Here is a 104,636-nt window from a genome sequence, read left to right as displayed (position 1 = left end):
ATACCTCGCTGACAGCCGCGAGCAGGTCATTGAGGTAAAGAAGCGATATAAAAAAACCGGCCTGAGCCGGTTTCGTTTTCGCTGAAGCGAGGAGGGTTACTTCATGGTGGCGAGAATCTGCCGGATCGATGCGTCTATCTGCTCAGCGATCTCTTTCGGCAGACGACTGAATTCATACTGTACGGTGCGTTTCTCGTCATTGGTTTTACGGCGCGCATAGGTGTTTGCCGTGGTAAAGGTGGCCAGTTTTTCCGTCACCGTTTTGCTGACCGGCGCGGGCTTTTTTAACTGGCGACGGGCGCTTTTAAAGGCATTGAGAATGGCACTTTTTTTCTCATCTGCATTTGCGCTCAGCAGTGAACCCTCAGCCTCCAGCTGCTGCTCAATCCCGCAAACCAGTTCCGTGACGTCTGCGGCCTCCGCCTTTGCTTCCTCCCAGACGTCGAGCAGTAACTGGTAGTCCTGCAATGTCAGTTCCGACACCACCGGGAAGAGGCCGATAAATTCGGCGGGTACGGCAGCCGCCTGGAACGCGCGGGAGACTTTGGCGTTAGAGATGCCTTCGGCTTTAGCAATCTCTGATTTGCTCATGCCGTTCTCGTTCATCAGCATAAAGCGCAGTCCCAGCTCGCGCAGGTTATGCTCTTTTGCTGTCTGAATATCCGCGGCCAGCTGACGCGCATCCGCGAGGCTCAGCGCATCGGCGGTTACCAGGACTTCCAGACTGGCACCCGACAGAATGCAGGCGGCGCGGCGGCGGGAACCGTCCATGATCTCAATTTTGTCACCGTTCACGCGACCAATGGCCGGGAAAAACTGCTGCAGGGTAATGGTCCGGGTGATCTCCTGCAGCGACTCCGGTGTCAGGCTGCTCTGGTCCCTTCCGTTAATGGCCGGGTCGACGCTGGTCCGGGTTTCGATATCGTCATGCGGGATCAGCTGACGCACAAAGGTCGCCTTCGCGCCTGATTTCAGCGTAAAAGTCCGCGACTGGCTGCTGCTGTCGATCATGCTTGCTATCGCGGAGTCGCCAAATTTGCGGCCAATGCGCTGTATAGGTTTGCTCACAGGGTGCTCCTGATATATTCGATGCGATCAAATACCGCCCTTGAGAACTGCTCAGCTTCATATTTCGCTTTACGCAGGGCATCGGCACTGCCCGGATACGAGGAGGGGTTGGCGCTGATCACTGTGTCAAAAGATTCACCGCAGCGTTCAAATCCATCCAGGCGCGGTAAGCTGCAGTCCAGCATCGATTTCGTAAAGACTTCCCGCGCATAGCTTTGTGAAGTCAGGTGATCGTGTTTAGAGGTCATTTTTGACATGAAGCCGATATTTGCCTTCAGTCGCGGTTCAACGCCTTCAGATTCTATACGCTCCAGCATTTCCGGCAGGCGGGTCAGATACTTCATCGTGGAGTGGAAGTCGACCTGGGCCGGTGGCGTAGGCGTCAGCAGCACATCACTGGCTGCGATCGCGTTTAGCATAAAGGAATCCAGATGCGGGCCGGTGTCGAGAAAGATAAAATCGTAATCACCTGCCAGACGATCGATGACGTTACGGCGTAAAACTTCGGATGGCGCGACCCCCGGCAGGTGTTCGGCAACCAGCTCTTCCCAGTCGCTGGCCACAAAGCCATCGTCAATTGACGCCGGGATAACATCCACGCCAGGCATGACGGTAGGTTTGATGAACTGTTCGCGAAGCTGGTCTGCATCGAGATCGTTGAGCATCGCCTGAGCGGCCGTTTCCAGAACGGAACCCACGCTGTTGGTATGACTCAGGAACATGGTGCTTGATGCCTGCGGGTCCAGGTCGATAACCAGGATGCGCAGATCGTTATGCAGCATGGAGGGGTGCGCGCGCATACCGTGGGCGAGCGTAACGGTGCTGACCGTTTTAGAGACCCCGCCCTTAAGGCTGACAACAAAGACGACAAAGGGGCCGTCGTGGCGGTCGCGATATTTCGGCACTTTACGGTGCTGATAAATGTCGACGACGTTCTGAATGGTCAGTGCATACTGCGAGGTACTGCCCGTCTGTTTTTTGCCAAACTGGTAGCCTGCAGCTTCCATATCCCCGATAGCCGCGACGACCGCGTGCTTGCTCAGCAAAGGCATATTGGCAACGGCATTACGTGAGAAGGTCTGGTAAAAACCGGTCTGGTTAAACTCCTGACGCTGCTGCTCAATATGGTTACTCAGTCCATGTAACATGGAATTGGCGCGCGTGGCCATTTCCAGCACGCCACCATAATCACGCTTCATAAGCCCCTCTGATTTAATGTTTTTTGGCATACTACACAAAAAGCGCATATCTGCCAATTTTTTAGAAAAATGCCAAAAACCTGGATTTTTCAGTGCAGACGATAAGAAATCGTCGGGAAATCAGGCAGGGTATAGAAGGGAGCGGAGTGATGGCGCGGGCATTTTCTGTAGGATACAGCCAGCTCTGAGCGTCTTTATGATGTGGCGTTCCGATGCAGGCAACGCCGTGAGAAGGGTGTTTTCATCATGAAAATCGTAAAATAGTTATTATTTATCAATAAGTAAACTGTGAAATCGCCTGGTGAAAATTGCAGTTGTGCATGGTCAGACAGGGTGCTTTTCCATTTTGCTGTTCAGACCGGCAATGAATTCTGAACCACGCTTACTGAAAGGCGAACCTCACAATTTTATTCAGCGGCGTAATCGTTTACAAAAATCCTTTTCTTAGTTAAACCTGCCTGACAGCGCAGCAAGAAGGCGGGGGAGTAAAACGTTGTTTTGTAGGCCGTTGTGTCCGGCGTCAACCAGATCACTACCAGAGGCGAAGAAGCTGTAAGCACAGTGCGTGCGATGTGATAAGGCGTCTGGTTTCGGGGATGATCATCAGCTTTAACCTTTCTCTTTCTTATGGCATAAACCAGCCCGTCTTATATCTGCTACAGATGAATTCAACGAAGCATTTTACCTTCGGGCTTTGCAACCGGCGTGGACGTCTTCAAAGGCGATCTGCTCGATATCGATTCCCTGCGGAAAGTCTTCTCTGGCGTCGACATGCTTTTTCTTCTGAATGCTGTCACCGGGGATGAATTCACTCAGGCCCTGATCACGCTATATTTAGCCCAGGAAGCCGGCATTGACCGGGTCGTTTACCTGTCGGTGTTTGATGCTGATAAGGCCGTAAACGTACCCCACTTTGCTGTAAAGTTCGGCGCAGAGCGCATGCCTGAAACGCTGGGCTTCAGCGCCACCATCCTGCGGCCTGCCTGCTTCATCGATAATAAGGTAATGATTGCAGACGTGGTCAGAAAGCATAACGTTTATCCGATGCCCATCGGTTCCAAAGGGGTGGCTATGGTTGAAGCCCGTGATATTGCTGAAATAGCTGCCATTGAACTGATTCGTCGCGATCGGGGAAGCTGTCTGTTGAGACAATCAATATAGTCGGGCCCGACATCCTCACCGGTGCTGATGTGGCTGCAATCTGGACTGAGGTGCTGGGTCGCCCCATTGCTTATGGAGGCGATGATCCGGGCGGCTTTGAGGCCAGTATGGCGAATTTCATACCTGAGTGGATGGCATATGAAATGCGCATTATGGCCGAACTGTTACGTCAGCGACGGCATGATCCCTCCGGAGGGCGACCGCGAGCGTCTGGTTAAGATGCCAGGCCGTAATTTGCATTCTTACCGCGAAACGGCTCTGGCTCTGGCCGGATGAAAAAGGGGAGAGTTTAACCGGAAGGCGGGATAAGGATCAGGGCGGTTAAAACCGTCCTCTATGAGATCCCACACTTCATTTTCTTAGCTGAATGTATTCAATAGCAGATGATATGCAGATAAATTCCCGCCTTTTTATACAGACCCGAATTGACTACTGCGCTCTGAATCGGATTCTTTTCTGGTAAGCCTGAACTTCTCTTCTTCTTGCTATCATTCTGCTCTCGCATTCTGGCTCTTACTTTACTGGTGTGTAATTTCCCTTTACCGGCAAAAGTTTTTCACTGGATGTCAGTTGAATATCGCAATAATGCACGGTGTTTTCATCATGAAAAAATCCAGATAAAAATATATAAATCAATTGCTTAGGTAAGATTTCTTCAGGGTGAGTTTACGTTTTTTCTCTTCAGAAAAAGTTGATGGCTGATCGACAACTTAAGCGCACTACTCACCTGGAAACCCCGCTGACGATAATTTTTGTTTTTCGGTGAGTCTGTTTAAACCCTCCTGTATCAGGCTTTGGATCTGGTCATGTTTGCTGAAACGGCTTAACGCCGAATCACGGCAGAAAAGCAGTTTCATTTGAGACGGGAATAGCGTCTGGTTTGGGTCTTTTTATCCCCGTTATCCACAGGCCAGATCCAATTGGTCGATCCTCAATAGATCAAATTGAGATCCTAAACAGATCCCCGCAGCGGCCAGACCCTTGTGACACAAGGCCTGAGAGGGGATCAATAACCACTATAGCGAGAAAAACAACCACTGCGGAGAGTATAACAACCACTATGGCGAGAGAAGTAACCGCGCTGGTGAGTAGTGAACAACCACTGTAGCGAGTAGACGGCCCTGATAACGGTGGATAAACGGCAGTGCTATCAGCTACAGCCTGCTTTCAGGCTGGCTCTGAAGATATGGGTCTGGTCGGCTGGTCTGATTTTCTGAAAATGAACGTTTAACCACCCGTTTTTACACCTTTATCCACCGATTCGATCCAGTAACCGATCCTCATAAGATCATTAATAGTTCCTGAAAGATCCCTGCAGCACGCCAGGCCCCGACAGCGCTGGCTTAAGGCCCTGTCAGCAACCACTGTAGCGAGTAAGATAACCACTGTGGTGAGAGAAATAACCACTGCGGTAAGTAGATTAACCGCTATAGTGAGTGATAGTATCCACTGTATCGAGTAACAGCGGCTGTTGCCTGTTCATAACACGGATCTGCCTGATGCCAAGAAAAGAACCCGATATCCTGAACATAGCGGATGCATTTAGCGAAACAGACAAACGCACTGGCGAGGTTGTTACTCTCACGCCTAACAGCAATAACACCGTTCAGCCGGTCGCGCTGATGCGACTTGGCTTGTTTGTTCCGACGCTGAAATCCACGGCGCGCAGTCAGAAAAACCAGATGAATGCCATGGATGTGACACAGGATCTTAAACAGTTATCCCTGGTCCGCTCGGAAGGGTATGACAACATCAAGATTCTGGGTGCCCGCCTGGATATGGATAACGATTTCAAAACCTGGGTGGGGATCATCCGTGCCTTCGCCACACATGAGTGTCTGGGAGACACGGTAACGCTCTCTTTCGTTGAATTCGCCAAATTGTGTGGCATACCCTCTGTGCGTCTCTCCTCGAAGCTCAGAAGCCGTCTGGATGCTTCCCTGACCCGTATTGCCTCCAATACGCTGACATTTACCAGCAAGGGTGGCGAGAACTACACCACGCATCTGGTGCAGTCTGCTAAATACAGCATCAAAAAGGATACGGTCACCTTACAGGCCGATCCCAAAATCTTTGAGCTCTACCAGTTCGACAGGAAAGTCCTGCTGCAGCTGAAAGCCATCAATGAGCTGGCACGTAAAGAGTCGGCCCAGGCGCTCTACACCTTCATTGAGAGTCTTCCGCCTAAACCGGCGCCGATATCCATGGCCCGGCTGCGTGCCAGACTTAACCTTACTTCGCGTGTTATCACCCAGAACGCCACCGTCAGAAAGGCCATGGAGCAGCTGAAAGAGATTGGATACCTTGACTACACGGAAACCCGGCGCGGCTCATCGGTTTACTTCTGGGTCCATTACCGTCACCCCAAGCTGCGCCCGGCCGAGCTGCCGCTCAGCAAGTCTGGTCTGATCGATGACGAAATGGATGAATTCGACGATCTCTACAACGATCCGACTGTCATTGATGTCGGCCAGCCTGAAGCCGTGATGGAAGAGGAGAGCAGCGAGCTGGTGATGGTGTCACGTGAGGAGAAAGAGCTGCTGAACAAAATCAGGAAGCAAAAAAAGCAATAATTTTCAGACGTTAGCACGCCTCGTTCCCTGTGATAGCCCTTTCCGCTCGCGGCCTGAGAGTAGGGATGTCAGGAAGGCCTGACCCAACCACTGTAGCGAGTTACGTTACTCTCTACAGTGGTTATCCACCCGCTGCCCGCTCAGAGATACCGCTCAATCGCTGTGGCCTCCACCTAATCTGCCTTGTGTCGTTTTTAACCGACGCAGCCAGTGTTAACTCGCTACAGTGGTTGCTCTTCTGTTAAAGGTGATGATGAGTACGGCTGACACAGAGATTTCTCTGCTTTACTCGCTACAGTGGTTATCCGGCTGAACGTCTTCATGCCTCAGAAGAAGCGGGGCAGGGCAGGTATTTATCGCGCAGCGCGCGCTTCACTTACTCGCTATAGTGGTTACCCTTTCTGTTTTCGAAGCTAATCGTGCCATTCCCATGCTCTTCCTCTCCTGTGAGCTACTCGTTACAGTGGTTATCAGGTTGTTTTATCGCTAAAGCGGTGAGTTAATGATCAGATAATAGCGTTTTAAGGGGTAAACACACTCGCTACAGTGGTTGCCAAACGGGAACAGGCAGGGGAGGTTTACTCGCTATAGTGGTTGTTACTGTTTCTGCCCGGCCACGCCTTTGGTGGGCTTACCTGATGTGTGAGTGCTCACTATTTTCATGTACCCTGTCAGATAAGGCATCAAGAAAAATACCGGAAGATGCTCTGCCTCAGTCATCACTCGCTATAGTGGTTCCCTTAAGACTGACCGCCACAGAACTGACCTGCATGACAGGCCCGATGCACCCAAAATGGCTCTCAGAGCGAGTGATTTCGCGAAAAGAGTGTCGCCCGCATTCCTGCAACAGCAAACACGCCTCCTGCCTGAGGAGTCTTCTCGCTATAGTGGTTGATCGCCTGTTTCCCGTCGCTGAACCGCCTGAGCAGGAACTCTCACTGGCACCATTACTCGCTACAGTGGTTACTGACGCTGAGCTGAGCAGCGATTCACTCGCTATAGTGGATATCTGGCACATTACGCCTTTGCCGGTGTGTAAATATGCAACAAATTACCTTTATGCAGGCAGCAGGGAAGCAACATTACTCGCTATAGTGGTTATCCCTCATTCCTGTGCCTGTCTGGTCAGAAATACGCTGTCAAAACGTTAAGCTGTAAAAAGCTCATACAGCAGGTCAGGGGCAGGAGACGGGGCAGGGAAGTGAATCAGTGAACTGCGTGAGGATTGTCAGGAGTGAATCAACAAAACGGCCGGCGCGCCAGCCGCTCTGTTGCTGTTCAGGCAGGTTGCGTTACATCGCCTCCCGGTATTCCGGCCAGGCGACCGATTCAGCCTGGTAGCGGCCAGCGGCAGCAAACAGGGTGCCCTGGAAGTTGATCACACCAGCCGCCTCCAGCCACATCCACTCCTCGGCCTGGACGATACCGGCTGCGATTACGGTGATTTCCAGCGCAGAACAGCATTTGATAATTGCCTGAACCACCGCCTGTTTGGGGCCGCTGCGGTGAACGTCGCGGGTGATCCCGGCGTCGATACGAATACGGTCCGGCTGAATGTGGGTCAGCAGCGAAAGCCCGGCGGAGCCGTCTCCAAAATTGTCGATAGAGAGGCTGATCCCGGCGGCTTTCAACGCACGAACCGCTTCAGAGAAGGCGGCCAGCTGAGAGATAACTGCCGTTTCGCTCACGCCGATGACCACCTGCTCCGGCACCAGTCCCGCCTGCTGAATGGCGGCCACAATCTGCGTGACGGCATCGGGTATCACCACCAGCGTCATCGGCAGCAGGCTGACGTAGAGCGTCATGCCATCAGGGCAGACCTGACCTGCATGGGCGAATGTCTTTTTCAGGGTCTCCAGATCGTCAGCGTGAAGCTGGGCGTCTGAGGCTGCATCGGAGGGCGCCGCTCTGACAATAGTGGCTTCAATCGCGGTAACCTTGCGAGCCAGCGGATCGACGACCGGGCGGAAACTGACGCCTTCTGTTTCAGGGCGGGAATCCGGCACCTCGTTATGCTCTGAAATGAATTCCCAGTAACCGGGCGGAAGAACCTCGTAATAGTTCTCCTTCTCGCGTGACTCAACAAAGGTCCGCAGGAATTGCAGTGCCCGATCATCATAGGTCAGTTGATATTTCGAGGTCCCTTTATCCAGCACCGCCTGGAGCAGCGACGAGCGGTCATGTTCACGCAGGTCAAACAGCGACATACCCGCATTACCAAACCGGCGGGAAGGTGCGTAGTCGCGCATCAGCTCCACGACATTATGATGCCGGCGATCGGCACAGATGCGCTGATAGACTGCCTGAACGCCCGCTTCCGGCCCCTCAAGCAACTGGAAAAAGTGTGTGCCGTTGAATAACAGGATGCCTGTTACGTCGTGCGCAGTGTTGATTTCGCTGGCGTGATCGACCATCTCAGGCAGGGTTCTGACCGGAAAATCATCGGAAATATGGCTGCGGTATATAATGGTAGTCAGCATGTGCAGCTCCGCTTTAGGTGAATATAGCGCACACGCTAACACTGTTTAAAAAATGTTTCATCTTTCCTTACTGACTGTAGCACGGCATGCACACGGGCAGGCAGCACTAAGCGCAGCGGCTGTCGGGTGACGTTCCGGATAACAGCTCCGGTACGTGCAGACGGTCACTCAGCAGGGCTCCCCGCGCAGCTTCCAGTTGAGCCAGTGATCCAGTGCTTCTTCGTTCAGCGGTCTGGAATAGAAGTAGCCCTGTGCCTGGTCACAACCATACTCTGTCAGCGAGGTTACCGCATCGGGACACTCGACCCCCTCAGCCAGCACGGTGTAGTCCAGCTCTTTCAGCATGGCGATGATGCTGCGGGCAATGATGCGTGAGGCAGTATCGGAAGAGAGCTCGCTGATCAGGGAGCGATCCAGCTTGATAACATCCAGCGGCATCCGGCGCAGATAACTGATATTGCTGTAGCCGGAGCCAAAATCATCCAGCGAAATCGTAAATCCACACTCTCTGAGTCTCTCCAGCCCGCGCAGGGCATCAGGGCTTTCAAGGATACGTTCAGTTTCCAGACACTCAATGCCCAGCAGTGAGGTGGGGAGCTTAGCCCTGACCAGCTTGCTTTCCAGTGCTGAAGCAAAGCCTTCCTGCGAGAAGTCGTTCACGCTGACGTTAATCGTTAACGGCAGCTGGATGCAGCTATTCCTGAGCCGCCTCAGGCGGGCTACCGCCTGATCGATAATCCAGGCGGTCAGCACAGAGAGCAGTTCGGTCTGTTCAGCCTGCGGGATAAAGGCACCTGGCGAGAGTTCACCCCGGGTAGGATGCTGCCAGCGGATCAGCGCTTCCAGCCCCACCGGTCTGCCACTCTGCAGGCAGATTTTCGGCTGGTAAACCATATAAAGCCCGACGTTGTCGCGCAGCGCAGCTTTAAGATCGTTCATCAGCAGTAAATCGTCAGCATGCTGCGTCTGCGCCTCGGCGTCATAGCGCTGCGAGGGCAGCCCCAGTCCGACCGCATCGTTCAGGGCACTGACGGCGCGACGTAATACCTCAGGTGCCGACAGTTGACTGGCCACAAAGCCCGCTTCGCCGGTGTGCGGTGTCAGCGCGACCGACAGTCCATCATCCACATCTGCACTGATACCCTCCAGACGACCGGCCACCCAGGCGGCACTCAGGCGGCTGTCTGCCCGGGTCAGGATGGCAAACCGCCCGGTGGCCACGGTATAGAGCATTTCGCCCACCGCCGGACGCAGCCGCAGTGGCAGCAGGGTGGCCATATCTTTCAGCAGGCTTTCAACCGGCCCCATTCCCATCGTGCGGGCCAGTTCATAGGCTCGCGACATATCAATGCAATCAATCAGGACCAGGCGGCGGGGTGTGATGTCGCCCGCCACGGCCAGATACTGTAAATCCCGGATCAGACGCTGGCGGTTAGGCAGTCCGGTTACCGGATCGACAAACCCGGCCGCATGCCAGGCTTCCAGAAAAGACATGACCAGCGTGGAGAGCAGGGTCAGCGTGATGACCTGGTCAGAGGTGAACACATGCGGCTCGGTATCGGTCACACACAGCGTACCCAGAATAATGTTATCGCGCGTTTTCAGCGGCACGCCGGCATAGAAGCGAATAAAGGGTGCACCGGTGATCAGGGGATGCCTGACAAAACGCGGGTCGTGCCAGGTGTCGGGCACGACCATAGGCGTGTTACTGTCGACCACGTGGCGACAGAGAGAATCTTCACGCGTGGAGCGCTGAAGATTGAATGTGTGCGAGGCCTGTACGGTCTGATACTCATCATCCAGAACAGAGATAAAGCTGCCCGGAATGCCCAGTGCCTGACTCGCCAGACGGACAAATTTCCGCAGGACGTCATCGCGACTTTCATCAGGACTGCGCAACGCCTGTATAGCACGGCTTCTGCGTTCATCATCGCCGTTTAAATTCTTAAGCATGTGTGTATACCCCGCACCGGTTGATTACGGAGCGAAAAAGAAAACTGTCCGGTTTGAAATGTCGATCAGGCGGCAGTAAATATAGCGTATTTTTTATTTTCCGCTGAATGATAGGTGACTCTGCGGCAGCTGTCTCTTAATATTTTCTTTAACGCATTAAAAGCATGTTTACGATTCGAAAATTTAATCGAAGAGAGGTGTTAATATTTACATATTGTTGTCATTTTCAGAAAACGCGTGATTCCAGACTTTTTAATATTTATTTCAGGCAGCAGAACAATATGCATTCAGGAGCGTGAATGGTTTTGCTAAGTCAGTCTGAACCCTGCAGCCGCGACAGGCTCCGGAGCCGCGTCGCTGAGCAGAGACGGGTGAGAAAGATAACCTGTTAATATGACTGGTAAAAGCAGGAAACCGGGTCATTCCGGCAGAGATAACCTGTCGCCATTGTGATGGCTGAATCAGGCCAATCCGCCGCCGGGCTGCCACTGACGCAGCACGTCAGGCAGTAATCAGGTTAACGTTTGATGCCGTGGCCGGACTGTGACGGACGCCGGGGTGGCGGGTTTTGCTCCAGCCACGCACGCACCTGTTCGGTTAGCGATCCCTGTTCGCGAATCGCACGCGTCAGCCTCTCCTGAGTCGTCTTTAGCTCCTGGGTCCAGTAGGTGATTTGCCACTGTTCACGGATCTCTACACGTGACAGATCGTCGGGTGAGCGACGCTGGATAGGATTTTTCATTTATTATCCTCCTCGTATTTTTGATGGTGCCCGCTGAGCAGCATCCTCAGGCTAAACAGCTATCGTGATGAAGAGTGAGGCATTGAGGTAGCGGATTAATCCCTGAATCGCGCTTAAGTCAAATATCAGGACTATTCCTGGCTGGCGCAATAAGGCACTCTAAAAAAATAGAAAAGTCGCCGGCGGGGCAGAATTACGCGTTTCGTTTACAAAGAAATTCTGCCGGAATGCAGAATCCGGAATTTGACATTTATTTAAAATGGTCAATTATTCTCAGGTCAATTCGCAGGGCCACTTCCGGGTCGCTTCGCTTTATACAGGCGAAGCGCTGCGCCTTTGCGGTTTCATCATGTTGAAGGAGTCCTTTTTGGTTAATCGTCCCCCTCAGCCGCCTGTGGCTGTTCAGAGTAATGTGCGTGAACTTCGTTTGGCCGCCGGGCTGTCACAGCAGAGCGCCGCAGAGCGTTTCGACCTCAGTCTGCGCGTCTGGCAGACGAAAGAAGCTGCAGCCAATCCTGCGTTACTGAGTCAGGGTGAATATGAGTTGCTGCTGCTGCTGGCCGGCCGTCATCCTCATTTCGTTCTTGCACCGCAGAATAAAAAATAGCGGCAGCCCGCTATCCTGATTTGACTCCCGGTGATAACAGGATCCGGAGAAGCGGAAAAAAATCTATTTCCCGGCTTGAAAATGTAGCGCTAATCCCTATTTTGAAGGTGATCGGGAATCTGAAACCGGTCAGATGAACTTTTGGATGAACCTGTTCAGGAGATTATCACGATGTCACTACAACCCTTTTCAGTTTTGCCTTCGCTGGCTGATTCCGTTTTTTCAGACCGCTTCAGCCGCATCGATAAATTGTTCAGTCAGCTGACGGGTGACAGCCCGGTCACCTCCGTTCCCGCTTATGATCTGCAGCGCGTGGAGGATAACCACTATGCGCTGACCGTCAGCACGCCTGGCTGGAAAGAGCATGAGCTGGAGATCGAGTTACGTGGCGGGCGTCTTTCCATCGCCGGTCACAGGGAAAAAGCGTCGCAGGAATCGACAGGCGAGGCCCGGGAAGAGAGCGGCGGCTGGATCCATCGCGGGATAGCGCGCCACGACTTCCAGCTGAACTTTTCCATTCCGGAGCATATGAAGGTCACCGGAGCCAGTCTGGCTGAGGGATTACTCCGTATCGATCTGATTCAGGAGATACCGGAGAGCGAGAAACCGCGTCGCATTCCGATTGCCATCGGCGGTCCGCGTACGCTTGAGCATCACTGATAGCTGCAGGGCGGAAATGGCAAAGGCTGTTTCCGCCTTTTTGATGGCGGGCAGGCAAAAGAAGTCATGGAATCAGGCGCTGGCGGAGAGGGTGTTTTCAGGCAGTTTCACGCGGGTGTCTGTTCCGGTCAGCATGACGGGATCGCCTGCCTCAAGACTGGACTGAAAAATTGCCTTCATGGATGGCGTAATTCCGTCGCCACACCACATCAGATGGTGCTCAAAGCGGTGATTCGCCACGGCAGGCACGCCTGACGCCTCGGCGGCCACTTCAACCCGGAATCCCTGTCCGTTGAGCCGTATCGCTTCCATCCAGATCTCTGTCTCATCCGTCACGCTGACCGCTTCAAGGAACAGCGGGATGGTGCTGCGTCGTCTGGCGGCCTGCGCCAGGCGTTCCCACTGACCCACCACGGCGGTGTGAAAACGCTCAAGACGCTGCGCTGCCCCTTCGCTGACGTCAGTACGCAGCCAGAGATTAAGCGGGCGCAGGTAGCAGTTCACATAATCATCGCCACAGTAGTCAATGTTCATCATCCGCAACTCGCGATGAATATCCTCGTCTGAGCTCTGAGAGAGCAGCTGCAGCATATCCTCTTCCCGGCAGGCCCAGCCGCCGGGCAGCGTAACACTGGGCCAGTTAAGCGCTGCATGGATATCGAAAAGCGTATGGCCGCCTGACGTCATATCCCGCACATAGAGGGCACGCGTAAGCTGATTATCTGAATAACCGCCAGCATCCGGTGGCGTAATCAACCCGGCGCGGCGCCAGCGTCTCAGCGTTTCAGGAAGAACACCGACAAGCGCACATATCGTGTCGGTAGAGTGTTGAGGCATGATTGGTATCCGTAAGGTTTTGGGCTCCCGTCACCAGGGAAGTCAGCGTAGTATGCGCGCCAGCGATGAATAAAGAAACAATCATTTCCATAATGTATCGGGTGTTGCACGGCGGGGCGAGTCGTTAACATCTGTGAGAGAAAAGGGCAGGCACCGGGCGCGTAAACGCCCGGCGGGAAAAGGGGATTACCAGTGATACTTGTTGGAATCTTCCCACTCTTTCACTTCCTGCTCGGCACGATCTTTCTCGTAGCCGTAACGTTCCTGAATTTTACCGACCAGCTGATCGCGCTTCCCTTCCACAACGGTCATATCGTCATCCGTGAGATCGCCCCATTTTTCCTTAACCTTACCTTTGAACTGCTTCCAGTTACCGCCAATGCGATCTTCGTTCATGGTGATTCTCCCAACTCGGTGATTATCCAGGGATCTGATGAATATCTGTTGGCCAGATGGCTGTCAGATGGATCAAGCATGGCACAGCTTTTGCTCTTTGCAGCGAAGCGGTGTGAGCCGCATCAAATTATGAGCAAAACGGCAGCGTGCAAGCGGAAGTCAGGCGGGATTACGCCAGTCGTCGTGAGGGCCAGCTGACGGCAGGCAGGGCGTTGAGAGCAGGGCGCGCAAACAGAAAACCCTGGTAATAGCGAACCCCGGCACCTTCGAGCCAGAGCCACTCTTCAATTTTTTCAACGCCTTCTGCGATGACCGTAATTTCCAGCGCCTGACAGCATTTCAGGATGGCCAGCACAATCGCCTGACGCGGGCCGCTGCGGTGAATATCGGTGATCAGCTTGCGATCGATTTTAACTTTGTCGGGCTGAAAGTCGGCTAACAGAGACAGGCCAGCAAAACCGGCGCCAAAATCGTCGAGCGCCAGGCTGATGCCGGCCGCTTTCAGCTGGCGCACTGCGGACTGAAAGGCGTCGAAGCGTGAGATGATCTCATCTTCAGTGACCTCAACCACGACCTGCTCCGGTCGCAATCCCTGCAGCCGGATTTGCTGAAGAAGATGATCGACCGCCCCCTCGATCATCACCAGTGACATCGGCAACAGGTTAACGGAGAGGGTCTGATCGCCCAGGCCAAGCTGTCCGGCCAGCCGGAAAGCATAGGTCTTGGAGTGAAGATCGGCCTGATAGCGCTGGCTTTCCGGTAGCTGAGAAAAATAGTCGGCGGGTGAAGCGCCATGCTGACCGCGGATCAGGGCTTCACAGGAAACAATCTGGCGATTTGTGGCATCCACAATCGGCTGCAGCGCAAACTCACAGCGCTGATCGGCGGCCGGCGGGCAGGAAAGCGCTACATCGGAGGAGGAGGGGGTGATCAGTGTCCACTCACTGGCTGGTTCAATCTCAATAAAGGTCTCTTTATCCCGTCCTTCAACAAACGAACGCAGGAATTTGACGACCCGATCATGCCGGATACGCTCCTCATTAAGCGTGACCCGGTCAAGCAGAGCCTCTACCACGGTATGCTCCTGATAGTCACGCAAATCAAACAGGGCCATGCCGGCGTGACCAAATCGCCGTGCCGGGGCGTAGTCACGCATCAGCTCGATCAGATTAAAATGCCGATCGTCCTGACTGATTCGCTGAAAAACCGTGTGGACATTCTCAACGCTCCCCTCCAGCACCTGAAAAAAGTGCTGCCCGTCATAAAGCAGGATCCCGGTGACCTCGGCCTCGGCGTTTTTAACACTGGCACGCTCCACCAGCGCCTGCAGTTTCTCCGGCGAGACAGAACCCGCAAGCTGGCTGCGGTAAATAAGGGTGGAGAGCATAAGCGGACTCGCATGGCAGTTGAGACTTATTAACCATATCACAGATATTTCGGGGGTTAAGGGCACAACTGAAATGATTATGCTGTTCTGCTTTCGGTATTAATATCGCTATGAATCCCGCCCGGGTTAAGAGGCATTAATCGCCATTTTCCCGGGAGAGCGATCAGGCAATTGTAATAAAGCAGAAAAGCCCCCCCGTTAAAGCGGGGGCGAACAGAAGATATAGCGCATTATTATAACGACACAGCATCCCTGGTGAGGCGCTGGTTAATCGGATGTTCACAGGTTGCTTTCATCAGCCCTTTCATGCTGGCCGGTGAAACGTGATCTCTGCTGCTGCACTCTCTGAAAAAGTGCCCCCTGTTAAAGGGGGCAAGGGTAGGAGTCAGATCACTCTGTAAAGGAAGTGGATTTCGTTACAGAGCCATTTAAAGATAGGGCAAAAGCGATCTGAATGCCGCTGCGGTTAACCGTTTTTTTAGTTTGATATCAGATGATTAGAATTGTCACTTTAATGCATTTTCAGGTTAATCAATGTGTTAAACGCCAATGAAAACGTTTTCTAAGATTTGGATTAAAGTCCCGTTTCGCTGGCGGACACGGATAAAAATGGCAGGGCAGGGCGTCCTCCGCAGCCGAAAACCAGACAGGCTTGACCGACTCCGGGAATAACTATACTGTTTATATATACAGTTAATAGTGGTGAGACGTTGCGGAGGCAATGCAATGCAACAGGATGATGCCGTCTGGATCGCATTCAGAGAGGCGATGAGGCGGGATAGCGAGGGGCTGTGTACGATCAGCACCCGGGACTTTGTCACGCAGCTGGACCTGCACAACACACCTCACACCATGCGAGCGGCGAATGTCTGGATAGAGATCCATATCACGACATTCCGTGATATCTCCACCGAACCGGGTGAGTGCCGGCTGTTTCAGGTTCCTGCGGCGCGCAATTAGCGCGCACCGCAGCACCATCGCATTCAGCCTGCCTGCAGAGACAGGCTGAGGCCGCAATCAGGCCCTGACGCTGCTTTGACGCAACCCGGCGCGGTCCTGGTAGTTCGGCCTGGCAGAATAGCTCTTCTCGCAGCCCGTGCGGGCCATATTCAGAGCCACTTTGCGTTTTTTCAGCTTAATTTTCGGTAACCACTCTTTAAACTGTGCCGTCAGCGAGGCCGCCTGCTGTTCGTTTGCAACGCGGCAGATAAACAGCTTGCTCTTGGTCTGACGGGTGACATCAATGGCGTAGATCTCAACGCCACTGCTGCATGCTTCATATTCAACATCCGTAAACTGCATGTGTGGCCAAAGACCGGTTCTGGTTTCAAATGTGGCTAAATCCATGATGAATAGCTTTTTTTATTGTAAGCGTTAGTGCTGTCCGGCAGGTTAAAACCTGGTCGGGCCAGTGAGCATAGACCAGAATCAGCATTCCGCCAGTCAATTCACTAATTTAATCTGGCCCTGCCACAAATGGCTAAAATCCGAGTTGCAGGTGCTCCCGCCACAACGCGATTTGCCCTGCCCTGAGGCTGCTGAGCGCGCTGACAGGGCAGGATTTCGCTGTCGCGTTCTGCCGCTGACAGCCGCCGCGTACCCTCTCCAGGAGATGAGCAGGCTTAGCGTTGCCGATTACCTGAGCACTGCTGTTAAATCAGCCACCTTATTATCAGATCGCCACAACTGACATTCAGTGCTTATATCCGGCATTGTTGCTGCATATAACGATAAAGAGTTAAGGGAGGAAAGTGAGCATGGATGGCGGGATGTAAATAATATGTTAACGCTAAAAGAGAATAAGAATCAGCCTCTTCGCGTTGTTAGTTCACTCTGCGTCAGGCGCAAGAAAAAATAAAAAAATATATCTCCTGCGATCAATTAAAGCGCCGCTGAAAAAAGCCGATAAGAACGATCCAGCATTAACATTTGTTCAAATTATTCTTTCTCCCCAGGGGTTCTTTATGACTATTACACAGCGTCTGGTAATGATTTTCTCACTGCTTGCAATGTCACTGATTGCACTGGTGATTATCTCGTTATCTGTGATTTCGGGTTTTCAGTCCCGTTTTGAATATGTGCAGGTGAACGCGATACCCAGTATTCGCGATCTGAATAAATCGATCAGCGTAACCAATCAGTTAGGCATTGCTCTTTACCGCTATCACAGCACCAGCGATGAGACAAAGTTCCCCGCTGCAGAAGAGCGCATTAATAATCTGCTGCAGCAGATTAAATCGCTGAACGATTATTACATGGCCAATGACATCTCCAGCGATGAAGACAAGGCGATGACAGAACAGGCCAACAGGAATCTGGATGCAGTGCGCAGTGCGCTGCCGGCTTTCCTTGCCGCATCGCGCGCTCATGATGACGCGGTCACCCTGCCACTGTTGCAGAGTGAAAATGGTGTGGGCGCTGCAACCCGTAAAATGGAAGCGGACTTCACCCGTCAGATTCAGCTGAACATCGACATCGGCGAACAGCTGCGTGCTGAAAACAAACGCGTCTACACTCAGACCCTGTGGGCGATGTCGGGGGGATCATTACTGGTGATTCTGATTCTGGCTGCCTTCTCCGTTAAGGTGATCATGGGCATCAAAAGAAGCCTCTCTGGCATCGTCAATACCATGACCCAGGTCAGCCACACGCTTGATCTGACGCATACTGCGGATGTCAGCCGCAAGGATGAGATCGGCCAGACGGCCATAGCGTTTAATCAGCTGCTGGCGCGCGTCTCTGGCACGCTGCTCTCGGTGAATCATGCTGCGCAATCGGTCAGTACGGGTTCAACGCAGATCGCAGCAGGTAACGAAGATCTCTCTGCCCGCACCGAAGAGCAGGCTGCTTCACTGGAGCAGACCTCAGCGAGCATGGCGACGCTGAGTGAAACGGTGCGGCAGAACTCCGAAGGCGCGCATCAGGCCAGCAGCCTGGCGAATAACGCCAACCATATGTCGATCCAGAACGGAACGGCTGTGAAGCAGATGCTCACCACGATGGATGATATTCGCGCCAGCTCGGCCAAAATCTCGGAAATTACCGGGCTGATTGAAGGCATCGCCTTCCAGACGAATATCCTGGCGCTGAATGCGGCGGTGGAAGCAGCACGTGCCGGCGAACATGGTCGCGGTTTTGCCGTGGTTGCGTCGGAAGTGCGTAACCTGGCACAACGCTCCTCGTCGGCTGCCCGCGAAATCAAAGACCTTATTTCTACGTCCGTTTCGCAGGTTGAGCACGGGTTAGAGCAGGCCAACAGCGTCGGTTCAAACAGCGAAAACGTGCGTCACGCGATCCAGCAGGTCGCCGATCTGGTCAATGAGATTGCTGCGGCCACCTCTGAGCAGAGCAAAGGTATTGAGCAGGTTCATCAGGCGATTGGCCAGATGGACGAAGTGACGCAGCAGAACGCCGCGCTGGTGGAAGAAGCCTCATCTGCCTCGAAATCACTTCAGGAACAGGCCGAAACGCTGTCGGCGCTGGTCTCGACCTTTACCGTTGAAAGCTCAGGCCGTGTTGCACCGCAGCCGCAGCCTCAGACCGCTTCTGCTTTCCGTGCGGCCAAAAAGAGCCGTCAGCCTGAACCGCAGAGCGTTGACCTGAGCAAAGCAAACTGGGAAAGCTTTTAAGCTTTAAGCCGTTCCCGAAAAGCCTCCACATTGTGGGGGCTTTTTTTTGCCTTTATTTCATTTTTATTTCAACGCATCACGCTTCTTTAAATTAAATGAAAACGATTTCATTTATTATATTTTCAGGGGCTGCCCGGTAATAACGGTTTGAATATTAATTGCCCGGGAAGGATAAATTAATTTCTTATCCTTAATGATAATTATTCCTGAAAAAAGATGGCAGCTAGTATCGGCTGATTCCGGGCTAACTTTAATTTCTTTATTTTCCAGATGTTGATGCTGAAGTCTGGCTTAAGGCTTTACAGGTGATATTTATCAGGCAGTTTTCATGACATTGAAATCTATCGTTATTTTTCGGTTTAGCTTAAGTGAAAGTGGCTGTAACTATCGTCTGTTTATTCACTGTAAAATAACCTGGTGCAATCTATACTCTCTCTTGCTGTTATCCAGCCCTTTATTTAACTAAGTAAATTTCATTGCCTCCAGGCGGCTTTGTGCTACGCGCAAACCGCTATGGGCTGCATATGAAGAATTCGTAAAAATAAAATTACATTACCCATTTTGGGTATGACATCACCTGCATGCTTAACACATCAGAGCGGAAAAGAATGAAAAAAGTACTCGACCGGATTAATTTGCCAGCAAAATTCCTTTTACTGGGAGCCTTTGCACTGGTGCTGTTTGTTTTACCCACTTTTCTCTTTATTCAGACGGGCAACCAGCTCATTGACACCAAGAAAGTTGAACTCACCGGTATTCCGGTTGAGAAAAAAGTACTGCAGCTGCTGAGCCTGCTGCAGCGTCATCGGGCAGAAAGCGCCATCGCCATTGGCCAGAACAGAATGGATAACCCACCGCGTCTGGCGTTAGTGACCCAGATTAACAGCGTATCTGAAAGCATTGCTGCCGATCTGCGTCAAAGCAGTGAGCAGGCGCAGCCATTAACGCGTCTGGACCAGGTTAATCAGGAGTGGCGTCAGCTGCAGGAAGATCTGGTTGGCGGACGACTGACGCTGGCGACCAGCCTGGCACGGCACACGCATCTGATCCAGGTTCTGCTGGAAACGAATCAGGATGTACTGGATTACTACCAGCTCTCACTGGATGCTGATTTGAATACCTACCAGCTGATCGTCAGTGTTTATAGCCGACTGCCGCTGCTGACCGAGACCCTGGGTCAGATCCGTGGCGGGGGGGCCTCACTGATCGCCAGCGGTAACATCTCTGATGCCGATCGCAGTCGCCTGGCCTTCCAGATCGATAATGGCAAAACGGCGCTGTCACAGTTCAGCAGTAACATGGATAAGGTGTTCACCATTGAACCGGATCTCAAAGCGATGTTCGGCGAGCTGGCGCAGAATGCCAGACAGCAGGCTCTGAATGCCCTGCAGCAGGCTGAAGGGGCGATTGTGACCGGAAATGTCACGATTACGCCGGTTGAATATGTCCGTATCTTAACCGAAGCGATTAATCGCTATGGCATGCTGGGCAGCCAGAGCAGCAACCAGCTGCAGATACTCCTGCAGTCACAAATCGATGAGCGCCGTCATTCTCAGTATCTGTTGCTTTCCGGCCTTCTGGCGATTGCCCTGCTGGCGATCCTGCTGGCCGTGATGATCACCCGTTCGGTCACCCGGCCGGTCAGAGAGGCCGTGGAAGTCGCCAGTCGCGTCGCCGCCGGTGATCTGACGGCAGAGCTGACCGTGTCCGGCAGCAACGAAATGGCTGAGCTGCTGAATGCCCTGATGCAGATGCAGCAGCGTCTTGCCCAGCTGGTCTCCGATATCAAAGGCAACGCCGCGACCATCGCCAACTCGTCGGAAGAGATTGCCCGCGGCAATGGCGACCTTTCGTCACGCACCGAAGAGCAGGCGGCGTCCCTGGCGGAAACGGCTGCCAGCATGGAGCAACTGGCGTCCATCATGCAGCAGAATGCCGAGAACACCCGCTTTGCCTCTGAACGCGCGGATTCTGCGACGCAGGCGGCCCTCTCCAGTGGCTCGGCCATGGATTCGGTGATGGAAACCATGCATAAAATTCGCGGCAGCTCGGGACAAATTGAAGAGATCACGTCGGTAATCGACAGCATTGCTTTCCAGACCAACATTCTGGCACTGAATGCGGCGGTTGAAGCGGCGCGTGCCGGAGAGCAGGGTAAAGGCTTTGCGGTCGTTGCCTCAGAGGTGCGGGCGCTGGCACAGCGTTCAGCGACAGCAGCCAAAGAGATCAAGAGTCTGATTGAGCAGTCGGTGCTTCACGCGCAGGAAGGGATCACGATGGCCCGGAACGCAGGCGACAGAGTGAAGCAGAGCGTCAGCGCAATTGAACAGACCTCTCAGCTGATGCGCGATATCTCCTCCTCTACGGAAGAGCAGACCAGCGGCATTTCGCAGGTCAATATTGCGGTCAATCAGATGGATCAGGTCACCCAGCAGAACGCCGTGCTGGTTGAAGAGTCCGCTTCTTCTGCGGATGAGCTTGCCGGGCGGGCCGTGCAGTTGCGTACCCTGGTCGCGCTGTTCAAAACGGCCTGATAAGACCGGAACAGCCGTCGCCTGAAGGGGCGGCTGTTCGGTTACTGTGTCACACCTGATGATCCTGCAGACAGGCGAGATACTTCTCTCCCGAACGCATCACCTTCTCTTTCGCCTGCTGAAGGATATCCTGACCTTCAAAGGCGCCATAAAGCTGTCCGAATGTCACACCCGAGAGCCGCTGCAGAATGTCGCCAACCGTCGCCGCAGAGAGCGGCAGCATGTTCGGATAGCTCCACATGAACGACACGCCATGCGCACCCGGCGTCACCTGCAGAATATCACCCGCCAGAATGATCCCGTCGCCTTCGTCCCGGTGCAGCACGCAGCCACCCGGGAAATGCCCCCCCAGCCGTAACAGCGTCACACCCGGCATCAGCGTCAGCGAGTCGCCCTGCCAGAGCCGGATATGCGGGCTCTCCCGGACGATCCACTGCCGATCACGGGCATGCAGATGAATGGGCGCGTTAAACGCCTCCGCCCACTCCTGCATCGTGGTGTAGTAGTGCGGATGTGAAATCGCGATGGCATCAATGCCACCCAGCGCCGCGATCAGCGTAAAGGTGGCATCATCAAGGTTGGCAAGGCAGTCCCACAGCACGTTGCCCTGCGGCGTCCGCAGCAGAAAAGCGCGCTGGCCGATGGCAAAAGCCGGCACGGTTTTAAAACTTAACAGCGCCTCACTGTGTGCCGTCCATTTATTGGCGTGGCTGGCGCGCAGCTGGTCGAACGGGATCCAGCCCTGACCTGAAGCCGGGACATACTGACGCTCATCCTCACAGATTTTACAGTGCTGATGCGTAGCCGAAGCAGGATAGGCGGTGCCGCAGGCGGTACATAACAGGGTCATGATGTTCTCCTTTGTCTCGATCGGGATGATGCGCACCCGGCGGCGCCTTTATCGCCTCAGGGCTGACGGCGCAGGGTAATCCGGGTCAGCTCCGAGGGGCGGCCCAGCCTGATCGCCATGCCAGGCCAGAGCGCCGTGCCGTTGTTGACATAAAGCTGCATTCTGCCGACCTGATAAAGCCCGGAAACAAAACCGGCGTTAGGTTTTGCAAACAGGCGATCCAGCCCGATGATCAGACCTCCGTGCGTATGGCCGGAGAGCTGCACATCGACACCCTGTGCGGCGTTCTCGCGGGCATGACGTGGCTGGTGGTCCAGCAGAATAATGGGGGCGTTTTCGGGAACCTGCTCCAGCGCACGGGCCAGATCGGGGCCGGTCGCCTGTCGGCGCGGCGCGGAGGCGTCGGGCAGACCCGCAATGACCAGGCTGGCTTCACCGCGCTGAATCACCGTATGGCTGTTAAGCAGCGGCTGCAGCCCCAGCGAAGCCAGATGCGCCGTCCAGATCGCCTGATGAAAGAAATATTCGTGATTGCCGGTGATGGCCCAGACGCCGTCGGGCGCAGCCAGACCGCGCAGTGGCGCAACATCATGCCGCCGGTGTTCCAGGCTGCCATCGATCACATCCCCCGTCACCACAATAAGGTCGGGCCGGAGGGACATCGCCCGCTCCACCATGGCGCGGGTCCAGACAGCATTAAACAGTCGCGTGATATGCAGGTCGGTCAGTTGCAGAAGCTGATAGCCATCAAACTCAGCAGGCAGATTCGGCAGGAACAGCGTCACCTCTTTGACGGGAGGCACCCGTATTGCCTGCTGAACCCCGAAAGCCGCCACCCCCATCGCCAGCAGGACGGTCAGATAGCGCGCATCGGGCGACAGCGGCAGCGGATGTCGCAGCAGCAGGGCAAGCAGCATGACAGCATCCAGCACGATCTGAAACACGGCCAGCAGCAGCACGGTGCCGTAAGCCCAGTTAAACAGAATGATGATAGTGCGGGGCATCTCGGCCGAGAAGATCCCGCCGGATGTGAAGCGACTCACCAGCAGATATTGAGAGGCCAGCAGCGCCAGTGCAGAGAGCAGGATTTTTACGGACAGGGGCAGGGACAAAGGAATAATGACGCGGGCAATGACATACCAGCTGGGTAAGCTGAAAATCAGGTGAAACATGGCAATCTTCCGGTGAGGCGCTGACGGTCAGCGCAGGCAGTTAAGAGAGGATAGCGAATGAAACCGTTTTAGCACGGTAAGGTATAGGATGAGTTTGCCAGGTCTGCTTCACGGCAGGTGCTCTGGCCGTGTTCAATCCGGCGCTGCGGGGCGCCTGGCCGGGACGAAAAAACCCGCGTGACCGGCACGCCGGCCACGCGGGTAACATCAGGTCTCACCCTTTGCGACACGCAGGATCAGCGCAGAACACCCGACGTTGTCTGTGTCTCCTCCGTCACGCGCGTCATGGCGATCGGAATGCTTTTGTAAGCCGGAATGCCGCTCTGCGTGTCGTGGCTGTCGAGCGGCACCATCACATTGGCTTCCGGATAGTAGGCCCCGACCGATCCGGGTGCCATATCGATAATCACAATCGTCAGGTTTTTCATCTGGCGGGAGGTAGGATTGCCTTCAGGGTCCAGCGCCATCAGATCGACACGGTCGCCCACCCGCAACTGGCGTTTCTCCGCCTCTTCGGCGTTAATAAACAGCACATCACGACGGCCCGTGACGCCACGATAACGGTCGTTCAGCCCATAAAGGGTCGTGTTGTACTGGTCGTGACTGCGCAGGGTGGTCAGCACCAGGTCATGGCATTTCAGCGATCGGGGATCTTCATTGATGCCCTGCATCACTTTGAACTGCGCCTTACCGGAAGGCGTATGCCAGACGCGTTCTGATGCGGCGTTATAGAGCCGGAATCCACCCGGGTGCTTAATCCGCTCGTTGAAGTTTTCGAACGCCGGAAAGACCGCTTCGATGGCGTCACGGATGCGGCTGTAATCGGCTGCCATCGCGGACCAGTCCACCACGCTGTCTGGCAGGGTCGCTTTAGCCAGTGCGGCCACCAGTGCCGGTTCCGATTTAAGATGCGGCGATGCCGGATCGAGCGAGCCACGCGAGGCATGCACCATGGACATCGAATCTTCCACCGTCACACTCTGTGCGCCCGTTGCCTGCACATCCGTCTCCGTGCGGCCCAGCACCGGCAGCAGATAGTTATGCCTGCCGAGCAGCAGGTGTGAGCGGTTCAGCTTGGTCGCCATATGCACAACCAGATCGAGATTGCGCATCGCCGGGAAGGTGACCTGGGGATCGGAGATCGCTTCTGCCAGGTTACCACCCAGACAGAGCAGCGCTTTGGCTTTGCCATCGCGCATCGCCTTAATCGCCTCAACGGCACCATGACCATGCTTCTGCGGCGGCCGGAAGCCAAACACTTTCTCAATACTGTCCAGCAGCGATTGCGGTGGGATCTCCGTGATGCCCACCGTGCGGTCGCCCTGAACGTTGGAGTGACCGCGTAACGGACAGATACCTGCACCGGGTTTACCGATGTTGCCGCGCATCAGCAGCAGGTTGGCAATCTGCTGCACATTCTGGGTGCCGTACTGGTGCTGGGTGATCCCCATGCCGTAGCAGATAATCGTGCGTTCAGCGCTGGCATAGAGCCGGGCAACGTGCTGGATCTCTTCACGCGTCATCCCTGAGACCTTCAGGATATGATCCCAGTCGGTGCTCTCCAGGTCGGCTTTCAGCGCGTCGAAGCCTTCGGTGTGCTGAGTGATAAACGCCTCATCAATGACGCCCGGTTTGCCTTGACTCAGCGCTTCTTCATGCAGGGTCAGCAGGATTTTCATCACCCCTTTCAGCATCGCTGCATCGCCGCCCACCCGTACTTTGTAATAGGTTGAGGCCAGTTCAGTCGAGCTGAGCGACAGCATCTCTATCGGGCTTTGCGGTGAGGTAAAGCGCTCCAGACCGCGCTCCCGCAGGGGGTTGATCGCCACAATCGTGCCACCGCGCTTAGCGACTTCGCGCAGCGTCCCCAGCATGCGTGGGTGATTCGTACCGGGATTGTGACCAATGCATAACACCAGGTCGCAGTGGTCGAAATCCTCCAGCTCCACCGTGCCTTTGCCGACGCCGATGGACTCCGGCAGTCCGACGCTGGTGGGTTCATGACACATGTTTGAGCAGTCGGGGAAATTATTGGTGCCATATTCGCGGGCGAAGAGCTGCCACAGAAACGCGGCTTCATTTGAGGCCCGGCCGGAGGTGTAAAACTCCACGCTGTCCGGGTCTTCGTAACTGCGCAGGTGTTCACCAATCTCACGAAACGCGGTTTCCCATTCGATGGGCTGATAGGTGTCAGATGCGGCATCGTACTTCATCGGATGCGTCAGGCGGCCTTCGCCCTCCAGGTGCAGTGCGCTGCGCTCCCATAGTTCTGTCACCGTATGGGCGGCAAAGAATGCGGGTGTGGTGCGTTTGCTGGTCGCTTCCCATGACACCGCTTTTGCCCCGTTTTCGCAGAATTCAAAGGACGAGGCATGTTGCGGATCCGGCCAGGCACATCCCGGGCAGTCAAAGCCCTGCGGCTGGTTAACTTTGAACAGGGCGATAACATCCTGTTTTACCGACATCTGGCCGCGGATAGCATCGGCAACCGCCTTTAATGCACCCCAGCCACCGGCCGCGCCACCATAAGGGGCAATGCCATTTGTGCGATTTTGCTCTTTCATAATGCTCCACATTGTCTCTATTGTTATCGGCTAAGTCTGGTACAGAAAATCGTTAACCGCGTGGATTCTGGCTAATATGTCGCGAAATTCTTTCTCAAAATGTTTCTGTGCCCGGCGCACCATCCTTTTCAGCGCGAAAATAAGCAGAGCGCCGCGCTGTTTTTGTCGGGAAATAAGCGAGGCGGACTGTCCTGATTTAACAGGAATATCGTGCGTAATTTAAGTTTGATAAGCATTGGTATCGCTCTTAACTTTTTAACTGCCTGTTTTTATATATTTTAATAAAAGTGAATGGCGCGGAAAGTACCTGGAAATTAATTAGTTTCTGATGGGGAAAGTTGTGTCAATGAATTTTCTGACCTGTATTAAAGCGGTAATAATATTCACAGCCGCAGAAGGGCAATATCAACAGAAGGTACAGCGTGCCTGTTCAGCGTAAATATGACGGCAGCGTATTCTTGTGTTTCGCGCCTGCCGTAATGACAGAGGTGGTTGCTCAGGCTATATCTTCACGATCCCCGCGCGTCGTGGGATGCGAAATAACCAGAAATTCGACCGCGCCATCACTGTTATTCTGTGCCTGATGTGCAGATTGCGGGGGGATTTCGATACCCTGTTGCGCGCTGATATCCTGCACGGTGCCGTCAAGCTCCATCGTCAGCACTCCGCTAAGGACAAAGAAAAACTGTCTGGACGCCGCATGATAGTGCCGTTTCTCACGTGTGCCGGGCGGCATTTTTTCGTGAATGATTAACATATCCTGGCGGTTGACCAGGTACCAGCCGTCGCATCCGTCACCCCACTGATAATGTTCCGCATTCTCTTTTGAAATCATTGTTCTGCTCCGGCGTCGTCGCTCATCTTCTCTGGCTGACTATAGCTGGCCAGGAAATTGATTTTCAAACATTTATTTCAGCCATCGTTTTCTTCCTGCGCAGCCTGATATTCTCACTGACGAGCGCCCGTTGGCAATCTGGCGCATGATCGCTGGCGATGAGTGGCAGCATGCCACGGAGGATAAGAGATGCAGTGGTGTAATCAGGCGCAGTCTGACATCCGTCTTGAGTGGGGGCCCGCGGCCGTCGGTTACGTTGCTCAGGATGTGGACTGTATTGTGATCGTTGACGTCATGTCATTTTCCACTTGTGTCAGTCTGGCGGTCGACAAGGGCGCACAGGTTTATCCGTACCCCTGGAAAGACGCCTCTGCGTTGACGTATGCAGACAGCATCGGAGCAAGGGCAGCCAGCCCTGACAGGCTGAGTGGTACAGGCGGTTTCAGTCTCTCTCCGGCGTCGATGCGAAAACTGGCCGCGGGCGAAAAACTGGTGCTTCCCTCTCCCAATGGTTCAGCGATTTCGTTCCTGGCGCGGGAGAGTGGCGTGACGGTATTCAGCGGCTGTTTCCGGAATCTCTCACTCACTGCCAGAGCCTGTCGTGACTTCCGGCGCATCCTGGTCATCCCCTGCGGCGAGCGTTGGCCTGACGGCACGCTTCGCCCTGCGATCGAAGACTATCTGGCCGCAGGCGGCATTATTGCCGCTATCGGACGTGACCACTGTTCCCCGGAAGCGCAGGGGGCGGTCGCCGCCTGGCAGCAGATGAATCCGTTATTCCTTCGCGAGTGCTCTTCAGCCAGGGAACTTCAGCAGCGCGGATTTGGTGAGGATGTCGATCTCTGTCTGGACGTTGACAGCGGGCAACAGGCGTGTCAGTTGCAGGGTGATTTTTATACCGCCCGCCAGTGAAGGACCTGAGCCTGTCAGTGCGCGTTCAGCGGGCCGACAGGCGGGATGGGCAGAGGTTACTTCTTTTTATTCATCATCGATTTCAGGTCAGCAAAAGGATTGTAGGTGGCTTCACCGACATCCTTTTGTGCATCCTCGCCTGCTACGACGCGGGTGCCGTACTGGTCCGCCTCGGTATACTTTGAGTGCTCATGGTCATGACAATAGAGACACAACAGTTCCCAGTTACTGCCATCTTCCGGGTTGTTGGTGTGGTCATGGTCAATATGGTGAACCGTCAGTTCACGCAGGTTTGAATAAACAAACTCGCGCGAGCAGCGACCACACACCCAGGGATAGAGTTTGAGTGCTTTTTCACGGTAGCCGCTTTCAAGCCGCGCATAGTTTTTAGGGATTAAAGCCATTGCCGAAAGTACCTGTTATGCAGAGAGGTTCACGAGAGTGCTGCCAATATATCCCACAATCGGACAGAAGAAGAGATCATCCTCTGCTGTTGTGAAGGAGTGGGTGAAAACAGCCATTTATTTCAATCGCATAGCCGGAATAAATGGCTGTTTTGCGCTTTGCTTACGGCGTTCCACTAAATGTAATGCAGAACACCATAAACGGCCCAGAAAATGGCGTTAGCACCAAGATAAGTCCAGCATCCCCAGTAGGCTATGGGTTCGCGGCGTGTGCGGAGTTTAGGCAGAAAGGCCAGTAAATAGAGTGCAGAGGCAATAAGCGAAACGAAATAGAAGAATTTCATCGTTCTCTCCTGATTAATATCCTTTATTTCAGGATAGTCAGGACTGACTATTTTGCGCGGTGCTTCATCACAGGAGTGCTCACCCCTCCATCTGCCAGCCTGTATCAGTGAAGTTCAGAAGGAAATAGAGCGAAACGTCGGAGTGAGAGCTCTGGACATCGTCGGCAGAGATGCCACTCCATGGCGTACAAACTCCTAAAGCGCTTTATTCAGAACTACTTAGAAGGACGGCGACTAATCTTGCCTCCTTTCCGACCCGCTTCCCTGGCTTTTTCATGATCATTCTTGAAATTGCCCCCACTGACCTTGCCTCCTGCACTGCCAGCTTCACTCGCGCGTTCTGGATCGTTGGCAAAATTACCGGCACCACCTCTGTATTTCTGTTGTGTCATAGAAAGACCTCCTATCAGTGTTCCGTGAGATAAAAAGGACTAGCTAGTCACAGCAGGAAGGATAGTCGTCCGCTTCGTTTAAGCAAAGGCTGACCATGAATTCCTTGATAAGCGGAGGGGTAATGAATGAATTTTTAGCGCCGGCAGGGTCATGGCAGTTGAACTACGCTTAAAAGCCTGACGAAAAAGGAGAACGCAATGCGTAATGACACCTTAATCGACACGCTGGAGCTGGGTTCCGGTGGACAGAAACAGAAATATGAAATTTATGGTGATGATGACCAGATGCCCACTTATGCCGTGATCTACCGGCAGCAGGGTGATAGCTGGCAGGCCCTGGAGGAGAAGCTTACTTTCGCTGCGCAGGATGAACAGCAGGAGGCAACAGGAGCAATGGGCTACGGCTCCGGTGATACATTGCCAGATTTGCGCGATCTGCCCGCTGAAGCGCGGGCGCGGTGCGAAGAACACTGGCAGGAGCAGAACGAAAGGTAGAAGGAAAGTGTGCCGCTCAGTTCATGAAACCGTGCGGCCACGTAATTTATCCGGATGCGGCGGAAGAGAGGCCCGCGCAGCTTTATATCTTCCTGGCCTGCCGCTGCCCGGGGTTACATTATGCTAATAAAATGTAACAAATTCATTGATTAAACCACCTGCAGCAATCGTTAAAGGTTTTCCCACTACGGGCGATAACCCATAGGCGTTGAGCCCGCCGATCATTGACGAAACCGGTACTCAGCGCCGAGTTCTGAACGCGAACGGACCTGCATTTAGCCCTCCTTTTACACACCAGTAAACGCAAAATTTATGCGTAAGTTAATCTTATAAAAGCGAAAATAATAATATGTCGATCATCAAGACGATCAAAAGTCGCCTGCCTGCTGCGCGTCTCCGGCGTAGCAGCCAGCCTGCAAATGGCACTTACGATTGCCGTGCAATGCCTGCTTCACTCTCTTCCATCGGCCTGAGCGCACGCGCGGGCGGGATCCTGATGACCTTTGTTCCGCCTGAGGCGGATTTCCGGCGCGTCAGTCAGGCCTGGCAACGCTTTACGTCTGCCGATCTGACGGTGCTGACACTCTCCTCGAATGGCGCGCTGAGCAGCAGCCGTCCACAGAGCACTTACTGTGAGGGGAATGGTCCGGAAGGGAGCTATCTCTGGCTGCCGGACACGCTGATCGCCCGTCATGAGACGCACATTGTCGATCTTCACGTCGCCGATACGCAGACCGCCAGCCAGCGCATCAGCGCCATCCAGCAGGAGCTGGCGCGGTTGCCGGTGCGGATGCCGCTCTCTGCCGACCGTACTTTCGCCATGATTTACTGTGACGGGCTTTCCGCATCAGAAGGTTTTCTGATGCAGGCCTGGTACAACAGCGGCCGCTTCCCCTGCCTGGCCATTGGCGGTTCAGCGGGCGGCCGGATCTCCTTTGATGGCACCTGGATCGGTGTCGGTGGCAAGGTGCTGCAGGGCAAAGCGGTGATCGTTTTCTGCCAGATGGCGCCAGGAAAATCCTTTGCGCCGTTTAAAAGCCAGAACTTTACGCCACGCGATCAGAGCTGGCTGATTGCTGAAGCTGACCCGGTCGCGCGTACCGTCACCTCGGTATTTAACCGTCACGGTCAGCAGCAGCCCTTTGTTCCGGCGCTGTGCGAACACCTCAACTGCAGTGAAGCGCAACTGGCCGAGCGGCTGAAAGGGCTGACCTTTGGCGTTAAAGTCGGGGATGAGTTTTTTATCCGCTCCATTGCCAAAATCGAATCCAGCGGCGTGCAGTTTTTCTGCGACCTGGAGTTTGGCGACCGGCTGTTCCTGATGCAGGAAAAAGATTTCCAGCAGACGACGCAGCAGGAGTGGCAGGCGTTTACCGCTCAGCACGGTAAACCGGCGGCGATTCTGATGAATGACTGTATCCTGCGCCGCGTCGGCAATGCCGATAAGCTGCACAACGCCCATTTCTTTAAAGGGATTGCCGCCGCCGGTTTTTCCAGCTTCGGCGAAATTCTGGGCGTGCCGATCAACCAGACGCTTTCGGCGCTGGTGTTCTTCAATCACGATGTGAAAGCCATGAGCCAGTTCCCGGTGGAGTATGCCGGTTATGCCGCGCATTACGCGCAACGCGGTCTGCGTCGCTGGGAAGCGCTGAACAGCATCCAGACGCGGGTGCTCGATCGGGTCATCACCTATCAGCAGGCACTGACTCCGCTGATGGAAGCGCTGCCGGTTCTGGAACTGGCGACCCAGAGCCAGGGCGAAACCCTGAGCCTGGCGGAGAGCAGCATCCGTAACATCAGTAACATCGCGACGGAAAGTCAGCAGGCACAGGGCCGGCTGGATGAGGGGCTGGACGATCTGGAGAAAATCTCTAACGGCATCAACGACATTACGCACGGCATCAGCAACATTGCTTTCCAGACCAATATTCTGGCCCTGAATGCGGCAGTCGAAGCGGCGCGCGCAGGCGAGGCGGGACGCGGCTTTGCCGTGGTGGCGGGCGAGGTTCGCCGGCTGGCACACTCGTCGAAAGAGCAGGCTGAAGCGACCGCGAGTAACATCAGTGAGGCCGTAAGCACCATCTCACGTATCCGGCTGGTGGCCAGTGATTCAGCGCAGACCGCCGCGCAGATGGCAGAGCGCAGCATCAGCGCAGCCGACACGCTGGCTGTCATGAATCAGCAGACGCGACATGAGCGCGCCGATATTGCGAAGCACCTCGGCAGCCTGCGTGAACTCACGCAGGGCATGGACGCGATGCAGGAGGCAGTAGCCCAGCTCAAGGTGCTGCAGACGCTCTCCGGCGCACAGGTTAAAGGCTGATTTATCTCGATAAAATGTAAGAAATTGCGATATAAGCGCATCGGCCAGGCAAGCCGCGCCCGCAGTTGTTACACTTGTCGGTGATTAACCACGCAGAGGTATAAATGAAAATCAAAAGTTATGCAGCCATGCAGGCTGGCCAGGCCCTGGAACTCTATGAGTACGATGCCGCCGAGCTGGCAGCCGAAGAAGTTGAAGTCGAGGTCGAGTATTGTGGCGTCTGCCACTCAGACCTGTCGATGATCGACAACGAATGGGGCATCTCTCAGTTTCCGGTGATCGCCGGACACGAAGTCATCGGCCGGGTCTCTGCCCTGGGTGATGCAGCTAAAAACAAAGGACTCTCTGTTGGCCAGCGAGTGGGCATTGGCTGGACGGCAAAAAGCTGTCAGCACTGTGATGCCTGTATCAACGGCGAACAGGTTAACTGCCAGCAGGGCAGTATCCCGACCATCATGAACAAAGGTGGTTTTGCCGAGAAGCTGCGCGCTGACTGGCAGTGGGTGATCCCGCTGCCGGAGAAGCTGGATGCAGCGACCGCGGGTCCCCTGCTGTGTGGCGGGATTACCGTCTTTAAACCGCTGCTGATGAGCAACATTACTGCCACCAGCCGCGTCGGCGTGATTGGTATCGGCGGTCTGGGCCACATTGCGATTAAGATCCTGCACGCGATGGGTGCCGAAGTTGTGGCCTTCAGTTCAACGCCGGATAAGAAGCAGTCAATCCTGGATATGGGTGCTGACGAAGTGGTTAACAGCCGCGACGCTGAAGCCCTGAAGAAACAGGCGGGTCGTTTTGACCTGATCCTGAGCACCGTCGCTGTCGACCTCGACTGGAAGCCCTATTTCGCTGCGCTGGCTCCTCAGGGCAAATTCCACACCGTGGGTGCCGTGCTGAAGCCGATTGAAGTGAGTGCTTTCGAACTGATCATGGGCGATAAGGCGGTGACGGGGTCGTCCACCGGTTCGCCAGGGCAGCTGCGTTCTCTGCTGCGCCTCGCTTCCCGGGCTGACATTGCCCCTCAGGTTGAGTATTTCCCGATGTCTGACATCAATAAGGCGCTGGACCACGTTCGTGCCGGTAAAGCCAATTACCGTGTGGTACTGAAAGCCGATTTCTGATGGAAGCCTGAATAGTCATGCCGCAGCAGCCTGCTGCGGCATTTTTTTTATCTTCACCCTTCTTTCAGTGCAGCAGTGATGACGTCATCTGCTATCCGTAAAAACTCGCAGTCTGGCCCGATTCCATCGAATCCTGTCTTCTGAGCCTGTCACGCGCTGACAGGGTCCTGCCGTAAAGTTTCCTGGTTACCGCGTGAGACGATTAACGGAGCCATAAATGAAGCTGACACAGATTCGAAATGCCACACTACTACTGGATTATGCAGGCAAAAAGTTCCTGATCGATCCGATGCTGGCTGAAAAAGAGGCCAGGCCCGGTTTTGCCGGTTATGCGCGTCCCCATCTAAGAAACCCGATGGTCGATCTCCCGTTCACGCTTTCTGAGCTGCTGGCAGTCGATGCAGTGATTGTCACACACACGCACAGCGATCACTGGGATGAAGAAGCACAGCAGCTGATTCCAAAAAGCATGACTCTCTATAGCCAGAACAGCAGTGATGCAGCGCTGATACGCTCACAAGGGTTTGATAACGTCAGGGTGTTGCAGGACGCGAATCCCTTTACCGAGGGGCTGACGATCTATAAAACTGAGGGTCAGCACGGCAGTAATGCGCTCTATGCCGACAACGTTATGGGCGATATTTTGGGCGATGCCTGTGGCCTGGTATTTACTCATCCGTCAGAGAAAACGCTCTATATTGCAGGTGATACGGTCTGGGTAAAACCCTATGTCAGAACGCTGCAACGATTTGCACCTCAGGTCGTGGTGATGAATACCGGCAACGCGATGAACGATCGTTACGGACCGATCATTATGGGAAAAGAAGACACGCTACGCACCCTGCGTTTTTTGCCGGACGCTACTCTGGTCGCCTCGCACATGGAAGCCATTAACCACTGTTTACTGACTCGCGCTGAACTGCGTGCTTACACTTCGGAACAGGGTATTGCTGATCGGGTATTGATCCCTGAAGATGGTGAATCAATGACCTTCTGAATATCGGATCAGCAACTGACACCATTGCTTGCTGGCGATTCACATCTGAGTTCTTAGGGAAAGGGGAGAAGATGGCTGCGCTGACAGTCGCCGTGCTGGCAACGGCTGGATTTAGTCCGTTTCACTTTTCAGTGCCCTGCATGATGTTTGGGTCAGCTCTGCCGCAACAGGATCTCTTTCATCTGGAAATCTGTGCGGAGAGAGCAGGGCTGGTTATCTCAGAAAGGGGATTATCAGTGACGGTCGAGCAGGGGGTTGAGCTGTTTGACCGGGCAGATATCATTATCGTTCCCTACTGGCACAATCCGGCTGAAAAACCGGCTCAGGTGCTGCTTGATAAGCTGGTGGCCGCCTGGCAACGCGGTGCAGAAGTTGTTGGGCTATGTCTGGGTACCTATGTGCTGGCTTATGCCGGACTGCTCGATACGCATCAGGCTGTCACCCACTGGGAATTTGAACGTGATTTCAGCGAACGTTTCCCCCGGGTCCATCTCGACTGCAATGTTCTCTATACCCGGGATGAGAGGCTGATTACGTCGGCGGGTACCGCAGCAGGTATCGACTGCTGTCTCGATATTATCCGCCAGCATTATGGCAGTGCCATCGCTAACCGGGTCGCCAGGCGCATGGTGGTGCCGCCTTATCGGGAAGGGGGGCAGGCACAGTTTATTGAACGGCCAGTGCCCGATAACACGCGTGACTGCAGGATTAATGCACTGCTGGCCTCTCTGCGGCAGAATCTGCATCAGCCGCATGATCTTGATTCGCTTTCAGAGACGCTCAGTATGAGTCGTCGTTCGCTGACACGTCACTTTCACAAGGCGACGGGAATGTCACCGGGTGAGTGGCTGATGGCGGAGCGTCTGCAATGCAGCCAGCTGTTACTGGAAACCACCAGTAACAGCATTGAATCGGTGGCAGCGAAGGTGGGTTTTGAATCACCCGTCTCTTTTCGCCAGCGTTTCAAATCCCGGTTTGGTGTTTCGCCCAGCGAGTGGCGCCGGACATTCCGCGGCCCAAAGTCAGTGATAAAAGAGGAAAAAGCGCGGCGGGATGGGGCATGACCAGACCCTGGTCATGCCTGAATACCGCGATCGGCTGCACCATGCAACCAGCGTACGGCAGTACGTTCACCCTGATCAGATCAGGAAATCATCCAGCGACTGACCCTTATCAATGGCTGTTTTGATCACGCTGGGCGTCCGGCCCTGACCTGTCCAGAAGTGAACCTGGCCCTGATCATCGCTGTAACGGTATTTCGCCGGACGCTTCGCCCGTTTCTTTTTACCGGGAGCCGGGGTCGGGGTGCTGTTGACCAGCTCCGCCGGATCAATGCCTTCTTCCTGCAACAGCTCCTGGTAGAAGGCCAGTTTCTCCGCCTTCTCACGCGCCTCTGCTGCCCGCGCATTTTCCTCCTCACGACGCTCGTTCACCACGGCCTCTAATTTCTGATGTAACTCTTCCAGCGTGGCCACAGTCAGATGGCGTGCCTCGGCGCGAAGCGTGCGGATATTATTCAGGCTGTTCAGGTTCTTATTCATACAAAATTCTCAAATACTCAAGTTAATCAATAAAGTGCAAATTTTTCAGCGGGCAAGGGTAACACTGACCCACATGCCATTTGAAGTCTCTCTGTAGATTTATGCACTGCTTTTCCGGTTTTGGGTGTGTTGCCTGAGTTGACCCGACGTAATATAAAAGCGAAATCTGCTGATAAAATAGCGATTATCGCTATCGAAAGGGGATTGCGGGATTTACATTTTTGCCGGGGGATAACTGTGCTTAAATCAGTCAACAGGTTTTATTAAGGACAGGCATGAAGTTTCGCCGTAAAAATGATGAGACAGCGTCAGGGATTTCTCCCCTTCTCAGAAGCATTACGCTGTCAGGCGTATTGCTTGCTGTCCTGGTGATTGGATCCGATCTCTGGACGTTGCGTGAAGACTGGAACAACACCGTCAGGAAAGTTGAAGATACGGCGGTCAACCTGTCGCTGTCGCAGGCGCGCCAGGCGGACGATACATTTTTACAGACCGAACTCTCTTTGCGTGAATTACAGCGCGAGCTCGAAAAGCAGATTGCGACAAGCGGGGTGGATGGCCAGGGGCTGAGTGAGACGATGCGCCTGCTGCAGAGCCGTCTGCCTCAGCTTCACGGCCTGTTTTACTATGATGCGCACGGTAAGTGGATAGCAACTTCCATGAACCGTATCCCGCCTGATATTAATAATGCCGATCGCGAATATTTTGCTTATCACCGCTCCAGTCTGCGAAACACTCTGCATGTTGGCCCGGTGCTGCGCAGTCGCACCACGCATGAACTGGTGATTCCGGTGACGCTGCGTGTTAATGATGCCTATAATGGGTTTCGCGGCGTTTTACTGGCCACCATCAAAGTGGACTACTTCCGCCGTTTTTACAGCTACTACGAGCTCAGTGAAGGGGATGTACTGGTGCTGATGCTGGCAGACAGTACGGTGCTCTACGCCCGGCCAATGCCGGATAGCTACATCGGTAAAAACCTCTCGGTGAGTCCGCTTTTCCTGAAGATGCTGGCGAATGCCGACAAAGGCAGCGGTCAGTGGACCGCCGCGCTGGATGGTAAACAGCGCATCTTTGGTTTTGTCCGATCGCAGCGCTATCCGCTGGTGGTTGCCGCCGGGTATGACAAACGCGCCCTGTTTCAGCACTGGCTCAGAGGCTGGGTACAGGATCTGATACTGAGCCTGATCCTGCTGGCCGTTATCATCTTACTGGGTAACTTTGTACTGCGTCAGGCACGGCATACGCTGCGGTATCAGCGTGAGCTGACCCGACTGCGCGATGAGCTGACCGCAGCTAACCGCTCCCTGGAAAATCTGGCTCACAGCGATGGCCTGACTGGCGTGGCCAACCGGCGCTATTTTGATAAAATGCTGATGCAGAGCCTGCAGAAGGCGGCGCTCAGCGGCGAGCCTGTATCACTGATTCTGTTTGATATCGACTATTTCAAACGTTACAACGATACCTATGGCCATGTCGCCGGTGATGATTGTCTGAAAAAAGTCGCTGCCGTGCTGGCAGAGAAGACGCGGCGTAAAAATGAACTCACGGCACGCTACGGCGGAGAAGAGTTTGCGATTATTCTGCCGGATCAGCCGCTGTCAGCCGCGCTCCATCTTGCTGAAACCCTCATCGAAGCCGTTAATCAGCTTGATATTCCGCACCTCACTTCTGAACTGCCGCAAAAACATGTCACGCTGAGTGCTGGCTGTGCTGTAAGCCTGGCGGCTGACTCTCCGTCAGCGCCTCAGGCGTTGATAGCGCGCGCGGACGAGGCTCTGTATCGTGCAAAACGGGCAGGGCGAAACCAGGTTATGGGTGAAGAGCAGTAACGCGGAGGATCAGCCATTGAGGGAGCTAATGTGATGTCAGGAGGGTATGACAGACATGCACGACGGGGTTAGTTTCATCGCGTTTCGCTAAACAACAGAATGCAGAAAACCCGCCGGGCAACGCCGGGCGGGTTTTGATAAACGCCTGCCGGATTAAATCAGGAAATCGTCCAGCGATTTACCTTCATCAATGGCAGCTTTAATCGCAGAAGGGGTACGGCCCTGACCGGTCCACTGCTTAACTTCGCCATTTTCATCGGTGTACTGATATTTGGCAGGGCGGGGCGCACGCTTTTTCTTCTCTGTCGGCGCAGTCTGCATACCATTTAACAGCTCGTTAGGATCGATACCTTCCTGCAGCAGTAATTCGCGGTATTTTGCCAGTTTTTCTGCTTTTTCACGATTAGCCGCTTCTGAAGCCTGCGCTTCTTCACGACGCTCGCTAACGACAACGGAGAGTTTTTCCAGCATTTCTTCTAAAGCAGCAAGATCAAGTTCGCGAGCGTTAGCGCGAAGGGTACGGATATTATTCAAGCTATTGAGAGTGTCACTCATCAAAGTCACCATAGTCATGTTCAGATAATAAAATACAGAGCGGGTTCACGCTGATGCTTTTCGTCAGACCTGCTTTTTTAGGATGCTTGCCTTCGAAGAATCAAATACAGAACCTGGAGTTCAACACAGCCATATTAATCGCTTTCTGAGAGAGTTGAAACTCTATTTAGCGCATCAGCGTTAAACAAAAGTAAATTTATGCATTTTTACCCTTTTCTCACGTACGCTGTCAAAAAAAACCTGTCAGCCCTCATCGGATAATTCAGTCTGTTACCAGACTTGTTCGCCATTTTTCAAGCGAAGCCGTGTGCTCTCAGATTAGGTTCATGAGCAGAAAAAGATAAAATTATTTACACCGGGCGTCAGATAAACGGCGAATGCTTATCCTGTCAGGAAGGGATAAGCTGTGAAAACCCTTATTAAATAACGCCAGAGCGGTTAATTCCAGGCCGACTGGTTAGCCCGGAATTATTTGTAACGCACTGTATTTTATTGATTTTTTATTTGGATTGTCCTGGCGCTGTTAACATAATCAGGATGCGGATAGTTTACTAAACGTCGTGCCGTTTGGCTTTAATACGTTACGCGAATACGTGCTTAAACCGATGGACATAACTTAAGCGGAATCATGCGACGCTAATCCGTTCTTCAGAGAGTATTTACGGTTCTAATTACTCTGCGTACAGGCACAGACTGGACAACTAAGTGCATCAGGGGGCGCTAATGTCATCGTACGTAATATTATCTGACGGTATTATTGCACAGGATGCATTAAACGTGGCACATCATTGCTGTCTGAGGTGGGTGAGGAACTTATGATCAGCATCGTAAAAACATTGCAAAGCGCACAGGTATCGACAGCCTGTTGCATGACACCCTGCAAAATAGCGCCTCTGACTATCCGCTAACCTTAGCGGGCATTAACAGAGTCCGATGGTTGCCTGATGTAATTAATTTGCCTTTAAGAAGCGTACAGTTTAACGCTGTATATAACTGCCAGCGTACAGATGTCGATACCGGGTCAGGCTTTGATATGCCCGTCTCGCCAGATAATATGGTCAGATTTTACACGGTGATAAACAGCTGAGACCGTTCTGAGTCTGACGATGACATCATGGATCAGGTTATCCGGAAAACGTTGCGCTGTCGGGTTGAGCTACACTCAGAGAACAGAGGGGTTAACAGCAGCGTCAGGATTGATTAGGCGGGGGAGTAACGTGTTTAAGGGGAATAAAAAGTCATTACCGGTTCGTTACTGTCAAATGTGCAAAAAACCGATGAGCTGGCGGAAAAAATGGGAAAGATGCTGGGAGGAAGTGAAATATTGTTCTGAACGCTGCCGACGCGCGGCGCATGCACAGCGCAGGGATCAAACAGAGAACGATCCTCTGTAAAACGTTATAACGGTGAAACAGAACGGGCCAGAAGGCGTTCTCCCGGCCACGCCTGTCATCAGATCATCACTGCTGAACCTCAATCTGTTGCCAGCCCTGTCTGAACATACAATCTTTCACCAGGATTTCGCGCTGACTTTCGTTGGCGTCACTGGTGGAGTAGTCGGTATCCGTTGTTTTATGCTTGTCGTCGTGAGATGTGTATTTGCCACTGACAATGTTATCAGGCGGCAACTCACGCAGCGCCTGAGCCTGACACGCGGTTTCTGCCATCATCTCCTGCTGCTCAGAGGCATCAGGTTTAACCCATTTGTACTGAACGCATCCGGTCAGACAGAGAGTGAAGAAAAGTAACAGGAAAGGTTTCATCATCTGTTTCTCAGCGATTATTAAAAAGTCATACCGCTAACGACATACGTGGTTTTAACGCCGGCGGCTATAATTACTGGCCCAGTCTCCAGGCTATATCCCGTTCCTGCCTGAGCAACCTCAACATCATCTATCGTCTTTTTATCCACTGACTGTCCGGATAGATACTGCTGGAGGAGTGACCCTCTGCCTCAAGGGTGGTGAAGTGTTTACCCTGTTCTGCGTTGAGGCCTGTCGCCATTGCAGAGGAAGAGGTACACAGTGCTAAGCCAGGACCGCTCAAACGACATTCCATCGAACCTGTTTTCCGTGAAGTCAGAGGATGAGGTAACTCTGCTCAGTGCAGAAAAGGCCTATTTTTGTACAATTTCCTTAACATCATGCTGCTGGAGCTGATGCATATTTCCATCTGTATCTTTATAGGCAATCATGCCGGTCTCTTTGTCTTTAGCCGGCTTGCCTTTGGTGGTAATCATGTGACCATCCGTGGTTGAGATGATGTAACTCCCGGAGCAGGCAGCCAGTGACATGGCTGAGAGCATCATGGCAAGGATAATGGCACTTCTGTGGATAAAGGCTGAGGATTTCATAACCGTTCCCGTATATTGCTGTTTAAGACGATGCCGTATTATGTTTTCGCATTCTTAAACGACGTGATAACGGTAGGGCGTTCAAAAAATTTACGTGAATTAAATTGATCTGGATCATTTATAACAAGCTGAGCCCCCTCTCTTAACGGCAGCCTTATCCAGCCACTAAAAGCCGCTTTAGCTTCTGGCAGAACAATGACGCCAAAGAGCACACACGCTCATGTTTGGCGATATGCAAAGATGTCGCATCGGGATAAAGCCTCAATGTAATTACAGGTTACTATTGGATTTCAAATTAACCCTATATTTGCCACTCATCTGAGTGGCTCTTCTTTACATAAATCGCTGAGTCATTCAGGCGTTATAGCCGACGCCAGGGGAGGGTGTTTGCCGGATCAGGACGAATTGAATGATGTTACTTGCTTGACAGCCCGCGAGGAATTACGTTTTCAAAGACAATTCAGAGAGCAGGATATAGCATCCATAACAGCATCCTGGCACTTATACCGGATAATGAAAGCCACGACAGTCTGCGCCATAATGTGCAGGCGGAAAAGAAAGAGCAGATTATTTGTCATCAATCTTTATATTAGTTACAACAACCAATAAGAGCTGGCAGTATTATCCGAGCGAGCCTGCGCCCCGCTGCCCCTCTCTGGCAATTATCATCGAGCTGTTCTGAAACTCCGAGTGCCCTTTGACAAGCCGCCCCGCACGGCCCGGAGGGCCGTAACAGTTGTTTCTGTAGTATATGTATGATGTAACTAAATCCGCAGATGGATGTCAGATCAGATATAGCGGCAGATCAGTAAAGCCACTGCTTAACTTAAATAAAAGGTTCCTGAGGCGTCAGAAACCTTTTCCGGTATCACGCGGTCAGTTGATTCGCCCACTGCGCAGGCCGAATCAACTGACCTGAAAAGCAATAAAAAGACCGTTATTGAACCAGGTCACTTTCTCGCCCGCCTCGTTGAGCATCCATCCGGCTTCCCCCATAGACGAATTGTTCCAGCTTTTGTATTCAGTCGCGCTGGCCAGACCGATAGCATTAATACTTTTAGCGGTACGATTATAATTGAAGCAGCAATCTGAATTCAGGCCAGCGTCATTCCACATCCCAAGTAACTCTGCGTAGCCGATATCAGCACCGCTGACGCTTTTCGCTTCTGATATATTTAATAAGCGCATATTAACCCCCTTTACATTTAAGATACATTAAATAGGTATTGCGGCGTCATTTTATCAAAAAAGTCTTTTTTCACGCTGCTGGTCCAGCAGATTATCAGGCCAGAATAACGATTAAATTTTTTCAAAGAAAATAGCTAATCGAACTGCTTCGATTGACATTTTTGCAGGCACACGATATCCCCTTAAAAAAGTGAACTTGGTTTTATTGCAAGTTAAAAAGGTAAACAGAATGTGAGTAAGAAGAGCATGACGTTTTGAGCCGTGTGCCTTGGGTTTAAATAACGCCTGTTGTAACTCTTCATCGTTGCTCTTGCGCCTCTGGTAGTGAACATGTCCCTTTTTCGGAGTCAGGGCAGATGAAGACAAACTATACCCCTACACCTCATGACGCTATGTTCCGTCAATTTCTGACCCAGCCAGATGTTGCCCGTGATTTTATGGAAATTCATCTTCCGGCAGAGCTTCGTGAAATATGCGATCTCAGCACACTCACGCTGGAATCTGGTTCGTTTGTCGAGGATGACCTTCGCCAATATTTCAGCGACGTGCTTTACAGCCTTAAAACACGCGCTGGCGACGGTTACATTCATGTTCTGATTGAGCATCAGTCTACGCCCGACAAACATATGGCCTTCCGTCTGATGCGCTATGCGGTGGCGGCCATGCAGCGTCATCTGGAGGCGAAACATCCGACGCCCAATCCTTTGTTCGCGAACTGGCACAGCGTGTGCCGCAACACGGAGACGCACTCATGACCATCGCACAACAACTTGAGCAAAAAGGCATTGAGGAAGGGATTCAGATCGGCAGAGAGAAGGGCCATTCTGAAGGTGAACGCGACGCAACCCTGAAAATCGCGCGGACGATGCTGCAGAATGGCCTCGACCGCGATACCGTTATGAAGATGACCGGTCTGACCGATGAGGAACTGTCACAAATCCGCCACTGAGTTCGCCTCACCGTCCTGTTAATCCCGCTGAATTATCCCTTTTACAGCCTGTTGAACTGCCGTTGACCCTGACGGCCATTTTCCCCTGCCTGTCCGATGCCAGATCAAAAATCGAAACGCTTATCATTTGTAGAATAAATGCTTCTTACTCAGAGGCAGAACAGGGTATGGCAATTAACGCAGGCTGCTCCTACCGGATAGTGGGCTATCAGCCCTCGGTCAATTCTACCTGGCGTCAGAAATTACTGACGATGGGCATGCTGCCGGGCGCAGTGATTGAAATTATTCGTGTCGCCCCCCTGGGTGACCCGGTACAGATCTCAACCCGTCGTGTCACTCTGGCGGTGCGGCAGGGTGACCTGGACGCAATTATTCTGGAGGAGATCGTCTGATGAAAAAGATAACCATCGGGCTGATTGGTAATCCTAACACCGGTAAAACAACGCTGTTTAATCAGCTCACCGGCGCCCGCCAGCGGGTGGGGAACTGGGCGGGCGTCACAGTCGAGCGTAAAGAGGGACAGTTTTTCACCGCTCAGTCAGATATCCGGCTCGTCGATTTACCGGGAACCCGCTCGCTGACAACGCTGTCCGCTGAAAGCTCCATCGATGAGAGCATCGCCTGCCAGTACCTTTATCAGGAACATGCCGATGTCGTAATCAACGTCGTGGATGCCTCCCGTCTTGAAAGCAATCTGTTCCTGACGCTTCAGCTGCTGGAACTCGGGCTACCCTGCATTATTGCCCTCAATATGCAGGATATCGCTGCCAGCCAGAATATCACTATCGATACCGGGGCGCTGTCGGCCCGCCTGGGCTGTCCGGTCGTTTCACTGACCTCAACCCGGGGTGACGGCATTGCACAGCTTAAAGCGTTAATCGATGAACCGCAGGTTTATCGCGCACCGGAGCAGGTGTGCTACCCGGCAGCAATTGAATCGGCCATCGGGCAGCTATGTCAGCAGATGTCCGCCACAACAGCGCCACAGAAACGCCGCTGGCTGGCCTTACAGTTGCTGGAGGGTGATATCAACAGCCTGAAGCTTTGTCCGGAACTGGAAGCCCACTTACCAGAAATCACGCAGCAGGTGGGTGAAGAGGCGGGCGTACAGATTGCCGACTATCGTTATCGCGCCATTAATGCAATCTGTGCGGCCGTCAGTCATAGCGATCAGGCTGCGCCCGCGAATCTGACCAGCCGGATTGATCAGGTTGTGCTGAACCGCTGGCTGGGCATTCCGATATTTCTGGCGGTGATGTATGTGATGTTCGTACTCTCCATCAATATCGGCGCCGCCCTGCAGCCGCTTTTCGACAGCAGTTCGGTGGCAATATTCATTCATGGTGCACAATGGCTGGGTGCGGTCTGTCACTTCCCGGCCTGGCTGACGGTGTTTCTGGCGCAGGGGATCGGGGCTGGCATCAACACCGTGCTGCCGATTATTCCGCAGATTGGCCTGATGTTCCTGTTTCTCGCTTTTCTGGAAGACTCGGGCTACATGGCTCGCGCCGCCTTTGTGATGGATCGGTTGATGCAGTCACTGGGCCTGCCGGGCAAATCATTTGTGCCGCTGATTGTTGGCTTTGGCTGTAACGTGCCGTCAGTGATGGGGACACGCACGCTGGACACGCCGCGTGAGCGTCTGCTGACCGTGCTGATTGCACCCTTTATGTCATGCGGTGCGCGGCTGGCAATCTTTGCGGTTTTCGCTGCGGCATTTTTTCATGCGCACAGCTCCAGCCTGGTTTTCTCCCTCTATCTGCTGGGTATTGTCGTCGCGGTCGTGACCGGGCTGGTACTCAAGCATACCCTGCTGGGAGGTGAAGCCTCACCGTTTATCATGGAGCTGCCGGTCTATCACCGGCCCCATCTCAAAAGTCTGCTGCTGCAGACGTGGCAACGGCTGAAAATGTTTGTGGTGCGGGCCGGGCAGGTCATCATCCTGGTGAGCATGCTGATTGGTGTACTGAGCAGTTTTGCATTCAATGGCCAGCTGGTGAATGACATTAACCACTCCGCACTGGCTGCGACCAGTAAAGCGATTACGCCGGCGCTGCTGCCGATGGGTGTCACACAGGATAACTGGCAGGCCACCGTCGGATTGGTGAGCGGTATTATGGCGAAAGAGGTGGTAGTGGGAACACTCAACAGTCTTTACACCACCGAGGCGATTCAGAGCAGCCCGTTCGATCCGCAGGCTTTTGACCTGGGAGGAGAGTTAAGAGAGGCGCTGACTGACACCTGGGCTGGTTTAGCGGCTGCGTTCAGGATTGATGCACTGGCGCATCCCATTGAAGCCAGTAAAGGTGATGGCGAGATGGCCTCCGGCCCGATGAATGTGATGTCGGATAAATTTGGCAGCGGCTTTGCCGCCTATAGCTATTTGATCTTTGTACTGCTTTACGTCCCCTGCGTTTCCGTCATGGGGGCGATTGCACGCGAAGCAGGCAAAAAATGGATGATGTTCTCCTTTTTCTGGGGACTGAACATCGCCTACACCACGGCAACGCTCTTTTATCAGGCGGTCACGTTTGCCCGTCATCCCGCATTCAGCGCGATCTGCATCTTATGTGTCGTGGTGCTGAATGTCATCATTCTGCTGGCACTGCGCAAAGCAGGGAACCGTGTGCAGAACATCCCCATCATGTTCAGGGAGGAGAAAAGACGCTGTCAGGGCTGCCACGGCAATTGTGATAAGCAGGGCGGATATGCCTGACCCGATCAACCGGAGATAGCGTCAGTTAATGACCAGGGGCAAGGCCGGAGATCTGAATATAATGGCGGCGACGCGTCAGGAAACGGCGAAACCGCCTGTTAATCAGTGAGATGGTTCAGGAATAAAGCCCGAAAAGTGCTGTCCCGTACCGGTTTACTCACAGGCTGTCCACTTTTTCTGTGGATAACTTCATCCGCCGAAGACGCTGAGCGCGTTTTTATGTCAGCGTTAATCAGGCAACGCGCCGTCAGCATGCTGTTCCATAAACTCCACCATGGCCCCTTTATGGGCTTCGACATGACGGATATAGCGCATCAGCGTCTCCGGCTTTTTCCAGGTGCCTTCCTGCATGATTCTGGCTATGGGGTAGCCTTTGTCTGCCATATCCTGTGCGGCGCCGACCCTTGCACTGTGGCCACTCCAGCCGGTATAGCGATTTTTATTGGCTTTCACGCCTCCGGTTTTTCCGACGCAGCGCCAGGCGCGTTCGAAAATCTGCTCCAGAGCCCGGGTGCTCATAGGTTTTTCGGCTGGGAGGGAACGTCCCGAGCGGTGAACGGCGGTAAACAGATAGGCATCGGGCTGGCCGGAAAGCCCGGACGCATTCAGCCACTCTTCCAGCCGCTGGGTGGAATGCGTACTGAGGGCTTTAATTAATCCACCGGTCTGTACAACGGTTTTGGTCCAGGCCACGTCCAGAATGATACGTCCATCACCGGCACGCATCACATCGCGCACCCGTAACCGCGACAGTTCACTGATACGCAGCAGCGTTGCGTATGCAACGTGCAGAAAGGCCAGATCGCGTCGCGCCTGGAGGCTGTCAGCACCTGACCACTGCCTGTCCAGCGCCAGCAGATCGCTCAGCCTGAAGGGCACAGCCTGTCCCGCCCGCTCGCCACTCATCACCGCCACCCTGTTTATTTTCTTCATCGCACGAAAAACCTGCGGCGAGGTGTTGGGCACGGGCAGACCTGCGTTACGGTGTAACATCGAAATCAGAGCCGCATGTGACGTGACGGTGGAGGAAGCCCGCCCGCTTTCAGCCAGGAAAGTAAGATAGTCGCGCAAATCGTCAGCGCTCATCGGCAGGAAGCTGCGCTGATTTTCTTCCGACCACTGATTGCAGATCCGCATCACGCTCAGAAGCTGTCGCCACGTGTTAGGCGAAAAGGCCTCTTTGTCCTGCACAAATTGTCTGAGGCGTTCAGCGATATCCCCGCTCCGGTTCATCTGCAGTTCAGTTAACGGCACTAACTCTGTCATTTTTGCTCACTGATTGACCGAAAACGGCGTTGATCGCGCTACGTGAATTCTGAGAAAAAAGCAGGGGGTGAACCGGCCAGAATTTGCGTAGCGCTGCCATTTTATAAAGTGGTTTTGACTGTCTGTCATCATAACCCGGCGCATCCATACTGTCATGACTTCGTATAAGAATAATTATACGAAGCCAGACAGATGACCCACTTTTTCATCATGAGGCAACGACGGCCGCAAGGCATCCGCTAACGTTCGCGAAGATACCGACACCGGATGGAAAGTGACAGGAAAGAGGATCAGGAATGAAATTCAGAAATCGCGCCAGAGGTTTATCCGAATTTAAGCGGGAAGGCAGCGAAGCTGATGGTTTATGTTTAACTCAGAACCATCAATGTCCGGTCGTGAAGTAATTAGCCATCTGGCGCTGATTAAAAAACTGCAACGCTATATTTCCCTCCGCTTTAAATATCACCCGAAACGCTGCGGACACGTTATCTGCGCCCCCTGCTTTACTCCTGAAAAATGCGCTTTAACGCCGTTAACAATCCGATGAGGAGAATATGAAATCAGTATATAAATCTAAATAATCGCATATCAGAGATTTAAGTTCCATGCAGAGCAGGGCGTAAGGTATCGTTACGTCATAATAGCAGAGCACTGACAGACAGGCTTAACAAAAGAATAACTAAATCCGGCTGCTTTTTATTCATTACGGCATCAGAAACTAATTACATCCTTTACATTTCAGATTCACGATTCCTTATTTTAACCCGTATTTACCGGTGTTTTCTCAGAGATCAGAGAGGGGGCCACCCTAAGCCAGGATGAGTTAATGGAGACTATTTCATGAAAAAAACATTATTATCATTATGCCTGACAGGTCTGCTTTGTGCGCCCGCCATTACGCTGGCACAGCAGCCGGAAACCTGCATTAAAGCCTCTGAACAGGATGTCGCCAGCCTGTTCGACAAGTGGAATGACACGCTGGCAACCGGCGATGCGACTAAAGTTTCGCAACTCTATGTCAGTGATGCAGTATTACTGCCCACCATCTCCAATCAGGTCAGACTCACCGATCAGGAACGGATTGATTATTTCAAAGACTTTCTGAAAAAAGGGCCGCGCGGTAAAATTGACTCCCGCACCATCAGAACCGGCTGTAATAAAGCGATTGATGCCGGCGTCTATACCTTTACATTTAAAGATAACACGCAGGTAACCGCGCGCTATACCTTTACCTACGTCTGGGATGGAAAAGGCTGGAAAATTTCGACCCATCACTCCTCGGCCATGCCGGAGTCGGCAAGCAAATAATCCCTGCGCATCGTCACCCTGAAATTAAAACCAGCCTCTGAAGCTGGTTTTAATTTTATATAAACCGACAGTTTCACTTCTGCAGAACCAGCCATATATGCATTTAAAATGCAAAGCTGTAATATGAATTAGCTTTGCGTATATTGTAATAACCGTGCTATTTACTTCGTTCTGACCAGCTGCCTATTATCGCTTTCAACGTTTATTAATGTGATGCACTCAATATCAGCCTGCCTGATTTGAAGTCTCGCTCTTTTACCGGAAGCGCCATGAATCTTATTTCCGATCCACCCGAAACCTTTCAGGCGGCTGTCATAACCTGTCGAAAACAGGCCATTCAGGCCGCACATGCGCTGGCTGAACAGGCGAAACCGGGTGCTGTTGCCCGGGATCAGCAGCGGCTCTATCCCCGTGAACTGCTCAGTCAGTTTACCCGGCTTGGACTGGGCAGCATCAGCGTGCCGCGCCGCTTTGGCGGTGGCGGGCTGGATTTCGGGACCGTGGCGGAGATATTTCGCATCATCTCGGCCAGCGATCCCTCCCTGGGCCAGATCCCGCAGAATCACTTTGGCCTGATCCAGTTCATTCTTGGCGAAGGCGAACCGTCACAGCAGGAAAAATGGCTGCAGGCGGTGGTCAGTGGCAAGCGACTGGGCAATGGTGGCCCTGAAAAGAACACCCGACATACGCGCGACATCCAGGCCCGACTGGTGCGTGAGGGTCAGACATCGCGTCTGAGCGGGGAGAAGTTCTACTCAACCGGCGCATTGTTCGCGGATATCCTGGTCACGACCGCACTGCAGGAGGACGACAAGCCGGCCATGGCTTTTATCCCGCTGCCTGCCGAAGGGGTGGAGATCGTGGATGACTGGTCAGGGATGGGTCAGCGTACCACCGCCAGCGGAACGGTAAGGCTTGATCGGGTCATCGTCGGGCCTGACGCAATCATTCCCCTGCCATCGTCAGACAAACCGACCCTGCGAGGTGCGGTGTCACAGCTGATTCAGGCAGCGATTGATGCCGGTATCGCGCAGGGCGCGCTGGACGATGCGCTGGAGTTTGTCCGCCATCACTCACGTCCCTGGGTGGATGCAGGCGTCGCTCGCAACGCTGATGACCCCTATATCCTGGCTGACATCGGGCGCATCAGTACCGAACTGAGTGCCGCGAATGCCCTGCTGCGACGGGCGGCCCGGGTCCTTGATTCGCTGGCCTCGCAGCCTCTGACGGCGGAAAACAGCGCCGCCGCCTCAATTGCCGTGGCGGAAGCCAAGGTGCTGACCACCGATATCGCGCTGCGTGCCAGCGAAAAGCTGCTGGAATGGGGTGGAAGCCGCGCGACGCTGCTGCAGCATGGACTCGACCGCCACTGGCGCAATGCCCGCACCCACACGCTGCATGACCCGGTGCGCTGGAAAACCCACGCCATTGGCAATTACTACCTCAATGCGATCTACCCTGCGCGCCATGCGTGGATTTAAGGAGAAAGAATGAGTCAGGTTCAGCCGAAACAGCCCGCCGACCGCCTCCGCAGTGAGCAACAGGCGCTGGACGTGGCCGCGCAACTGGCGCAGGCGTTCCGTGCGGGTGCCGCCGAGCGGGATCGCGAACGTGAACTGCCCTATGCCCCCTTGCAGAGACTGTTTCAGTCAGGCCTGGGGGCGATCACCGTACCAAAGGCGTATGGCGGCATTGCAGTTTCAACCGCCACGCTCGCCTCTGTTATCACCCTGCTCAGTGAGGCCGATGCGGCGATAGGGCAGGTTCCGCAGAATCACTTCTATGCACTGGAAGTCCTGCGCCTCAACGGCAGTGAATCACAAAAGCAACGCTTTTATGGCGAGGTACTGGCTGGCGTCCATCTGGGAAATGCACTGGCGGAATTTGCCTCCCGCGCGGCACATCAGCGCACCACACAGATCCGCGATAATGTCCTTAACGGCACTAAATTTTACGCCACCGGTGCGCTGTTTGCCGATCGCATTCCCACGGCGGCGCGCGACGAAGACGAGAAAGAGCAGCTGGTATTTGTGCCCCGACATCAGGCAGGCGTGACGGTTATTGATGACTGGAGTGGCTTCGGCCAGCGCACCACCGGCAGCGGCAGCGTCCTGTTTGAGAACGTCAGGGTAGAGGCAGACGATGTGGTGCCGTTTCAGACCGCATTTGAGCGGCCGACCTCGCTGGGCCCTTTTGCACAGATCCTGCATGCCGCGATCGATCAGGGCATCGCTCAGGCGGCGTTTTATGACATGCTCGACTTTCTGCGTCAGCGTGCCCGGCCGTGGCCAGACAGCGGCGTGACCCGCGCCTGTGAGGACCCCTTAACGCTCGATCGCACCGGGCGTCTGGCGGCACGGTTGCGGGCCGGCGAAGCGCTCATCGCGGAGGCGGGTGCAGCCATCGACGTTGCGCAACAACAGCCTGATGCTGATACGGTGGCGCAGGCTTCAATAGAGGTGGCGAAGGCACGCGCCTGGACCACAGAGGTGGCACTGGAGGCCGCTAACCTGCTGTTTGAACTCGGCGGCACACGAGCCAGCCTGCGTGAATATCATCTCGACCGCCACTGGCGCAATGCGCGGACTCACACCCTGCACGATCCGGTGCGCTGGAAATATCCCGCTATAGGCAACTTCCTGCTCAATGGCGTACTGCCACCGCGCCGGGGTACGCTATGAGTCAGAAACAGGTTCTGCTCAACGCCTTCAACATGAATTGTGTCGGGCACATTCATCACGGCATGTGGACACATCCTCAGGATCACTCCACCGAATTCAATAGCCTGAGTTACTGGACCGATCTGGCACGCCTGCTGGAGCGCGGGCTGTTCGACGGACTGTTTATCGCGGATATCCTGGGCGTCTATGACGTTTATCAGCAGGGTATCGGGCTGACGGCGAGCGAGTCGATTCAGCTGCCGGTCAACGATCCGCTGATGCTGGTTTCAGCCATGGCGGGCGTCACACAGCATCTCGGTTTTGCGGTGACCGCCAACCTCAGCTATGAAGCACCGTTTCCCTTTGCCCGTCGTCTCTCGACGCTCGACCACCTTACGCAGGGGCGGATTGGCTGGAACATCGTCACCGGCTACCTGGACAGTGCCGCACGGGCGATGGGTAACAAACAGCTGCTGGCGCATGACCAGCGTTACGCTCAGGCGGATGAGTTTCTCGACATCAGCTATCAGCTCTGGGAAGGCAGCTGGCAGGATGATGCCCTCGTCGTCGACCGCCAGCGTCGTCTTTATGCCGATGCCAGCAAAATTCATCCGATCAGACATCAGGGGGAATTTTATCAGGTCGAGGGATATCACCTCAGCAGTCCGTCACCTCAGCGCACGCCGCTGCTGTTCCAGGCCGGCACCTCTGCCCGGGGTATTCAGTTTGCGGCGCGTCATGCCGAGTGCACCTTCGTCAATGCCGCGACACCCGCGGCAATGCGTCAGCAGACGCAGCGGCTGCGTGAAGCGGCGACCGCAGCGGGCCGTCGTGCAGAGGACCTGCGTATTTTCATGGGAGTCGGTGTGATTGTGGCTCCGACCGAGCGGGAAGCGCAGGAGAAGCACCGCAGCTATCTCGAATATGCCAGCCCGGAGGCGGGTATCGCCCATTTTTCCAGCTCGATTGGCCTCGATCTGGCAGCTTTCGGTCCCGATGAGCCCATCATCAGCGGTGAAACTCGCGCAATAGAGTCGGTCAGTCAGGCGTACAGCGGCTGGACCCGCCGTCGCCTGCTGGAGCAGCACGCCATGGGCAGTCGTTATCCCCTGATTATCGGCAATCCCGCGCAGGTTGCGGAGGCGCTGCTGCAGTGGATGGATGAGGGAGATATCGACGGCTTCAACCTGACCCGCATTCTTAACCCGCAAAGTTACCGTGATTTTATCGAGTTAGTCGTGCCGGAATTACAACAGCGCGGTCGCTACAAAACGGCTTATCAGCCCGGATCACTGCGCAACAAACTCTTTCAGCAGGATCGCCTGCCCGATCGCCACCCGGCGGCGCAGTGGCGTCATGCCACCAGCCGTCGTTGATCCGCTTAACCTCAAGGAATCATCATGACACGTACAAACAGATTACGCGCCACGCTGGGCGGCTTGCTGCTGACACTCTCTGCCGTCGCCGCTGCGGACTATTCCGGTCCGCTCAAAGTGGGCACAACCGCGGCTTTTGCCCCGCCGCTGGAGACGGCAGTGGCGGAAGCGAAAAAGCAGGGACTGGCGGTTGAACTTGTTGAATTTACCGACTGGACTGCGCCCAACGTCAGCGTGGAGAATGGCGATATCGACGTTAACCTGTTCCAGCATAAGCCTTTTCTGGAGAACGCTAATCAGTCAGGAGGGTTCCATCTGGTCGCTTATGCGCCTGCTATCATCAACAATATCGGGCTTTACTCTAAAAAGCACAACGCCATTGACCAGGTGCCGGAAGGGGGCACCGTCGCCATCGCCAACGATCCAATCAACGGCGCGCGTGGATTACTCCTGCTGCAGAAGGCGGGGCTGATTACCCTTAAACCGGGCGCCGGACTGAAATCCACGGTCGATGATATCGTCAGCAATCCTAAGAAGCTGAAAATCATTGAGGTTGAAGCGGTACAGCTCTCACGGTCGCTGGAAGAGGTCGACCTGGCGCAGGGGTATCCGCACTATCTGCGTCTGGCGAAAACCATCGATCCGAATCACGCGCTGCTGTTCGACGGGCTGGAACATCCGGAATATGTTATTCAGTTTGTGATTCGGGAGGGGCACCAGGACGATCCGCGCCTGGCAAAATTTGTCGATATCTATCAGCATTCGCCAGTGGTACGCGCCAGCCTCGACAGCTTCTACGGCAAACTCTATCAGCCGGGCTGGAGTCAGTAACGATGGTCAGCCTGATCATTCCTGACGCGACGGCGTTGCCCCATGCCGCCGCCGCAATCCGCGCCCCCGCTGCTGCTCACGTCAGGCTGGAAGCGGTCAGTAAACGCTATTCCGGTCAGACGGCCGATGCGCTGCATCACATTAATCTGGAGATCCAGCGCGGTGAGATTTTCGGCATCATCGGCCGCAGCGGCGCAGGTAAATCCACGCTTATCCGCTGCCTGAATCGCCTGGAAGATCCCACCGGTGGACGCATCGTCATCGACGGCACCGACATCAGCGCGCTGGGCGCGCGGCAGCTGGTCGAATGGCGGCGCAGCACGGGCATGATCTTTCAGCACTTCAATCTGCTCTCCGCCAAAACCGTCAGACAGAATATTGAGCTGCCGCTCAGGGTCGCCGGCGTGCCGGCGGCGGCGCGGGCGCGAAAGGTGGATGAACTGCTGGCGCTGGTCGGGCTGGAAGCGCGGCAACACGCCTGGCCTGCACAGCTCTCCGGGGGGCAGAAGCAGCGCGTCGGTATTGCCCGTGCGCTGGTGCACGACCCGGAACTGCTGCTGTGCGATGAAGCCACCTCAGCACTCGATCCCGAGACCACGCGTGCGATTCTGGCGCTGCTGAAAAAGATTAATCAGCAGCGTCATATCACCATTGTGCTGATCACCCACGAGATGGATGTGGTGCATGACCTTTGCCACAACGTGGCGGTCATCGATCAGGGGGAAATCATCGAACGCGGCCCGGTCTGGCAGGTCTATAGCGACCCGCAGCAGGAAAGCACGCGTCAGCTGCTCAATCCCGGTCATCAGACGCTGCCCGAATCCGTTGCCGCCCGCCTGAGTGATCACCGGCTGCATCAGGATGCGCGGCTGTTAGTGCGTTTGCGCTACACCGGACAGGGTGCCCGGCCCGACATCGGCGCGCTGGGCGCGCGGGTGCCGGGGGAAATCACGCTGATCCACAGCGCGATTGAGTGGGTGGAACAGAAACCGGTGGGGCAGCTGCTGGTGCTGCTGGATGCACAGCATGAGGCGCAATCCGTCACCGCTCAACTGGCGCACATTGCCGATCGACTGGAGGTAGTGGGTTATGTCACAGGCTATTGATCGTTTGTGGACCGCGTTACTGGACACCCTGCTGATGGTTGGCGTCTCCTCTGCGCTGGCTCTGGCGCTGGGGTTGCCGATGGCGGTGATTCTGGTGGTCAGCGGACGGGGCGATCTCTTTCCCAGTCCGGCACTCAATCGGGTGCTGGGCTGGATAGTGAATCTCTTCCGCTCCATACCCTTTCTGATTCTGATGGTGGCGTTAATCCCCTTTACCCGCTGGATCGTCGGGACGACCTACGGCGTCTGGGCGGCCGTTGTGCCGCTGACCCTGGCGGCAACCCCGTTCTTTGCCCGCATTGCGGAGGTCAGCCTGCGGGAAGTGGATAAAGGGCTGACCGAAGCGGCGCAGGCGATGGGTTTTCATCGCTGGCACATTATCTGGCATGTGCTGCTGCCGGAGGCGCGCCCTGGCATCGTCAGCGGTTTCACCATTACGCTGGTCACCATGATCAACGCCTCAGCCATGGCGGGTGCCATCGGTGCCGGGGGATTAGGGGATCTGGCCTATCGTTATGGTTACCAGCGCTTTGACATGCAGGTCATGGTGACGGTCATTGTGGTGCTGGTCACACTGGTCACGCTGCTTCAGGTATGCGGTGACCGGCTGTCGCGTCGTCTGAATCATCGCTGAGCGGTTAAGGCCGGGACCTCCCGGCCTTACTGTTCTCACGCGCCTTCTCCGTTGCCTATCTGCCAGATGAACGTCGGATCGCTGCCGTTCACTTCCCAGTCACCCACATTGCGGATTTTGTAGATCACCGGATTGTGTGATGAGACCGTGCGGGCGTTACGCCAGTGGCGGTCCAGTGCCTTGCTGACGCGGGTGTCCGACGCGCCAAGCGCATTAAACAGCTCCGTGGCGGCCCGCGTCACCAGCTCCGTGGCTACGGTCTGCGCTTTAGCCGATTCCACTTCTGCCAGCACGTTAGCCGCGTGAAGCGCTGTAGCATCCGCGCCACTGAGCTGTAATTCAAACGCCCGCTGCAGTGAGTGGGTCGCGCGCTCAACGGCGGCTTCAGCGGCCCAGGCCCAGCTGCTGATCTGTCCGACCACCTGCAGCACCTGCACATCCTGCCTCACCTGAGGGGCGTTGCCGTGACTGTAAATCCGCTTACGCTGCGCCACCCCCTGTGCCGCATCGCGCACCACCGCCCGGCCAATTCCCGCCAGCGTCGCGAGCAGGACATGCTGGTAAAAAGCGGTCTGATAGCGGAAGCGCTCGCTGAAATCATAAACGTGGGGCTGCTCAACCCCGGCCTGATGAAAGCGGGTGGTGCCGCTGCCGGTCAGCCGCTGCCCGAAACCATCCCAGTCGTCATCGCGCTCCACCCCGTTCTGGTGCGTGTTCACCAGCGCAATCACATCACGGCCATTGTCCGTCCGCTTTGCATAGACATCGATCCAGTCGGCATAGAGGGTTCCGGTGCTGTAAAACTTTTCACCGCTGATCACCCATCCCGCCGGCGCGGGGGAAACCTGCGTGGTCACCTCACCCAGCTTCACCGCGCCGACCTCGCTCCAGCCGCTGCCCACCAGCTCACCGTCGACGAAACGCCGGAACCAGCGACGGCGTGCGTCGCTGTCAGGCTGGTTCAGGCGATCCTCGATAAAGGCAAAGTGCGCGCGCAGCGCCTGTGGCAGGTTCGAATCTGCCTCGGCCAGGTCAGTCAGTAACGAAAAGAGCTGGGGCAGCGAAACACCAAAGCCGCCGTCCTCTTTCGGGATTCGCAGTGTGCCGAACCGGGCCTCTTTCAGCCAGCGGATCGGCTCATGCAGCAGCGTGCGTCCGGTTTCCCGTGCCGCCGCCTCGCTGGCAATACGGGCAAAAAGCGGTCTGAAATGGTCACGCAGCGCGGCAAATTCAGTCGGGTTGAGTTCAGACATGATCGTCTCCTGTGGCGGGTTGTTCATCAATGTCCTGTCGGGTCGGTTCAAACTGGACGATCAACAGGAAAATAATCGGAATAAGGGCGGCGAGAGAGACAATCCAGAACATGTTGGTGCCGTAGCGCGCCTGAAGAATGGGCAGAATAAACAGCGCCAGCGCACTGCCAATGCCGGAAAGCGAGCGGCTGAAGCCGACGCCGGTGGCCCGGATATGCGTCGGGTAGGAGAGTGCCGGATAGATCATCAACTGCGCACCGGGCCCGAAACCTTCAGCAAACAGCCAGAGACCGAGCATCAGCACCGCCACCACCACACCCGTCGTCGCCTGCGGATGGCCAATCAGTGCCAGCGAGATCAGCGCGATAAACTGCAGCGCAAAGCCGGCAATCGCCACATGACGGGAGGGGAATTTCCACGCCAGCCGCATGCCCAGCAGGCCGCCGGTAAAGGCAAACAGCGCATTCAGCCCCAGCGAGGCAGAGATGGTTTCGAAGACGCCCGCTCCCAGAAACTGCGCAAGGATCGACGGCAGGAAGAAGGCGATGGCGGTGTATTCAAAGGCGATACAGACGTTCATCACCCCACTGACCAGCGTGCGCTCCAGATAAGGCTTCTGAAACAGCACCCGGAAACTCACTTTCGGCGCCGCCTTCACGGTAACGCCACTTTCGGGTTGCACTTCATGCGCCTCAATGCCGTAAGAGTCGCGCAGGATACGCACCGCACCACGCAGATCGCCCTGATTAGCCGCCCAGAGAGGAGACTCGTTCATGAATCTGCTGCGCACCGCAATAATCAGCAGGGCCGGTACGGCACCAAACAGCAGCGAGGCGCGCCATAACCAGTCGATGTGTTCAGCAGGCAGCAGAAAATAGAGCGCAAAAATAATGAAGAAACAGGCGGATGAGGCGGCATACCACATCGGGCACCAGGCCGCGAGGCGCGACGCTTTATTGCCTTTGCCGGAGAATTTAGAAAACTCCGCCAGATAAGCCATGGCTACCGGCAGATCGATCCCCACGCCGATCCCCATCAGAAAGCGCGCACCAATCAGCACCCAGACGTTGGGTGCCAGACCCGCAGCGATGGCGGAGACGACAAAGAAGAGCATATCCGCCATAAATACGGAGTAGCGGCCATATTTATCAGTCAGCCAGCCGCCGATCAGATTGCCCACGATAGTGCCGATCATGATGGAGGAGGTCACCAGCCCGGTGAGCACCGGCGTCAGGCTGAACTCCCTGACGACATCATCAATGCCGTAAGAGAGCGTCGTCAGGTCGTAGGCATCAAGAAACACCCCGCCCAGCGCCAGAAACACGATCCAGCGGGCGTAGCTGTTTTTCTCACTTTTACTGTTGATAAGCCGGGCCACGTCGCTCACCGAACGCACCGGCGTGGAGTGGGGCGGCGGGATGGTCAGGGTGTCGTCAATATTCAGTGTACTCATCGTATCCTCGTTATTGTATTCAGCAGGTAACGAGGCTTTTATAGGTATTCCCGGCGCAGTAAACAACCAACAAATATGGATAACGATTATAATAAATTCAATAAGTTAATGCGATTTTACTGGCATGCGAAAGGCCGGATGAAGGGGTTATTTCATCCGGCAGCGTTCAGGTAAATCCGGTGTCAGGCGGCTGTGCGTACAGCCTGATGCTAAACCGCCAGGTTGAGCGTCCGCTGCGCTGAATCAGAACGCCGGCGATAGCCAGCCCCCGGATGTGGCAATGCCAGCCGTGGCCCCTGTCCGAACAGCTTTTCACGCAGCGTTCCCGGCTGATAATCCTGCTTATAGACACCCCGTTTTTGCAGCTCCGGCACCAGCAGCTCCACCACGTCGGTAAAGGTTTCATGCGTTACGGCGTAGGCGAGGTTAAAACCATCCACATCGGTTTCCTCCACCCAGCTCTGCAGCTCATCCGCCACGGTTTCAGCACTGCCCACCAGCAGTGGCCCGAATCCCCCGATCCCGACCCAGTCTGCCAGGCCCTGGACCGTCCACTGGCGGTTCGGATCGGCGGTGGAGAAGGTCTCTACCGCCGACTGAATCGCATTGGTGTGCAGATGCTTCAGCACCTGATCCGGCTGATACTGGCCGAAATCGATACCGGTCCAGCCGGAGATCAGCGCCAGCGCGCCTTCGTAACTGACATAGCGTTTGTACTCCTGCCATCTGGCCTGCGCTGCCAGGTCAGTTTCACCCACAATCACCGTCTGCAGATTGAAGATCAGTATGTCGCGTGGATCGCGTCCCGCTGCGGCGGCTCGCTGGCGAATATCCGCCACGGTTTTTTTCAGCAGCACTTTCGAGGGCGCCGCCACGAACACGCACTCGGCATGTTCTGCCGCAAACGCCTTACCGCGGCTGGACGCTCCCGCCTGGTAGAGTACCGGCGTGCGCTGCGGTGACGGTTCGCAGAGATGAATGCCCGGCACCTGAAAGAAGGTGCCCTGGTGGTTAATCGGATGAATTTTATCGGGGTCGCTGAAAATATGGCGTTCGCGATCGCGTACGACCGCGTCATCTTCCCAGCTTCCCTCAAGCAGTTTGTAGATCACCTGAAGATATTCATCGGCATAGTCATAGCGCGCGTCATGATCGGTCTGCGTCTGCTGGCCGATATTGCGCGCGCCGCTCTCCAGATAGGAGGTCACAATGTTCCAGCCGATGCGGCCTTTGGTCAGGTGATCGAGCGTGGAAATGCGCCGTGCAAACGGGTAGGGGTGTTCAAACGAGAGCGAGGCGGTGAGGCCAAACCCCAGATGCTCCGTCACCAGCGCCATCGGCGTAATTAACGCCAGCGGATCGTTAACCGGCACCTGGGTGGCCTGGCGAATGGCCGCCTGATTATTGCCGTTGAGCACATCATAGACGCCCAGTACGTCCGCAATAAACAGCCCGTCAAACTTACCGCGCTCCAGCAGGCGCGCCAGGTCGGTCCAGTATTCCAGATCTTTATACTGCCAGGAGCGGTCGCGGGGATGCGCCCACAGGCCGGGTGATTGATGACCGACACAGTTCATATCGAAAGCATTAAGGCGAATTTCACGTTGCGATGACATAGCGACTCCTGAGCGGATGCGGCAATCGCTTGCCGCCCGCGTATAGATTGAGGTTTTTTCAGGGCTGAATCAGTGCGTCAGGGAGCCGGGACATCGCTCACTGAGGGAGGAGGGCGTGATGCTCAGCAGCCTGTGCGCCACCGATTCCGCATGCTCTGCCACCTGTGGCAGTCCCATCAGCTCGCCAAAACGTCCGCGTGCGGCAGGCCCGGCGACATAGAGATGCGGGTTGGGTTCGCCCCGGGCATCCAGCGTCTGCGACAGTGCATTGACGCTGATGCCCAGCCACAGTGCATCGGGCTGAATCACGCCGTCGCGGTGTAGCTGGCGCAGCAGGGCATTGCTGTTGAGCAGCGCGTTATGCGCCGGGCCGGTCGTCACAATCACCCGATCCACTACCTGGCTCTCCTGATGCGCGCCCCGCAGCCGCAGCGTCAGCCGGAGCGCGTCTCCCGCCGGTTCGGCGGCGATCAGACGCGCCGCCCGCAGCGAAAGCTGACCGCTGGCCTGCAGCTGAGTCAGCACCTGGCTGACCTGCGGGGCGATGCGGTAGCGGTGAACGTCCCACCAGGGACGAAGATGCTGCAGAAAACGTTGCTGTTCATGCAGCGGCAGGCTCTGCCAGATACGCTGCCCGTTGCGGCGGATATCATCCAGCACGAGCTGCCAGGGCAGGTTCAGCGCCGTGGCCTGTTTAACCTCCTGACGCACCCGATGTAACCAGCCTCGCGCGCTGGCGGGCTGCGGCAGTCGGTAATCCAGCGTGTACTCTTCTTCGCTGCCGCTCAGGTTGGCGCGCGGCACCAGCCCGCGACGCGAGAAAACGGTTATCCCGCCGCGATGCCGCTGGCGGTGCATCGAGGCGACGACATCAGACATGGTCAGCCCTGAGCCGATGATCGCCACCCGCTCGTCTGGCGCAATCCGGGCCAGCGCATCACCCTGCCAGGGATTAGCGATGACGGCGGGGTGCGCCTGCAGCGGTTTAAGCAGCGCAGGCAGTTCAGGCGGCGGATGACTGATCGCCAGCACCACCTGATCGGCCCGGATGCGCTGACCTGAAGCCGTAGTGACGATGCCATCCTGCAGGGAAACCGCGCTGTCCCGTAAATGGCGCAGCGTCACAGGCGAGTGCTGCTGCTGATAAATAAACTGCGCGTTGACCCAGCGGCCAAACTCACCGCGCTGCGGGTAAACATTGCCGTCATGCCACAGCGCGTCCGGATCGTCGCGGAACTGAGGCGAGGCGCGGTAGTCACGGTCAAACGCGCCCGCTTCATCCCCGGCCAGCTGCATTCTGGCAGCCGGCACATTGATACGATGCGCCGGATCGGGCGTGCCATACGCCACACCCTGCGCCAGCTGCGCCCGCGGTTCGATCACCGTCACGCTCAACCCCGCCTCGCCCAGCCGGGCGAGATGGATCGCCAGTGCGGTGCCGGTGAATCCCCCGCCGATGATGACAATCTGCTGTTGTGACATAAACGAGCCTTTTCTTCTGTTAACTGGCGCTGGAGTGCTTTTCCGGGCGACGATCGCCGCCAATGGTTTCGCCAAAGGGCCCGGTATTCACGCTGCGCTGTTTCTTTTCAGCATTTGCCGCCAGCGGTAACAGCGGCATTACCAGATCGGCAAAGCGGTGCGCCTCTTCAAGGTGCGGATAGCCGGAGAAGATAAAGTTCTCAATCCCCAGCGCCTGATATTCACGAATACGATCGGCAACCTGCTGCGGATTGCCCACCAGCGCGGTGCCTGCGCCGCCGCGCACCAGTCCCACGCCCGCCCAGAGATTAGGCCCGATGCGCAGACTCTCGCGCGACCCCTGATGCAGCGCACTCATCCGCGCCTGACCGGCTGAGTCCATCCGGGCGAAAATCTTCTGCGCTGCAGCGATCGTTTCGTCATCCAGATGCGAGATCAGCCGATCGGCGGCGGCCCAGGCCTCCTCTTCCGTTTCCCGAACAATGACATGTAACCGGATGCCATAGGAGAGCGTGCGGCCCTGTTCCTGCGCCCGCTGACGCACTACCGCCAGCTTCTCTGCCACCTGTTCGACCGGTTCTCCCCAGGTCAGATAGGTATCGATCTGGCTGGCGGCAACGTCGATAGCCGCCTCTGAGGAACCGCCAAAATAGAGCGGCGGGCCGTTCTCCTGCACCGGAGGAAAGAGGATCTCCGCGCCTTCTACGCGAATGTGCTCTCCTGCGAAGTCGACCTTCTCGCCTTTCAGCAGGCGGGAGTAGACGTCGAGAAACTCCCTGGTCACCTGATAGCGCTCGGCGTGACTGAGGAAGATGCCATCACCCTTGTTCTCCACCGGGTCGCCGCCGGTGACCACGTTAATCAGCAGACGCCCGCCCGAGAGGCGATCCAGCGTCGCGGCCATGCGTGCCGCCAGGCTCGGCGGTTGCAGGCCGGGGCGTACGGCCACCAGATAGCGCAGTTTTTTGGTGATCGGGGCCAGCGCCGAGGCGACCAGCCATGAATCTTCGCAGCTCTTGCCGGTCGGGATTAACACACCGTAGTAGCCCAGATTGTCTGCCGCCAGCGCCACCTGCTGTAAATAGGGTAAATCGACCGCCCGGCCTCCTTCGGTTGTCCCCAGATAGCGCCCGTCACCGTGGGTGGGCAGAAACCAGAAGAGATTCAGGTTTTCCTGTGTCGCGTGACTCATTAGCAGATTCCTTTATAACGATATTTGAATTTAATACATAGGGATAATCCCTTTTGTTATATAGCCATTAGCAGATAGCGTGCCAGAGTAAGTAACTATTTTTATCCCGTTAATTCAGTGAGATAGGCATCTACGATTTCGACTGGCGCTGCTGCATTTGCAACAGCCAGGGTGGCAGGCTGTCGCGTCGGCAACAATCCGGCACCTCTGGCCTCTCGTTTATGCGGCGGACGCGCGGTATGGTCATCACTCTTCTGGTAACCCGGTAAAACGAGATGCAGATTTCCAGCCCTGAGTTGATTGACCCCGCATCACGCGCGTTTAAAAGCGTGCTGGATCAGCTCGCCCCCACCGATGCGACCGTACTGATCATTGGCGAAACCGGCACCGGTAAAGAGGTGATGGCGCGCTATCTGCATCACCACAGCGCGCGCAGCCGGCAGCCGTTCCTGGCGGTTAACTGCGGCGCGCTGACCGAAAGTCTGGCGGAGTCAGAACTGTTCGGGCATGAGAAAGGGGCGTTTACCGGCGCACAGGAGCGGCATCGCGGCTGGTTTGAAGCGGCAGAAGGCGGCACGCTGCTGCTGGATGAAGTCGGCGAACTGAGTCTGTCGCTACAGATAAAGCTGCTGCGCGTGCTGCAGGAGCGTGAGATCACCCGCGTCGGATCGTCACGGGCGGTAAAGGTCAACGTGCGGGTGATTGCGGCGACGAACCGTGATCTGGCCGCAGCGATTCGTGAACGGCGATTCCGGGAAGACCTTTACTACCGGCTGAATGTGGCCAGCGTGACACTGCCTCCGCTGCGCCAGCGCAGCGAGGATATCCCGGTGCTGGCCACGCACTTTCTGCAGCTCTATGCGCGTCGCCTGGGCCGTCCTCAGCTCCGACTCAGCGAGGATGCGCTGGCGACGCTGATGGCCTACAGCTGGCCGGGCAACATCCGCGAACTGGAGAACACGCTGCACAACGCCGTGCTGCTCAGCAAAAGCTCCGTGGTAACGCCGCAGCAGCTGCGGCTGAGTCCGCTGGCGGAGAGCGATCTGCCGCCTGGCGAAGAGGCGCTGGATCAGTTCCTGCGCCAGCAGATGCAGCAGAGCGAAACGCCACTCTATCCCCGCGTGATTGCCGCGCTGGTGAAAAATGCGCTGGAACTGACCCAGGGCAATCAGCTTCAGGCTGCCGCTCTGCTCGGCATCAGCCGTCATACGCTGCGAACCCAGCTGGGACACCTCGGCGTGATTAAACCGCGCCGCACCGCACTGCGTCAGCGCCAGACCGCTTCCTGCCAGGCTCCGGAGCATGAGCGGGAACTGCGCATCGGTTATCAGAAGTTCGGCAACCTCGGTATTCTGAAAGCGCGTCAGTCGCTGGAACAGCAGCTGGCGGATCGTGGCGTCAGCGTATTATGGAGCGAGTTTCCGGCGGGTCCACAGCTTCTGCATGCGCTGAGTAATAAGGAGATCGATTTCGGCACCACCGGCGAAGTGCCGCCGCTGTTTGCCCAGGCCAGCAACAGCCCGATGATTTATGTCGCCTGGGAGCCAGCGGCGCCGCAGAGTGTCGCGCTGCTGGTGCCGGACAGCAGCCCGATTCAGCAGATAAGCGATCTCAGAGGGAAGCGTATCGCCGTCAACCGCGGCTCCAACGTTCACTATCTGCTGCTGCAGATTCTTGATGAGGCGGGGTTAGCCCTGGATGATGTGCGTATCGTCTACGCGCCGCCCCGATATCCCTTAACGCCCAGCGATCTCAATGCGGTGGATGCCTGGATGATGTGGGATCCCCTGCTCAGCGATGCCGAGAACAGCGGTCAGTTCAGGGTGATTGCTGACGGCACCGGGCGGGTCAACAACCATCAGTTCTATCTCGCCGAACGCGGATTTGCCGCCCATTCGGGCGATCTGCTGCAGGTTCTGCTTGGCGCGCTGGAGCAGACGGGACGTTACATTGATGCGCACCGCGCGGAAGCGGCCGGGCTGCTCTCCACCGAACTCGGCATCTCCACTTCCTCTCTGATGCATGCCCTGGCCCGGCGCAGTCATCAGACCCAGCGCATGAATTTAGCCATCATCCGCGAACAGCAGACCATCGCAGACCGCTTCTATGCGCTGGGGCTGTTTAATCGCGCTATCCGGGTTCGTGAGTCCGTCTGGCATCCATAGCGTTTTTTCAGCTAAGCATCGAACTTTTCCTCGCTAAGCGCGGCAACCCGCGTTTGATATGTTGCGCTGACTACAACAGACTCAGGAATGAGAAATGAAAAAAGTATTACTCAGCGCACTCATTATTGCCGCTCAGGCGGGCTTAGCGTTCAGCATCCAGGCAGCAGAGAAGCCCGAAACGATCAATATCGGTTTTCAGAAGGCCAATATCTTCGCGCTGCTGAAATATCGCGGCACGCTGGATCAGGAATTTAAAAAGCAGGGGATCGCGGTTCACTGGATTGAATTCCCGGCCGGGCCGCAGATGCTCGAGGGGCTGAACATCGGCAGCATCGACCTCGCGGCGACCGGCGACGCGCCGCCCACCTTTGCGCAGGCCGCCCAGGCCGATCTGGTCTATCTGGCACACTCGCCCGCCAACCCGAAAACCGAGGCGATTGTGGTTCCGGCCGACTCGCCGATCAAAAGCGTTGCGGATCTGAAGGGGAAGCGCGTCGCGCTGAACAAAGGCTCTGACGTGAACTATCTGCTGGTTACCGCGCTGGAGCAGGCGGGGCTGAGCTACAAAGACATTACGCCGGTTTATCTGCCTCCTGCCGATGCGCGTGCCGCTTTCCAGCGCGGCGCAGTGGACGCCTGGGTCATCTGGGATCCTTACTATGCAGAAGTGGAAACCAATGCTCACGCGCGGCTGATTAAAAATGCAGAAGGACTGGTGCCCCATTACACCTTCTACCTCGCCAGCCGTAAGTTTGCGGAAGGGTACCCGCAGATCGCCAGCAAGGTCGTGGATGAACTCGGCACGCTCAGCAGCTGGGCCAATCAGCATCAGGAAGAGGCAGCCAGAATCATGTCCACCTCAACCGGGCTGCCCCAGCCTGTCTGGCAGCGCGCGCTGGCGAGAATGCCGTTTGGCGCAGAGCGGATGACGCCAGAGGTCTTCACCCAGCAGCAGGCGCTGGCGGACACCTTTACCCGGATTGGTCTGCTGCCGGTGAAGGTCGATATCCGCAGCGCCACCTGGTCGCAGGATAAAAAGTAGGTGAGAGCCGGGCGGAGGTTCGGGGGAGCTTCCGCCTGACGCCAGAGGGGACACCGGCACGGCCTCTCCATCCGTCCGGAGCCTGTTTATGACGGTCAGGATATTATCCGCCACCGGCTCCAGAGCAAAAATTAACCTGCCGTAAGGCAAGCGGCAGCAGGATGCAAAGGCGTTGATCAGGTGAGAAACAGGAGGGCTTTAGCGAAGCGGTGCTTACATTTCATAGGGTTACATAATATTAATATCCTCAGACTGCGTCATGCGCTGTTCTACACTTACACATTCAATCACGTCATTTGATTGAAAAAGCAGCATCACGAAGAGGGTGGCGACCGCAAACATTCACGCAGCCGCAGCCTTCATAACTGATCATGCACGTGAGGAGAACACCATGAAAGCAGTTGTCTATAACGGACCTTTTGACGTTTCAGTCAAAGAGGTGCCGGATCCCAGAATCGTTCGTCCTACCGATGTCATTGTCCGTATTACCACCACCAATATCTGCGGTTCCGACCTGCATATGTATGAAGGGCGCACCAGCTTCGAACAGGGTCGCATCTTTGGCCATGAAAACCTGGGCCAGGTCATTGAAATCGGCGGCGCGGTTGAGCGGGTCAAAGTCGGCGATTATGTCTGCCTGCCTTTTAATGTTGGCTGTGGATTCTGTGAAAATTGCGAGAAAGGGTTAACCGGCTACTGTCTCACGGCAAACCCGGGTACGGCCGGTGCCGCCTATGGCTTTGCTGAAATGGGCGAATGGGATGGCGGACAGGCGGAGTTACTGCGCGTTCCCTATGCTGACTTTAACTGCCTGGTGCTGCCGCCTGATGCGGTAGAAAAAGAGGAAGACTACGTTCTACTGTCCGACATCTTCCCCACCGGCTGGCACGCCACTGAACTGGCAGGCTTGCGCCCCGGAGAGAGTGTTGCCATTTACGGTGCCGGCCCGGTCGGCCTGATGGCTGCACACTCGGCCCTGATTAAGGGTGCCTCGCAGGTATTTGTGGTGGATACCCATCCGGACAGACTGGCGCTGGCCGAACAGATGGGCGCAGTGGCCATCAACGGGGTGGGCGATGAGGCCGTCAATAAAATTCTCGAGTTAACCGATGGGCGCGGCACGGATTGCGGTTGCGAGTGCGTGGGCTATCAGTGCTGCAATAAACATGGCCACGAGGATAACTCTGCCACGCTGAACAGCCTGGTCGCCTCAACCAAGGCCACAGGCGGCATCGGTGCGGTAGGCGTTTTTGTTCCGCAGGACCCCGGCGGCGCGACCGATCTGGCCAAAGAGGGTAAAGTGCCTTTCGATTTTGGTAATTTCTGGTTCAAGGGTCAGTCGATCAAGACCGGCCAGTGTAATGTCAAAGCGTACAACCGCCAGCTCGCCAGGCTTATCCATCAGGGCAGAGCCAATCCGGCGCAGATCATTTCGCACCGACTCGCGCTGGCAGACGCAGCCGAAGGCTATAAGCATTTTGATGATCGTGATAATGGCTGGACAAAAGTCATTCTGAAACCCTGACAGGTCGTTCAGAAGAGATAAGACACATTCAGGCGGTGGGAAGAGGGAGAACGCAAACTGCCTGTCTGTGGCTGGGGATGTTTAGTGCATTTATGACCCGCCGTAAACGCGTTCGCGTGTCCTGCAATCCCTTCATAACCGTGCTTAGTTAACGGAAACAGGTTCTCCGTTCTTCAAAGAAAAATGATGAACATTACGGTTTTCAGTCAACGCACGGCGACTGGTCAGCTATCCTTCAGCCTGATACTATAAAGACCTGTTAAGCAGTCCCGGAGGGCCTATGCCTCATATTATTTTAAGCGACACCAGCGCCAGCGTCAGTGAACTGAAGAAAAACCCGATGGCGACCGTCAGCGCCGGTGATGGCTATCCGGTCGCTATTCTCAATCGCAACCAGCCTGCCTTCTACTGCGTCCCGGCTGAGCTTTATGAGCAGATGCTGGATGCCCTTGACGATCAGGAACTGGTTAAGCTGGTCCAAGAACGCAGTAATCAGGCTTTGCTTGATGTCGATCTGGATGCGTTTTTGTGAGTTATACCGTCAGGTTCCGCGAAGAAGCATTTAAAGAGTGGCAGAAACTGGACAAACCTCTCCAGCAGCAGTTTGCCAAAAAGCTGAAGAGGTGCTGTGAGAATCCTCATATTCCCTCTGCCAGACTGCGTGGGATGAAAGACTGCTATAAAATCAAACTCAGAGCGTCCGGTTTTCGCCTGGTTTATCAGGTCACAGATGACCAACTGATTATTGCCGTCGTTGCAGTGGGCAAGCGTGAGCGCAGTGATGTTTATCATCTGGCGAGCGAGAGAATGCGGTAGCAGGGCTGGGATTGCCCGTAGATGCATATTTTCGGTTGAGGTTATAAGCTTTATCAGAATTTACTTCTATTGATAAAGCAATTTTCAAGATAAAGGCGTTTATTTTGGTTGGTTTTTAATTTACTTTAAGCCTTACATAATAATAATTATATAAGGTTAAAAAACTTATACCAGCCTAAGTAGTAAAGTCTGTATGAGCACGTTAGGTTGATAACTTCTCTTATGTAAGGTTAGTGTGATGAGCCACCTGCAAATTGTACTTTTTTTTCTTAAAATTACGTTGCTCCTTAAGCATGTCAATCAGCTAAAAGAGTGTAATTTTTCAACACTTTAACATCTTTATAAATTGATAATATAATCATAAACCTATATAAAAATGAAATTTTAATTTTTCATATTGCTTTTATGAAGACCCTTGATACCCTCGAAAACATGTGTGGCAGACTAATAATTTAATGTTGTTAAGCACATGAATTTATGATTACATTAACGTAGCTAAACGTTTGATTAACCCGCTGCTTGAGAGCATTTTTTTGAAAATTTTGATTAATGGTGGTCATTAAACAAACAGATCTGACTATAGCCATATATATTATTCTAGTTATTATCTTTTGCTTAGCCATTTTCAGTAAAACCCAAAAGGATAAGGTTCTATGTCTACAACTAAAACTGATTTACAAGAGCAAATCGATTCTGCTCGAATGTATGTCCATACAGACTCATATCCCATGTCTATTGGTGAATTAATAAATCTTTATGAAGACGGAGAGCTAGAGATTCATCCTGAATTCCAACGTGTATATAGATGGTCTGAAGAACAAAAAAGCAAGTTGATTGAGTCAATACTTCTTGGCATTCCATTGCCATCTATTTTTGTTGCACAAAGGCAAGATGGTGTATGGGATGTAGTAGACGGATTACAAAGGATTTCAACGATTTTATCATTTGTTGGAAAGTTAAAAAACAAAGAAAATAAGCTACTTCCTTCTTTAAAACTTAAATCAACAAAATACTTACCAGCATTAGAAGGTAAGGTCTGGGAAAATGCTTTTGATGATACTAATGAAATTGATGTCGATATAAAAAGAGTTTTTAAAAGAGAAAAACTCGACATTAAAATCATTAAAAGAGAAAGTGAGGGTGACACAAAATTTGAGCTTTTCCAAAGATTGAATACTGGTGGCTCACGTTTGTCAGATCAAGAGGTCAGGAATTGCATGTTATTAATGCTAAATGCTGACGCATTCACATGGCTTAAAGACCTTTCAATGCATGAAAGTTTCGTACAATCTACACCTATTTCTGAAAAGCAAAATGAAGAATGTTATGGACAGGAGTTAGTTTTAAGATTTTTTGTACAGCGTCATACTAATTCCGAGGTTAGAAAAGAACATACAGATGTAGCACCTTATCTGAATGCAGAGCTTACATCACTATTTACTGAAAAATCTACTTTCGACTATCATCTTGAATCAGAGGTTTTTAAAAGAACATTTGACATCATATATTTAGCATTGGAAGATAATGCTTTCAAGAAATATAACCATAGCAAAAATAGATATGAAGGGGCAATTTCATTGCCAGTGTATGAGGCTTTATCAACTGCCATATCAAAATTAATAGATAACCAAACCTATACTGATGATCAACTCATTGAAATAATAAAAAGACAAACTAAAGTTTTAACAGCAAGGCCTGAGTTTAATGATACATTAGATAAAAGAACGCGTCCCTTAGATCGTATGGTAACTATGTCAAAGCTAGGAGAGGATGTGTTCAAATGAAAGTCAGGTCCTTATACGAATTGGAGGCTCAATTAGATATAGATCTTGCTTGGAGAAGAAAAGAATTCACTACTTTAAAATTCCTCATCGACGAATCACGTGCTCATCAGAAAGAGGTGTTATTACGTTCGGCTATTGCGCTTTTGTATGCCCACTGGGAGGGACATATAAAACATTGTGCACATGTTTACCTAGAGTATTTGAATAATAAAGGTGTTAGATATTGTGATATGACTGAGAATTTTTTCCAGTTAAGCCTAGGTGAGGTTTTTAAGCAAGGTTTTTCAATAAGAAAATTTCCTTCCCAAAAACAGATTTGTGACTATATCAAATCCAATGATAGTGGCAATTTCAATATAAGTGTTAATACGGTAATCGACACAGAATCAAATTTGAAATACGAGGTTATTTTCAACATATTAGAGCAACTTGGCTTAGATTCAAGTTTATTTGAATTGAAAGAAAACTTCATAAACTCTAAGTTACTAAAATGTAGAAATGCTATTGCACATGGAGAAAAAGTTTCGAAAACTGACCTAGAAGATACATATTCTGAGCTGGAAGAAGAGCTTTTAAATATGATTGTTACTTTTCAAAATGTCATAAGAAACTCTGCAAGCAACAGACTTTATTTAAAAATTGCATAATTTAAAAAGCCTCTAACGAGGCTTTTATTCTATAGGTATTTCTTTTATAGCAGACACCGTGAGATGCCTAAGCCTAATCCTTTCATTAAGGAAATCATTGGTTTTCTTAGACATTAATATGTCCATAAGGTTCTCACATTCCTGCAGCGTTCCATTTATAGGTTGCATTACAATCATATGATTTTCAACAGCTACGTCTTCTTTACAATTAATGATTGTTGCTACAGCTCTAAAATTGTCATTCGGACTTGAGGTGCGCTTGACGAGAACGAAGGGTGGTCTAATAACTTTACCAGAAAAGTTACGTCTTTCAGTACTTTCAGATAAAATTTTCCAAGGTGTAGAATTTTTAGCATGGAAATAGGGGTAACTGTCACCTATAAACGGATCACGATAAGCTACTAATGGCCCTATACATACATTACATAAAGTTGACAAAATTTGCGAAGATTTTTCCTCTGAAAAAAATATTTTATTTTTAGACTCTGATTTAGAGGAGTTACCATTTATAAGAAAAACATCAACATCAGTTTTAGTATTAAAACGTCCCCACTTTGTAATTCCGCCAGAGAGATGTTCATTAATGAAATCCCTGAATCCAATGTAACGTGAACCTGAACGTAAAACCTCAGGCAAAATTGCTGAAATTTCCGCACCTACAGGCATAATACGAGTAAAATGATCGACAAAAACTCCAGCCAAATTTACTTTACCTAACTTCCAATAATTTTTTTGCGGGGACTTCACGGAAATGAATGGAGGATTCATTATTAAGTGAGTTATTTTAGATATCTCTGAAGCATGTGTTAAGAGTGCATCTTTAACCTTAATGTTTTTTAATAAAATTATTGCTTCATCATAAGAACAATCTTTAATTGATCCGCGAGAAATCGCTTCTATAATCAATCTTAACTTAGCCGCTTCAATAAAAGAGCTGTTTATATCATAGCCATAAAGGATCCTCCCCCATAATCGTAATGTACTTTTAAGGCTTTTTTTTACACTCAAATGTCGTGAGCATTCTATGAGCAAGTTACCGGCACCACATGCAGGGTCTAATATTATGGAATTATTAGTAATTGGGAATTGAAATAATGAAACCGATTTTGTAGCAAGTGCTTGGCCGGTAAAAAAGCTTCCTAATTCACGCATTTCTGTAATTGAAAGACATTCTCTTAATACCAAATCGAAATTATCCAGATCTACTGCTTTTTCTTCAAGATTTGTTTCTGTAGAAAAAACTCTTTTTTTGAGTTTTTCATTGTGAGCTACCAATTTAATCATATTGAAATTTTTTTAAAGGTTTATTTCATTATAACATTAACCATCCTGATATTCCATACTTATTTTTGTTTTAAAAGCAAGATCTTAATTAGCTACTATCAATTACTATAAAAAGAAACAGATAAGCGGGGAGGAGTTTGACGTGCTCACCATTGATTAACACTGCGATATTAGTAATGTCTATATAAGTCTCATGAAGAAACGTTTTCCTACGAACAGATCATCAGTATTCTCCGCGAAACTATAGCCGGAGTTTCTGCCCGTAAGCTCACCATTTCCGATACCACGTTTTCTGTATGCTATAGGAAGTATGGGGTATAAAAATGCCCGAGGCAAAGCGCCTGAAGTTGCGTGAGTAAGAATACTCCAGACTTAAGAAGTTGTTTGCCGAAGCTATGCTAGATACGGAGGCATTTTAAGTAGCTCTAGAGCGATAGTACTGACGATAGACCAGAAGCAGGAAGCCGTTGAGTTTATATGTGATCGTCGTTCCTGCAGACTTCCAAGTTTGTCTCCGTAGACTTGCCGCTACGAAGGTCAGCGTCTGACAGCTAGTGCGCATTTATCAGGGCGCAATACTGAACTGGCACTACAGCGGGGATGTTTTGACTACCTCCGTATCTGGCATTTACTGCGCCGTGAAGGCATTCAAATTCATCTTAGTCACAAACGCATAGCCCCACTTTTCGTGTGAGCGGGCCGAGTATAAAAAACACAGACAACGTCGTAAAGGACTGACATCGGCAATTCTACCTCTACTCTAATTAATTGTGTCAATCAACTTAAAATACATTATAAAATATTTAACATAATAAGTATTATACGAACATTGCTGGGCTCAGGCTTCACAGCCTGAATTACAACGACACGCAGCCCCCGTTCTTGAGCGATCCTTCCCGGTGTCCTACCTTCAATCAGCGCCCATAACACCTCCCATCAAGCCAAACGGAGTCAAGATGACTAACAATCTCAACCCCCATTCCTGCAGTGACACCCTCTTTTTCGATGTCAATGAGACCCTGCTGGACACGACCGAACTGAATCAGGTGGTCGCACAGCGACTCGGTGACCGGCCGGAACGTGCCGAAGCCTGGTTTACCTCGGTGCTGCACCACTCTCTGGTCGCATCCGTGACCGGCAGCTGGCATAGCTTTGGTGATATCGCCGAAGCGGTGCTGAAGATGACGGCTTCGCGTTACGGTGTAACCCTGCCTGAAGAAGCAACGCCACTGGCTGACATTATCGCCGCGATGCCGCCGCATCCTGATGTCGCCGCAGGGCTGACTGCCCTGCAGCAGCAGGGTTTTACGCTGGTTGCGCTGACCAACTCCTCTGCCGCGCTGGCTGAACAACAACTCAGTTCAGCCGGGCTGGCACCGCTATTCGCCCGCATTCTCAGCGTGGAGCAGGTTAAGGTTTATAAGCCCGATCTGAGAGTTTATCAGTGGGCAATGAAAGAGATGGGCAAGCCTGCCGCAGAGTGCATGATGGTGGCGGCGCATGGCTGGGATGTCGGTGGCGCAAAACGGGCAGGGATGAAGACCGCATTTATCACCCGCAAAGGCCAGTCACCTTATCCACTGGCGCCTGCACCGGATTTGATCGTCAGCGATACAGGTGAGCTGGCCGCACAGCTTAAACGGCTCAGCTTGACGCAATGAACGGCAGATCAAATCCGGGCATTCAGCCTGCCTGTGTCTCAAATGCCGATCTGACCGCTTCCACGATGCGTCCGGACAGCGTCGCGTCGTCCAGCATCGGGAACGTTTTTTTAAGCTTGCCGGAGATCTGCCAGCCATTTTCCTTCAGCGAACGAATAATGCGACTCGCATCCTGATCGGGCATTTCCACAACCTCTTTCAGACGCTGCTGCGCACGCTGAAATATGACTAACACGCGCGCTTCATCTGCCATTTCTGTTCGAACGGTGTGCTCTATCACTCTGCACGTATAGAGCACATGCTCGGTTAAGTCGGGATAACGCCAGGCGAAGCGGGCATCCTCATAGTCGCTGAAAATGAAGTTACTTTGCGTGCCATCTTCATAGGTTTTGAGTTCACCAAACCGATAGCAGCCTGCATAACGCCGCATAAGCCGTTTAGAAAACACGTCCAGCGTGCGATCGTAACCGACGCGAAAGTCCATCGAACTGGTGATGGTGGCCGAGACGGGCAGAATGACCCCATCCGGTATCGCTCCGTCACGAATCAGCGTGTCATTAATTAAAAAGCGATGGATCCGGCCATTGCCATCGCGCATGGGATGGATATAGACAAATCCAAACGCAACAACAGCGGCACGGGCCAGCGGCGCGGCTCCGTGCGTCGCCTGTTCAAAGGCTTTCAGCCCCTGCATGAAGCGAGGAACATCATCATAGTGCGGCGCAATATAGTGGACGATATCTTCACGCATTGTCGACTGCCCGACAAATACCGGCGAGCGTCGCAGACCCAGTCCCAGTGCATCCTGCCCCAGAATGCCCTGCTGTATCGTGTGCAGGCTGACATCGCTGAGCGGATCGTCCAGCTGACCGCAATACTGCGCGATAACGTGGGCAAACCGCTGAATGCGATCGCCCTGGTCCGACTCTTTCTCAATCAGAAAACTGGCGCGGGACTCTTTAAATGTCAGCCAGCTGGCAGTACGCATCAGAATATCTGCGCCAAAGGCCTTATCCAGATCTGAAAAGGCAGCATTGAGATCGAACGCCAGCGCCTGTTCAACGGCAGCTGTTCTGCGCACCAGGGGGCAGAAATCGATCGATCCCGGCAGGTTATCGTTAATGCGCCAGCGTCTGCTGCGTTTCACGGTGGTTCGGGTCAGATACGCTTTCGATGAAATCGCATCAATATAGCCGCCATTAGTGACATCGGGCACCTGCAGCAGGTTACCGGTCAGCCACTCATAGAAAAACCCTGCCCGACGCGCATATTGTCCGAACGGCTCCTGACGACACCACGCCTCCAGAGGTTCCGGCCCGATTGCCGTAAACAGGCGGGCAAAAAACTCCAGGTGGATCTCTTCATATTTGAGACCAAAGGCAAAATGCCCGGCAAAGTTATCCTCCGGCTGATAACCAGGAGGATAGTAATTTTCCACCTGCCCCTGACTGTCATGATGAGAACGTACCGTTCCAATCGCTGATTTCACACGCAGTGGCTGCGCCAGTCTGATTGCATAACGTTCGCGCAATGCGCTAAAGCCGACCAGCATACTGAATCCTTTATTTTTCACGCTAAAACGCTAACAGAAAGGATTTTTATCACGAAAACGATAATTTCGCTACGCCAAACCGGCTAATCTTTGCCCGAAAACGTGAATAAAAAAGAGATTTGATGCGAAAACAGTAATGCAGACCCTATTCAGGGCTTAACCACGATGCACAAAAGCCCGATGACAATCATCACCACGCCCGCCAGACTATGCCAGCTGAACGCCTCATGAAATACCGGCAGAGAAACTGCGGCCAGCCAGACCAGCACGTAACTCAGGCTGAGCAGCGGATAGACCCGGTTCAGGGGGAAATGACCCAGCGCCCGGATCCAGCAGAGCATGGATAGGCCATAGGCGCCCAGCCCCGCCACCAGCAGCAGGGCGGGCAGAATGCCGATAGCAGGCAGTGACGTCAGGCTGCTGACATCGGGCAACTGCGGCATCGCCCAGCGCATCATCAGCTGCGCCGCCGAGACCAGCAGTACGCTGCAGGCAACCCATCCATACCCTTTCATATCTGACTCGCCATCAGCGCCACGCCGGTGACCACCAGCAGCGTGCCGGTTATCTGGCGCGGCGTTAACCGTTCACGCCACAGGAGACGTCCGGCCAGCGCCACAAAAATAAAGTTAAGGCTCAGCATCGGGTAGGCCTGGCTGACCGGCACCCGCTGCAGCACCAATAGCCAGAGGAGCATCGCAACGCCCAGCAGCAGCACGCTCACGCCAATCCAGCTCAGGCGCGTCCGGCGGGATACCGCCCTCGTCGCCTGCTTCTGGCAAAGCTGTGCGCTGCAGCTGAGCAGACTGACCAGAATAATCAGCAGCAGCATTACTTCGTCTGGCTGTAGTAGAGGCAGACCAGCCTGCCCTGACGATAGACGGCGTCCGGCACCGGCACATCCTCATCGATATCGCTGTGAACCGAGTCCATCAGCAACAGCAGCGACACGCTCCCCTCGCGACGATGTGGGGCAAGCCAGCCGGCGAAATCTGCCCGTGAAACAAAACGGGATTGTGCATCCGGGTAGCCGAGCCCATATTCCAGTTCCCCCTTACTGTCATAGAAACCGATATCGCTGCGCTGCAGGTGCCAGGCGGCCGCAGAGGCGATGCCGGGGTTGTCAGCCAGGATAAAGCGGCTGGCAGCCAGTTGCTTACTGATAACCGCCACAAAACGCTGCGGCTGTTTGGCATCGCGGATCTTATCGGGGATGGCCGCACCGATAACCAGCGCAAGGCCCAGCGGGCAAAGTGCCGCCGCCAGCCAGCGACGCGAGGAAGAACGGCAGCTGTACGCCCCCACCAGCCCCCAGCAGAGGAATGCCACTGCCGCCAGCACCAGCTTCAGCATCTCATGCGTGGCGAACAGCGGATGATGCGTCAGACTCCAGGGGGCCAGCACCAGCAGTACGGCGGCCAGCGTCAGGATACCGAATATCAGGTTCAGCCAGCCATTCAGCGTCAGGGCGCGCCCTGCCCGCTGCGCAGCGTTCAGGCCATAATGGGCCATCAGCAGTGACAGCGGAACAAAACAGGGCAGGATATAGGTCGGGAGTTTGCCCTTGGCCAGACTGAAAAACAGCAGCGGCATCACCGTCCAGCTCAGCAGATAGAGCGCACCGGGATGCTGATGACGCTCACGCCAGCCCGTAAGCAGTGCCCCCGGCAACAGGGCCAGCCACGGCAGCGTGCCCAGCAACAGAATCGGCAGGTAATACCAGAATGGGGCTTTGTGCTGCGCATTCGCTTCTGCGAAGCGCTGGATATGCTCGACCCAGAAGAAGTAGTGCCAGAAATCGGGAGCCTGATGATAAATGGCCAGCACCCAGGGCGCGCTGATTGCCGCAGCAGAGAGCAGCGCCAGTGGGCCGAAGCAGAGCAGCTCCGGCACTCTCCTGCGCCAGATCGCCCAAGGCAGGATTGTCAGTACCGGCAGCGCCAGTGCCAGAAAGCCTTTGGTCATGAATCCCATGCCGCAGGCCAGCCCCAGCAGCAGATAGCCGCCCACGCGCCCGGCGCGTCCACTGGCCTCTGTCGCCAGCCAGAAGCTGCACATGGCGGCCGCCAGCCAGAGCATCAGCATCGGATCGAGCACCGCATAGGTACCTACCCCATAGACCAGCAGCGAGCTGAGGAAAATGATCGCGCCGGTGATCGCGGTTCGCGAGGAAGCAAACATCCGCCTGCCGAGCCAGAAAATCAGGGCAGCGGTCAGGGCAGTGGAGAATATCGAGCCGGCCCGCACGCCAAAATTATTGTGGCCAAACAGCCACTGACCCAGCGAGTTAATCCAGTAACCCGCAATCGGTTTTTCAAAATAGCGCAGGCCGAAAAAGTGCGGCGTGATCCAGTTGCCGGTTGCCAGCATCTCCCGGCTGATCTCCGCATAGCGGGTTTCATCCGGCTGCCAGAGATCGCGGAACACTGGCGGGACAAGGTAATAGAGGATAAAAAAGCTGAAAAACAGCAGCCATATTGTCTGGTTACGTATCCGCACTAGTTCGCCTCTTCCATCCGTTTCTGGCAGCCCAGCCACCCTTCCCGTCCGGCAATTTCGCCTCTGACCACCCGGCCTAATGGCAGCGTCGTCAGATCGGCGGGCAGCAGTTCACTGAGCGGACAGAACTGAATGCCGTTATCGGCGGCCAGGGTCAGGAGGCGATCGAAGTCCGGGTAGCCGATGATCCCCTCCACTTCGGCATGAACGGTGTAAACCGCCCCCTCTTCCGCAGCGAGCATTCTGGTCAGAATGAAGTCGTTGTACCCCTCTGCGCTGACCTCGCGCCCCACCACCTCATCCCAGGTCGGCAGCGTTACCGGGATCTGCACCGTACCGATCTGCCCGTCTGGCAGCACCGGCCGGAACGGGCCGCTGCCGCGACAGTCGCTGTTGTAAGTGAATCCGAACGGCTGTTTAGCGGCGACCACCCGGCCATCCGCGCGCCATCCGGCCACGGCCGAGCAGCTGACCGGATGGCCGAGGATCTCACTCAGCAGGTCGGTGCCGCGCGCTATCTGCTCTGCCAGTTTTTCCTGCGGCCAGACGCCCGCCCAGGTCTGCCACGCAAAGTGGTCCCAGGCGTGCAGTCCCACCTCATGCTGACGGGTGGCGTCCTGAATAATGTGCCGCAGACGACGCCCCATCTGCTTGCCTGGCCACGCCGTTCCGGCCAGCAGGATATCCCAGCCATAGAGCGACGCGGCCCGGGAACGCACCATTTTCAGGAGAAAGGCCGGTTTCACCAGCCGCCAGAGATGGCGGCCCATGTTGTCCGGCCCCACACTGAAGAAAAAGCTGGCCCGCACAGCATGACGCCGGAACAGCGTCAGCAGCGCCGGCACGCCCTGCTGCGTGCCGCGCCAGGTATCTACGTCAATCCGCAGACCGATCTTCTTCATCACTTATCAGCCTGTTGCTCAATGGTGCGCAGGAAGAAGTCGAGCGTGTTGTCGATGGTGACATCCATCGTCACGGTTGGGGTCCAGCCGAGTAAGCGGCGCGCATTGCGGATAGCAGGTTTGCGGTGCTCCACATCCTGATACCCTTTTCCGTAGTAGCTGCTGCTCTCCACTTCGCGGAAACCGGCAAACGGCGGGAACTGGCTGCGCAGCGGGTGACGCTCAAAGCTCTCCAGCAGCTGCTCGGCCAGCTCTTTGATACTGGCTTCGTTGTCCGGATTACCGATATTGATGATCTGCCCATCACAATTCTGCTGTTTGTTTTCGATGATGCGGAACAGCGCCTCCACGCCATCTTTGATATCGGTAAAGCAGCGCTTCTGTTTGCCGCCGTCAATCAGCTTGATGGGCGAACCTTCCACCAGGTTGAGGATCAGCTGGGTAATGGCGCGGGAGCTGCCGATACGCGCGGCATTGAGGTTGTCCAGACGCGGCCCCATCCAGTTGAACGGCCGGAATAGGGTAAAACGCAGCCCCTCTTTTTCACCATAGGCCCAGATCACCCGATCCAGCAGCTGTTTGGAGACCGAATAGATCCAGCGCTGTTTGTTGATCGGCCCGACCACCAGGTTGGAACAATCTTCATCGAAGCTGTCATCGGTACACATGCCGTACACCTCAGAGGTGGACGGGAAAATGATGCGCTTCTGATACTTCACACAGTCGCGAATGATTTTCAGGTTTTCTTCGAAATCGAGCTCAAACACGCGCAGCGGATTGCGGGTGTACTCAATCGGCGTGGCGATCGCCACCAGCGGCAGGATGACGTCACATTTCTTGATGTGATACTCAATCCATTCGGAGTGGATAGCGATGTCCCCTTCGACGAAGTGGAAACGCGGATGGTCGAGGAAGCGGCTGATGGCATCGGAACTGATATCCAGGCCATACACCTCAAAATGCGCATCCTCCAGCAGCCGTTCGGTAAGATGGTTACCGATAAAGCCGTTAACGCCGAGGATCAGCACCCGGGTGCGGCGCTGGAGCGCCGACTGCGGCTGCGAATAGAGCAGCGCGCCTGGCACCATGCCCAGACTCTGCGCCAGCTGACTGCCGTTCATATAGACGCCATGCTCGGACTGCCCGGTCTGGATTTCAAGCGCCCCTTCACCACAGGCAATCAGGAACGGCTGCTTAGAGATTACCGTGCCCGGTCTGGCCTGATGCGGCTCGTGATGAACCCGGCTCTTCCAGACAATGAAGCGGACCGATCCGGCGAAGGCAAAGGCGCCAGGCCAGGGATCGGTGACCGCTCTGACCAGATTGTGGATCGTCTGAGCAGGCTGGTTCCAGTCAATCCGTCCATCTTCGGCGGTACGACGGCCGACACGGGTCGCCTGACTCTCATCCTGGGGCCACTCACTGACCTCACCCTGACGCAGGCGGGGTAAAACATCGCCCAGAAGCTGCTCTGCGACACTGATGAGTTTACGGTGCAGGGTCAGCGCATTGTCCTGGTCCTCGATAGCCACCGCCTGCTGCGCCAGAATATGACCGGCATCGGCACGCTTTACCATGCGATGCAGTGTGACACCCGTTTCGCGTTCACCGTTCACCAGCGCCCAGTTGAGGGGTGCCCGCCCCCGGTATTTTGGCAGCAGCGAACCATGCAGGTTAAAGGCCCCTTTTTGCGCGCATTGCAGGATCTCATCGCTGAGCAGATGGCGATAATAGAAGGAGAAAATCATCTCTGGCGCCATGCTGCGGATACGATCCAGCCAGATCGGGTGATTCGCCTCGTCGGGCGCATAGACCGGGATGCCATGCTCTGCCGCCAGACGCGCAACCGAGCCGAAAAAAGGATTTTCGGTGGCCACGTCGTTGTGGGTGAAAATGGCGGTGATCTCATAGCCTGCCTTCAGCAGCGCATTGATGCCGACACAGCCCATATCGTGATAGGCGAAAACGAGGGTCTTCATGATTGAGTATCCTGTACTGATGGCTCTTCTGGAGCCTGAACAATGCGTTGAACGAAATAGCGCGGACGCGCCCGAACGTCGTTATAAATGCGCCCGATGTACTCCCCGAGCAGTCCCATGCCCACAAACTGGGCACCCGTAAACATGAACAGCACGGCAAACAGAACAAAAACGCCATCCCCCGCCCAGGCCGCACCAAAGAAGAGGCGCAGAACAATCAGCACCAGCGAGAAAGCGAAGCCAGCGAGTGCAATCAGGCTGCCGATAACGCTGAGCAGTCGCAGGGGGGTGGTGGTCAGGCAGGTCACCAGGTCGTACATCAGGTTGATCAGGCGCATAAAGCTGTATTTCGAGTCGCCAAATGCCCGCTCAGCGTGGATCACCGGCAGTTCGATGGTGTGACGGGCAAAGGTGTTCGCCAGAATCGGAATAAAGGTGCTGCGCTCGTGGCAGTTGAGCATCGCCTCAACGATGTGGCGACGATAGGCGCGCAGCATGCAGCCGTAATCCCCAATCGCTTTGCCGGTCACTCGCTGGATCAGCCGGTTGAGCGTGCGTGAGGCTTTACGCCGGAACCAGGTGTCCTGGCGCTGCTGCCGGACCGTGCCGACCACGTCATAGCCCTGACGCGCCGCCTCAACTAGCCGCGGGATCTCCTCCGGCGGGTTCTGCAGATCGGCATCGAGCGTGATAATCAGATCGCCACGCACCTGACTGAAACCGGCCATGATGGCGGAGTGCTGGCCGTAATTGCGGTTGAGCAGCACACCGATGACCCGGCTGCCGGGTGCGGAAGCTGCCTGCTCAATCAGCCCGGCGGAACGGTCACTGCTGCCGTCATCGACCAGCAGGATTTCATAGTCCATCTGCAGTGTGTCGCAGGCGGCAGCGGTGCGCTGAAGCAGCTCCGGCAGGCTCTCCTGCTCGTTGTAGACCGGGATAACCACGGAGAGTCTGTTGATCGGTTTATTCTCGCCCATATCAGACTCCGGCAATGTCATGCAGCGCCTGAATGACGCGCTCGACATCCTGGTCCGTCATTGAGGGAAACAGGGGGATCGAACACATCTGCTGGCTGTTGAGTTCACTGGCGGGCAGACGTAAATCGGGATAGCGCTCGCGATAATATCTGTGGGTGTGGGCGGCCCGGAAATGCAGACCGCTGCCGATATTGCGCGCCTTCAGCGCCTGCATAAACGCATCACGCGAAAAACCACACCGGCGTTCATCAATACGGATAATAAACAGATGCCACGCATGCTGATGAGGCCAGGCGGGCAGTGACAGCGGCGTGAACGGCAGTGCGCGCAGCGCGGCAAGATAACGTTCGGCAATCTCGCGGCGGCGTGCAATAAAACCGGGCAGTTTCTGTAACTGCACCAGCGCAATGGCTGCGCTGATGTCGGGCAGGTTGTATTTAAAGCCGGGCATCATCACTTCTGCCTGCGGCAGACGGCCCTGCGTCTGGCGATCAAAAGCATCAACGGCCAGACCATGAAACTTCAGGCTGCGTATGCAATCGGCCAGCGCGGCGTCATCGGTCACCACCAGGCCACCTTCCGCGCAGGTGATATTTTTTATGGCGTGAAACGAAAAAATTGCCGTGCCGCGGTGCCCGATCGGCTTTCCGTGATAGGTCGTGCCTGCCGCATGTGCCGCATCTTCAATGATGGCAATGCTATGCTGCTCAGCCAGCTGGTAGATCGGGTTAAGATCGACCGGTGCGCCAGCGTAATGGACCGGAATAATGGCGCGGGTCCGGGGCGTAATCGCCTGTGCAATCAGTTCCGGCGTCACCATCAGGGTATCAGGGTCGACATCGATCATGACCGGCGTAGCGCCCAGCAGCGTGATCAGATTCAGCGTGGAAACCCAGGTCATGGAGGGCGTAATCACCTCATCACCTGGCCCAATTCCCATTGCCATCAGCGTGACGTGCATTCCGGCGGTGGCAGAGCTGACGGCAATCGCGTGCAGGTTGCCGGTCAGCCGGACAAAGGCCTGCTCCAGTCCGGCGCACTGAGCGCCGGTTGTGATCCAGCCCGAGTCAAAGACCGCTTTCACGGCTGACAGCTCTTCATCACCCAATGAGGGACGGGAAAAAGGCAAAAAATCCATGCTAAAACTCCTGCAGATCAAACCCATAAGCGATCGCGCGAAATTAATCAGGCACAACGCCGGAAACAGAACTTAAATAGCGATTTATCATCCGCCGGCAGGGATGTTATTTACCCCAGGCGTCCATTTCTGGAATAGGGGTTGCCGGACGGGTAATACAAACTAGCGCACGAAAGTTAACTGAACATTAAATGAAGGGAATGAATAACAATAAATTAATGCAGGGTTCATTTGGTCATTTCTGAAAAAGTTCACTGATATGCATTAATATCGCCTCCGGGCAGACTTCTTTTTGATTGATTGATGATTTGTTTATAAAACAACGGAATCTGCCGCTGAATGATCGGCTTTCCATTATGTCCGGTCAGGGAGCCTCTCAGATAAAAATAGCTTACTGAAGAATGCAGATGATTAATCGCCGCCCTCTTACAATCCCGGTGAGCGTCAGATTCCATATTCCCGCCTTAATGTATTCTTAATATTTTCCGTTATTTTTGCGCTGAAACGGCGGCCACCGTTAACGTTTCGTGAATCTCAGATGACAGCACGTTAATATTTGTCACATACGTCACGACAGAAAGGTAAAACAGTGTTACAAAGTCAATAAAATCGCGGTTTCAGGCGTCAGCGTTTGAGCCCGCTCAGAATGAGAAAATAGTGATGAACCGTGTCGCCTGCTTATACGCTCTGCTCGCCTTGTTCAGCCCGGCGCTTTACGCCGCCCCCGTCACCTATACCATCGCGCCTGAGAAAACGTCGATCGGCCTTTCATGGCGTGCCTTTGGTCATGACTTTTCTCAGGCCACACTGCAGGGCGTGACCGGCACGGTGACGCTTAATCGCGATGAAGAGCACGATGACCATATTGACGTCACCATTCCGGTCGCGACGCTGGTGGCCTCAAACAGGCTGTTAACCTGGCAACTGAAAAGCGATCTGTTTTTCGATGCAGAGCATTACCCGCAGATTCACTTCGTCAGCAGCCGCGTTGCCTCGATGGGGGGCGCTGATTACCGGATTTTCGGGTTGTTAACGGTCAAAGATGTCAGCCGGCCAGTGGTGATGCTGGCCACGCTCGACAGCGGACAGGCCTTTGACCCCGCCTCAGATTCGCTAACCCTGCATGCCTCGACCGCGATTTCCCGCACGGCATTTCGGGTGGATCGGCTGGTCGGCGTGGTGGATGATCGCGTCAACATTGCACTGACGATTGCGGCGGAATTGAAGCGGCCGCTGTCCTCACCGTTAATATCGTCCCGATAAGGGTTGTCCCTTAACCTGACGCGCAAGATAAACGCTCAGGTCAGTCTAAAAACCTATAACCGGCCTGAATACTAAAATAAAAAACTATATATTCGGTTTTCGTAGCTTTAATCTTTTATGAATTCGGGGTGGCGTTAATATTGCTTCTGGTGTGGCTTAACGTTTATGAACTGCGTGTTCAGAGAGAACCGGACAGCCTGCATCAGTCAATTAACAGGCAGGCAGAAAGATCGCAACGGGGCGGGCCCGACGGATATTACGGCACGCCAGGGCAGATCTGCGTACTGACGACATTATGAGAATCTGGTTTGGAACACGCTTTGTCCCCGATGTGCACGACAACAGAAAGAGTGCTGCATGCCATCGTCTTTGAGGTGGTCGCCAATTGTCTGGTGTTCATCATTCTGATGATCTGCGCCTCCGCGGCGCCTGCGCAGTCGGCACTGTTGACGGTAGCTTCATCAGCACTGGCGATGGGATGGAACTATCTGTTTAACCTGTTGTTTGACCAGTTCCTGTTGCGAAAAGGCATGAAAAAAAGCTGGCGGATAAGATGCCTTCACGCCCTGTTATTTGAAGCGGGGTTGTTAGTGGTATTAATCCCCTTTGCCGCATGGTGGCTGGATATCTCGCTGCTTTCAGCGTTGAAGCTTGAATGCGGTCTGGTGCTGTTCTTTCTGGTTTATACCTGTCTGTTCAATCTGCTATGGGATTATGGAAGAGAATTGCAAACACATTATGAATAAAGTCTATTATCTGGAAAAGTTAAGAAACTGCCCCTCCAGGGATATCCTGGATATCGTGACAAGCTATATGCGTAAAAAACTGCCTTATGACGATCTCTCTTCCTTTGAAGGTGCCTACGATCATCGCAAAGCCGAGTTGATAATGAATGAGACATTCACTGAAGTACCTGCAGATGTCTGGCGACTGGTCTGCTGATCCGGTCAGATAATCAGCAGACCGGGCATCACGTCATCCGGTAATGACGTGATGCCCGGCGAGCAGGAAACAGTGCGCGATCAGAAATGGTATGACAACCCGATTAGCCCGCTGTAATCCGTATTAAAGACGCCCCCAAAACTGCTATCAACTTTTGCATTCACAGAAAGGTCAGGGAGAATTTCGCCCTCCAGCCCGATACTGCTGCGGTAACGGTTATCAGACCAGGCGCTGTAGCGCCGGTCAGACTGGCGATCGGAGAGCGTGGTCGTGGAACCCTTTTTTCCCGGTGAAGCGTGATAAGAGAGGCTGGCACTGAGATTAACCTTTGGCAGTAAAGTCCCCAGGCCGCGTTTCTGCACCATCACCCCACTGTTGGTGAAGCAGGGCGTGGCTGAACTTAATGAGACCGTCGCATCTTCCCCCTTAAGGCTATAGCCGGACAGGATACCGGCGCTGACGCCGACAAAAGGCGCAACAGAGATCGTGTCGTCGGCCAGACGAAACTGATAGCCGGTGCGCAGACTCCCCGCCACTATGTGACTCTCCTTTTTCACCCCCGGGATGCGTAATGCAGGATCGAGGCTTATTTCTTGAGTCAGAAACATATAGCGGCTGGCGGCATCCGCGAACCATCCGCCATCACGCTGCCAGGCATAATAGGCACCTAATGTGGCCAGACGGTGTTTCTCCTGTCCCCCTCCTTTCACCTCACCCAGGGTGTAGCTGGCACTGACGCCTGCCGTGTGCGCACCGCCGCGCCTGTCCCAGCCGACATTCAGCGTCTGCTGATGACTCTTCAGGCCCAGGAAATGCCCTTGTGATTGCTCAATAGTGGCCCAGGTTCCGCTGCGATCCGGAGAGGCGCGCAGACTCTCTGTCCGGCTGTGCAGCTGGCTGACAGCCTCACTGACAATATATTGCCGCGCGGCCATCAAAGCGCGGGTTTGCTGAATCAGTGGCTGGTTGTCATAAACCGTGAACCACTCATCCGTATTGAACGCGGTTTTTTGGGTGTCCTTTTCGGCTTCTGCTGTAGCCTGCGCCTCTGCTTGCGCTTCAGGCTTTGCTTTCTCTTTTTCAGCAGCGGCTGGCTGCTCTGCTGGAGCCTCGGGGTCAGAGGTCACATCCGTTACCGGGGTGGGCTCTGGCGTTACGTCTGCAACAGGGATGACGTCTGATACAGGTGCGGGTTCCGGAACCGGGGTAACATCCGGCAGAGGCATCGGCTCTGGTGCCGGCGTGACATCTGTCACCGGCGCGGGCTCTGGCGCGATATCCGGTACAGGGAGCGGCTCCGGCGTGGCATCGGGTTCTGGTTCTGGTTCTGGTTCTGCCGTTTTACGGCTTTCAAACACCCATAGCACGCGATTGTTATTGTCTTTCACCTCATAATTCGGCGTGTAAACACTGAATCCGCTGTAACTGTCAGCAAAGGAGAAGTAGCTGTGTGACGTGCCAGCAGGGGCATCCACCATCACCAGATCCTGAGATAAGGTGGCCTGCCCTTCGTTGCCCAGTAACAGGCTCACGTCCAGCAGATTATCGCCTCCGCTTACAGCGTTTTTAACCATCAGCCGATCGTTTTCACTTGTTGAGGGTTTAGCGCCCAGCAGCAGCTTCAGCCCGGTTGCGTCCAGGGTATCAACGCTCAGCGTTTTGGGACGCCAGCTACCCGCTGGCACCATCGAAAGCGAAGCGCCACGCTGTGCCCGGAGTGATGTGACGTTACTGTGGCTGGTCATACTCCAGTTTGCGTCTGACGCCAGAGTCATCTGGCTGCTGCCGGATGATGTCACCGCACCCTGATAATCTACTTTACCCAGATAGAGCGACGCATGGTCTGCCAGCCGGACATCACCTTCAACCTCACTGGCAGGCAGCCGCGCCAGCGTCTCTGCACTTCGTACAGGCTGACTGCAGCGAGTCTCATCGGCGTAAATGGGAGCATAACAACGCCAGCTCTTCTCCCCTGTCAGCGGGCTGTCATTGTAGCCAAATGAGAGCGTGGCTGACTCAGCAGCAACAAAATTCGCTTTGACGCCAGCGTACTCTCCCGCCTGGAAAAAAGCCCCGGCACCCACATTAATCTGCCTGGCGCTGAAAAGTGAGGTGCGCCAGTCGTCATCAATCACCACTCCTCCTGCATGCGCCACGGGCTGTCCCGACAGAATCAGCGTGCCATTATCCACATTCAGATCGCCATTCAGATTCATTCCACCGGTCAGGGCAGTAATGGCTGTCGCGTTGCGCGGCTGGATGTTAACGTTCATCGCGCCATTCAGGATATTTTTCCGTGTCTCACCAAGAAAACCGCGAAAAGCCTGAACGTTAAGTTGCGTCAGACGGTGATTGATAGCTTCATTTGCGTCGGTACCAAGATAAGTCCAGGTTTTCGTCGACGATTTATCGGTAGGGAAGTACCAGTATGAGGCAGTATTTAACTGAAAATATTCGGTCTCCTTCGTATAGGGATTGTTATAAACATAAATGTTACCTGGCGTTCCTTCAGGAGTTCTGCTGCTGAAGGTGTAGAAAGGGACGTCGGCGGCGGTACTGCCCGTAATGTTGAGCGTCGCCGTGGTATCACTGTGGTTGACCAGTTTAGCCCCACCATCCGTATGATTAATTTTTTTGAAGGTCAACGCATTGCCATTTAAATCTAAACGACCACCGCGATAGCCAAAGAAAATCTGGTCAGTCGCGACCTGATGCTCATCGTTTAACACGACAGTTGGCCGGCCACTGACTAACGTCACGGCGGAAAAGGCCTGTTGGTTACCTGAAGTATCAGCCTGCTGATCCAATATAACGCTGCCGTCGCCCACATTCAGTGAGCCCGCATTCACGCCTTCAGCCTTCACGTGGAGCGTGCCCGCGCCAATTTTATGCAGCGCATCGCTGGCTAACCCGTTAACCTGCCAGACAACTTTTTTGCCGTCGTCTATCTCAACCCCGCCCCCTGCCCAGGTTGCGTTCACGCCGCTGGCTGAAGTCAGGGTGTAATCACTGGAAAACTGGAGTTTTCCCGCGCCCATGTTGATCGGTGTGCTTAATGTGATCAGCCCACCCTCTCCGTTAAAACGAAGATCTTTCGTGGCATCCAGTTCAGATGTGGAGGCTTTAGCAGGGGCGACGGACGCATAGGCTGAGGTCAGCCCCGACCAGGACCATGAAACGCCATCCTGTTTTATTGCATCGTCGTTCCATAAAACCGTGCCATTTCCGGCGCGATCAACAACGTCCGGCGAGGTATTGGCTGCCTGTACTGAAGCGACAAAATCACCGGGGATGTAACCTGCGACGGCGCGCTTGCGGTAGAGACCGCTGTCAGCGTCATAGCCGACGTGCACCGCAACCAGTTTCCATTGCTGCCCGATGTCGTCCCTGGCAAAAACCGGACTGCCGCTGTCTCCGGCATTAGCTCCGATTGACAGGGGTGTGGTATCTGCATCGTCAGGCCCAAGGTTGTAGTAGCGCAGATAGCTATTATTGGAAATGTCGCGCACATTCGCCGCACTGATAGTGCCACCCGATTTCCAGTTGTAAGCACCCGTCAGGCGTACCCGCTTCGTCTGCTCATCATTAATTTGCTCCTGTGTTCCTGTTCCTGCCCGCGTATACCAGGCATAACGTGATTTATAGTCAGACAGAAAGTCCGCTTTGGAGACATAAGAATAGGGGGCGGCTTCAGTGACGACCTTATCAAGGCGTGGCGCATGGAAATCCTGCGTGCTGAGATCATTGCGATTGATAAGACGGTAAGCGGTGGCGTATCCGGCCCCGTTGCCAAACTCCACCGTTTTATAACCGGTATTGTGCTTAACACTCAGCACATAGGAAGGCGAGACGAGCGTCGCATAACCTGACGAAGAGACTCCGCCAAAATCGGGAACAGGAAAACGAAGATAGTCAGAAAGTGATCCCTCTTTTTTATAAACCGGAACATTCGTTGCACCGGCATTATAGTTACCCAGGTTTTCGGCAAAATCCCGATAGGTCTGCACGTCGATATCATTAAGCATAATACCAGCATACGAAGCAGTGCAGTTAAAAAAGGTGCAGCATAGCGCCGCGCGCCCGAAATATATCAATAGAATATCCTCATGCGGCCATTATTATTTGCGAGAAGATTTTAATCTAACAAATAGTATCACCTGGCAAATCCCTCTCTGAATCCACAACAGGTACTGATATTGACCAGCATCAAAAAAAACAGGCCATACACCAGCAGGACATCGATAAGCTATTGAACAGAATGACAATAAAATAAAGACCAGAATGGAATGGTTATTAATTTAATATTAAATCAACATAGCCCTGAAAGGCTTTAGATTGAATAGCTGACTAAAAATAAAAGCAAACAGACACATATGGATAAGAAAAAACCAGATGCTGTCTGAAGACAGACCTGTTTTATGTAAGGTAAAAAGAAAAATCCTTTCGTGACAGTGGGGGTAAACATAAAATATTAGCTCGGGAAGCCTTCGCCTGAATCGAAAAGATGATTCTATTCAGGCGAGGTGTGAAATTACTGCGGGTGATCGCGGTGATACAGTGCCCATTGCTCAATACGCTCGCCAGATGGCAGCAGACAGTAAAGGGTACTGTCTGCCGGAGATATTCCCTTTACTTCCTGGCCGCCACGCTGAAGGCACCAGACGCTGGCAGGATTACGCATTGTCATACGCTGCGGTTGCTGAGCGTGTGGAGCACAGGCTGTAAGTTGCAAAGCCAGCAGCATCACTGAAATGCCGGACATCTGTTTTATACGCATAATGAAAGCCTCGGGAATAACGTATTCAAAATAGAGAATGAAAGGGTGGCACTCTGATTGACAGCTGCCCTGTCGTCAGTCATTTACTGTGACCCTGCGGCAGCAGAGAATCGTCTGCCCTGCTACCCGTCAAACGATCCGGAACAATTAAACCTCAACAGAGTTTATGACTCCTCTGTAAAGCTCCAGAAAAGAGAGATCGTTAATAAACGCGTTAAACTCCATATCACCCCGCAAGGCGAATTTTCGCATCACATTATATTTGTGCGCATAGATGGTTTTTTCTGACAGATCCAGACGTTTCGCCGTCTGTCTGACGCTGTAACCTTTTTTTAAAAGGCTGAGCACCTGTAACTGCACCACTGTTATGCGAGCGAACTCACAATGCAGACAATCCGCTGGCAAAAAAGCGTGCACCCTGTCCTGAAAGGCCAGCCAGGAACAGATGACTTTCTGAGATATCGTACGAACAGAATCAAGTCGTGAAATAACAACCAGAGAGCGATAACAGACCGGAAGCTGCTCTGTCATAATATCGTCAGTCTGATTAACAAAAACCATGATAATGCTACCGGGCTTCCGATCCCGGTACGCAGGTTGACACATATATAAACGCCATTGCGAAACATTGATCAGGATAAAATCAGCCTGCCTGAGATTGTGGCTGTCAAAACCCGACAAAAACTCCACATTAGCTTCATTTAACAATGCGCCCTCAATCACTTTTGAGATGCCTATCCTGAAGAAATAATTCTCTTCTGTACAAATGACTTTAAGATCCATTTTTCTCCTCAGGCATCTTAAAAACCTCCATAAATTCAGGTAAACTTCCCGTTAACCAGCACAAGCTCGCCTTTCTCTTTAAGCTCTTTAAGTACTCTGCAAATTGAACTTTTGGAAAGGTGCGAACTATTTTCAATCAGATACAGGGCAGAGAAACGTTTCTTCAGATGAGCCGGTAGTTTTTCCCAGCGTCCGATTAAAGAAATAACCTCATCGTAAGAGTTGCTCTTAGGCAGCTGGATGTAGTCCATCAGATCTGAATACTGTCCTGAAAGAACGGACATGGCATCGTTGAAAAGATCTTTCTCAAAAATCAGCCGCCAGAACACATCATAATCAATGAAACTGACTTTGCCGTAATCTATTCTCTCCAGATAAACCGGTGGCTCATCCAGTGCCGGTGTGACACCAACAACAAAAGGAGCAGAGACAATGTTAAGCACTTTATTTTCACTTTTGAGCTTGAGCAAAAAATCGCCATCAAGAATAAACATAACCCGACGCACATTATCTTTCGTCAGGTGGTAACGGCGTTTTCCGCGCGAGATCTCATCCGGATTAGCCACCTGCGTATATCCTGCTAGTGCATCAATGATTCGTTCATGATTTTCAGTCACTCTATACATAATAATCAACTCAATCTAACTAACACAGGTTAGTGATTAGTAGCAAAATTAGTAAAGCTGGTTTTTATAATCTTCTTTTTCGCCTGGTGTACGACAATCTTCCAGTTCACACTTCTGATATCGGATAAAATACGTAATTGGCTTGACTATAGTAAAACAGGAACTGTGAAACTCAACACCATAAACATGCGAAAAGGGAGAGCACATCGCCAAACAGTGGCGCAGCAACCATACATTACACCGCTTTAAAGTCACTCAATTAGCATATTAACCCATCATGCCGTGACTTACTGAAACTGTTATAACTTTTTTCTATAAAAGAGAACCCAACATATTCATTTGAAGTTTCATGTTATGAAACAGATACAGTATTAACATGAATGTATGCACTTCAATAAAGAAAGCCGATAAATGAAAAGGTCAGAATCACATTGGCATCATTGTTAATTCTCCTGGAAAATTAAAAATACTCAACATCACTCCCTGGAAATGATTAAACCATAACGATGTCAATTAGGAGATTTAAATTAAAAAACGCCATGCATTTAGATTTATGCTCTGATTTATATTTGATTTTCAGTTTTAAAATCCAATGCACTCAGAACCTCTTTTCGGTGCGTTTCACTTCTCAGCACAAATGATAATGTTATGGCTGATTCCAGTAGCCTGATTCCAGCAGCGATCTCAGAAGCCACCACCTTTAAAGCAGAGCTGGCGCCGTTAGTCTCATTGCCCTGAGCGGGATATTAACAGGCGTCCCTGCAGGGAGAGAAAGTGAATCCCTGACACAATAGACTGCCTATCGGCATCACTGTTTCGCGTTAAAAGTTAATCTCTTGTGACTTCTGAGCAGTGCTCTTATGAGATGACGTTTAACATTACTCGCCTTAATTTTCTCACTTCACATCTGATACCACCGCTTTATTATACGAAAAGGCGATGAGCAGATTGATTCAGCATGCAGTACGCAATGTGCTGCCGAATAATGAAGATTCTCCATTAACTGGCCTCTGCAACGAATTCAGAAGGACCGAGAAGGTGACTGATAGTTAACTCTGTAAAAAATAAAACCTACAGCGTGACAGATTAAAAAATAGTGTGGAAAGGCGTTAAAGCACCCCATCGGGCTGAAAGTCCCGATGCGCTCACGTACCTGAGAGGGTAAATGTTGTTACAGAAGATTTTTATCGCACCCTGGTCACAGAAAACATGGCTTAATAGGCCGTCTCTGTATAAATGTATACAAATTAACATTATCTTCACCTATTAACAAAAGGCAAAAATATTAACCCTGAATGTCAGCACCCTTCTCATTTGGGAATGATACAGCCACGCTGAAGTTAAATTAAGCTTTATTAAGATTACTTCAGAAGCAACAGATTGCCTCCGGGCTTAACCTTTAAGTGGTCGGACAAGGTTATTTGTCCTGTCTGTAGCACGTCAACGCAGTCCAACTTTCAATAGGGAATTTGAACATGAAAAAAATCGCCTTTTTAACCGCATCTGTAGTATCTGCACTGTTAGCTTCTCAGGCATTTGCGGTCTCCAACAATACAATTACGTTCCAGGGATTGGTCACAGGAGAAACCTGTACCGTGACAGTCAATGGTAACACCGCTAAACCTCTGGTGCTCCTGCCAACTATCAGCACCTCTGCGTTATCAAATGGTAATGTCGCGGGTAAGACAACTTTTGAAATTGGTGTTACTGGCTGTACAGGAAGTGATACTGATGCCACAACAATCTCTACCCAGCTTAGCGGTAATAATGTCACTAAGGCGGGTAATCTGGGTAACCTGGCAACCGAAGGTGCTGCGGAAAATGTAGAAATTCAGATTGTGAGTAATAAAGAAGATAATAAAGTTATTACTTTTGGTGAAGGTACTTCTTATATCGGCCAGGGTCATCTGACTCTTGCTGCCGGAGTAAAAAATGCCTCTGCAACCTATACTGCGCAATATGTCGCCGTTGAAAAGGACGCAGTTGCCGGTGCGGTGGAAGCCACAATGCAATACGCCATCATCTACAAATAAAAAATCAGCATGGATGCGAAATATTTTTAATCTATAAGTGGATTTAATCAGGCCATGGATGGCCTGACTTACTTTATCCAGGGTCTGGTAGTAAAATTTCAACGGATGGTTATTATGCCTCGATTGCTTATCATTCACTCATCATTGCGTACCATTCTATTACTCCTTCTGTCTCTTGTTATTTGCCCGCCAGCATTCGCCAGCGTTGTTATGACGGGATCTCGCATTATTTATCCCTCTGACGAAAAATCGGTCGATGTAAAACTGAAAAATAATGATGCTTTCCCGTACGTAATCCAGGCATGGTTGGACAATGGTGACGAAGAATCTACGCCAGCCACCGGCAAAGCGCCGTTCATCGTCACCCCACCGACATTCAGAATTGCCGCTAAAGATGGTCAGGTTTTGCGCATTTTCTTCACGGGTGCAAATTCATTACCCCAGGATCGTGAATCCGTTTTTTATTTTAATTTTCTTCAGGTCCCACCAGGCAATGTTTCTGGTGACAAAGGCAATCAGATGATGTTGTTATTAAAGAACAGGCTGAAACTGTTTTACCGCCCAAAAGGCCTTAAAATCAGCACCCATCACATTTCTGAATATTTAACATTCAGTAACGTATCGTCGCCCAGCGTACGCATCACCAATAGTTCACCCTATTATGTTTCACTAACCAAAGTCGTTGTCAGAAACAGAGTCGCAAAAGAGACTGCACCGATGATCGCGCCGTTTTCATCTGTTGATGTGCCATTAACAGAACAGAAATTAACAAAAAGCGCCCAGGGAATAGAAATAGGCTTAGTGAATGATTATGGGGCAACGGTGACATATGAGTTTCCAATTCAAAAATAAAAAAACAGATCCTCGTCTGGCTATAATCAGTTGCGTTGTAAAAGCGGCTTTATTGACACAGACTGCTCATGCCGAAGAATACCATTTTGATAGTCGTTTGCTGGCAGGATCCGGTTTTGAGGAAGGCGTAGACCTTAAGCAATTTAACGAAAAACAGATCACTATTCCTGAAGGTCAACAGCTTCTGGATATCAGCCTGAATGGCATAATAATAAAAAGTCAGGTGGCGGTGAATTTTCGCAGGAAGGATGCCGCCGATAAAAGTGCGCAACCCTGTATTGATGCCGACATGGTCAAACTGTTGCAGCTCAAGACCGGCCTGAAAGAAGCGGCTGAATCGCAGTGTCTGTTTCTGTCAGAGATCAGCAGTCAGGGTAACTGGAATATCCGCCAGTCCACGCTGACACTTGATTTTCTGATCCCACAGATTCTGCTGAACCGCCAGCCACGCGATTACATCCCGACCTCTGAATGGAATGCGGGAGCTCCATTGCTTTTTTTGCGTCATAGCTCCAGCTTTACCCGCAATATTTTGCGCGACACGCACTCCAGCTATCTCTGGAGCATGATCAACGCAGGGGGTAACCTGGGCATGTGGCAGTTACGTCATCAGGCCAACCTCCGCTATATGAACAGCAGCGTCAGTACCGATCAGTACAAATGGAATGCTGTACGCACCTGGGTACAGCGTCCCCTGCCCTCTCTTTCCAGCGAACTGGTGGTCGGTGATGCCTACACTGACAGCACGATGTTTGGTTCAATGTCCTTCAACGGCGTGAAGATCGCGACCGACCAGCGTATGTGGCCTCAGGCACGTCGCGGATATGCGCCGGAAGTCCGGGGCGTCGCTACCAGCAACGCCCGTGTGCTGATAAGCCAGGCCGGTAACGTAATCTATGAAACTCAGGTACCGCCAGGCCCATTTATTATTGACGACTTATATAACACCAAGAGTCAGGGCGACCTGAAAGTACAGATCGTCGAGGCTGACGGCAAATCATCCTTTTTCACTGTGCCTTATGCTGCGGTGCCGAGCTCAATGCGGCCGGGTAATCTGAGTTATCAGTTTGCCGCCGGGAAGGTGAGGAACTTTTACTCCGTCCAGAACACCTTTACTGAGGCCGTTTTACAGTATGGTCTCAGTAACAGTCTTACCACCAATACCGGGGCGCGCTTCGCAAATGGATATCAGGCTTTACTGGCCGGTGGCGTCTACGCCTCTCCAGTTGGCGCGCTGTCACTCAACACCACCTGGTCACATGCGAGGGTAGAAAACGACATTACCAGAAGCGGCTGGCGTGCAGAGGCATCGTACAGCAAGAGTTTCCCCACCAGAACGAACCTGGTGCTGGCAGCCTACCGTTACTCGACTTCCGGTTATCGCGATCTGGAAGATGTACTGGGCGTTCGTCGTCAGCAGAATGGTGGGGCAGACTACTACTCCGATACGCTCAGACAGCGGAATCGCTTCTCTGCGACGGTAAGTCAGTACATGGGTGACTACGGTACCCTGTCTTTGAGCGGCAGCAGCACTGACTACTATCACAATCGCTCACGTATCTCAGAGATGCAGCTTTCATACAACAATATGTGGAAGAAAGTAAGTTACAACCTTAACCTCAGCCGGCAACGCTCCAGCTGGAACAGCAAAGACGTCTATAGCGTTTACGACAGCGATTACGATGCTAACCGCTATCAGAAATACACAGAAAACGTCATCTCATTGGGTTTTTCCCTTCCGCTGGACTGGCGTGATAGCCGTTCCACCGTCTCTCTGGATATGACCAGAGATAAAACGACTTCATCGGCAATGACCACCCTGTCGGGTTCCGCGGGCCAGGAGAGCGATTTTACTTACGCCCTCTATTCCAGTTACGACAAATACCGTGATGTATCTCAGGGAAAAAGCCATGCGATGCGCTGGGGAACGAACGTACAGGAACGGACGCGCCTGGGTGCCGTTCGCGCCTCTTATGCCCGCAGTGATGATTATCACCAGCTTGGGCTGGGCACATCGGGCACGCTGGCCATCCACGGGGGCGGTATCACCTATGGTCCTTACACCAGCGACACCTTTGCACTGATTGAAGCCAAAGGTGCCAGCGGCGCGCGCATCAACAACGGTCAGGGTGCCAGGATCGATACCTTTGGCTACGCCATCATGCCATCGCTGGCTCCCTACCGTTATAACACCATCAGCCTCGACGGCAGCTCAATCTCTCAGGATGTTGAACTCGAAGGCGGTAACGTGCGCGTGGTGCCGGTGCATGGTGGCGTACCCAAAATAGCTTTTAAGACCCTGACGGGTACGCCGGCACTGATTCTCGCCTCGCAGGCTGACGGCACACCTGTTCCGATGGGTGCAGAAGTTAAAGACAGCCAGGGCAACAGCCTTGGGATGGCAGGCCAGAACGGGCAGATTTACGCCCGTCTTCCCAACGCCTCTGGCACGTTGTTTGTCAGTTGGGGGAGCAGTAACACCTGCCGGATCAACTATCAGCTGCCCTCTAAAAAAATTGAGGATGCCAGCTTTGTTCATTTAAACGGCACCTGTATTCAGTGAGGAAGAAGATGAAAACAGCACATAGCCGCCTCAAAATCTGGCTGCTCGCATCCGCTTTCATAGTGTGTACGCCCGCGGCACAGGCGTTTTGTTACAAGATACTTGAGGTAGGTGATCGGTTTAACGAACTGCCGCAGGAAGTGGTGAATCGGGGCTATAGCGCAAAGTCATGGGGTACGGGCACAGGGGATGCCATAAGTGCGAAGCTTGACTTTGGGGCAATCAGTATCGGAACTGGCGCGGACTCACTTGCGCCAGCCGGAACCGTGCTGGCCTCTGCTGACATGCCATTTCTGACGAAAGGATTGAATGTCCCCTATGAAGCCAATCAGATTGTCTATAAATGTGCACTGTCCGACGCGGACAGCTTGTATGAAATTTATGCCCTGGCTGCCTCATATGGGGCAGAGTATGGTGGTACAGCCGTGAGTGATGTTGAGGGGGGATACCGGACACCGGCACAGCATATCGCCTATCGCATAACTAACCTGAAAACCGGACTCTATTACAAGAGTGAATGGCAGGAGCGAAAACTGACCGCTGATGATTACATTACTGTAGGTTCACATATTTATATCCCGGCATCATCGTTTAGTAGCGCGACTTTCGAACTGATCAAAAGTGACGACGATTTCGGCCTCCCTTCGCGAAATATTTTCAAGCAAATAACCGTTCCGCAGGGATATATAGCGATCAGAACACCCACGATAAACAACAACATTAAAACAGGTGAAGTTGCCTATCCGCCCAGCTCTGGGTATGTCTCAGCAGTCTGGAGTATGCGCGGCGGTAACACCACCGTCATACAGGGAAAGAATTGTCTCGTTGGGGATTTTGACCAGGTTGTAACCCTGCCGACCATCAGCGCCAATGACTTGCGTAATGGCATGACCAGTAGCAATACCTTCAGCGTGGAGATTAATTGCGAAAAAGGGGCCGTTTCAGGTACTGAATCCAGCGATTCAAAACCGCCAGTCGCGATGGGTTTTCTGGTGACACAACCGACGGCACTGAACCAAGCGGAAGCCCTCGGGCTGGAAACGAGTGCCAAGGGCATCAGCCATTTACTCGACAATAACTACGGCACAAAAGGCGTTGCAGAGGGTGTTGGCATCCGCATCTATGCTGGAAGCAGGGCGTTAAACCTGTTGTCCAGTAATGCAATAACGGGCACAGGTTCAGAAGCGGGCTGGTACGGATTTACGGAACTGCTGAGTAAAACCGGGTTATCGCTTAAAGGCGATAAATCCTATGCCGGTGTTTTTACGGCGTCCCTTGAGCAACTTCCGGGACAAACCGCACAGGGAGGATCGGTCAATGCGCAGGCACAGATTCTTGTCAGTCTGCAGTAGCCTGCTATTAGCCAGCGCGCTGACTCTTAGTGCTGGCCCGGCCGGCGCGGTAGTTAACAGCACCCAGAGCCGGCTGGTGTTCAATGAAAAGAGCGTGGCGGAGTCACTTACCGTGGTGAATTCTGTCAGATCCCCGGCACTGGTACAGGTCTGGAGCGATGATGACGATCCTCTCAGTCCGCCCGATCGCATCAGTACACCCCTTGTCGTCGTGCCGCCACTATTTAAACTGGCCCCCGGTGAATCGCGCAACCTGCGTGTCATGCTCATTTCCCGCAAAGGGATGCCTGCAGACCGCGAGCGTCTGTACTGGCTGAACATTTATCAGATTCCACCAAATACTGCCCAGAAGTCGGTGCTGGAGAAGAAAGTAATTTTGCCGCTACGCATCCGTTTAAAAGTATTTATCCGCCCGACCGGTTTAAAGGAGCCGGAAGAAGATGTCGGTGAAAAATTACGGTTTATCCTCGGCCAGACACAAACTAAACATGCACAACTGACCGTGAAAAATCCAACACCCTATTACATGACATTAGGGAGTATCACGCTCGGGAGAACACCACTGAAAGCAGAGATGATTGCACCCTTTTCGTCTCTCACCCTTGCGGTAAAAGAGATAAGTGCCGATCACACCCTGAACTGGACAGTAATCGATGATTACGGCAAGCATATACCTTATAAAAGAGAGGTGAGCAGCCAGTGAAAGACACTACACACAAAACAATAAATATGACCTATTTTCATAAGTATCATATGTCATACGATTTAATTACCTCGTTCCTCCGGCAGGAAATGAATAACACGCAATTTAATCTGCACCATTTTCCTGATGTAAAAAGTTTACTGAAGGCCGCAGAAGAAAATCGCATCGACGTGATTATTATCAATTCCGCCTGTCTGTTTGATGGATCGTTCCGGGAGACAGAAATCAAAAAGGTGCTCAGCGTACTGTGTGGCAATGAAAACATCATTACTGTTTGTTTTACTCAGAACATGCGGTCTGTGCTGCTGAAAAAGATGCTTGATGCGGGTGTAAACATCATGCTTAGTCTGCAGGATACCCCGCAGGAGCTGGTTAACGCACTCAGAAGCATGATGCCTGCATCGTCTGCAGAAACCTATATTTCCCGCTCTGTGCATGAACATTTTCAGGAGGAGTGCACGGATTTAACACCCAAGGAGTGGGAGGTCATCAATCTGATTCAGGAGGGTTATTCGCTGTCAGAAATAGCGTCTAAAAAATGTCGCGCAATGAGTACTATTTCAACACAAAAAAGAAACGCCATGAATAAGCTACATCTGAGAAATGAAACAGAGCTATTGCGCTTTCTGCACCAGAACGCATTTTTTTAATTCGTATTAATTTCGGAATCTCATGCTGAAAAAATTTTTATTCCCGCTGGCGGGAGGATTATTGCTGTCCGGTCAGGCCGGTGCGCTGTCACTTCAGGAGTCGCTGATGGCTGCAAACAGTTATAATGCAGAAATGAACGCTGCCCGCAGTGAACATGATGCCGACGGGCAGAAAAAATATCAGGGCTTTGCGGGATTACTGCCGGCAATCTCCATTGACGGTGCCTGGGTTAAAACGGATCAGCCGGATGCGGCCTATTCTGCCGGTGTCACCCGCCACAATTATAGCGTCAATCTGACACAGCCCGTTTTTGATATGGCAAAGTATGCCACCTGGCGCAGAAGCGTGGTGATTAGCAATCTGGCCGATGTCAATCTGCTTATTGCACAGCAGAAAATGATCGCCAGTGTCACCACGGCTTATTACGACGTGCTTTATCAACGCAGCGTGCTGGAAACCAGTCATCGCATTCTTGCTGCCTTCAGTGCGCGGCTTAAACAGACACAAAAAGCGCTGGAAATAGGCGACGGCACCCGGCTCGATTTAGCTGAAGCACAGGCCAACTATGATAAAGCCGTGGCAGACGAACTGGTGGCAGAAAACGATCTGAACGATGCCAGTCTTGCTTTCCGTCAGCTTACTGGCAGGGATCCCCGGAGCATCCCAGACAGCAGCATGCGCTGTGTGCGCTTTCCCGACAGGCTCGCTCCTGAACAACTGAAACGCGAGGCCGCTGCTAACAACCTCGACGTACTTGCCGCTATTCAGACGCACAAAGCCAGTGAGACAGACATTCTGTCCGCCACCTCCAGTCATATGCCGGTCGTCACCCTGCAGGCTGGGTACGGCAAGAACTGGAGTCGGGCAGAAAACGGCAACTATCTTGACACGCTTTTTGGCACCACCTCTAAAACTGATAACACCCAGATTAGCGTTAATGTTTCGATCCCCCTGTTTGGCGGGGGTGGCCCTGTCTCACAAAGTCTGGAAGCGGCGCACCGCTTCGAACAGAGCAAAGAGCTGATCACCGATGCCAGACGCAAAGCGGAACAGCAGGCCATTCAGGCGGCGTCCGGTGTGCATAACAGCCAGTCCCGGATTAAAGCCTGTCAACGCGCAATCGCCTCAGCAGACAAACGCCTGAGTGCCACCCGTTATGGCCGGGAAATCGGTCAGCGCACCCTGATCGATGAATTCAATGCAGAAAAGGATTATTTCCAGGCCGTGCAGGATTTGGCACAGGCGCAGAACGCGCTCATCCAGTCAATCGTCAAATTAAAAGCGGCCACTGGCTCGCTCGACTACGCCGCGATGAAAAGTTTCAGCTGTGGCGCGGCATAACGGGAATCGAATAGATGAATAACGACTTATTTCGCCAGGAAGCGCTGGATGCTAAGAAAACTAAAGTCCTGGGCTCTGTTGCGTTGTATTGCCCCCCTTTCCGCTGGGTTGTCATCACGCTGATCGGACTGCTGGTTGCCGTCATGATCGCCTTTTGCATCTTTGGCACTTATACCAAACGTGAAAGTGCGCAGGGTGTACTGGTACCGGAAAACGGCATGATGACGATTACCGCGATGAGCACCGGCACGGTTATCGCTCTGCCCGCCCGTGAAGGTGAGAGCCTGCAAAAGGGCAGCCTGATCGCCACCGTCTCATCGGAAATTTCAACACGCTATGGCCAGACACGCGAGGCGATTGCGGCCCAGCTGGAGTTTCAGCAAGCAGGGCTGAAAAATCAGCTGACCAATCTTGAGCAACTGCACACCGAAACGCTGAAATCTCTTGAGGAAAAGGTCAGTTTACTCGGCCAGCAATCGGCTGAACTGGAGACCATTTTTCGCCAGCGCACCCAGCAGATTCAGCTGTCCAGAACACAACTCAATAAAATGAGCGCCATGCGCAAAGAGGGCTACGCCTCCAATACGCAGGTAGAACAGCAGCAGAATGAGTTGCTTGATGCCAGCGTGCGTTTACAGGATGTCGCACGTCAGCGTATTGATATCCGCCAGCAACTGGCTCAGGCGCGGCAGCAGCTGCGTGAGCAACCCCTCTCTTATAACCAGCAGAAAAACGAGTTACAGCAAAAGCTTTCCGGGATCACGCAGTCGATCATGGAAAACGAATCCCGTCGTTCGATTGAGCTGCATGCGCCGGAAAACGGCACCGTCAGTGCCGTGCTGGTCAAACCGGGACAGATCGTCACGTCGGGTCAGACCGTGGCGATGATGCTGCCGGATAACGCGCGTTTGCAGGCAAGGATTATGCTCAGCAGCCGCGCCATCGGCTTTATCCGGCCAGGCCAGCGTGTCGTGCTGCGCTATCAACCTTTCCCATGGCAGAAGTTCGGCCAGCAATACGGCACCGTGCTGGAAATTTCAAAGTCGGCCCTGTCACCGCAGGAAGTCGCCACCCTGACCGGCGATGGTCAGGTGAAAGAGTCGATGTATCAGGTGAAAGTGGCGCTGGATAAGCAGACGGTGCAGGCCTACGGCAGGCAGAGCAGCCTGCACGCGGGCAGTGCGCTGGAGGCAGACTTTATCGTCGATAAACGACGCCTCTACGAGTGGGTTCTGGAGCCATTAAACGCATTGGGCAAAATGACGTCCTTATAATTTCATTATCTTATCAGGTTACCTATGGATTTATTTCACAAACTGAATTTGTCATTTCGCCAGAAACTGCCCGTTTTACGTCAGACCCAGGCGGCTGAATGTGGCCTGACCTGTATCGGCATGATTGCCGGCTATTATGGTTATCACACCGATATGGTCTCGCTGCGCCAGCGCTTCCCGACCTCCCTTAAAGGCAGCACGCTGGCGAATGTGATGTCATTTGCACAGAGCATGGGCATGGGCTGTCGTGCGGTTCGCCTCGAACTGGATGAACTGGATAAACTGAATCTGCCCTGCGTTCTGCACTGGGAGATGAACCACTTTGTCGTGCTGAAAGGCATCGCTAAAAACAGGCTCATTATTCATGACCCGGCGCGTGGCATACGCAAAGTGCCGATGGATGAAGTCTCCGCCTCATTCACTGGCGTCGCGCTGGAGCTTTATCCCGGCGCCACCTTTGAGAAGAAAAACGAGAAAAAATCGATTTCCATGCTGAGCCTGATCCGTAACGTGTCCGGAATTGGCTCTGCGTTCGTGCAGGTGGCCTTACTGTCACTGGCACTGGAATTTTTTGGCATCATCACGCCATTTTACATGCAGTGGGTGATGGATCAGGTGCTGGTCTCTGCGGACCGTGATTTGCTGACGCTGCTCGGTGTCGCCTTTATCTGCATCACCCTGTTTCAGAACCTGATTTCAGCACTGCGAAGCTGGGTTACGACCTGGTTCTCCAGCATGCTGAGCGTACAGTGGTCATCCAATCTGTGCGCCCATCTGCTGGGATTACCGCTCAGTTACTTTGAAGAACGTCATGTTGGCGACATTCTTTCGCGCTTCGGGTCCATCGGCAATATTCAGAGCACGCTAACCGGCCGCTTTATCTCGTCTGTTTTCGACGGGGTAATGGCGCTGGTTACCCTCGGCGTAATTTTCACCTATAACGCCACCCTGACCTGTGTGGTCGTTGGCCTGTTCCTGCTTTATGCACTGATTCGCTGGATCTCATTCGAACCCTTTCGCCAGGCGAATGAGAATCAGCTGATGGCCTCCGCCGTAGTGCAGTCACAGCTGCTTGAATCGATCCGTGGCGTGCAGGCGATCAAGCTCAACAATAAGCAGGATCTGCGCGTTTCGACTTATACCAATGAAACCGTGGAGTCGACAAACAAAGGGATTACGACGCAGAAACTCTCGATTGGATTCAACACGCTGCAGGGGACAATTTCCGGCGTTGGCAAAATTGTTCTGATCTGGCTGGCTGCGGCGCAGGTACTGGACGGTAACTTTACCAGCGGGATGCTGGTGGCGTTCATCTCGTTCTCCGATCAGTTTATCTCTCGCTCTGCGGGCCTGATCAACGCGCTGATCGAATTCAAAATGCTCCGCTTACACGGTGAACGTCTCTCCGATATTGTCCTGACGGAGAAAGAGCAGAATATGGAAAGCCACATCGCGCTGGCGGAAGAAACAGGGCCGGTGCGTTTGGATATCAGCGACATGACCTTCCGTTATTCAGCCACTGACGAAGAGATCTTCTCTGACTTCAGCCTGAGCATTGCGGCCGGTGAATCCGTCGCCATCATCGGCCCCTCCGGCCAGGGCAAAACGACGCTGGCAAAATTGCTGCTCGGACTGCTCAAACCGAACGCCGGTATGATCAGCATTAACGGTATCGACCATACAAAACTGGGAATGACGCATTACCGCGATCTAATCGGAAGCGTGATGCAAAACGATATGATGTTTGCCGGCTCCATCATGGACAACATCAGTTTTTTTGATGCCAGCCTGGATAAAGCCAGGGTCGAGTGGGCAGCACGTATCGCCCAGATACATGGCGACATTATGGCAATGCCTATGGGCTACAACAGCATGGTGGGCGATATGGGTTCGTCTCTCTCCGGAGGGCAGGTGCAGCGGGTTATCCTCGCCCGCGCGCTTTACCGCCAGCCGCGCCTGCTTATCCTTGATGAGGCCACCAGTCATCTGGATGTGGCCAGAGAGAGTGCCATCAATGATGCGATAAAGCACATGAGCATCACCCGCGTCATCATCGCACACCGGCCGGAAACGATCATGAGCGCAGACCGCATTATCCAAATCAACCGCCATGGCGTGACCGAAATCACCAAAGCAGAGTTTGCAGCTTTAGTGAATGCCTCACAGGTGACGCTGGAAATAAATTAACAGAGGGCACTGTTAAGTGCTGCCCAGCCCTGAAACCAAGGAGTGAATATGAAAAACAGTCTAATCTGCCTGGAAGGCACGCTTAAATTTGACGAAGAAGTCAGAACTCAGACAATTAATGTTGTGGCATTCAGAACCGGCCAGCAGATCACCATCAACCGCGACCGGCTTGCTGAAGGACAAACCCTTGGCGAGAATATTGCCTTACAGGTCAGTAATGCCGAAAAAATATTTAATCAGTTCAACCTGGTAAAAATGGAAGAGGTCAATGATGGCCATGCATTTACGAAGACTTTCCAGGTGATTTACAGCTTTATAACCGGCCAGGGCGGCGGTCAGCGAGTCTGGCAGGTAACCTATGCCTGTCTGCTGGCTGATAATGTTACGATCAACTTCACGTCAATTTACCCTGATGAAGTATCCATGAAGAATGAGATGCACAGGCTGGCACATTGCGTAAAGTCATTTACGCTTAACAACACCTGAGGTATTAACACGGATCTTAAAATGGCCATACCAGATACAAACACAAAAGCTGAAAGAAATTAAAAATAGAATTAATTCTATTTAAGAGGCTTCAGGTTAAATGCATAATTAACGCCGAAAATTAACATTAATAACACCACCTGCCATCAGTGACAGGGTCAGGAAGTGACCGTGCGTGATTTCAGTATCACGGAAGCTGACGTTTGCACCGCTGAATATTCAGGAGGAATGCTTCAACCGCGTTCTGCTGATATCTGCAAGGGATGTTGCGGTCGTCGTCATCATCGGGAATCACTCAACGGGCGTAAAGTCGCTGACGAACCCGTGCCAGCTCATTTCCTGACTGAAGCATAACGGCATAACGCCGCAGCAACATTAATCGGATAAGAGATAAAAAGAGAAGCGCTAAGCCATTCACTTTATCGTCAGAATATTGAATGTGTAATCCTGATAGGTTATCCATGTAGCACAGGATAATAATTCAGAAAGGCATGCCGTATTAAAAATGCCTGCTTTACCTGTTTTAAAACAAGACAGCATGTCACTGCCGTCATTTTGAAACAGCCTATGAAAAGTCATATTTTAATTTCTCAAATGAGAAGATAAGACATGGCTTAACTTTAAAATTAATCTGAGGAAATAATAATGCGCGATTTAAGCATGATGGAAATTGATGCCGTATCGGGTGCGGGGTTATGGGAATCACTCACCAGCAGCGTTCTGCTGGCAGCGGCAGGCTACGCTGCGGGTGCCACCATCGGCGGCATGCACGGTGGCGACGGTGGCGGTATCCTCGGCATTGGTGCCATTGGCCAGCTGGTGGGTATGTTGGGTGCAGGCATGATCGGTGCCGCGGCGGGTGCTGTCGCCGGTGCAATTATGGGCTGGAATGATTCAGAGTCAGTATATGCACTGGTCAATCAGTTTATCACTAACGCTTTCAACGGCACCTTCCAGGATAATGCGGCAAGCCGCTTGATCTGATGCTTATATGACTGGCGTTGACAAGGTGCAGAACATTCTGCACCTTTTTTTATGTCCGGTAAAAACGGGCTGCGTTGTGACGCTGACCCTATAAAAATTCCCAAATGAAAATGGAATCTTAAAATGTCGCACAGATTGGAGGTAACAATAAGGGGGTAAAAAAGCTAGACTCAGATTTTTCTGCTGAGTTTAGCCTGATGCATAATCACTACATCATTAATGGATTTATTGAGTTTTATCCTGCGGCCAGTACATTGCGTAATCTGAACGATCCAGAAAAATGTGTAGTCCTCAATTCTCCGGCAGGCCGCTGCCTCTTATTATTAATCACACGAAATGACACGATTATTACGCAGCAGGAGTTTATGGAGATTGTCTGGGAGAGAAATGGGATGCTGGTTTCTCCCAATACCTTTTATCAGAATATTTCTATTCTGCGGAAGGGTTTAAAAAAGGTCGGGCTAGCGGAAGATCCTGTCGTAACAATCCCACGCGTCGGTCTGACACTGGCCAGTGGAACAGATATAAAGAAACGCAGTAGTGAAACGCACGTTGATGGCAGTCAGGAAAACACACACTCCAGAGATGAAGATACTTTTGCGGAAAAACTTTATGATGAGATGAGCCTGCCATCCTCAGCGGATACTGAACCGGGCGAGCCGCTGGTGGCGCACGCTGCCCGGCAGGAGTCGGGAGCACCGCTGAAATCTTTCCTGCCAGCGGTTTTACTCTGGACCATGAGCCTGGTCGCACTGATTCTGCTGATGGTAATTCTGAAAACTAACAACGCATCAGATGCGCCCCGCGTCCATTTTGATGAGTACCCTTTTCTGGCAGATATTAATGGATGCCGGGTTTATATTGCCGACAAAGATGCCCGTTCAGAGGAAAAAAAGAAA

The 104,636-nt window shown here is 53.3% G+C and carries 87 protein-coding genes and 2 pseudogenes (1 of these 89 only partly in view); 49 read left to right on the top strand and 40 right to left on the bottom strand.

Features of this window, described 5'->3' with window-relative positions; genetic code table 11:
* Nucleotides 1-96: 96 nt before the first annotated feature.
* Both AC1V0D_RS20410 and AC1V0D_RS20405 read right to left on the bottom strand, forming a co-directional pair.
* The gene (locus tag AC1V0D_RS20410; protein WP_482907971.1) at nucleotides 97-1,068 is read right to left on the bottom strand and encodes a ParB family protein; all 972 of its coding nucleotides are present in this window, start codon (nucleotides 1,066-1,068) and stop codon (nucleotides 97-99) included.
* Nucleotides 1,065-2,267: an AAA family ATPase gene (locus AC1V0D_RS20405; protein WP_009093252.1), complete on the bottom strand. Its 1,203-nt coding sequence runs from the start codon at nucleotides 2,265-2,267 to the stop codon at nucleotides 1,065-1,067. The genes AC1V0D_RS20410 and AC1V0D_RS20405 overlap by 4 nt, the downstream gene beginning before the upstream one ends.
* 705 nt (nucleotides 2,268-2,972) lie before the next feature.
* On the opposite strand from AC1V0D_RS20405, the gene AC1V0D_RS20400 reads away from it, so the two are divergent.
* Both AC1V0D_RS20400 and AC1V0D_RS20395 read left to right on the top strand, forming a co-directional pair.
* Nucleotides 2,973-3,428 (top strand): NmrA family NAD(P)-binding protein, encoded by a 456-nt coding sequence (locus AC1V0D_RS20400; protein WP_482907970.1) that lies wholly within the window; start codon nucleotides 2,973-2,975, stop codon nucleotides 3,426-3,428.
* Between the two features lie 1,499 nt (nucleotides 3,429-4,927).
* Nucleotides 4,928-6,001 carry a RepB family plasmid replication initiator protein gene (locus AC1V0D_RS20395; protein ID WP_009093253.1) on the top strand — a complete coding sequence of 358 codons (1,074 nt, stop codon included), beginning with the start codon at nucleotides 4,928-4,930 and terminating at the stop codon, nucleotides 5,999-6,001.
* A 1,292-nt stretch (nucleotides 6,002-7,293) separates the two neighbouring features.
* Here AC1V0D_RS20395 and AC1V0D_RS20390 read toward each other — a convergent pair.
* The 3 genes from AC1V0D_RS20390 to AC1V0D_RS20380 all read right to left on the bottom strand — a co-directional run bounded on the left by AC1V0D_RS20390 (nucleotide 7,294) and on the right by AC1V0D_RS20380 (nucleotide 11,176).
* The gene (locus AC1V0D_RS20390; RefSeq protein ID WP_009093254.1) at nucleotides 7,294-8,481 is read right to left on the bottom strand and encodes a diguanylate phosphodiesterase; all 1,188 of its coding nucleotides are present in this window, start codon (nucleotides 8,479-8,481) and stop codon (nucleotides 7,294-7,296) included.
* Between the two features lie 168 nt (nucleotides 8,482-8,649).
* The gene (locus AC1V0D_RS20385; RefSeq protein ID WP_140923795.1) at nucleotides 8,650-10,434 is read right to left on the bottom strand and encodes an EAL domain-containing protein; all 1,785 of its coding nucleotides are present in this window, start codon (nucleotides 10,432-10,434) and stop codon (nucleotides 8,650-8,652) included.
* A gap of 517 nt (nucleotides 10,435-10,951) precedes the next feature.
* Nucleotides 10,952-11,176, bottom strand: a complete 225-nt coding sequence (locus tag AC1V0D_RS20380) for a DUF3606 domain-containing protein (RefSeq protein ID WP_140029917.1) — start codon at nucleotides 11,174-11,176, stop codon at nucleotides 10,952-10,954.
* 367 nt (nucleotides 11,177-11,543) lie between these two features.
* On the opposite strand from AC1V0D_RS20380, the gene AC1V0D_RS20375 reads away from it, so the two are divergent.
* Together AC1V0D_RS20375 and AC1V0D_RS20370 are read left to right on the top strand one after the other, a co-directional pair.
* The gene (locus tag AC1V0D_RS20375) at nucleotides 11,544-11,783 is read left to right on the top strand and encodes a hypothetical protein (RefSeq protein ID WP_009093257.1); all 240 of its coding nucleotides are present in this window, start codon (nucleotides 11,544-11,546) and stop codon (nucleotides 11,781-11,783) included.
* Between the two features lie 171 nt (nucleotides 11,784-11,954).
* A complete protein-coding gene (locus AC1V0D_RS20370) occupies nucleotides 11,955-12,443 on the top strand; it encodes an Hsp20 family protein (RefSeq protein ID WP_009093258.1) in 489 nt (162 codons plus the stop codon).
* A gap of 72 nt (nucleotides 12,444-12,515) precedes the next feature.
* On the opposite strand, the gene AC1V0D_RS20365 is transcribed toward AC1V0D_RS20370, so the two are convergent.
* From AC1V0D_RS20365 to AC1V0D_RS20355, 3 genes are all read right to left on the bottom strand, one after another.
* The gene (locus AC1V0D_RS20365; protein WP_033736893.1) at nucleotides 12,516-13,280 is read right to left on the bottom strand and encodes a MerR family transcriptional regulator; all 765 of its coding nucleotides are present in this window, start codon (nucleotides 13,278-13,280) and stop codon (nucleotides 12,516-12,518) included.
* A gap of 186 nt (nucleotides 13,281-13,466) precedes the next feature.
* Nucleotides 13,467-13,676, bottom strand: coding sequence for a CsbD family protein (locus tag AC1V0D_RS20360; protein ID WP_009093260.1), 210 nt, complete (start codon nucleotides 13,674-13,676; stop codon nucleotides 13,467-13,469).
* A gap of 169 nt (nucleotides 13,677-13,845) precedes the next feature.
* Nucleotides 13,846-15,063, bottom strand: a complete 1,218-nt coding sequence (locus AC1V0D_RS20355; RefSeq protein ID WP_482907969.1) for a diguanylate phosphodiesterase — start codon at nucleotides 15,061-15,063, stop codon at nucleotides 13,846-13,848.
* Between the two features lie 726 nt (nucleotides 15,064-15,789).
* Here AC1V0D_RS20355 and AC1V0D_RS20350 point away from each other — a divergent pair.
* Nucleotides 15,790-16,023 (top strand): hypothetical protein, encoded by a 234-nt coding sequence (locus AC1V0D_RS20350; protein ID WP_009093263.1) that lies wholly within the window; start codon nucleotides 15,790-15,792, stop codon nucleotides 16,021-16,023.
* A 57-nt stretch (nucleotides 16,024-16,080) separates the two neighbouring features.
* On the opposite strand, the gene AC1V0D_RS20345 is transcribed toward AC1V0D_RS20350, so the two are convergent.
* Nucleotides 16,081-16,410 carry a hypothetical protein gene (locus tag AC1V0D_RS20345; protein WP_046103071.1) on the bottom strand — a complete coding sequence of 110 codons (330 nt, stop codon included), beginning with the start codon at nucleotides 16,408-16,410 and terminating at the stop codon, nucleotides 16,081-16,083.
* Between the two features lie 617 nt (nucleotides 16,411-17,027).
* Between AC1V0D_RS20345 and AC1V0D_RS20340 the strand changes: the two genes are divergently transcribed.
* Nucleotides 17,028-18,692, top strand: a complete 1,665-nt coding sequence (locus tag AC1V0D_RS20340) for a methyl-accepting chemotaxis protein (protein WP_336794770.1) — start codon at nucleotides 17,028-17,030, stop codon at nucleotides 18,690-18,692.
* A gap of 608 nt (nucleotides 18,693-19,300) precedes the next feature.
* Nucleotides 19,301-21,226 (top strand): methyl-accepting chemotaxis protein, encoded by a 1,926-nt coding sequence (locus AC1V0D_RS20335; RefSeq protein WP_336794771.1) that lies wholly within the window; start codon nucleotides 19,301-19,303, stop codon nucleotides 21,224-21,226.
* 49 nt (nucleotides 21,227-21,275) lie between these two features.
* On the opposite strand, the gene AC1V0D_RS20330 is transcribed toward AC1V0D_RS20335, so the two are convergent.
* The 4 genes from AC1V0D_RS20330 to AC1V0D_RS20315 all read right to left on the bottom strand — a co-directional run bounded on the left by AC1V0D_RS20330 (nucleotide 21,276) and on the right by AC1V0D_RS20315 (nucleotide 26,647).
* The gene (locus AC1V0D_RS20330) at nucleotides 21,276-22,076 is read right to left on the bottom strand and encodes an MBL fold metallo-hydrolase (RefSeq protein ID WP_482907968.1); all 801 of its coding nucleotides are present in this window, start codon (nucleotides 22,074-22,076) and stop codon (nucleotides 21,276-21,278) included.
* A gap of 56 nt (nucleotides 22,077-22,132) precedes the next feature.
* Nucleotides 22,133-23,248 (bottom strand): metallophosphoesterase, encoded by a 1,116-nt coding sequence (locus AC1V0D_RS20325; RefSeq protein WP_482907967.1) that lies wholly within the window; start codon nucleotides 23,246-23,248, stop codon nucleotides 22,133-22,135.
* A gap of 236 nt (nucleotides 23,249-23,484) precedes the next feature.
* Nucleotides 23,485-25,812 carry an FdhF/YdeP family oxidoreductase gene (locus AC1V0D_RS20320; RefSeq protein ID WP_058958491.1) on the bottom strand — a complete coding sequence of 776 codons (2,328 nt, stop codon included), beginning with the start codon at nucleotides 25,810-25,812 and terminating at the stop codon, nucleotides 23,485-23,487.
* Between the two features lie 496 nt (nucleotides 25,813-26,308).
* Nucleotides 26,309-26,647, bottom strand: a complete 339-nt coding sequence (locus AC1V0D_RS20315; protein ID WP_265139313.1) for a cupin domain-containing protein — start codon at nucleotides 26,645-26,647, stop codon at nucleotides 26,309-26,311.
* A gap of 189 nt (nucleotides 26,648-26,836) precedes the next feature.
* On the opposite strand from AC1V0D_RS20315, the gene AC1V0D_RS20310 reads away from it, so the two are divergent.
* The gene (locus tag AC1V0D_RS20310; RefSeq protein WP_265139314.1) at nucleotides 26,837-27,559 is read left to right on the top strand and encodes a 2-phosphosulfolactate phosphatase; all 723 of its coding nucleotides are present in this window, start codon (nucleotides 26,837-26,839) and stop codon (nucleotides 27,557-27,559) included.
* A 56-nt stretch (nucleotides 27,560-27,615) separates the two neighbouring features.
* Here the strand turns inward: AC1V0D_RS20310 and yajD are convergent, their stop codons facing one another.
* Together yajD and AC1V0D_RS20300 are read right to left on the bottom strand one after the other, a co-directional pair.
* Complete coding sequence (gene yajD, locus AC1V0D_RS20305; protein ID WP_009093119.1) at nucleotides 27,616-27,963, bottom strand: HNH nuclease YajD; 348 nt, start codon at nucleotides 27,961-27,963, stop codon at nucleotides 27,616-27,618.
* 559 nt (nucleotides 27,964-28,522) lie between these two features.
* Complete coding sequence (locus tag AC1V0D_RS20300) at nucleotides 28,523-28,699, bottom strand: con-10 family general stress protein (RefSeq protein ID WP_009093122.1); 177 nt, start codon at nucleotides 28,697-28,699, stop codon at nucleotides 28,523-28,525.
* Nucleotides 28,700-28,897: 198 nt separating this feature from the next.
* On the opposite strand from AC1V0D_RS20300, the gene AC1V0D_RS20295 reads away from it, so the two are divergent.
* From AC1V0D_RS20295 to AC1V0D_RS20275, 5 genes are all read left to right on the top strand, one after another.
* On the top strand, nucleotides 28,898-29,194 hold the full coding sequence (locus AC1V0D_RS20295; RefSeq protein WP_140923814.1) for a hypothetical protein: 297 nt from the start codon (nucleotides 28,898-28,900) through the stop codon (nucleotides 29,192-29,194).
* A gap of 349 nt (nucleotides 29,195-29,543) precedes the next feature.
* A complete protein-coding gene (locus tag AC1V0D_RS20290; RefSeq protein ID WP_482907966.1) occupies nucleotides 29,544-31,517 on the top strand; it encodes a methyl-accepting chemotaxis protein in 1,974 nt (657 codons plus the stop codon).
* 104 nt (nucleotides 31,518-31,621) lie between these two features.
* Entirely contained in the window at nucleotides 31,622-32,638 is a 1,017-nt protein-coding gene (ahr, locus tag AC1V0D_RS20285; protein WP_150030316.1) for an NADPH-dependent aldehyde reductase Ahr, read from the top strand.
* 217 nt (nucleotides 32,639-32,855) lie between these two features.
* Entirely contained in the window at nucleotides 32,856-33,635 is a 780-nt protein-coding gene (locus tag AC1V0D_RS20280; protein WP_267372824.1) for an MBL fold metallo-hydrolase, read from the top strand.
* Nucleotides 33,636-33,706: 71 nt separating this feature from the next.
* On the top strand, nucleotides 33,707-34,699 hold the full coding sequence (locus tag AC1V0D_RS20275; protein WP_482907965.1) for a GlxA family transcriptional regulator: 993 nt from the start codon (nucleotides 33,707-33,709) through the stop codon (nucleotides 34,697-34,699).
* A 75-nt stretch (nucleotides 34,700-34,774) separates the two neighbouring features.
* Here AC1V0D_RS20275 and AC1V0D_RS20270 read toward each other — a convergent pair whose 3' ends face one another.
* Nucleotides 34,775-35,176 carry an H-NS family histone-like protein gene (locus AC1V0D_RS20270; protein WP_140029906.1) on the bottom strand — a complete coding sequence of 134 codons (402 nt, stop codon included), beginning with the start codon at nucleotides 35,174-35,176 and terminating at the stop codon, nucleotides 34,775-34,777.
* A gap of 275 nt (nucleotides 35,177-35,451) precedes the next feature.
* On the opposite strand from AC1V0D_RS20270, the gene AC1V0D_RS20265 reads away from it, so the two are divergent.
* Nucleotides 35,452-37,008 (top strand): sensor domain-containing diguanylate cyclase, encoded by a 1,557-nt coding sequence (locus tag AC1V0D_RS20265; RefSeq protein ID WP_312828824.1) that lies wholly within the window; start codon nucleotides 35,452-35,454, stop codon nucleotides 37,006-37,008.
* A 153-nt stretch (nucleotides 37,009-37,161) separates the two neighbouring features.
* Here AC1V0D_RS20265 and AC1V0D_RS20260 read toward each other — a convergent pair whose 3' ends face one another.
* Nucleotides 37,162-37,563: an H-NS family histone-like protein gene (locus AC1V0D_RS20260; protein ID WP_009093130.1), complete on the bottom strand. Its 402-nt coding sequence runs from the start codon at nucleotides 37,561-37,563 to the stop codon at nucleotides 37,162-37,164.
* Between the two features lie 1,217 nt (nucleotides 37,564-38,780).
* Between AC1V0D_RS20260 and AC1V0D_RS20255 the strand changes: the two genes are divergently transcribed.
* Nucleotides 38,781-38,957, top strand: a complete 177-nt coding sequence (locus AC1V0D_RS20255) for a DUF2256 domain-containing protein (protein ID WP_009093131.1) — start codon at nucleotides 38,781-38,783, stop codon at nucleotides 38,955-38,957.
* Between the two features lie 66 nt (nucleotides 38,958-39,023).
* Here the strand turns inward: AC1V0D_RS20255 and AC1V0D_RS20250 are convergent, their stop codons facing one another.
* The 3 genes from AC1V0D_RS20250 to AC1V0D_RS20240 all read right to left on the bottom strand — a co-directional run bounded on the left by AC1V0D_RS20250 (nucleotide 39,024) and on the right by AC1V0D_RS20240 (nucleotide 41,104).
* Nucleotides 39,024-39,329: a hypothetical protein gene (locus tag AC1V0D_RS20250; protein ID WP_033736866.1), complete on the bottom strand. Its 306-nt coding sequence runs from the start codon at nucleotides 39,327-39,329 to the stop codon at nucleotides 39,024-39,026.
* 350 nt (nucleotides 39,330-39,679) lie between these two features.
* Nucleotides 39,680-39,916, bottom strand: coding sequence for a YgdI/YgdR family lipoprotein (locus AC1V0D_RS20245; RefSeq protein ID WP_009093133.1), 237 nt, complete (start codon nucleotides 39,914-39,916; stop codon nucleotides 39,680-39,682).
* A gap of 906 nt (nucleotides 39,917-40,822) precedes the next feature.
* The gene (locus AC1V0D_RS20240) at nucleotides 40,823-41,104 is read right to left on the bottom strand and encodes a hypothetical protein (RefSeq protein WP_154929224.1); all 282 of its coding nucleotides are present in this window, start codon (nucleotides 41,102-41,104) and stop codon (nucleotides 40,823-40,825) included.
* 356 nt (nucleotides 41,105-41,460) lie between these two features.
* Here AC1V0D_RS20240 and AC1V0D_RS20235 point away from each other — a divergent pair.
* The 3 genes and pseudogenes from AC1V0D_RS20235 to feoB all read left to right on the top strand — a co-directional run bounded on the left by AC1V0D_RS20235 (nucleotide 41,461) and on the right by feoB (nucleotide 44,769).
* Nucleotides 41,461-42,053, top strand: a pseudogene (locus tag AC1V0D_RS20235) (Rpn family recombination-promoting nuclease/putative transposase).
* A gap of 167 nt (nucleotides 42,054-42,220) precedes the next feature.
* Nucleotides 42,221-42,445: a FeoA domain-containing protein gene (locus AC1V0D_RS20230; RefSeq protein ID WP_325937530.1), complete on the top strand. Its 225-nt coding sequence runs from the start codon at nucleotides 42,221-42,223 to the stop codon at nucleotides 42,443-42,445.
* Entirely contained in the window at nucleotides 42,445-44,769 is a 2,325-nt protein-coding gene (gene feoB / locus AC1V0D_RS20225; RefSeq protein WP_482907964.1) for a Fe(2+) transporter permease subunit FeoB, read from the top strand. The genes AC1V0D_RS20230 and feoB overlap by 1 nt, the downstream gene beginning before the upstream one ends.
* A 228-nt stretch (nucleotides 44,770-44,997) precedes the next feature.
* Here the strand turns inward: feoB and AC1V0D_RS20220 are convergent, their stop codons facing one another.
* Nucleotides 44,998-46,035 carry a tyrosine-type recombinase/integrase gene (locus tag AC1V0D_RS20220; protein ID WP_482907963.1) on the bottom strand — a complete coding sequence of 346 codons (1,038 nt, stop codon included), beginning with the start codon at nucleotides 46,033-46,035 and terminating at the stop codon, nucleotides 44,998-45,000.
* Nucleotides 46,036-46,875: 840 nt separating this feature from the next.
* Here AC1V0D_RS20220 and AC1V0D_RS20215 point away from each other — a divergent pair.
* From AC1V0D_RS20215 to AC1V0D_RS20185, 7 genes are all read left to right on the top strand, one after another.
* On the top strand, nucleotides 46,876-47,343 hold the full coding sequence (locus AC1V0D_RS20215; protein ID WP_154929220.1) for an SgcJ/EcaC family oxidoreductase: 468 nt from the start codon (nucleotides 46,876-46,878) through the stop codon (nucleotides 47,341-47,343).
* 269 nt (nucleotides 47,344-47,612) lie between these two features.
* Nucleotides 47,613-48,824, top strand: a complete 1,212-nt coding sequence (locus tag AC1V0D_RS20210; protein WP_265139320.1) for an SfnB family sulfur acquisition oxidoreductase — start codon at nucleotides 47,613-47,615, stop codon at nucleotides 48,822-48,824.
* Between the two features lie 9 nt (nucleotides 48,825-48,833).
* Nucleotides 48,834-50,024 (top strand): SfnB family sulfur acquisition oxidoreductase, encoded by a 1,191-nt coding sequence (locus tag AC1V0D_RS20205; RefSeq protein WP_482907962.1) that lies wholly within the window; start codon nucleotides 48,834-48,836, stop codon nucleotides 50,022-50,024.
* Nucleotides 50,021-51,379, top strand: a complete 1,359-nt coding sequence (locus tag AC1V0D_RS20200) for an LLM class flavin-dependent oxidoreductase (protein ID WP_482907961.1) — start codon at nucleotides 50,021-50,023, stop codon at nucleotides 51,377-51,379. The genes AC1V0D_RS20205 and AC1V0D_RS20200 overlap by 4 nt, the downstream gene beginning before the upstream one ends.
* 24 nt (nucleotides 51,380-51,403) lie before the next feature.
* Complete coding sequence (locus AC1V0D_RS20195; RefSeq protein ID WP_267372713.1) at nucleotides 51,404-52,210, top strand: MetQ/NlpA family ABC transporter substrate-binding protein; 807 nt, start codon at nucleotides 51,404-51,406, stop codon at nucleotides 52,208-52,210.
* 2 nt (nucleotides 52,211-52,212) lie between these two features.
* Nucleotides 52,213-53,316, top strand: a complete 1,104-nt coding sequence (locus tag AC1V0D_RS20190) for a methionine ABC transporter ATP-binding protein (RefSeq protein ID WP_482907960.1) — start codon at nucleotides 52,213-52,215, stop codon at nucleotides 53,314-53,316.
* Nucleotides 53,300-53,950 carry a methionine ABC transporter permease gene (locus AC1V0D_RS20185; protein WP_482907959.1) on the top strand — a complete coding sequence of 217 codons (651 nt, stop codon included), beginning with the start codon at nucleotides 53,300-53,302 and terminating at the stop codon, nucleotides 53,948-53,950. Before AC1V0D_RS20190 ends, AC1V0D_RS20185 begins: the two co-directional genes overlap by 17 nt.
* Nucleotides 53,951-53,985: 35 nt before the next feature.
* Here the strand turns inward: AC1V0D_RS20185 and AC1V0D_RS20180 are convergent, their stop codons facing one another.
* The 5 genes from AC1V0D_RS20180 to ssuD form a co-directional block, all read right to left on the bottom strand.
* A complete protein-coding gene (locus AC1V0D_RS20180; RefSeq protein WP_482907958.1) occupies nucleotides 53,986-55,203 on the bottom strand; it encodes an acyl-CoA dehydrogenase family protein in 1,218 nt (405 codons plus the stop codon).
* A complete protein-coding gene (locus AC1V0D_RS20175; protein ID WP_482907957.1) occupies nucleotides 55,196-56,656 on the bottom strand; it encodes an MFS transporter in 1,461 nt (486 codons plus the stop codon). The genes AC1V0D_RS20180 and AC1V0D_RS20175 overlap by 8 nt, the downstream gene beginning before the upstream one ends.
* A 209-nt stretch (nucleotides 56,657-56,865) precedes the next feature.
* Complete coding sequence (locus AC1V0D_RS20170; RefSeq protein ID WP_058958143.1) at nucleotides 56,866-58,272, bottom strand: LLM class flavin-dependent oxidoreductase; 1,407 nt, start codon at nucleotides 58,270-58,272, stop codon at nucleotides 56,866-56,868.
* Between the two features lie 69 nt (nucleotides 58,273-58,341).
* The gene (locus tag AC1V0D_RS20165; RefSeq protein ID WP_482907956.1) at nucleotides 58,342-59,754 is read right to left on the bottom strand and encodes an FAD/NAD(P)-binding protein; all 1,413 of its coding nucleotides are present in this window, start codon (nucleotides 59,752-59,754) and stop codon (nucleotides 58,342-58,344) included.
* Between the two features lie 19 nt (nucleotides 59,755-59,773).
* Nucleotides 59,774-60,946, bottom strand: coding sequence for an FMNH2-dependent alkanesulfonate monooxygenase (gene ssuD / locus AC1V0D_RS20160; protein WP_058958145.1), 1,173 nt, complete (start codon nucleotides 60,944-60,946; stop codon nucleotides 59,774-59,776).
* Nucleotides 60,947-61,221: 275 nt separating this feature from the next.
* Here ssuD and AC1V0D_RS20155 point away from each other — a divergent pair, with 275 nt between their 5' ends.
* From AC1V0D_RS20155 to AC1V0D_RS20125, 7 genes are all read left to right on the top strand, one after another.
* Nucleotides 61,222-63,111 carry an aliphatic sulfonate ABC transporter substrate-binding protein gene (locus AC1V0D_RS20155; protein ID WP_482907955.1) on the top strand — a complete coding sequence of 630 codons (1,890 nt, stop codon included), beginning with the start codon at nucleotides 61,222-61,224 and terminating at the stop codon, nucleotides 63,109-63,111.
* 94 nt (nucleotides 63,112-63,205) lie between these two features.
* Complete coding sequence (locus AC1V0D_RS20150) at nucleotides 63,206-64,153, top strand: sulfonate ABC transporter substrate-binding protein (protein WP_009093155.1); 948 nt, start codon at nucleotides 63,206-63,208, stop codon at nucleotides 64,151-64,153.
* Between the two features lie 391 nt (nucleotides 64,154-64,544).
* Nucleotides 64,545-65,678: a glutathione-independent formaldehyde dehydrogenase gene (locus tag AC1V0D_RS20145; protein WP_009093156.1), complete on the top strand. Its 1,134-nt coding sequence runs from the start codon at nucleotides 64,545-64,547 to the stop codon at nucleotides 65,676-65,678.
* A gap of 280 nt (nucleotides 65,679-65,958) precedes the next feature.
* Nucleotides 65,959-66,210, top strand: coding sequence for a type II toxin-antitoxin system Phd/YefM family antitoxin (locus AC1V0D_RS20140; RefSeq protein ID WP_140029888.1), 252 nt, complete (start codon nucleotides 65,959-65,961; stop codon nucleotides 66,208-66,210).
* The gene (locus AC1V0D_RS20135; RefSeq protein WP_482907954.1) at nucleotides 66,207-66,494 is read left to right on the top strand and encodes a type II toxin-antitoxin system RelE family toxin; all 288 of its coding nucleotides are present in this window, start codon (nucleotides 66,207-66,209) and stop codon (nucleotides 66,492-66,494) included. The genes AC1V0D_RS20140 and AC1V0D_RS20135 overlap by 4 nt, the downstream gene beginning before the upstream one ends.
* A 653-nt stretch (nucleotides 66,495-67,147) precedes the next feature.
* A complete protein-coding gene (locus AC1V0D_RS20130) occupies nucleotides 67,148-68,278 on the top strand; it encodes a GmrSD restriction endonuclease domain-containing protein (RefSeq protein ID WP_482907953.1) in 1,131 nt (376 codons plus the stop codon).
* Nucleotides 68,275-68,925, top strand: a complete 651-nt coding sequence (locus AC1V0D_RS20125; protein ID WP_482907952.1) for an MAE_28990/MAE_18760 family HEPN-like nuclease — start codon at nucleotides 68,275-68,277, stop codon at nucleotides 68,923-68,925. The genes AC1V0D_RS20130 and AC1V0D_RS20125 overlap by 4 nt, the downstream gene beginning before the upstream one ends.
* Nucleotides 68,926-68,949: 24 nt before the next feature.
* On the opposite strand, the gene AC1V0D_RS20120 is transcribed toward AC1V0D_RS20125, so the two are convergent.
* Nucleotides 68,950-70,209, bottom strand: a complete 1,260-nt coding sequence (locus AC1V0D_RS20120; protein WP_482907951.1) for an N-6 DNA methylase — start codon at nucleotides 70,207-70,209, stop codon at nucleotides 68,950-68,952.
* A 219-nt stretch (nucleotides 70,210-70,428) separates the two neighbouring features.
* Between AC1V0D_RS20120 and AC1V0D_RS20115 the strand changes: the two are divergent.
* Together AC1V0D_RS20115 and AC1V0D_RS20110 are read left to right on the top strand one after the other, a co-directional pair.
* Nucleotides 70,429-70,970 (top strand): annotated as a pseudogene (locus AC1V0D_RS20115) (transposase family protein); the annotation flags it as partial.
* A gap of 195 nt (nucleotides 70,971-71,165) precedes the next feature.
* Nucleotides 71,166-71,870, top strand: coding sequence for a haloacid dehalogenase type II (locus tag AC1V0D_RS20110; protein WP_267372725.1), 705 nt, complete (start codon nucleotides 71,166-71,168; stop codon nucleotides 71,868-71,870).
* A 22-nt stretch (nucleotides 71,871-71,892) separates the two neighbouring features.
* On the opposite strand, the gene AC1V0D_RS20105 is transcribed toward AC1V0D_RS20110, so the two are convergent.
* The 9 genes from AC1V0D_RS20105 to AC1V0D_RS20065 all read right to left on the bottom strand — a co-directional run bounded on the left by AC1V0D_RS20105 (nucleotide 71,893) and on the right by AC1V0D_RS20065 (nucleotide 81,375).
* Nucleotides 71,893-73,422, bottom strand: coding sequence for a Fic family protein (locus AC1V0D_RS20105; RefSeq protein WP_482907950.1), 1,530 nt, complete (start codon nucleotides 73,420-73,422; stop codon nucleotides 71,893-71,895).
* A 149-nt stretch (nucleotides 73,423-73,571) separates the two neighbouring features.
* Nucleotides 73,572-73,937, bottom strand: a complete 366-nt coding sequence (gene arnF, locus AC1V0D_RS20100) for a 4-amino-4-deoxy-L-arabinose-phosphoundecaprenol flippase subunit ArnF (protein WP_058958153.1) — start codon at nucleotides 73,935-73,937, stop codon at nucleotides 73,572-73,574.
* Nucleotides 73,934-74,254 (bottom strand): 4-amino-4-deoxy-L-arabinose-phosphoundecaprenol flippase subunit ArnE, encoded by a 321-nt coding sequence (gene arnE, locus AC1V0D_RS20095; RefSeq protein WP_009093166.1) that lies wholly within the window; start codon nucleotides 74,252-74,254, stop codon nucleotides 73,934-73,936. The genes arnF and arnE overlap by 4 nt, the downstream gene beginning before the upstream one ends.
* Nucleotides 74,254-75,921: a lipid IV(A) 4-amino-4-deoxy-L-arabinosyltransferase gene (gene arnT, locus AC1V0D_RS20090; RefSeq protein ID WP_482907949.1), complete on the bottom strand. Its 1,668-nt coding sequence runs from the start codon at nucleotides 75,919-75,921 to the stop codon at nucleotides 74,254-74,256. The genes arnE and arnT overlap by 1 nt, the downstream gene beginning before the upstream one ends.
* Complete coding sequence (arnD, locus tag AC1V0D_RS20085) at nucleotides 75,921-76,823, bottom strand: 4-deoxy-4-formamido-L-arabinose-phosphoundecaprenol deformylase (protein WP_009093171.1); 903 nt, start codon at nucleotides 76,821-76,823, stop codon at nucleotides 75,921-75,923. Before arnD ends, arnT begins: the two co-directional genes overlap by 1 nt.
* A complete protein-coding gene (gene arnA / locus AC1V0D_RS20080) occupies nucleotides 76,823-78,802 on the bottom strand; it encodes a bifunctional UDP-4-amino-4-deoxy-L-arabinose formyltransferase/UDP-glucuronic acid oxidase ArnA (RefSeq protein ID WP_267372730.1) in 1,980 nt (659 codons plus the stop codon). Before arnA ends, arnD begins: the two co-directional genes overlap by 1 nt.
* Complete coding sequence (gene arnC, locus AC1V0D_RS20075; protein WP_482907948.1) at nucleotides 78,799-79,782, bottom strand: undecaprenyl-phosphate 4-deoxy-4-formamido-L-arabinose transferase; 984 nt, start codon at nucleotides 79,780-79,782, stop codon at nucleotides 78,799-78,801. The genes arnA and arnC overlap by 4 nt, the downstream gene beginning before the upstream one ends.
* A 1-nt stretch (nucleotide 79,783) precedes the next feature.
* Nucleotides 79,784-80,920, bottom strand: a complete 1,137-nt coding sequence (gene arnB / locus AC1V0D_RS20070) for a UDP-4-amino-4-deoxy-L-arabinose aminotransferase (RefSeq protein WP_482907947.1) — start codon at nucleotides 80,918-80,920, stop codon at nucleotides 79,784-79,786.
* Nucleotides 80,921-81,171: 251 nt separating this feature from the next.
* A complete protein-coding gene (locus tag AC1V0D_RS20065; protein WP_312828489.1) occupies nucleotides 81,172-81,375 on the bottom strand; it encodes a hypothetical protein in 204 nt (67 codons plus the stop codon).
* A 205-nt stretch (nucleotides 81,376-81,580) separates the two neighbouring features.
* Between AC1V0D_RS20065 and AC1V0D_RS20060 the strand changes: the two genes are divergently transcribed.
* The 3 genes from AC1V0D_RS20060 (at nucleotide 81,581) to AC1V0D_RS20050 (ending at nucleotide 83,125) form a co-directional block, all read left to right on the top strand.
* Nucleotides 81,581-82,183, top strand: a complete 603-nt coding sequence (locus AC1V0D_RS20060) for a YceI family protein (protein ID WP_482907973.1) — start codon at nucleotides 81,581-81,583, stop codon at nucleotides 82,181-82,183.
* Nucleotides 82,184-82,491: 308 nt separating this feature from the next.
* Entirely contained in the window at nucleotides 82,492-82,929 is a 438-nt protein-coding gene (locus tag AC1V0D_RS20055) for a PACE efflux transporter (protein WP_482907946.1), read from the top strand.
* Complete coding sequence (locus tag AC1V0D_RS20050) at nucleotides 82,898-83,125, top strand: Hha/YmoA family nucleoid-associated regulatory protein (protein WP_341874298.1); 228 nt, start codon at nucleotides 82,898-82,900, stop codon at nucleotides 83,123-83,125. The genes AC1V0D_RS20055 and AC1V0D_RS20050 overlap by 32 nt, the downstream gene beginning before the upstream one ends.
* 80 nt (nucleotides 83,126-83,205) lie before the next feature.
* Here the strand turns inward: AC1V0D_RS20050 and AC1V0D_RS20045 are convergent, their stop codons facing one another.
* From AC1V0D_RS20045 to AC1V0D_RS20030, 4 genes are all read right to left on the bottom strand, one after another.
* Complete coding sequence (locus AC1V0D_RS20045; RefSeq protein ID WP_482907945.1) at nucleotides 83,206-87,150, bottom strand: S6 family peptidase; 3,945 nt, start codon at nucleotides 87,148-87,150, stop codon at nucleotides 83,206-83,208.
* Nucleotides 87,151-87,656: 506 nt separating this feature from the next.
* A complete protein-coding gene (locus AC1V0D_RS20040; RefSeq protein ID WP_071987834.1) occupies nucleotides 87,657-87,902 on the bottom strand; it encodes a putative hemolysin in 246 nt (81 codons plus the stop codon).
* 147 nt (nucleotides 87,903-88,049) lie between these two features.
* A complete protein-coding gene (locus tag AC1V0D_RS20035) occupies nucleotides 88,050-88,685 on the bottom strand; it encodes a helix-turn-helix transcriptional regulator (RefSeq protein WP_482907944.1) in 636 nt (211 codons plus the stop codon).
* A gap of 35 nt (nucleotides 88,686-88,720) precedes the next feature.
* The gene (locus tag AC1V0D_RS20030; RefSeq protein ID WP_033736875.1) at nucleotides 88,721-89,311 is read right to left on the bottom strand and encodes a helix-turn-helix domain-containing protein; all 591 of its coding nucleotides are present in this window, start codon (nucleotides 89,309-89,311) and stop codon (nucleotides 88,721-88,723) included.
* 1,475 nt (nucleotides 89,312-90,786) lie between these two features.
* Here AC1V0D_RS20030 and AC1V0D_RS20025 point away from each other — a divergent pair.
* From AC1V0D_RS20025 to AC1V0D_RS19970, 12 genes are all read left to right on the top strand, one after another.
* Nucleotides 90,787-91,344: a fimbrial protein gene (locus tag AC1V0D_RS20025; RefSeq protein ID WP_154929201.1), complete on the top strand. Its 558-nt coding sequence runs from the start codon at nucleotides 90,787-90,789 to the stop codon at nucleotides 91,342-91,344.
* 54 nt (nucleotides 91,345-91,398) lie between these two features.
* Nucleotides 91,399-92,196 carry a fimbrial biogenesis chaperone gene (locus tag AC1V0D_RS20020; protein ID WP_482907943.1) on the top strand — a complete coding sequence of 266 codons (798 nt, stop codon included), beginning with the start codon at nucleotides 91,399-91,401 and terminating at the stop codon, nucleotides 92,194-92,196.
* Nucleotides 92,174-94,759 carry a fimbrial outer membrane usher protein gene (locus AC1V0D_RS20015; protein ID WP_325954872.1) on the top strand — a complete coding sequence of 862 codons (2,586 nt, stop codon included), beginning with the start codon at nucleotides 92,174-92,176 and terminating at the stop codon, nucleotides 94,757-94,759. The genes AC1V0D_RS20020 and AC1V0D_RS20015 overlap by 23 nt, the downstream gene beginning before the upstream one ends.
* Before the next feature lie 8 nt (nucleotides 94,760-94,767).
* Complete coding sequence (locus AC1V0D_RS20010) at nucleotides 94,768-96,111, top strand: fimbrial protein (protein WP_482907942.1); 1,344 nt, start codon at nucleotides 94,768-94,770, stop codon at nucleotides 96,109-96,111.
* Nucleotides 96,077-96,814 (top strand): fimbria/pilus periplasmic chaperone, encoded by a 738-nt coding sequence (locus AC1V0D_RS20005; protein ID WP_482907941.1) that lies wholly within the window; start codon nucleotides 96,077-96,079, stop codon nucleotides 96,812-96,814. Before AC1V0D_RS20010 ends, AC1V0D_RS20005 begins: the two co-directional genes overlap by 35 nt.
* Nucleotides 96,815-96,903: 89 nt before the next feature.
* Nucleotides 96,904-97,464 (top strand): LuxR C-terminal-related transcriptional regulator, encoded by a 561-nt coding sequence (locus AC1V0D_RS20000; protein WP_167432355.1) that lies wholly within the window; start codon nucleotides 96,904-96,906, stop codon nucleotides 97,462-97,464.
* Between the two features lie 22 nt (nucleotides 97,465-97,486).
* Nucleotides 97,487-98,806, top strand: a complete 1,320-nt coding sequence (locus AC1V0D_RS19995; protein ID WP_482907940.1) for a TolC family outer membrane protein — start codon at nucleotides 97,487-97,489, stop codon at nucleotides 98,804-98,806.
* Between the two features lie 14 nt (nucleotides 98,807-98,820).
* Nucleotides 98,821-100,080: an HlyD family secretion protein gene (locus AC1V0D_RS19990; RefSeq protein WP_150030281.1), complete on the top strand. Its 1,260-nt coding sequence runs from the start codon at nucleotides 98,821-98,823 to the stop codon at nucleotides 100,078-100,080.
* A gap of 24 nt (nucleotides 100,081-100,104) precedes the next feature.
* A complete protein-coding gene (locus AC1V0D_RS19985; RefSeq protein WP_482907939.1) occupies nucleotides 100,105-102,267 on the top strand; it encodes a peptidase domain-containing ABC transporter in 2,163 nt (720 codons plus the stop codon).
* A 48-nt stretch (nucleotides 102,268-102,315) separates the two neighbouring features.
* Nucleotides 102,316-102,753, top strand: coding sequence for a DcrB-related protein (locus AC1V0D_RS19980; protein WP_312828498.1), 438 nt, complete (start codon nucleotides 102,316-102,318; stop codon nucleotides 102,751-102,753).
* A gap of 645 nt (nucleotides 102,754-103,398) precedes the next feature.
* Nucleotides 103,399-103,737, top strand: coding sequence for a hypothetical protein (locus AC1V0D_RS19975; RefSeq protein WP_009093197.1), 339 nt, complete (start codon nucleotides 103,399-103,401; stop codon nucleotides 103,735-103,737).
* A 197-nt stretch (nucleotides 103,738-103,934) separates the two neighbouring features.
* Nucleotides 103,935-104,636, top strand: partial view of a winged helix-turn-helix domain-containing protein gene (locus AC1V0D_RS19970; RefSeq protein ID WP_482907938.1) — the 5' portion only. 174 nt of this gene lie beyond the right edge of the window; only the first 702 of its 876 coding nucleotides appear in the window; its start codon is at nucleotides 103,935-103,937; the stop codon falls past the right edge of the window.

The sequence above is a fragment of the Pantoea sp. PA1 genome, assembly GCF_056856975.1.
This window is presented reverse-complemented; position numbering and strand designations above follow the sequence as displayed.

Bases quoted from the DNA above. Each gene is read 5' to 3' on its own strand.
- AC1V0D_RS20020 (WP_482907943.1), top strand. From the start codon at position 91,399: ATGGATGGCCTGACTTACTTTATCCAGGGTCTGGTAGTAAAATTTCAA.
- AC1V0D_RS19975 (WP_009093197.1), top strand. From the start codon at position 103,399: ATGCGCGATTTAAGCATGATGGAAATTGATGCCGTATCGGGTGCGGGG.
- AC1V0D_RS20195 (WP_267372713.1), top strand. From the start codon at position 51,404: ATGACACGTACAAACAGATTACGCGCCACGCTGGGCGGCTTGCTGCTG.
- AC1V0D_RS20165 (WP_482907956.1), bottom strand. From the start codon at position 59,754: ATGTCACAACAGCAGATTGTCATCATCGGCGGGGGATTCACCGGCACC.
- AC1V0D_RS20380 (WP_140029917.1), bottom strand. From the start codon at position 11,176: ATGAAAAATCCTATCCAGCGTCGCTCACCCGACGATCTGTCACGTGTA.
- AC1V0D_RS20275 (WP_482907965.1), top strand. From the start codon at position 33,707: ATGGCTGCGCTGACAGTCGCCGTGCTGGCAACGGCTGGATTTAGTCCG.
- AC1V0D_RS20280 (WP_267372824.1), top strand. From the start codon at position 32,856: ATGAAGCTGACACAGATTCGAAATGCCACACTACTACTGGATTATGCA.
- AC1V0D_RS20245 (WP_009093133.1), bottom strand. From the start codon at position 39,916: ATGAAATCCTCAGCCTTTATCCACAGAAGTGCCATTATCCTTGCCATG.
- AC1V0D_RS20260 (WP_009093130.1), bottom strand. From the start codon at position 37,563: ATGAGTGACACTCTCAATAGCTTGAATAATATCCGTACCCTTCGCGCT.
- AC1V0D_RS20220 (WP_482907963.1), bottom strand. From the start codon at position 46,035: ATGACAGAGTTAGTGCCGTTAACTGAACTGCAGATGAACCGGAGCGGG.
- AC1V0D_RS20345 (WP_046103071.1), bottom strand. From the start codon at position 16,410: ATGGATTTAGCCACATTTGAAACCAGAACCGGTCTTTGGCCACACATG.
- AC1V0D_RS20240 (WP_154929224.1), bottom strand. From the start codon at position 41,104: ATGCGCTTATTAAATATATCAGAAGCGAAAAGCGTCAGCGGTGCTGAT.
- AC1V0D_RS20310 (WP_265139314.1), top strand. From the start codon at position 26,837: ATGCAGTGGTGTAATCAGGCGCAGTCTGACATCCGTCTTGAGTGGGGG.
- AC1V0D_RS20130 (WP_482907953.1), top strand. From the start codon at position 67,148: ATGTCTACAACTAAAACTGATTTACAAGAGCAAATCGATTCTGCTCGA.
- AC1V0D_RS20110 (WP_267372725.1), top strand. From the start codon at position 71,166: ATGACTAACAATCTCAACCCCCATTCCTGCAGTGACACCCTCTTTTTC.
- arnB (WP_482907947.1), bottom strand. From the start codon at position 80,920: ATGGATTTTTTGCCTTTTTCCCGTCCCTCATTGGGTGATGAAGAGCTG.
- AC1V0D_RS20290 (WP_482907966.1), top strand. From the start codon at position 29,544: ATGTCGATCATCAAGACGATCAAAAGTCGCCTGCCTGCTGCGCGTCTC.
- AC1V0D_RS19985 (WP_482907939.1), top strand. From the start codon at position 100,105: ATGGATTTATTTCACAAACTGAATTTGTCATTTCGCCAGAAACTGCCC.
- AC1V0D_RS20120 (WP_482907951.1), bottom strand. From the start codon at position 70,209: ATGATTAAATTGGTAGCTCACAATGAAAAACTCAAAAAAAGAGTTTTT.
- arnD (WP_009093171.1), bottom strand. From the start codon at position 76,823: ATGAAGAAGATCGGTCTGCGGATTGACGTAGATACCTGGCGCGGCACG.
- AC1V0D_RS20215 (WP_154929220.1), top strand. From the start codon at position 46,876: ATGAAAAAAACATTATTATCATTATGCCTGACAGGTCTGCTTTGTGCG.
- AC1V0D_RS20230 (WP_325937530.1), top strand. From the start codon at position 42,221: ATGGCAATTAACGCAGGCTGCTCCTACCGGATAGTGGGCTATCAGCCC.
- AC1V0D_RS20065 (WP_312828489.1), bottom strand. From the start codon at position 81,375: ATGGAATCTGACGCTCACCGGGATTGTAAGAGGGCGGCGATTAATCAT.
- AC1V0D_RS19980 (WP_312828498.1), top strand. From the start codon at position 102,316: ATGAAAAACAGTCTAATCTGCCTGGAAGGCACGCTTAAATTTGACGAA.
- AC1V0D_RS20155 (WP_482907955.1), top strand. From the start codon at position 61,222: ATGCAGATTTCCAGCCCTGAGTTGATTGACCCCGCATCACGCGCGTTT.
- AC1V0D_RS20045 (WP_482907945.1), bottom strand. From the start codon at position 87,150: ATGCTTAATGATATCGACGTGCAGACCTATCGGGATTTTGCCGAAAAC.
- AC1V0D_RS20265 (WP_312828824.1), top strand. From the start codon at position 35,452: ATGAAGTTTCGCCGTAAAAATGATGAGACAGCGTCAGGGATTTCTCCC.
- AC1V0D_RS19995 (WP_482907940.1), top strand. From the start codon at position 97,487: ATGCTGAAAAAATTTTTATTCCCGCTGGCGGGAGGATTATTGCTGTCC.
- feoB (WP_482907964.1), top strand. From the start codon at position 42,445: ATGAAAAAGATAACCATCGGGCTGATTGGTAATCCTAACACCGGTAAA.
- AC1V0D_RS20270 (WP_140029906.1), bottom strand. From the start codon at position 35,176: ATGAATAAGAACCTGAACAGCCTGAATAATATCCGCACGCTTCGCGCC.
- AC1V0D_RS20050 (WP_341874298.1), top strand. From the start codon at position 82,898: ATGGAAGAGAATTGCAAACACATTATGAATAAAGTCTATTATCTGGAA.
- AC1V0D_RS20355 (WP_482907969.1), bottom strand. From the start codon at position 15,063: ATGCTCTCCACCCTTATTTACCGCAGCCAGCTTGCGGGTTCTGTCTCG.
- AC1V0D_RS20190 (WP_482907960.1), top strand. From the start codon at position 52,213: ATGGTCAGCCTGATCATTCCTGACGCGACGGCGTTGCCCCATGCCGCC.
- AC1V0D_RS20330 (WP_482907968.1), bottom strand. From the start codon at position 22,076: ATGACCCTGTTATGTACCGCCTGCGGCACCGCCTATCCTGCTTCGGCT.
- AC1V0D_RS20030 (WP_033736875.1), bottom strand. From the start codon at position 89,311: ATGTATAGAGTGACTGAAAATCATGAACGAATCATTGATGCACTAGCA.
- AC1V0D_RS20360 (WP_009093260.1), bottom strand. From the start codon at position 13,676: ATGAACGAAGATCGCATTGGCGGTAACTGGAAGCAGTTCAAAGGTAAG.
- AC1V0D_RS20145 (WP_009093156.1), top strand. From the start codon at position 64,545: ATGAAAGCAGTTGTCTATAACGGACCTTTTGACGTTTCAGTCAAAGAG.
- AC1V0D_RS20180 (WP_482907958.1), bottom strand. From the start codon at position 55,203: ATGTCTGAACTCAACCCGACTGAATTTGCCGCGCTGCGTGACCATTTC.
- AC1V0D_RS20140 (WP_140029888.1), top strand. From the start codon at position 65,959: ATGCCTCATATTATTTTAAGCGACACCAGCGCCAGCGTCAGTGAACTG.
- arnF (WP_058958153.1), bottom strand. From the start codon at position 73,937: ATGAAAGGGTATGGATGGGTTGCCTGCAGCGTACTGCTGGTCTCGGCG.
- AC1V0D_RS20300 (WP_009093122.1), bottom strand. From the start codon at position 28,699: ATGACACAACAGAAATACAGAGGTGGTGCCGGTAATTTTGCCAACGAT.
- AC1V0D_RS20335 (WP_336794771.1), top strand. From the start codon at position 19,301: ATGAAAAAAGTACTCGACCGGATTAATTTGCCAGCAAAATTCCTTTTA.
- AC1V0D_RS20385 (WP_140923795.1), bottom strand. From the start codon at position 10,434: ATGCTTAAGAATTTAAACGGCGATGATGAACGCAGAAGCCGTGCTATA.
- AC1V0D_RS20040 (WP_071987834.1), bottom strand. From the start codon at position 87,902: ATGCGTATAAAACAGATGTCCGGCATTTCAGTGATGCTGCTGGCTTTG.
- AC1V0D_RS20390 (WP_009093254.1), bottom strand. From the start codon at position 8,481: ATGCTGACTACCATTATATACCGCAGCCATATTTCCGATGATTTTCCG.
- AC1V0D_RS20025 (WP_154929201.1), top strand. From the start codon at position 90,787: ATGAAAAAAATCGCCTTTTTAACCGCATCTGTAGTATCTGCACTGTTA.
- AC1V0D_RS20395 (WP_009093253.1), top strand. From the start codon at position 4,928: ATGCCAAGAAAAGAACCCGATATCCTGAACATAGCGGATGCATTTAGC.
- AC1V0D_RS20185 (WP_482907959.1), top strand. From the start codon at position 53,300: ATGTCACAGGCTATTGATCGTTTGTGGACCGCGTTACTGGACACCCTG.
- AC1V0D_RS20370 (WP_009093258.1), top strand. From the start codon at position 11,955: ATGTCACTACAACCCTTTTCAGTTTTGCCTTCGCTGGCTGATTCCGTT.
- AC1V0D_RS20060 (WP_482907973.1), top strand. From the start codon at position 81,581: ATGAACCGTGTCGCCTGCTTATACGCTCTGCTCGCCTTGTTCAGCCCG.
- AC1V0D_RS20200 (WP_482907961.1), top strand. From the start codon at position 50,021: ATGAGTCAGAAACAGGTTCTGCTCAACGCCTTCAACATGAATTGTGTC.
- AC1V0D_RS20005 (WP_482907941.1), top strand. From the start codon at position 96,077: ATGCGCAGGCACAGATTCTTGTCAGTCTGCAGTAGCCTGCTATTAGCC.
- AC1V0D_RS20365 (WP_033736893.1), bottom strand. From the start codon at position 13,280: ATGCCTCAACACTCTACCGACACGATATGTGCGCTTGTCGGTGTTCTT.
- arnE (WP_009093166.1), bottom strand. From the start codon at position 74,254: ATGCTGCTGCTGATTATTCTGGTCAGTCTGCTCAGCTGCAGCGCACAG.
- AC1V0D_RS19990 (WP_150030281.1), top strand. From the start codon at position 98,821: ATGAATAACGACTTATTTCGCCAGGAAGCGCTGGATGCTAAGAAAACT.
- AC1V0D_RS20175 (WP_482907957.1), bottom strand. From the start codon at position 56,656: ATGAGTACACTGAATATTGACGACACCCTGACCATCCCGCCGCCCCAC.
- AC1V0D_RS20405 (WP_009093252.1), bottom strand. From the start codon at position 2,267: ATGAAGCGTGATTATGGTGGCGTGCTGGAAATGGCCACGCGCGCCAAT.
- ahr (WP_150030316.1), top strand. From the start codon at position 31,622: ATGAAAATCAAAAGTTATGCAGCCATGCAGGCTGGCCAGGCCCTGGAA.
- AC1V0D_RS20125 (WP_482907952.1), top strand. From the start codon at position 68,275: ATGAAAGTCAGGTCCTTATACGAATTGGAGGCTCAATTAGATATAGAT.
- AC1V0D_RS20000 (WP_167432355.1), top strand. From the start codon at position 96,904: ATGAATAACACGCAATTTAATCTGCACCATTTTCCTGATGTAAAAAGT.
- AC1V0D_RS20010 (WP_482907942.1), top strand. From the start codon at position 94,768: ATGAAAACAGCACATAGCCGCCTCAAAATCTGGCTGCTCGCATCCGCT.
- arnC (WP_482907948.1), bottom strand. From the start codon at position 79,782: ATGGGCGAGAATAAACCGATCAACAGACTCTCCGTGGTTATCCCGGTC.
- AC1V0D_RS20205 (WP_482907962.1), top strand. From the start codon at position 48,834: ATGAGTCAGGTTCAGCCGAAACAGCCCGCCGACCGCCTCCGCAGTGAG.
- AC1V0D_RS20295 (WP_140923814.1), top strand. From the start codon at position 28,898: ATGCGTAATGACACCTTAATCGACACGCTGGAGCTGGGTTCCGGTGGA.
- AC1V0D_RS20340 (WP_336794770.1), top strand. From the start codon at position 17,028: ATGACTATTACACAGCGTCTGGTAATGATTTTCTCACTGCTTGCAATG.
- AC1V0D_RS20250 (WP_033736866.1), bottom strand. From the start codon at position 39,329: ATGATGAAACCTTTCCTGTTACTTTTCTTCACTCTCTGTCTGACCGGA.
- AC1V0D_RS20350 (WP_009093263.1), top strand. From the start codon at position 15,790: ATGCAACAGGATGATGCCGTCTGGATCGCATTCAGAGAGGCGATGAGG.
- ssuD (WP_058958145.1), bottom strand. From the start codon at position 60,946: ATGAGTCACGCGACACAGGAAAACCTGAATCTCTTCTGGTTTCTGCCC.
- AC1V0D_RS20210 (WP_265139320.1), top strand. From the start codon at position 47,613: ATGAATCTTATTTCCGATCCACCCGAAACCTTTCAGGCGGCTGTCATA.
- AC1V0D_RS20035 (WP_482907944.1), bottom strand. From the start codon at position 88,685: ATGGATCTTAAAGTCATTTGTACAGAAGAGAATTATTTCTTCAGGATA.
- AC1V0D_RS20105 (WP_482907950.1), bottom strand. From the start codon at position 73,422: ATGCTGGTCGGCTTTAGCGCATTGCGCGAACGTTATGCAATCAGACTG.
- AC1V0D_RS20170 (WP_058958143.1), bottom strand. From the start codon at position 58,272: ATGTCATCGCAACGTGAAATTCGCCTTAATGCTTTCGATATGAACTGT.
- AC1V0D_RS20325 (WP_482907967.1), bottom strand. From the start codon at position 23,248: ATGTTTCACCTGATTTTCAGCTTACCCAGCTGGTATGTCATTGCCCGC.
- AC1V0D_RS20315 (WP_265139313.1), bottom strand. From the start codon at position 26,647: ATGATTTCAAAAGAGAATGCGGAACATTATCAGTGGGGTGACGGATGC.
- arnA (WP_267372730.1), bottom strand. From the start codon at position 78,802: ATGAAGACCCTCGTTTTCGCCTATCACGATATGGGCTGTGTCGGCATC.
- AC1V0D_RS20320 (WP_058958491.1), bottom strand. From the start codon at position 25,812: ATGAAAGAGCAAAATCGCACAAATGGCATTGCCCCTTATGGTGGCGCG.
- AC1V0D_RS20015 (WP_325954872.1), top strand. From the start codon at position 92,174: ATGAGTTTCCAATTCAAAAATAAAAAAACAGATCCTCGTCTGGCTATA.
- yajD (WP_009093119.1), bottom strand. From the start codon at position 27,963: ATGGCTTTAATCCCTAAAAACTATGCGCGGCTTGAAAGCGGCTACCGT.
- AC1V0D_RS20150 (WP_009093155.1), top strand. From the start codon at position 63,206: ATGAAAAAAGTATTACTCAGCGCACTCATTATTGCCGCTCAGGCGGGC.